Source organism: Paenibacillus dendrobii (assembly GCF_009807035.1).
GTDB classification, from domain to species: domain Bacteria; phylum Bacillota; class Bacilli; order Paenibacillales; family Paenibacillaceae; genus Paenibacillus_AQ; species Paenibacillus_AQ dendrobii.
In genome coordinates this window covers 1499456-1614798 of sequence record NZ_WUBI01000001.1, presented here as the reverse complement: position 1 = coordinate 1614798, position 115343 = coordinate 1499456, and the positions used below count along the sequence as shown (strand labels likewise).

Sequence of the window (115343 nt, the reverse complement as noted above, 5' to 3'; positions counted from 1 at the left end):
CGCAAGCGAGTCGATTTATTTGAATAAATGCATTTATGACGTGGATGATGATCTCTACCGCCGAAATCTGGCCGAACTTTCTGAAATGCTCGATGTACAGGATCTTCTGAACGTGCAGGTGCGCCGGCTGTCCTTGGGTGAACGAATGAAAATGGAGCTGATTGCCGCTCTGATTCACCAGCCACGGCTGCTATATCTCGATGAGCCGACGATTGGCCTCGATTTTCCTTCTCAGAAGAAGGTCAGGGAGTTTCTGAAATATTATAATGAGCAGTTTGGAGCGACGATCCTGCTGACGAGCCACTACATGAAGGATGTGGAAGACTTGTGCAAGCGGACGATTATTATTAACCAAGGAAGTCTTCTGTACGACGGGGATCTTCACAAAATTAATGATTTGTTCGGCGAACAGAAAATTATAAGGCTGCAGTTCTCCGAACCCGTTGCCGAGCAGATGTTGGCCAAATTCGGGAAAATTGTCAGCACAGACGGCTATAACGCTGTTCTGGAGCTGCCTAAGTATCGTTTGAAGGAAGTGTCGCGCGTCGTGCTTGATTCATTTCCGATCGTTGACTGGACGATTGAGGACGTGCCGATCGAGGAAGGCATTTCGATGCTCTATCGTAAGGAATCGGCCGTATGAACAGACGCAGATTGTATTCGGCAGTTTTTTCGATGGGCGTCCAGCATTCGATGGAATACCGGTTTCACTTCTTTCTGAGCCTTCTCGGGGCCGCGTTTCCGATTCTTGTGCAGTATTTCATCTGGACGGCGGTGTACCGGAATTCCGGCCAGACCGCGCTGTTCTCGTATTCGTACGGTCAAATTATTTTGTATACGATTCTAGCCGGGCTGGTCTCCAAGCTGATTGCTACCCAGTTCGAGCACCAGATTGCGGACGATATCAAAAACGGCGGTCTCAACAAATATTTGATCAAGCCGGTAAGCTATTTCAGTTATCGCCTGATATCCTTTTTCGGTCAAAAGGCGATTTATTACGGGATTACGGCCTTGCTGCTCGCCGGGATAATATGGTTTGCGTCCGCGGGCGACTTGCTTGAGCTTCAGGCCGTGCGTTTGATCTTGTTCGCTATCACGCTGTGGGGGGCGCTGCTGCTCAATTTCCTGATCGCTTACTGCATTTGCGCGAGCGCATTCTATCTGCATGAGATCTCATACTTCTTCCTGATTACCAGTCTGCTTATCAATATTTTGAGTGGTGGCATGTTTCCTCTGGAAATTTTCGGGGAAACGGTTGTGAAGGGGCTTCAGTATACTCCGTTTCCGTATACGATTTATTTTCCGGTCAATGTCCTCAGCGGCAAAACGCAGGCGGCAGCGATGTATCAAGGCCTGTTGATCCAGTGCGGGTGGATATTGCTGTTCCTCTGGCTCTCCCGTCTGACATGGCGTATCGCCATGAAGAAATATTCGGCGGTTGGGGGGTGAGGGACGATCCGTATGTTTAAAATCGCGAGGAAATACATGCGGCTGTACGGCATTTTCATCAAAAACTGCCTTATCGCCCAGATGGAGTTCCGAGGCAATTTTATGATGAGTCTGCTTGTCGAATCCGTATACCTGTTTGCCAAGCTTTTGTATGTGCTCGTCGTTTTCCGCACCGACCTTCACGTCGACGGCGTTCCGCCCGAAGGGCTGCTTCTATTCATTGGCATGCATACCGTGGCAACGGGAATATATGTGGGCCTGTTTTTTACCAATTTCACGAAGATTCCTGAGTATATCAAAGACGGCTCGCTTGATCTAATGCTGACAAAGCCGGTATCCCTCCAATTCATGGCTTCTTTGCGTTATGTCGATCTGGCTCTGCCGATCCCCGATATTCTGGTCGGATTCGCCATGATTGGAATCGGATGGCACGCTATGGACATTCCGCTTACGTTCCTGCAACTTGCGGGATTCGTCCTGCTGCTGATCGTCTCTGTTGTCATTACGTACTGCCTGATGATTATTCCGGCGCTGCTATCATTTTGGTTCGTCCAGACGAGCTCGGTGTCGGAGATTGCCAATTCCGTCTGGGATGCCAATAATTTCCCCATGGCTATTTACCCGGCCTGGGTCCGTCGGATCGGTACATTTGTTATTCCTTTGTTCCTGATAACCAACTTCGGCCCCATGTTTCTGCTTGGGCATCTCAGTTGGCTCTATGCGGGATTGGCTCTGGCCGGTTCGCTTTTGCTGTTTGCGGCAGTACGGTTGCTCTGGAAACATGCCGTGAAGGGATACAGCAGCGCGAGCAGCTAAGATTTTTTTGCAGAAGCAGAAGGCAATGAAGAATATTAAGGTTTGTATCCTACTCTGAGAAAAGGAAGTGCCAATGCATGCCAAACATTGCGACAACCCAAGGCCGCATCTCGTTAAATTGCGTCTTTCAGGGACCGGATCGGATCGAGCTCATTGAAGAGCCGGTACCCGAGCCTGGACCGGGACAACTATTATGCGCAGCCCAAAAGTCACTGATAAGTACCGGAACGGAGCTTGCTTGTCTGAAGGGGTGTTTCGACGAGGGAACGGTCTGGTCATCTTGGGTTCAGTACCCATTTTACCCCGGCTATTCCATGGCGGCGCAAGTGATCGCGACCGGAAGCGGGGTAGAGGGCATTAAGGCCGGAGACAGGATCATCTGTCCTGCCGGACACCGTCAGTACTTCCTCGTGGATGAAAGGGAAGCGGCGCTTATCCCTGATTCGATCCGTGATGAAGAGGCAATATTTACGCAAATTGCCAAGGTTGCGCTGCTGGGTGTTCTGCGGGCTGAGCCCGCATTCGGAGAAAGAGTTGGCGTCGTCGGGTTGGGCCTTATCGGCCAGCTCGTCATTCAGTACCTGAATGCGAGCGGTACGCGCCAGATTATCGCGATTGGTCCGGAAAGCTTCCGTTTGGAGGAATCCCGCCGAAACGGGGCGACTGATCTGCTGAATCTACCGGTGGCCGAAGCATTCGGAGCAATTGAAGCACTTACCGAAGGCAAAATGCTTGACACGATATACGATGTGACGGGGTCCTACAACGTCTTGCCTTACTGTACTCAACTGACCCGGGACATGGGCAAAGTCATTCTGTTGGGTGATTCTACGGAGCCCTCCAAGCAGACGATCGGGCCCAAGGTCGTTTTTAATTCAGTCAGCATCCTGGGCATTCACGGCCGTATGATGGAAGGTTTTAAAGGCTGGACGGAAGCGGATATGAACGATTTCATCTTCGATTCGATTGGCCGGGGAAAACTGGACGTCACGAGTCTCATTAGCGAAGAAGCAAGCCCGCTCGAAGCGGTATCTGTTTACTCCCGGCTCATCGGACATAAATCCGATTATATGGGAGTGATGTTCGATTGGACGAAATTGTAACGGCCGAGGGGGATAACGAATGAGAATGTGTAGAGAGCTTACGCTGAAGGAAAAAATAGGCCAGCTTCTGATGGTCGGCTTCGAGGGGCTTATTCCGGATAAGAACATCAATGACCTTCTGCATAACCATGACATCGGGGGTGTTGTGCTTTTTTCTCGAAATCTGGACAACCCCAGGCAGGCGCTGGAATTAACGCAGGAACTCCAGCGGATGGCTTCGGCAACAACTGGCATACCGCTGTGGATCGGAACGGATCAGGAGGGAGGTATGGTCGTTCGGGTAAGACAGGGGATTTCGCAGCTGCCGGCAGCGATGGCCCTGGGAGCGGCTCGTGATCCCGTGCTGCTCTACGAAGCCGCCAAGGGAATGGCCGAGGAGCTGAAGTTGCTTGGCATCAATATGAATTTCGCGCCTGTGGTAGACATCAACGTCAATCCGCGAAATCCGATCATTGACGTCCGTTCATTCGGGGACGATGCCATGCTTGTCGCTGAGCTTGGGATCGCCGCCATGCATGGCTTTCAGGACGGAGGAATCGCCTCCGTCATCAAGCATTTCCCCGGGCATGGCGACACGGAGACGGATTCCCACGCAGAGCTTCCGGTTGTGAGACATTCCCTTGAACGCCTGCGGTCCGTGGAGCTCGTGCCGTTCCGGCAAGCAGCGCGGGTCGGGGCTGAAGCCGTCATGACGGCTCACGTCGGGATCCCGCTGATTAGCGGAGGCGTGCCGGTTCCGGCCACGCTTTCCCGGGAAATACTAACGGGTCTGTTGCGGGAAGAGCTGGATTTCGACGGGCTTATCGTAACTGACTGCATGGAGATGGACGCCGCGACGCAGGGAATCGGCGTGGGCGAAGCGGTTGTCCGGGCTGTACTGGCCGGAGCGGACCTGCTCCTCGTCAGCCATACGTACGAAAGCCAGCTGGAAGCGGTGGCTGCCCTGGAACATGCCGTGACGGACGGACGTTTGTCGGAAGAGAGGATCGATGCTTCCGTGGAGCGAATTCTTCGTCTCAAGACGCGTTATAACGTAGAGATGCGGGAAGGGAATTGGGAAGAGGCGCGGACCTTGCTTGAAAATCCGCAGACGCTTCGGATGATTGAGCTTCTGCGTGAGAAAAGCATAACCGTCGTCAACCGTGAAACGGATTTTTGCCGGTTGTCTGCGGATGTCAGCACGCTCGTCCTCTGGCCGCGGATCACGGCCGCCTGTAAATCCGAGGACGAGCCGGCATATGAGGGTACCCTCGGCAGCTATTTGAGTCCTTTCGTTTCGGCGGAGGTAATGGAGATCGTGTACGAATCGAGTCCGATGCCGGAGGAGATTTCAGCCTTGGCGGCTGAAGCGGGAGCATATGAGCAGATTGTGGTAGGAATTTTCAATACAGCCTCGAATCCTGGGCAGCCGGCTCTACTTCGCAGGTTGCTCGCGGGAGGAGGCAAGGTCATTCCGGTCTCTCTGCGGAATCCCGTCGATCTAGCTCCATTTCCGGAGATCGGGGGCTTCCTGGCGTGTTACGAGCCTCATCCGCACACTCTGCAGGCTCTATCCCGTGCTCTCATGGGCATGACAGAGCCTGCTGGAACTCTGCCGGTCACACTTCCGGATTACTCGTCAGAAGGGAGGAAACCAGATGAATGCCGTTCAGCTACCGGTGTTGAATCCCCCACTTAAAAGCTTTTTACGTTGGGCCTACACACTCTCGATCACCAGCGCTCACAAGGAAACGGTACCTTGGTATTACAGTAATTTTATTCAATTGTCATGCACCAAAAAGTTTCTGGAGGACGGCAGACAGTGCTATGTGGATTTTTTTCGCGGCAAACCGAATGAACTGAATTTCAACAATCCGTTTCTTCTTACCTGCTCCGTCAATTATACGATTCTGGAGAGTTTGTCCCTGGAGTCCTGGCCCCAATTTTTTGCGGATCAGATCCGCCGCAGCTATTATTGCATCGTTTTTTTGGATGAGTCCAGGCTATCGCCAGCGGCCTCCTATCAGAAAGAACCGTTCCCTCATCATCTTTTTCTGTACGGTTTTGATTGGAACGAACGTGTTTTCTATGCTTCCATGTTCGACTCTACAGGTGTATACCGTAATTTGGAGATCTCATTTCAGGAGTTCACGGATGCCATCCTGTCCATGAGACAGCTTTTACAGGAAAACCGTGAGGCTGATCACCATACGTATTTTTACAAATACGAACCGCATTCGCCCTATCCTTTTGATAAAAGGGCCGTAATTGACCAGCTGCGCGATTACCTGAACGGGGAGACCCGCTTAAACCGGATCAATTACAATCCCGATGAGAATGAGGCTTTCGGAGTCAGGGTATATGACTATTTGCAAATGTACTATGATGCCGTCCAGGATAACGACCCCCGGCTGGGCTCCCGCAACGATGTAAGGCATCTCCATGTCCTGTGGGAGCATAAAAAAATGATGGGCGAGCGGATCGAATATCTGGTGGATGAAGGGATTATCCCGTACGACGAAGAGCTTGTGGAAGGCTACAAAGATCTGACCAAGAGGGCGTTAAAGCTGCGGGATCAGTACATTCGTCATCAAATCCGCGCAGATCCGGAAATGTTTGAACGGCTGCGGCTTCGTTTCAACCAATTCCGTGACGAAGAGCCCGTTCTCATGCAAAAACTGATTACACTTCTCGAAGGCTGAAAATAAGCCCCCGGAAGAATCATCGGAACTGTGAATGCGTTGCATGCAGAGGCCGGGGGTTCTACGGGGGCTTTTTAGCAATCAAACAAACAACCTCCAATGAGGCAATAAGCCTGAAATATCAGCATCCAGGTTTTTGAGACTCTTGCAGTTCAAAAAGGGGATAAGCCTTCTCGTCAATTCGGGATGAAATCGTTAGAATGTATCTTCTATATTTGATATTTATCATTGTTAGATGACAACAAATAACATAATATGTAAATGCATCCATAAATTAAGAATTCAGTTGTGTGACTTGCAAGCTTGAGTTTCTAGCCGGCTTGAATTTTAAGGGAGGTGGTGTTTGTTTCATACAGGTAAAGATAAGTTCAATTGTGACTGAAGACCAAATTCAAGGAGGAATGAAATGATGATTTTGAGCTTACCGAACCATGGAGTGTTAAGAAAGCTGGCTTTCGCAGGCGGTTTGCTGATCCTGGTCGTTCTAGTGATGGTGTTGTTCCCTGGCAAAAGCTCGGCTCACGGGTATTTGGATTCCCCTGCCAGCCGGGCACTCTTATGCAAAAACCAAGTGAATACGGATTGTGGAGGGGCTTCCTACGAGCCGCAGAGCGCAGAAGCTCCCAAAGGCTTTCCTAACGGTGGACCTGCCGATGGACATATTGCAAGTGCAAGCAATACATTCCCCAAACTCGATGAGCAAAGCTCGACCCGCTGGAGCAAGGTGCCTATGAAGGCAGGTCCTCAGGCTTTCAGCTGGCAATTGAATGCCGCACACGCGACGACGACATTCAAATATTTCATTACCAAGCAAAACTGGAACCCGAATGCTCCTCTGACGAGAGATTCCTTTGATCTGACCCCGTTTTGCCAAGAAGATCTTAATGGATCAAGCCCTACGAACTATCATACGATAAATTGCAATGTTCCCGAAAGAACCGGTTATCAAGTCATCCTGGCAATCTGGGAAGTCTCCGGAGCGCCTACGGCTTACATCAGCGTAGCCGATGTCGATTTTGGCGGCGGCAGCCCGCTTCCGGCTCCATTGAATCTGATCGCTTCAGCGGTAACCGACAACAGCGTTTCCTTGAACTGGTCTTCTGTGACAGGAGCCGTAAGCTATCAAATTTACCGCAATAATGTATCGGTCGGCACGTCAACCGCAACCTCGTATACCCAGACGGGATTGTCAAGCGGTACCACCTATAATTATACCGTGGTAGCCATTGATTCTTCGGGTCATTCATCGCCTGCCTCTGCCGCATTGTCGGTCAAGACGACCGGCGGCACCACCACCACCTATCCAGCCTGGAGCGCGACCACCGTCTATGTGGGAGGCAACAAGGTGTCTTATAACGGCGTCAACTACGAAGCCAAGTGGTGGACGCAGGGCGAGATTCCGACCGGGAATAATGTGTGGAAGGTTATTCCTTAGATCTCGCGCAATCCAGATAATGCAACCTTTTAAGTAAACGTTTTAAAAAAACTTAGACATTTTGAAACAAAGACTCAGGGCGGTGAATATGCAACCCTGGGTCTTTGTTGCGTACAATACATTCGGCAGCCTTAGACGATAAAGAGCCCAACACTGCCGATAGTTTAGTAGACTATCATTTCCTTAATACTATGGTTTTACAATCAGAATATGTTGATGTGGTCTTCTAGTGCTTTGAATCCGGGCTATTTTCGCATTCGTAAGATTGCAGCCTACCAAGTTTTGGTCGATAATGTATTCGCAGGGTTAAGTTCCTCATCATAAGCACTTTCACCATAAAACGGCTGCCCTTGAAGGCAGCTTGTTTTGTTCCATTTTTGCTCGAAAGTCCACCTTACTAGAAGTATCCTATAACCATTATTCAAAAAAACATCAAATCACAAAATACATATGTCCCTTTTTGGCAACCAGAAGGGTTATAACGGATAAATAGAGAATCGGGGGTGAGCTCTGCGTTGGAATCAACAGAGGAATACGTCAGTCGGGTGAAAGCAGGCGATGGGGAATCTTTTCGACCAATCGTAGAAATATACCAACAACAAATATATGTATACTGCTGCCGTATGCTCGGATGTAAACAAGATGCGCAAGACGCCGTGCAAGATATTCTATTCAAAGCGTACACGAAGCTTGATTTGTATGAATCAAGGGCGACGTTCTCATCGTGGTTGTATAAGATTGCTTATCATCACTGTCTTAATATGCTTCGTAAGCGCCATATCCGTGATCGAGTATATCGACTCTTTAAACCCGCAACGTTCACCGAAAGCGCTGAGCAGAATCTGGACCGCCAATGGTTCAGTCCACCGCTTGAATATGCCTTGTCCAGGCTATCGGTGGAAGAGAGAAGTATTCTGATTCTAAGAGTTTTTGAAGAAGAACCCTTTGCCGAGATCGCCGACATTCTTGGAAAAAGCACGGATGCGGTGAAGAAAAAGTATACGCGATTAAAACAAAAAGTAATCCGGCTGATCGCAGAGAAGGAAGGTGAGAAAGGATGCAATACAAAGGAGAGTCTGGTCAAGATGAAGCTCTGAGAAACATGGAACGCATAGACAATCATGATCAAATCGACGTAACTTCCGCTGTGATGCGCAGAGTCCATCAATACGAGGGAAGGAAATCGGAACTGCGTTTAGGTACTCGGCGGAGGATGGCTCTTATCGCCTCATTTTGCGTTGTGATCCTGCTCTCATCCATTACCGTGTATTCGGGCACCAGGTTCATTGAAATTAGAAACCATGAAGGCAAGATCGTCATCACTTCGATTGCACAGCAATCCAATCCTTACGCGAATTACTACGCGAATTTATTAAGCAAGTATGAAGATAAGCTGAAGAAGAAAATGAAACCTGGCGAAATGGCTGCCTATTATGTGAAGGACAAACAAATACAGGCGGCTGAGACGCTGAACCCGGTTCATTTCCTATATGTCCCGAATACGCACCGCAGTTATGAGGAATTTGCCAAAGAAATGCAAACCACGGATACGCCCCAATTGCGAGAGCCAACCTATATGCCAGAAGGCTATTTGTTTGACACTGGCAGCATTCAGGCCAAACCTGAACCTTTTCCGGGAACTCCTGAATATGAACATCTGCTTGCAGAACTGAAGGCAATGGCTGAGAAATCTACAGACAAGCAAGCGTTATTCTACAAATTGATTCCTCCGACGAAAGGGGCATCGTCGATGATTCGCTATCGCAAAGGAGATTATGAGATCAGAATCATTGCCTTTTCCAAGCCCGGGGATTCTACGGTTCAGGTTATGTCTGGAAAAGCCGAGAAGCTGATGGTAGACGGAATGGAGATGCTCCTGTCATCACCTGAATCGGGTCCAGGTGCAACCTATAATCGCAAATTAACGTGGCTGGACACGAATGGACATGTATTGTACACCATCACGGATGACTTGAAGGACCCTTTGTCGAATGAAGAGTTTGCTAAAATTGCTGCAGGAATGATAAGTAAATGAACGAGTGGAAATGATGAAGTGATTTTTGAAAAGTGTCCCTTTTCTGGTTAGTCGGTTGTTATATGGTATGGAATCAGTTCAAATATGTAAGGCCTTGCGGCCGAAAGGAGCACGAATTTAATGTTGGGAACGAAATTGAAAACTGTTATTTCACTCGTGGCAGTCATGAGCATAGCAGGAACGGTCAGTGCGTACGCCTCGACTCCGTCAGTATCGCCGAAAGACTTGAAAAGTAAAGTCGCCGTTACTCTGATCAAGGCAGATCAAAAGCCTGCAACGGTACAAGATCAGATTGATAAGCTGTACGCAGGTCTTAAGCCAGGTCAAGTCATCGCTTACTATGTGAAGGATCCAAAGCTGAACCCGTCCGATCAGATCTCATTTGCAGGGAAAGGTTTTGTGTTCCAAAAATACAACGATTATGTGGCCAAAGCCAAGAAAGTGAACGCACCTCTACTTGCGAAACCGGCCACTTTGCCAAAAGGTTATACATTCAAAGCTGGATTCTTATATCCGCAAAATCCGGATCGAACATCGGCATTATACAAGAAATTGGATCAAGAATTGAAAGAACAAGCAGCACAAGGAAAGAAAACCTTGTTCACCAAGCCTTTGGAAGTCGTCGAAGAATCCAGTGCCGTTCTTACGTTCGTGAAAAACAAAGCAGAAATGTCAGTGGTCGCAACTTTTGTGAAGCCCTCGGAGTCCATAGGCGGCACACCGGTGCCAGGCTCCAATCCCGATCAAAAAACGGAAACCCTCGGAATCAATGGCATAGAATGTACGTACACAACAGAGTTACAAGGGAGGGATCACTTGGATTGGACGGATTCAGCTAACAAGGTGCACTATTCGATTTTGGCTAAGAATGCGAAAACGGATGTAATCAGCCTCGCTAAAAGCATGGTGAAGAAGTAATCTTTTTTACAAGAAAGGATCATAGCGATAAATCTTAAAAGAAGGTTAGAAAATACAGAAAGCGGAAGGCAGCTCGGTTGACGGGCTGTTTTTTTTATGGATTAACGAGGGGGTGCGAAATATCCGCAGTTGGTATATATTAGGAGATAACCCGCTGGCCATGATGCTTCGGATATTAAGTGATTTTTATCGAAACAACTAAATGGTCTAGCCAGGTTATCGCCAAGGTTCGTATCCAATCACATTCCCGAGTTAGGGAACAGTTTATTGTATTAAGTCATTTGGATTAGGCGAATTATGGAATTCATGCTTAAGGGAATATCCGAAATCAATTAACGAAAGGATGTTGTCCATGGAGCTTCCAGAAATCAATCAAAATTTAAAAGAAACAAGAGACGAATTATTAGGAATTCTGAATGGATTGAGCGGAGATCAATTAAATAAACGGATAGACTCAAACCGGTGGAGTATTAGCCAGGTATGTCAACACTTAAGCAAGACAGAAGAATTATATGTTGTAGCAATCAGGAGAGGATTAAAGAGCAAAGAAGATTCAATCATCGAGAATAAACCCTTGGATTTCTTACTTGATAGAAGTCAAAAATTAGAAGCTCCAGACATGGCTAAACCCACGGATGAACCATTGGAATATCAAGAAATCATTGAAAAACTTAACTCTTCAAGAGAGAAGCTGTACGAAACATTAAGCACAATAGAAGATCCCTCCGTGCTGAGTAGAAGACATTTTATACACCCCGTTTTTAAAGAAATGTTATTAATTGAATGGGTCAGATCGCTGTACCTGCATGAACGGAGACATATTGAACAAATCAATGAAATTTTAGCTGAATGTAAGTAAGGCAAGCTGCTCAAAAACCGCTGGAAAGCTGAAATAAGGAGGTTTAAATTTGATTGCTAAGCCGCAACTCGTGTTAGATTTGGCTGGTGTATTAGTAAGCAATTTCTCAAAGACTTTCTGGCTTGAAGTATCTGGTGGTTCTGATATTTCATTTCAAGATATGAAAGAACAATTTAATGAAATTCGAAAAGATCTCTGGACAGGAAAGATGAAAGAAGAGCATTTTTGGGCTTGGATACGTGAGAGAGTACAGCGGATGAGCAAAGAAGAAGCCCAAGAGTCGTTAATTCATTCATTGGAACCGCTTCCCGGATTCATTCATTTGGAAAGATGGAGTCGAATCGCAGATATTCATATATTGAGTAATCACTGTAAGGAATGGCTGGAACATGTTTTGACCGAACTTGAACCGTACACAAGAAGCATTACCATCTCGAATCAAGTGGGACTATGTAAACCGGATATTCAAATTTTTAAATATGTCGAGCAATATTTTGATAAGGATGTTTGCAACGGTACAATTCTTTATATTGACGACCAAGAAAAGAATCTGAAGCAGGCTAAAAGTCTCGGATGGAACACTTTGCTCGCGGATCAAGAACATACATGGATTGAAAAAGTAGAGCCCATATTATTAAGAAACGCCGTGCAATGGCAAATTTAATCTCTTTGAGCAATACGATAGTCTATACTAATTTTACCACCATTAGGAGTTGGTACAACTTTAAATTTATATTCGCTACTTAAGAAACCAACTGGAGCACTAATATGGCCATTCTTACCTGGTGCGAGAGTTCTTTTCTGATCTCCATTAATTGTGATTCTTACACTTACATTCCCAGTATTTTTAATCCAGAAGTTTACTTTTGCCCCATTACTCTTTTTTAATGGGTATGTAGCCTGAAATTCAGTTCCTGAATAACTACCACTTTTATCTGCATAATCTTTCGACGAACTTTCAGTCGACTTCGCAAAAGCAGATATAATACTAGTTCCAGCAATTAGACAAACTACCAGAGCAAATGATACTATTCCTTTGAAAACAGACTTGAGATTCACGATAAGTGCCCCTTAATTAAATTTATTTGTAACTATTCCGCATATAGATAGTTACTTTTTTAAAATTACATGTCTGTACATTCCTGTTTCCGTAGAGGTAGTTCCGTAACGGAGTGTCTCTATTTGTGCTGTATATCCAATAAGATCGTAACAGGCTGAACAGTTACAATTTTCTTAATCCTAGCAACCCAAACCATTTTGTAATATTTTTGTATTTATTCATATTTTAGATATATATTACATTTAGTGAAATAGTTTTAAAGTACCAATCTGAACTTTTTTAGATATGGATTTTGCAAAATTCGATTCCGGCTGCGGTGCATCAAAAAGAAGTTTTTTGTCCACATGGAAATGAGGAAGGTTGCGAATGCAAGAAACCCAAGCCTGGAATGCAGCTTGCGGCGGCACAGGAACATCGCTTGAATTTGTCTAAATGCGTTGTGATCGGGGATGTGGGAGATACGGATATGTTGGCGGCACACTTGGTTGGAGCGATGAAGGCCTTAGTGAGAACAGGTTGGGGGAGAAGATTCTTTACATTTATAGTGGGTTCGAGTACGTTTGAGAAAAGGAGTATGTTCTGCTATGTATGAACTAAAAACAAAAGAGACAGACCATAGTGTCCTCGAGTTTATCGAAAACGTGGAAAGCGTTAAGAAACGTGAGGATGCATACGTATTATTAGATATTTTCACCGAAACGACCGGCTTGGTTGCGAAGATGTGGGGACCCAGCATTATTGGTTTCGGATCGTATCATTACAAATATGATTCCGGCCATGAGGGAGTTGCGCCGTTGGTGGGATATTCACCTCGAAAAGCCAAGATTAGTTTATATTTTGCAACTGGTGATGTTAAACGGGAAGAACTATTAAAGGATTTTGGAAAGCACACCACTGGAAAGGGATGCGTGTACATTAACAAGGTAGCGGATATTGACGTTAATGTATTGAAAGAATTGATAAGCCAATCCGTAGCATTTTTGCAAGAGAAGTATCCCCAGTAAAAGTATTTTGTTACACATGAGGCAAGTTAAAATGTGTGCAGACCGATGCATCGCAGAAACCCACCCGAAGATGAATATCCGAAGGTGGGTTTTATGGTTATAATGACGATGCACCGACCTTGCTGCAGTCTGCAGTAACCGGCCCATGTTGCTGGTCGCCGGCATGTCAGTGCCAAGAGTTTCATTGGAATCCAACATTTTTGATCCTCCGTGTGTTTATATATAAGAGAAGATCATTTCAATCTTGGAGGTATGAAACAATGTATGAATACATTTTTGTAGAGTGCTTTTTAGGTGGGATTTTCTCTTCGGCAACACATCATGAGACGATTGCAGAATATGCTCAAAAAGGCTGGCGGTTGGTTCAGGTTTTGCCTACTCATTATAATGGTCAAGGAAAACCGACAGACTACGAGATCATTTTTGAAAGACCAATAACAGATCAGTAAGAGGAGAAGGCAATGAAAAAGGGAATATGGGTTATAATTTGTTCTTTGATCATTACTGCATTTTCATCATATCGATTATGGGCAATCGATCAACCGAAAGTTGGGCCGGTGGGTGATGGAATCATTCCTGACTACGCGTATACGGAGATCTATATCGGGATATATATAGGGATCGGTACATTATTGCTTGGTATTCTTCAAATTATCCTGGAAAAAGTAAAAAAGTAACCGGAACTCATTTGGGTATCAGTTACGCAAAATGATGAGAAGTTACAGGAGGAACTATGCTTGTAGAAGGTGTTAACGTCAAAATAAAACGCGTGATTTTTACATCGGCACTCCTCATAGCGGGTGTTTTATTATAGTATAACCTTAAATCGAGCACTGCCGCCTTCGTAATTATGGCTGAAGTCCATGATGATCGAATTGTCGTCCAGAATATGAGTGGAGAACGAACAACGGTTACCATTCCCAAAGGAATATCGCAATTAATTCATGTGAATGAGCAGTATTTCATTGATTATCAGCAGAGAATAGGACAGCGTCCAGAGCTCGTCATGATTCATCCTTCGCCTCAATAACGAAGCCATTTGAAGTTGGAGGAGCTAGGAATGAGCTAAGACGACCATGACTCACGACAAATACATATTGCGGATTTTAAGCAATTCTTAGGGGCTGAACTTGATGATCGCCGTCATGACGGAAACGCTTATTGATGTTCCGGCTGATGTCTGTTTTGATCTGGCACGGAATATACAGCTTCATACGGAAACGGTTTGGAAACATACGAAGGAAAAAGCTATTGCAGGAACGACAAGCGGCATGATTGGAGCAGGTGAGTTTGTAACTTTTCAAGCTACGCATTTTCTGATCAGGCAGAAGTTGACTTCAAAAATTAGTGAATATCAGAGGCCCTTTCTTTTTACGGATGTGATGGTTAAGGGTGCCTTTAAGAGTTTACGGCATGAACATACGTTTGAAGATGTGCAGGGGAAGACATGCATGAAGGATAAGTTAATCTTTGAAGCTCCTTTTGGAGTGATCGGATGGATGACCGAAAGAGTGATATTGAAAAAATATATGAAGAGTTTTCTGGAGCACCGTAATCGGCAACTGAAATTATTGGCGGAAAGGGCGTGATTTTTAATGCCAATCCGTCTTCGGTATGCTCGTAATGAAGTGGTTGAAATCCAGAGGAGGATACATCTGTGCAGGGTATTGAAATATGTCGGCAATATTATTTCGAAATTGTCGAGCCGTTGATGAAGAGAATCGCTCCCATGGAATATTCAGCAGCCATTTTGGGTCCTGGCAGCGAGGTACTCGGATATGATACGGAGATGTCGAGAGACCATGATTGGAGCCCGCGTGTCCATCTTTTCTTGAAGGATGCAGAACCTGAACAGATTCAGAATACGAGATTCTTGCTCGAACAGCAGTTGCCCGATAGCTTCAAGGGATTTCCTGTTTATCATCAGATGACCGTTATGACGACGCTGGACAAATATATCGAGAAATGTTTAGCCGTGAACATCCGTGAACCGTTGGACTATACGGATTGGTTGACCTTTCCTTCGCAAACGTTGCTTGAGCTGACCCGTGGAGAGGTTTTTCGCGACGAACAGGGAGAGCTGCGAGCAATACGCGAGATATTGGACTATTACCCGGAAGATATTTGGCTTTATCTGATGGCATCCACGTGGCAGCGTATCGGCCAAGAAGAGCATTTGATGCTCCGTGCCGGTTTTGTGGAAGACGAGCTTGGCTCTGCTATCATTGCTTCGCGGATCGTTCGGGATATCATGAATCTTTGCTTTCTGATGGAACGTCAATATGCACCCTATCCCAAATGGTTCGGTACAGCCTTTAAAAGCTTAAGCTGCAGTGAATCGTTAATGCCGCATTTAAGAGAGGTACAGGCGGTACAAACATGGAGAGAACGGGAGCATTCCTTGAATTTGGCTTTTCAATACATGGCAAAGTTACATAATGGACTAGGGATCACGGATGAAATTTCGGAAGAGGCCACACTTTTTTATGATCGCCCTTTTAAAGTCATGCACGGCGAGGTCATCGCCAGTCTCATCACCAAACAGATTAAAGATAAAGATATACAGTGGTTATCCCAACACCGACTCATCGGCGGTATAGACCAAATCACGGATAATACGGATTTTCGTCAGATGTGTCACTGGACGGATGGGAGCATGGCTAGACAGAATCTGAAGCGTTTTTTTGGAAAAGGGTGGATCCAATGATCCACCCGCTGCAAGCTACAGCTCCTCAAGAAATTTCTTGACGACCTGAACAAAACCCTCCGGGTCATCGGAATGAACACCGTGCCCGCATTCGGCGAAGACCTCAAGTTTGGTGTTGGGTCTCCGCGTTGCCATACGCTTTGCCTGGTCCAGATCCAGAGCGAAGCTCTTTTGACCATGAATCAGTAATATAGGACAAACGGAAGTGAGCCAATCTTCCCACCAGGATCCGTTGATGCATGCTTGGGATTGGTTCATCCCTTCAAGATCCGCACGGAATCCCCAGCCGTCTTCATCTTCAAACACGCTTTCCGAAAAATAGTCCACCGCTCTGAGTCCTGCTTGGACGAGTGCTTCTCTCAGTTCCAGTAAAGAATTAGATCGTTTAGGAAGCATGGCGGCGAAATTGAGGTCACTTTGTATTTCCACGCCAATGTCTTCTACAATCACGGCTTGGACAAGTTCAGGATAACGGGCGGCAAACTGATAGGCATTGACCCCGCCCAAAGAATGTCCGAGCAGCGTAACAGGTCTTCCATCCAGCTCATGGCTAATCAAATGGTGAATATCCGAGATATAGCCATTTCTTGAGTAATCCTTCTCGGGAGAATGACTGCTCCAGCCATGGCCGCGTTGATCCAAGGCGATAACATGCCAATCCGGAAATCTGGTCGCTACAGCCGAGAAGGTTCGCGCATTGCCCATATGGCCATGAAGCAACAGCAGAATAGGCTGGTTTACTCCGCCAAAATCCAGATAAGAGAGCTGTAGAGAGCCGGATGTGAAATATCTTCGGGTCGGTAATGTTTGGTTATCTGTTGTGAACATAACGGAATTCCTCCTAATTTTTAATCAATAGGGTTTGACTGGACTTGTACATCATTTTAAATGATAATAGTGACAAGGATTGTCATAATTATTAAAATGGAGCCAAACGATGTCTAAATCCAAAAGACTCATGGAACTGATGATGGCTGTAAACCGAAAGCGGAAGTTCACGGTAAAGGAGCTTGCGCAGGAATTTGGGGTTTCGTCCCGGACGATCCTGCGGGATTTGCAGGAATTGAGCGAGCTAGGCGTGCCTTTATATTCGGAAGTGGGTCCTCATGGTGGTTATCAAGTGTTAAGAGAGCGAATTTTACCTCCCATTGCCTTCACCGAGGACGAAGCGGTTTCCATCTTTTTTGCGGTACATGCACTTCGGCATTATGCTTCGCTTCCCTTTGAATCGGAGTCTTCTGCGGCTTTAAGCAAGTTCTACTACTATATGTCGGGCGACACGAGGGATCGTATTGATCAAATGAAAAACCGGGTTGATTTTGTGACGCCTGAAAGGCAGATCAGCGCTCCATATTTATCGATTTTGCTCGATGCGGCTATTCAGCAAAAAGTCCTGTTGATTGATTATGAATCTCGGGATAAACGAACAATCCACGACATACAGCCGATAGGTATTTATTCGAGGAATGGTTTATGGTATTGCCCGGCGTATTCTTTTCACCATCAGGAAGTCCGTACGTTTCGCTGCGACAGGATGCATTCGGTAGCTCCTTCGGACATGGAGGCGCTCGATTTAAGCCATATCCATCTTGAGAACAGGGAAGTCATCACTCGTACCGATCAGGAGCATATTGCCCTTTATGCGGAGCTTACGCGAAAAGGGGTTAAGATGTATGAGGCGGAGCCATGGCCTGTCCTTAATATGCAAACCCGGGAGGATGGGAGCGGCTGGCTGGAAGGAAAGATTTTAACCAGCGATATACCGTATTTTGCTTCATTTTTTATTGGATTAGGTCATGAAGTCACGATAAAAGAGCCTTCTGAACTTCTCGCCTGTATCCAAAGCACATTGTCGGAGTTGATGGACAAATATGGTTGATAAAACGGATTACGCGCCAGCATGGATTGTTGGGAAGGGGGATTCGTCATGCCTTATGATCAAAACATCACCGTAACCGAAATCAAGAGATTGCTTCAATACCTTGAGTTTTTCGAGGGACCAGCAGACACTTTTTATCAAGAAGTGAATGGATGGAGGTGTGAAACGGATCAGGTTCTTGCTTTTCGCAAGGCACTGGGCGATACGGGGTTCCTTATGGTCTTCGATTGGGGTGCATGGATTCGGGAACATGAGGTATTCAGAGAGCTTGACCGGGATATAGGGGAATATATCAAGAATGCGGACCTGGAAACTTTGCGAAAGCTGGTAACCAGTTACCTCCGTGGAGATCGTTTTAACGAAGGGCTGTTCCTGACTATAGTCATCAACGGGAACATGAAGCAAATTTTATGGAGACTCCGGCAGTTGATGGAAGAAACAAGTGAGGAAAAGTGAGAGCGATCTCGGTTTTTTTCAGATAAATGCGAAAATGAACAGTAAAGGTGGCTTCCATCATAGCAATGTACAAAATTGTTTTTTTTGACGTCGACGGAACTTTACTCAGCGAAACGGACAAAAGCATGTCGCATAGCACCCGGCAAGCGATCGTCCAACTGATGGATAAAGGCATCAAAGTAGTCGTGGCTACGGGCCGACCCTATAGTTTGTGCCACGAGTTTAAAGCGTTGGGGGTGGATACGTTTATTTCCGCCAACGGCGCACTGGTCAAATGCAATGAGGAAATCATCCATAAACACGTGCTCACGGCGGAAACGGTACGTAATGTCTCGGCTTTCGCGGAGCTGAATGGACACAGCGTATCCTATTTTACGGAGAAATACCTCATGAACGGCATAGGTCATGACAACCAGCGCGTGGTTAGTGCTTTGGAAGAGACATTGTCGATCATCGATTTTCCGGAAAAGAGTTCCCTTGCTGAAGAAATTTACGGAATGTGTTTGTATGCCGATGACAGCGAGGCTCAGAAGTTCGTTAACCAATTTCCGTTCCTTCAATTCAAGCGTTGGCATCACTACGTGATGAGCGTGTTCGAAAAGTCCGTAGTAACCAAATCCTCTGCGATCCACAAGGTACTGGAGCATTTCGGTTTGAACCGGTCAGAAGCCATTGCCTTCGGAGATGGAGGAAATGACGTGGATATGCTGGAATATGTGGGACTTGGCATAGCCATGGGTAACGGTGAGCAGAGACTCAAAGAAACGGCGGATTTCGTAACCAAAAAAGCAAGCGAAGACGGAATCGCCTTCGCCTTGAAGAAGTTCGGTATCATCTAATCCTCGTTCTCAGCTTCTTCCTGCAGACAGTTTTCAATAAAATCATACAGATTTGCGGCTTCAACGGAGCGGTTGCCCCAATCATGCCAGAAATACAGTACCTGTCCATAAGTACCCTCGCCCGCAGGATCAGTATCAAGGCAGAGATAGTCTCCGGCACCGTTCTCCGCAATCGGTATCCATTTGGAGTTCCACAGCATCGGCTTGATACCGGGTTCAATATCCATCTCCAAGCCGTCCGGGTCAAATTCCTCCTGTAAAAAATTCCAACTATCCCGTATTGCGCTCAGGGGCAGCAGGGTCAGATTGCGGACGAAGGTGTGAGAACCGGCGGTCCAGTTCTGGCCGTTATGTACTTTGTAGAAGTGCTTCATTTCTTCGGGCAGCTTTGTACCGATCTTGTCCTCAAGATGGGTGAGTTCCTCATCGGCTGCGCCGGGCAGCAGGTTCAAGGCATCCTGATATTCCGGCGTACGGAAATTTCCTCTTTCAATAATCTTGTGCCATAGCAGCAATGCCTGGTTCTTCATGATTTACCTCTCTTTCTATAAAACTATCATACTGAATATTGAACACGGATGCACGAAACATATGCAGGACGATCGGTGATCCGTTAGTAAAAAACGTCCTGAACGTAACCCAATCGAAAAGTTGAACTGATAGGATGTACTAGGAAGCTGCAACCGGGTCCGGGATATTATGATCAAAGAAGAGGTGCAGCCGTTCTTGCAGACATTCTTGGATGACTTTACACTATAAGTACCAGAAAAAAAAGAAAGCAGGGAAATGATGGTTACGGTTAAGCATATTGCGGAAGAGGATCTTCCGGCGCTGAGCGGGTTGTACGAAGAATTGATGGGATATCCCACGGACGGGCAACGTTTAACAGAGGTATTCAAATCTGCTGAGGCTAGTGGCAACTACCACATATTAGGTGCATTTTATGAAGGGGAGTTAGCCGGATCGTTAATGGGTATTATCTGTCTTGATTTCGTCCGGGATTGCAGACCGTTCATGGTCATTGAAAATGTGATTGTGTCCGACCGGATTCGCAGACAAGGCATTGGAAAAAGACTGATGGTTGAAATCGAAAAAATTGCCCGTGATCATGATTGTGCTTACATCATATTTGTGTCGGGGGAGCAGCGCAAAGAAGCTCATCAGTTCTATGAGAAATTGGGATATAGGGACGAACAGGTTGAAGGCTTCAGGAAGCATTTGTAGCGCTCATATGATCTATTGAAATGATCCTTCTTAAGGAGTGAATCCAATGATTCAATGTCCATGGTGTGGGCAAGAAGTGGAGCTCGTGGAACAAGTATGTCCGGAATGCAAAACCGAAGTCCTGCCGGAGCATCTGCAGGGGACTCAGGGGGAAACGACGATACTTAACGCCGAAGACACGGAGGTAGATGTAGGAATCGAAGACGTGATCATGAATCAGTTCAAATGCTCCAAATGCGGGCATGACGAGTGCATAACCGACGAAGTGGCGATGAGCGGTACGGGCATCAGCAAAATCATGGATATCAATTATCACCATTTCCTGTTTGTATCCTGCACGCATTGCGGCTATGTTGAAATTTATAATCCCGATATACTCCGCGGTTACAAGTCCGGTCAATTCGGCACCCTGATGGATATTTTATTCGGAAGATAAGCCTTGAGGCGGGAGGTGAATATGTTGAACCTAAAACAAGAGCTCTCTCATGTGATTTGGATCGGAGGATCTCCCTGTTCAGGCAAAAGCACGATTGCTGAGAAGCTCTCACGGAAATATGATTTTTATTACTATTCTTGTGATCTTCATCATGAGCAGCATATCCAAAGATGTAACCCTGCTGAACATCCTTTCATGCAGCGGTTAAAGGATTTGAGCTCTAACGAAATTTGGAATCGTCCGGTAATTCAGCAGATCCACGAGGAAATGGAGTACTACCAGGATGAATTCAGCATGATTGTGGATGACCTGATATCTCTTCCCAAGCATCAAATGATTATCGTCGAAGGGACAGCTGCCATTCCTGAGAGCGTTGCGCCAGTGTTAACCCATCCCGGTCAAGCCATTTGGATTGTACCAGCTCCAGAATTTCAGGTACTCCATTATTCGCAAAGAAGCTGGATTCAAGATGTCTTAAAAGAATGCGATGATCCAGGCCTTGCTTTTCAAAATTGGATGAACCGGGATATCGGGTTTGCGCACAAGATTACCCAGGATGCATTGGACCGGGGGTTAAAAGTAATAACCGTCGATGGAACGAAAAGCATTGAGGATCATTTGGAAGAGATTGAACAGCATTTGAAGGATTGGCTGAATTTCTGAGGGATGACATCGTAGTGTTCCACATGGAGGAAAAGGAATTCGTTAAGCGTATTATCGGAGTGGCAGATCCAATTTCCGAACGAACAGCATCTTCAAATGCGGTCTAAAGCTTTTTCACACCGGAAATACCCGTAGTTAATTCTGCTTCCAGAGCCACCGCCTTATCATAAATTCACCTTTGACAGGAAACGGCTGCCCTCGAGTTAGGCAGCCGTTTCGATGTAACTATATTTCATAATGTACAGGCAGGATGCTACTTTGGATTGTAAGGCGAGTATCCTAACAGGTTCCAGTCAAAAGGAATGACGTTATCTAGTTGAATCACTCCGTCAATTTGAAATTTGACCAAACGCTGTGCCCCGGGAAACCTCGATTTTTCTTCCTTATTAACATCCCAAACGATACTTGAACTTCCCGTAAGTTGAAGCGTTCGTCCCCTTTTGAAATCAAGAAACAAGAGTCCCGTATTGGGATTGATCTGAATATTGCCCAGTGTGTTGAACATCATATTCCCCCTGTAGTCGGGAAAAACCAATGCTTTATCACCTAACGGTTGTATAAAACCCGAATTCCCCCCTCGATGCGAAGCATCCGTTTTTCCTCCGGGACCGCTGCTTGCAATAAAAAACGTATCCGCTTCTCTAATCCATTGAATTTGTTCCGGGGTTAGTTCCTTCTGTCTTCCAGATGCTCTTATAAGCCCCGGCCTGTGATCCATCGGTGTCATGCTTCTCATTTGAATATGTTTCGGACAGTTTCCATATACTTGTTCGACTTCCACTCGCAGAGTATTTTTGTCTGTAAACTGCGCAGCCCCGTTAATACGAACCCGAATTTGGTGTTCAAAGTCGATAACGATGAGGCCCACATTCCGATTGTTTTCGATATTCGAAATAAACGGATCTTGAGGAACAAATAGGGCGATTATCTCTAATGACTTCTGATCCGTTACTTGTATCATTTCAGGGGACCCTGTAATAAGAGACGCCCACAAACAACCTGTCGCGTCTGTTGATGCGATAACCACCATGGACTGCTCCTCCAAGAACAAATCGAATCCTTGAGGAATAAAATTCTGGATACCCCTACCATTCAAATTGGCGATAGACTCCGCGCCGACTCTCTTCTGGACTAAGCGCTCACCCTCATGATATACGGTCATTCGTTGACACCCCCATGGCAAAATTACAATTTATTATATATACCCTAGGCCTGCACTTTCTTTGGACTGTAACGAAAAGCGCGGACCGCGATAAATACAAAGCTCAGAATCATGAACAGGATGCCTATCCAAATGATCGATCTCGTCCCAAAATCAGTGATAACCGCACCCCCAACAAAGGTTCCCAAGGCTATTCCCATATTTCCCAACGCTACGAACAGACCATTGGCAAACGTAGGGGCTTCGAATGCTGCGGTAGTAATCGAATTCTGGCAGATGTTAAGCCCAATTGTATACAATGTTCCCCACAAGGCAATCAATAGGGTCATTGGGATAGAGTAGTCTCCTAACACAAAGACCAGCAGGTAGACGATCCCGTAGATAATTGGAAAAACCAATGCCGTTCGCATCGCACGTTTTTGCAGTAAAAAACCCGATATTAAATTACCAATTAATCCCGTTGCCCCAAAAATAAATAGCATAACGCTGATCTGGCTACCGTTCATTCCAGTGATTCCATCTAGGAATTCTGCAAAGAAGCTGAAAGTCGCATACATACCAGCATTCAGTAAAATCATGGTGATGATACTATTCCAGACGACCGGTTTGCGTAACACGCCTAATTGCGATCCATACGTAAGTTTTTCTTTGACAGGCATGGATGGAACAAAGATCATGATGGATATAAACGCAATCACATTAACGATGGCAAAGAAATAGAGGGATGCCTGCAGAGATAGAACATCTGCGAGCAAGGCTGCGATGGGGGATCCAATAACCATCCCGGCACTGCTACCCATTAATATTCTGGAGATCGCTCGCGCAACGTAATCTTCACTTACTGAATTAGCTGCAGCAACGAAAGCAACCGAGAAAAAAACGGGGTGTAAGAAGGCCGGTATGATTCTCGCGACAAGAAGCACCTCGAAGCTTGGCGCATAAATAGAAACAAACCCAGATATTGTAAACAATCCCATAGCAATTAACATGAGTTTTTTGCTGTTGATCCCCGAGAGAAGCAAGGGCATAAACAGTCCAGAAATCGCCACCGCCAGAGCAAATAAGCTGACAAGCAAACCCGCTTGTGATAATGAAATGTCAAAACGCTCGGCCAGCCGAGGGAGAATACCAATAAAGCCCATCTCAGTGTTGACAATCCCAAAAATACCGAATGCCAGAATGAAGATAATAAAAGATGATTTGTTACGAGACATTTTACCACTCCTAATTCTTTACTTAAGTACTAATATGGCGTATAGGCCTTTTGAAAAAAATGAGTTAACAGGTGACGATAGCATCATAACAATAGGCAACCGAGACATTGGCTGCCTATTAAGCAATTCTAGCCAAAAAAAGAGGCCGACCAGTAAGTCCTGGTGACCTCACAATACGAATGGGCAGAATAGTTTAAGATCATCCTTATTGTTGCATACCACACCAAATCCTCATGGTGCTCTTAATATGAGAAAAATCAGACATCACATTTTTCCTCGTTCTTTCTTTGGGATCTGGGTACATGTTAGCGGTCTAATGCCAACGGATGTTAGCGTTGATCGCGTCTAGGATCGGAGTGGAGCCAGTATTGAGTTCAAGAATCTGTTGGCTGATACGAGGTTCGTGGAGCAACTCGGCGAGAGTTTCAGCGACATCGGCGTAAGCAATCTGGTCGTGGAATTCGGCTGGCCCGAGTGAAACGATGCCCGTTCCAGGATTGTCAACAAGCAGTGAGGGACGAAGAATCAGCCAATCTAGATTGCTGCGACTAAGTTCGATGTCTGCTTTCTTCTTCACCGTAAAATAATACTCAACCTCGTCGCCGAGGTCGCGCTCCCGCCAAGACTCTGGGAGTACCGACACAAGCGCGAAACGGTTGATTTGTGCTCTGTTAGCTGCCTCGATCGCTTTGGAGAGTCCATCGCCATCGATCGACTTTGTGACCTCCATCTTGCCTCCATTGGACCCTGCGCTGAACACGATGGCGTCAACGTTGCCGAAGGAGGCCGCTAGCGTATCCACAGACATGTTAGCGAGATCTCCGAGTGTCGTATTAATACCTCGCTCTGCTAGTTCTGCCTGCTGTTCATGCCGGCGAACGAGCCCATGAACGCTATCTCCCTTGGAAACGAGTCTCTGTGCAAGCAGACCGCCGATGTTACCCGTAATCCCAATAATAAATACATTCATTTTGAAAGCTCCCTTCGTTTCTATATGAAAAATACACAGAACGTTGGACCGATCGGTTCATCGAAATTTTAGTTTGTTTTTAAGAATTGTTGAATTAGCTCACTGATCTCTTTAGCGTGTGTTTCAAGAGCAAAATGTCCAGTATCAAGTAAATGAACTTCCGCAGATGGAATATCACGCTTATAAGCTTCAGCTCCAGCAGGGAGGAAGGCAGGATCATTTTTACCCCATACGGCTAGAAGTTTAGGTTGATACTTACGGAAATAAGCCTGAAAGTCAGGATATAGATCCACATTTGTTCGATAGTCAAGAATCAAGTCCAGTTGAATTTCTTCCGCTTCCGGGCGCGACATGTAAGCAATATCCAAAGAATACCCGTCTGGTGAAACAAGGCTGGCCTCAGCTCCATGAAGATACTGAAAGTTGCGAATGGTTTCAGGTGTCAAGGAATCGCGGCATGCTTCACGATTTTCAGGTGTCGGAGAATGCCAATACGTCTTCCAGGATCCCCAAGCGTCACTAAATCCTTCAATATAAGCGTTACCATTCTGACTAATAATGGCTTGAACTCTTTGCGGATGAGCCACTGCCAAACGATAGCCAACAGGTGCACCGTAATCAAACACATAAAGTACATACTGGTCGAGACCTAATGCTTCAGTAAAATCTTTAATAACTCGGAACAGACTGTCAAATGTAAAGTTAAATTGACTGCGCGGAGGAGTTATTGTATGACCGAATCCAGCAAGGTCAGGGGCAATGACACGGTATTGTTCTGCCAGTTCGGGAATTAGGTCGCGAAACATATGACTTGAAGACGGAAACCCGTGTAATAATAAAATAACTTGATCGTCCTTAGGGCCGGCTTCACGATAAAAAACTTCGACATCTCCAACTCTTTGCTGATGATAGCTGGTCTTCATTTTTACATCTCCTTCTGAATCTATTCAATAATTGGCTTTGAACTAAGGTTATCGTATAATGAAAAAATATATTTGACTAACGAATAAATCGAATATCTACTATTTCAAATTGAAATAGAGAAGGAGGATTGATGTGATAGAATCATTAGAAGGTCGCTATTTTCTGGCGTTTATTGCCTTACTTGAAGAAAAAAGTTTCAGTCGAGCAGCGGATCGCTTAGGCTATGTTCAGTCCACAGTAACCACTCATATCCAACAGTTGGAGAAAATTAGCGGACAAAAATTGTTTCATCGATATCCACGAGGGATAGAACTTACGGAAGCTGGGAAGATATTTTCAAAATATGCTTATCAGTATGTTCACTTAAGTCAATCCCTTAAAGAAAGTATGAATGAACTGAATCAACCAAGCGGAACGATACGGATAAGAACACAGGAATCATTTTTTCTTACACGTATGCTTCCCTTTGTTCAGGAATATACGAGAAATTCTCCAAGCGTAAATTTGCGCATTGAACAAGGATCGCATCAAGATATCCTAAAAGGTGTCATAGATTATGAGTTGGATTTTGGAATTGTTCCTCAAAATCCGAATCGCCATGACATTCTTTTTTATCCAGTATTGGAAGAGACGATCGTTTTTGCTGCATCTGAGGATATATCACGGAAAGTGAGAAATGAGGGAGTCCAGATTCTAAATGACGAACTTTTTATTAGTAGCGGCACGTCTTGTTTGTATCATACGAGTGCTGTAGATGTTTTAAAAGATGCCGGGATTATGGTTAAAGATGCGTTAGAACTATCAAGTCTTGAAATGATAAAACAATATGTAAGCTGTGGAAAAGGTTTTGCCTTAGTCCCTAAAATAGCTATCAATAACGAACTAAAGACAGGTACACTAAAGATCCTTCCGTTTCATTCCAAAATGAGTTTTTCACATGGTCTGATTGTTCATAAAAATCGTGAGCTTAGTTTTACTGCAAAAAGTTTTCAATCTGAACTCCTGAGTTTTTTTAGTTAGTGCACATGTGGTCTAAAATTTCGGAGTTCACTATTCGTTGAATTTGCAATCAAGTACAGAAAAAGGACAAGGGGAGCCCGCCTTGTCCTTTCTTCATTGATGAGGATAAACGCGTGGCGAGTTTACGGTTCGATCCAGGTTTACAAATCTACTCTCCAGTTACCCATCATCTTGGCTACTTCCGGATCGCGGTACGATAAGAAAAGACTTTCCCTCGTATCGAGATTGGAAATTTGTTTAAAATCGTCTGCACTCAACTCGAAATCGAAAATGTTGAAGTTTTCAACAATTCGCTCTTTGCGCACCGATTTTGGAATAACAACGACTCCACGCTGAATAAGCCAGCGAAGCACGACCTGGGCTACGGACTTGTTGTGTTTTTCTGCGATGGAGGCCAGCACTTCGTTACCGAACATGTTGCCGAGTCCTTCGGCAAAGGGGGCCCACGACTGGTGCTGCACTCCTTGCTCTTTCATAAAAGCGGCGCTCTCGATTTGGTGGTAGAACGGGTGCGTTTCGACCTGATTGATTGCGGGCAAGATTTCGTTATGCACGATGAGGTCCATCAGACGGTCGGGCAGGAAATTACTGACACCGATCGCCTTGATCATGCCTTCGCGGTACAGGTCTTCCATCGCACGCCAAGCGCCGTAGTAATCGCCGAACGGCTGGTGAATAAGGTACAGGTCGAGATAGTCGAGCTGCAGCTTCTTCAAGGATTTGGCAAACGCCAGCTTGGCACTCTCGTAGCCGGCATCCTGAACCCAGAGCTTGGTCGTGATGAACAGCTCCTCACGCGGTACGCCGCTGCGCTTAATCGCCCGGCCGACCGCTTCCTCATTCAGATAACCAGCGGCGGTGTCAATCAGGCGGTAACCGGCCATCAGCGCTTCATATACCGTGTTTTCGCATTCTTCAGCATCCGGAACTTGGTAGACCCCGAAGCCGATGATCGGCATTTTCACACCGTTGTTCAATGTTACAGTTTGCATTGTAATTCCTCCCATTGTTCAGATGTTAACCGGCAAGCGACCGCGCATCCCGTGAATCGGGCACCTCATTAGGGATTTCGCTTATGGTCGACTTGCATTACAATAAGCCTACAACCTTCGTGTTACACGAAGGCAAGCCGTCTTCAAAAATTTATTTTCCAAGGAGGATTACACATGCATACGGTCAAAGAAGCCGCCCTGATCACGGGACTCACCGAGCACGCGATACGCTTTTACACGGACAAGGGCCTGGTGCCCAGCGTACAGCGCAATCAAAACAATATTAGGATGTTCGACGAGGAATCGATTAATTGGCTGCATGGTGTCAAATGCCTCAAGCAATCCGGGATGCCGATTGAAGTCATTAAAACGTACGTCGACCTCTGTATGGAAGGGGATTCGACCATTCCGCAGCGGTACACACTTATGATGGAGCATAAAGAAGTGGCGCTCGTTAAGCTCGAAGAAGCCAAACGGCACGTGGCCCATTTGGAAGAAAAAACCGCCTTATATCAAGCCATTCTGGAGCAGCGCTCTCCAGACACGACCAATCCTGGCAATTGGGACAAAATTCAGCACATGCATAGTGACGTATTTTACTCGCCCACTGTTCAAAAGGCGTGAGAGTACGTGAGATACAACCGCTCTGAAGAAAATACGATAGCTCAGATATACGAGTAAGCAAGCGGGAACCTGTAAACGTCTTGTATTCAATCGTGTCGTACCATTAAAGATGCTTGGAACAAATAGAGCTTGAAAGGTCGTATTAGAGCAGCCCTCATTAGCAAATGCTCTAAACCAAGGAATTATGAAAAATGATGTGATTTTGTTAAAAGCATCACGAGGGATACAAATTGATTCAATTCTTAATGAAGTAATCACTAAATGAACGGAACACAATAGCTCAATCATGACATGACGGCAGCCGACCCACATAATCGGCTGCCGTCGTTACGTTAACGGTCAGGATAACGAAATTAGTAAATGGAGCATGTTACAGGAAGAGGTTGTTGTTTTTGATCCAGAGGGTCTTTTGGTTATGTTAACACAAACTTATCTTTCCATTGATTCAGCGAAAACAATCGGTCATTAAGATAAAGGTAGGCATTGCCGGAAACGTTTTTGAACAAGGTGCAGAGGAGAGAGGCCAGTGACTAATATAAAAGATGTTGCTAAGTACTTAGGTATATCCGTATCGACCGTTTCACGGGCGTTGAATCATTATCCGGATGTCAGCCCGACGACGAAGACTCAAGTCATGGATGCGGTCCAATATTTAAACTATCGGCCGAATGCCGTTGCCAAAGGCTTGATTCAGAAAAAAACTTTTACGATAGGTTTCATGATTCCGGATATTACGGATCCGTTTTTCCCCGCTCTCGCAAATGCGGTAGAAGAGACGCTATCCGTGCATGGTTATCAGGTGGTGTACGGAAGTACGAATCGGGAATCGGAAAAAGAAAAGCAGTTTATCGCGAATGCCATTTCCCGTCAATTTGACGGATTGATCATTACGCCGGATGTCTTGGACGATGAAATGATTGCATTAATCTCAGGTCTCCAGATGCCGGTGGTCTTTCTCCGGAGAAGAACGCCGCAAGGCCTGAATGCCCCATATATAGATGTTGATCATTATCATGCAGCTTCGGCAGCTATTCGCCACCTCGTCACGCGCGGCCATCAGCGAATCGGTTTTATCTCCCTGCCTGTCAACTCCATCACAGGTTCGGAACGGTTGCGCGGATATATGGATACGATGTCTGCCTACGGACTCATGCCGGAGCCGGTCAGTATCGTCGAAGGCGGACGCACCATTGACCATGGACGTGCCGCCATGGAGAAGTTGAACCAAAGATGCCCGAACTTGACGGCCGTATTCGCAGCGAATGATCTGCTGGCCATCGGTGCCATGGAATGGCTGCATATGCATCATATCGCCGTTCCTGACCAGATATCGGTGATGGGATTCGATAATTTGGAATACGCTTCATTTCAATGGATTCAACTCACCACGATGGAACAGCCCCGGGAGGAAATGGGAAGAAAAAGCGCTCTGACGCTGCTGAAAATGATGAAGGATCCCAAGCAATCCCCGGTTTCTGAACTCGTTGAAGCCAAGTTGATTGAACGTAAGTCGATTCTGAACTTGAATGCCGTACCGGCGGGAAGATCGTGAGGACGTAAGGCGTGTACAATTCGAAAGTTTGTATCAAGACGTTTCCACTAGGGGACGTTTTTTTGCAGTCTGTGGTGCACTTACCAAAAATATGCTGTAAAATACGTAATGATTAACACAGCAACATTCGGAACATGTTCACGAATTGCCACTCACACTCGGAGAATGACAGTATGATGACAGGTACTTTTTCGAAAAGGAGGAATGGGATTGGAACAAAAAGATTCCTTTTATCAGCTATTTTCGTTAACGGAATTGGGGTTCAAAATCATCAGTGCTTTGATTATACTTGTAATTGTAATCGGTATCATAGCCATATTCGTCTATCGTCATCGGATATCCGGTAAAAAGATCATGTTTTTCGGCGCCGAGCTAATCCTGGTCGGTTTCCTTTTTAACTTTATACAGGATTTCAAAATATATATGCCCAGCCTGAGCTTCGTGACGATCCTTCTGGGATTGCTGGTCAGTCTGATTGGGTTGGTCAAGAAAGATTAATCTGCATTATTTTTCATCATAGATATACATTCCAGGAGAAAGCGGTGACGGTTTGTGAAAGGAATAGATTCGATTCATCCATTAATCGAGGGGTGGATTGCCGATAAGAAGATACCCGGTGCAGTGCTCGATATTCAGATAGGCAATAAGCAGAAATGGCAGGCTGCATATGGAACGGCGTCGCTGAATACGATTTTCGATGCAGCCTCGCTGACGAAAGTCGCGGTGACTCTCCCGGCAATTATGAAGCTCGTGCAGGAGACTAAGCTGTCGTTACAGGATCCGGTTCAAAAATATATTCCGGAGTTCCGTCATGCTGAAGTAACCATAGAACATTGCATGAGGCATATTTCAGGCCTGCCTTCCGTGCTCCCGGATTTCAGGGAACGTTACAAAAGTATCGATATCCAGCAAATTCTGACGCTTGACCTGGAGTTCAATCCAGGTGAGCGCGTTGAGTACAGCGACTTGGGATTGGTTCTTGTCGGCTGGATTATCTCCCGAATGACGAAACAACCGCTAGATGAATACGCCATGGAGGCTATTTTTGCACCGCTCGGGATGAACGATAGCTGCTTCAATCCGTCAGTAGATCTGCATGGGAGGATCGCTCCCACGGAATGGGACGGCTCGAAATACCTGCTTGGCGAAGTGCATGACGAAACATGCTACCGACTCGGAGGCGTGGCTGGAAGCGCAGGTCTGTTCACAACCGCAGAGGACCTATCCAAGTATGCTAGAGCCTGGCTATATCCGGAGCAGTATTCTTTCTTAACCCGCGAATCGGTGAATGCATGCACGAAGTCGGTCTATATGGGACGCGGGATAGGTTGGCAGGTGCATGAGGGCCCCGCATCGATGATGTCCTGCGGTCCGAATTGGCCATCCGGCAGCTTCGGGCATACGGGTTACACAGGCACGAGTCTCTGGATCGATCCCGTCCACGAGTTGAGCGTCGTTTTTCTCACGAATGCCGTTCATTTGGGAAGGGATAACGTACTGAAGGATTTGCGTCCCATTTTGCATGATGCGGTGTTGAAGGCTTGCGTGGATTAGATCATGGACTTCGCTCAGCATTTATTACAAAAGCAACATTCATTCAATAAAATTAAAGCGGGCCTTATGAGATCTTTGTATCAATAAGCATACATCGTTATGCCGTATGGCCCTACTCAGAGGAGGTACACATCAAATGATGTCTATTAAATTGCCCAAAGAACAAAAAGCGGAAATTGCCCAAAGCGTTCAGGCTTATTTTGAAGAGGAGCGTTCCGAAAGCATCGGACAGCTTGGAGCGGAGCAACTCATCGACTTTATGATTACCGAGCTTGGACCCTACATTTACAATCAAGCCATCGAAGATTCAAGAGCATTAATCAATGAGAAAATGGCGCAAATCGATGATGAGTTCTACACGCTCGAGAAGCCTATTCAGAATCGGAGAAGATAAGCGGATGTATACGTGTCATGGAGGAGGAATTTTGTCTGAAGGATACGCAAATACCGGTCCGGTACAATATGGTTTATCCATCGGACATGCAATTGAGCCTCCGGAGTGGTGGCAGCTTTGAATCCAAATAACTATAGAATCCTGAAATGGCTCGCATGGATAATTTTCTTAGGGTACAGCGCTTGTTTATTCTATTGGATGTTTCGGGGATTCGGACGAACCACTCGTGAAGGATTCAGCTACAACCTGATGCCCTTAACAACGATTTTCAGTTACATATTCAATATGAATCGTCATAATATCGGGACAACGATCATTAATCTGGCGGGGAATATCGGCGTATTTATGCCATTCGGGGTGATTCTCCCGTTTATTTTTGAGAAATTAAGAAGATACAGCTTGTTTTTAGCCTGTTTTACGGGTTCGATCCTGATCCTGGAGTTCATGCAGACCGTGCTAAGAGTGGGTACGGGTGATATTGATGACGTGATTTTAAATGATATAGGTGCCTCGGCTGGGTTCATTCTGTACCGGTTTTGTGTTGCAAAACGATCGAGAGACGGGAAGACGGATTTCTGAAGAGGAAGCAATGCCCTTTAGGAGGAAACTGTATGGAATATAGAGGTTCCCAATTTTATGATGATAAGTTGATTTTCAAGAGGTACCAGGACCGGAGAGGCTGGAGTGAGAACGCCAACGATACCATCGAGAAGCCGATCATCATACAGTTAATTGGGGACGTATCCGGTCATGACGTTCTGGATTTGGGCTGCGGAGACGCTTCGTTCGGCAATGATCTTCTTGATATGGGAGCTTGCTCTTATACGGGGATCGAAGGCTCAGCAAATATGGTGGAAGCCGCGAAGAAGTCTTTGCTTAGACAGAATGCAAATGTTATACATACGACAATTGAGGAATGGGATTTTCCGGACTTGCAATTTGATATGGTCGTCTCCAGGCTGGTGCTGCATTACCTTGAAGACATCGAAGCCGTTTTCAAAAAGGTGTATCATGCTCTCATTGATGGCGGCAGCTTTGTTTTTTCGCTTGAGCATCCCGTGATGACATCCTCTTACGGGCTGCCGAGGGGGGAAGGTATGAAGCAGGACTGGATCGTTGACAACTATTTTCATACGGGTGTTCGAAACCAGGAGTGGCTTGGCGGCAAGGCGGTGAAATATCACAGAACGGTCGAGGGTATCTATTCTGCGCTTCAAGAGGCCGGGTTTCAGATTGTAAACCTCAGGGAGTCGAAGCCTGATGAAGCTAATTTCCAAAGTACAGAGACCTACCAGCGGCGGATGAGGATTCCTTTATTTCTGTTCTTTAGGGCCGAAAAAAGATAGGGTTCTATTTTCAGAAAACATAGATGGAAGGTGAGGGTGATTCGTACGTTCAAAATGCTCAACCTCTTGCTACGCTTTGTGTTGGAACTCGTCCTGCTGTTTTCCTTAGGGTATTGGGGCTTTCATGTTCAGACAGGGATCTACTTGCAATGGGTAGCGGGTCTCGGAGTACCTGTTCTTGCAGCCTTCGTATGGGGATTGTTCGTATCGCCTAAGGCTTCTGTAAACGTTCCTCTGTTTGCCGTGCTTGTCATTGAGGCAGCTTTGTTCGCGGCGGCGTTTATGTGCAATATGGCTTCTGGATGGATAATCTTTGCTTTCGTTTTTGCCGGTCTGGCTGTGCTCAACCGTTTTATTATTTTGATATGCAAGCAGCAAGAGATTAGCCCATAAAGGATGTGCTCATTGATGTTATTGGAGCGGTGCAGCCGCTCCTTTTTTTGTTCGTTTCATCCGCTTAGGATGGTTAACATGTGCCGAAATGGTTCCTCCTATCTGGAATTAAAGGTATAATTATGAAAAAAGATGAAGGGCTGGGATCGATGACTCATGAGAACGGGAATGATGTTTTGGCATCATTGGATGAACAAACTCAATCCCAGTTATCCTGCGGGAACACGAGGATTGTGAACTTGTCTATGAGTTCCGATCCCAGAAAACTTATATAGAGGAGAAAAACGATGATTCGATTATGCGATCGTGAGGATCAACAAGCGATATACGAAATTATTAATGATGCTTCTCGTGCGTACAAAGGCGTTATTCCTGATGACCGCTATCACGAGCCTTATATGGCAGAGGAGGAATTAAGCCGTGAGATTGAGGATGGCGTTGTATTCTGGGGATTTGAAGAGGAAGGGCAAATGATTGGTGTGATGGGAATTCAGGATAAGGGTGACGTATCTTTAATCAGACATGCATACGTCAGAACAACCCAGCGTAACGGCGGAATCGGAACGAAGCTGCTGCATCATCTCATCGCTCAGACGAAACGGCCTGTACTCATCGGAACCTGGAAAACGGCTGAATGGGCCATCCGGTTTTATGAAAAAAACGGCTTTAGATGCGTGTCTACGGCGGAAAAAGAGCAGCTGCTGCGTCAATTTTGGAACGTTCCTGAACGTCAGATCGAGACTTCGGTGGTCTTATGCGATAGCAGATGGACGGCCGGAAAGTTCATTATTGGCTGATGAACGAATAAAATCGCTGGAATGAATCAAGGTGGCAAACCACCCGAAGGGTAATTCGGAGGTGATCTATGAAAGCGAAATGGGCGTTCCTAATCCTGATTCTTCTGGTCGTTGTGACGGGATGTAATAACGATACTAGCGAGCAAGTGATAACCTACAACAAAGATCATACCCGTTATTTAGAACGATATGGCTGGAACATCGATCGTTTTGCATCGGAAATGAAATATGCACCAGAGACCTTGATTTCCTACGGCAAACATATGAAGGAAGTGAAGACCGCAGGCCAATTGGATTTGAGTCCTTATGTTCATCAGGAGGTTATTGAAACCGGATATCTTCTTCACGAAACGACGCCGGGTTACAATCGCATTACTGCTTACATCCTGGAAAGCGGTGGCCACATCATCGGCAGTTATCTGATGTTCGAACATGAACTGCAGGATGAGCACGGTGCGTACCATACGGACTACACTTCTACAGAACCCATGGTTCATTCCAGTAAAGTAGTTCCACAAGATCCAACCAAAAAATAATTCATGATGGTGGTGTCCAATGATACTCGAAGTCGCTATTTTGCAAGTCATACCAGGCCAGGAACAGGATTTTGAAAAGAACTTTACGGCAGCATCCTTGATCATTTCCAGCATGAAGGGCTACATCGGGCATGAACTTCACCGTTGCATGGAGGAAGCAGGGAAGTATCTGCTGCTGGTCCGGTGGGATACGCTGGAGAGCCATACGGTGGGATTCAGGGAATCCGCGGAGTACCTGGAATGGAAATCGCTGCTGCACCACTTCTATGATCCTTTTCCAACGGTCGAGCACTATGAACTCGCATATAAGAATGCTTGAAATCCCTAAGACATGCCGCTTTCAGTTCATAAAAGGGAACGTGGGACCAGAGGATCGTCTGGTATTTGGATAGGGGGGAACGAATGAGAAAAGCAGGGGTTGTCATCATTGCTGTTGTTGTTATTCTGTTCATCGGTTTTTTCGCAATTCAATTTGTCTCTACAGGCCAGTAGAGTTCTTAGGGATTCACGACTCATGCGAGGTGATATGATTTGAACAGATGGTCTATGAAACGTAGTGAACAAGGAGCAGGCGCTGATATACGAAAAATATCCTATGCGGTGCTTTCATTGGTCTTGATCCTGATTGGTTATGTGTTCAGCGTCAACATTACGCCAGAATTATGTCTGGGTGATCGGATTCTTGAAGCAGCGGGACTGAACGCGTGGGAGAGACCGGCAGCACGTTCCGGGTTTCATTATTCCATATTGTATGGACTAGGCTTTGTAATAGCGGGATGGCTGGTCGCTCGAGTAACGTTAAAACACCGATTGCCGAAGCTTTATAAGTCGATCCCGGCGATGATCCTCGTGCTTCTATTCATTGGACCTCTAGTTCTGCGATTATTGGTGTAAGAGTTCAGTTGCCAACATATATGAAGCCGAGAGGTATTGCTATGATTCAATTTAACATTTGCTTCGTAAAACAAGGAGAACGGATTCTGGCCACCAATATACCGAAAAGCATCGAAAAGATGTTGTCCGATGAAGAGTGCTATGAGTACTGCTGCGTATACCAAAATGGCGAATTGATTCAGCATGACTTCATGCCGACCGAACCGGATATTGAAAACATTTTAGATCCATCCCCACTTGAAGAACGAGTTTTTAAAAAATCCAAGATCAAGGAGTTATCCCTATGATTCCTGAAGGCTATACCGTACTGGAAAAAGTCCCTCGATTAGATACCTATGTGCAGCTTTGCACCGAGGTCGGGTGGGAGAAAGTCATGAATTTCAGCGCAGCGGAGCACTCGTTAAGACACTCCCTTTTTGGCGTGATGGTGATGAATGAAGATGAGGTCGTCGGCATGGGCCGGATCGTCGGCGACGGAGCGATTTACTTTTACATACAGGACGTTGTCGTTGTACCGGAACATCAAAATAAGGGACTAGGCAAAGTGATCATGGAATCGATTACAGGTTATTTACGGGAACATGCGCCGGAAAAAGCGTTTGTAGGTCTGTTTGCCTCGCAGGGCAAGGAGGGCTTTTATCAGCAGTTCGGATTGAACCGGCATGAAGGCATGACCGGCATGTTCGGCGTGGTGCACGGTGGTGAGATTTGGTAGTGTACCGGTCTATTGGCAATAATTGTCATTCTGGAGTATCGGATTTTGATCAGGAGGTCACATGAAGTTATATCATTTTAGCGAAGAAAAACATATCGACGTATTTCATCCGCGGGTTAAGGCGAACCGGACGGATATGCCGCCTGTGGTGTGGGCCATTGATGAAGCGCATGAGTTCACGTTTTTTGTCCCGAGAAATTGTCCGCGCATTGTGTATACAAGACATGAGGGGATCACGGTGGAAGACGAAATGTGCTTTTTCGGGCAAACATCGGCGCAGATCGTCATGACCATGGAAAATCGCTGGTACAGCAGAATCATGGAAACAACGCTTTACAGGTATGAGCTTCCGCCGGAGACCTTCGAGCTGTTCGATAAGACCGCCGGATATTTCATTTCCAGGGAAATGGTAAAACCTGTCGGAAGATCAGAGATCGGAAATGCGTTGGAGCGTTTGCTGAGCTTGGGTATTGACGTCCGGTTTACGCCGGATCTATATCCGTTAAAGGAAGCCATATTGCAATCCTCGGTCAAAGATTTTGGTATTCACCGTTTCGAGCATGCGATTCCCCGGCCATAAACTGCACACCTGAGATGAGATCGTGATGAATGAATTTAAGCAATGGATTGACCTGGACTGAAGAGAAACAATCACAATAATGGTTGAAAAGTACGGCAAATAAACCCAAAATATCGAGATTTGGACAGAGCATCTGCGCTATATTAAAAGATAACGGGACATTCTTTGTCCTGTTATCTCGGAAGGGAGTGCTGCTTATCGGGAAGGTATGTTTTTTTATTCTAAAAATTAAAGCGCTTTAATTATAAGAGGAGAAAGGGGTAAGAAAAATGAGGACAAGGAACATAAGGAGAACCGCTTGGAGCAGATCCGTATTATGCATGCTCGCTTTTGCACTTCTCGTTTGGCCATTCCAGAGTCATACTTACGCCAGCAATACAGGGAAATTCGAGAGTGGACCGGTCAACAATAAGGCTTCTATTCTCGCTGAATGGTCCTTTAAGGATAAGGGTGAGCAGGGCGTTCACTTGGCAACCGGAGGACAATATCAACCCTCGTCCGTTCTGCAGAACGTAGGCGGGACTTTCGAGAGCTATGATGCAAAGGATAAGGCTATCAGCTATCAGGGATGGAACCCTGAGGAGGGGCCGAAATATTGGCTCGCATCCGTATCCACGTCAGGTTATAGCCATATCAAGCTTTCCTCAGAGCACAACTCTTCGGGTTCCGGGCCTAATGAATTCAAGATTCAGACCAGTACGGATGCGGTCCAGTGGACGGATGTTCCAAATGGAATGGTCAAGATGAATGCCGTCTCGGATTTTGACTGTCCCAAACAATCCTGTAAACTGAAAAATCTCTCCTTGCCCCATGCCGACGACAAAGAAATACTTTACATTCGCTGGCTGGTAACTACCAACAAGGCCACGAATACGGATGAGAATCCATCGGGCATCGGCGGAGGCGGTTCCAGCCGAATCCGAAATATTCAAGTGACCGGCGAACCCATAGCTGGACAACAACCGGTGACACCTACTGTGGAATTAATGCATTCCCCGCTTCATTTGGCAGAGAAGGTACCTGCCGCAGAAACACTGCAAATCAAATTTAGCAAAAAGATAAGCGTAGCAGACGAGCAATCCATTCAAGTTACGGATGATCAAGGTAAAGCAGCCACGGGACTTCAATTTCAAATCGTGGATGGCCAGACGCTGGAAATCCGGCATGAACCCTTCCCGTACGGCTCGAAGTATAAAGTATCCATCGGGAAGCCCGCCATCAAGGGAGAGGATGGTGTTCCGCTAGCCCGAAACATATCATGGAGCTTTACGGTGCAGGATTCTCCTACGATGCCGAAGCTGATCAATATGACGTTTAACGGGGATGCCAAAACCAGTCTTTCTTTTGCATGGTATACGGACATCATGACGCCAACACGCATTCAGCTGGCTGAAGCTTCCAAGGTGCAGGGGAATGATTTTTCGAATGCTGCCGTAAAAGAATACAGCGGCTCTGCTGAAGAAATTGCGACGTATATGACCCAGGAAGACAGAGCGTCCGGCAGCAAAGCGAAATTTTACAGTCACAAGGTGACAGCGGATCATTTGGCACCGGGAACGACATATCAATTCCGCGTTGGGAACGGGACGGAATGGAGCGAAATCGGCTCCTTTACTACCGATACAGTGAAGTCGCAGCCATTTCATTTTATCGTAGGATCGGATTCCCAGGCCTCCAATAAAGCGGAATTTGAACCTTGGGCCGATACCTTCAAGAAAGCAATCAATCATATCGGCAATCCCAAATTTCTTATCAATGCAGGAGACCTCGTAGATAACGGCGACCTGGAGGAGCAGTGGCAATGGCTGCTGGGCGTAGCCCAGGATCAGCTGCTGCAGGTGCCTTTTGTACCGGTGCTTGGCGGACATGAGGTAAACGATTGGGATGGGGATGAAACCACGCCGAACAATAACTTTTTTAACCACTTCAACCTGCCTCGCAATGTGGTGAAGGCTACCCATGACGGCTCCGTGTATTCTTTCGAATACGGGAATGCCTTATATATGATCATCAACTCGGAGTTTGACGGCAAACTGAAGGAAGACGGCTCGGTGGACTGGGATGATGACAAACATGAACAGTTCTGGAATCAGGTCGATTGGATGCGCCATACGGTAGCCAAAAGCGATGCCAAATGGAAGTTCGTCACCTTCCACAAATCGCCGTACGCAGCCGGGGACAATTCGGCCCAATGGGAAGACGAGCGCGTCCAGTTTTATAAGAAGAATTTGATACCTCTCTTCGACGAGCTTGGGATTGACATGGTGTTTGAAGCGCATGACCATATGTACATGAGATCGTTCCAGATGGTTGGAGACAAGGTCATTGCCCCGCAGGATCTGCAAAAAGACGCTGAGGGCCATGTGATGAATCCGAAGGGAACGGTTTATCTCATGTCCAATGCGCTCGGTAACAAGTTCTATTATAAGAACAATCAGTTTAAGGTTGGCGCTGACGGTGAACCGGAAGAAATCATCGGTGCGGATGGCAAGCCTGTTCCTTATAATGATTATTTCGCCGCAATTGACGAGCAGCCGGAGAAAAAAATGTTCACGGATGTTTCCGTCTCGGATCAGGTCCTTGAATTCGATGCGATGACGGCAGCCGTCGAGGATGAAGGAAAACCCGGTTACACCAAAGACGGGCTGGGCGTATACGATCATTACGGCATTAAACGTACAGACGTCAAGCCGGAGCCGGTTGAACAAGCCAAGGTAGATATGACGGATGGCAAGGCCGTTCTGACATGGAAGTCTCCATCAGCCGGACAAGAACCGGTAAGAGGATTCCGTGTCTATGAAAAAGACGATAAGATCGGCAAGTACTGGAGCCAATACATTCCGGCCCTGCCAAACCAAGAGCAGTATAGTGTCACCATAGATCATTTGAATCCCGCAATTCAATATCATTTGGTGATCCGGGCAGTTGGTGCCAGGGATAACTCTGATAAGGTAGAGGTTAGCAACAGCGCTACTGCATTAGGCAATGAGCCGCCTGTTGCGCCTTCGCAGCCAGCAGGCGAGGGGATGACCCCGTTCCGGGTTAACCTGTCCTGGGATGCTTCGAGCGGTTTACCGCCGTCAGGTTATCATGTGTACCGCGATGGTATCCTTGCAGGAACGACGGAAGGAATCTCTTTCCAGGATAATGGTCTGCAGCCGGAAACGGAATATCAGTATACCATCAAAGCCTTCAACAAGAATGGGGCGGAATCCCTCCCTTCGGTTGAAATATCCGTGAAGACCAAACCATCTTTCCTGGGTACCGCAGCTCTCAAACCATTCCCGCAGCACACGGCATATGCGGCAGGTTCGATTAAGCCGAATCACCAGAGTGAGATGCAAATCGATGCGACGGTAAGCCGTCTCTACGACGAATGGAAGAAGAAATATGTGAAACCAAACCCGTATGTTAAAGCATCTGAAGCATCCCAATATTATGTGTGGTATGCGGACGGTGATTGGTTCGAAAAGGAACATGATGAAGCACTTAACGTAGATTACAATGCAATCACGGTATCCGAGGCACATGGATATGGCATGCTGATTACTGCATTAATGGCTGGTCATGATTCGCAGGCTAAAGCTTATTTCGATGGGCTGTACCGCTATTTCAGAGCCCATCCCAGCAGTATAAACCCGGATCTAATGGCCTGGAAGCAGGGCGATACAGGTCAAGCCATTGTGGATGTTGATGGCGTGGATTCAGCGACTGACGGGGATATGGATATTGCCTACGCACTTCTTCTTGCGGACAGTCAGTGGGGAAGCAGCGGCAAAATCAATTATATGGCAGAAGCCAAAAAGGTCATCCAGGCTATCATGAAAAATGACGTGAATCACACCGAGTGGACGTTAAAACTCGCGGATTGGGCGGCGGACAGCGATGCCAAATATGGCCATGCAACGCGTCCGTCTGATTTTATGCTGCAGCACTTGAAGGATTTCGAAAAGGTATCCGGAGATCGCAACTGGGGGCTTGTCGTTGACAAGACCTATGCCGTTAGCCGGGAACTGTTCACCAAGTACAGTCCGAACGCAGGCCTGCTTCCCGATTTTGTGGTGAAAAAGGGCAGTGGCTATGCTCCGGCCGAACCGGAGTTTTTGGAAGGGGAAACGGATGGCGATTACAGCTACAATTCTTCCCGTATTCCTTGGCGTATAGGAACGGACGCTCTGATCACCGGAGATGTACGGGCGAAGGAGCAAGTGAATACACTGACGAAGTGGATTCGCAAGACGACGAACAATGATCCTTCGAACATTCTTGCGGGCTACAAACTAGACGGCTCAGCACCTCTAGAAGATTATCCCGATCTTTCCTTCACAGCTCCCATGATGGTAGGTGCCATGCTGGATTCTTCCCATCAAAATTGGCTGAACGCTTTATGGGATTACAATGCGGCTGTGTCCACTGAGGAAGATGTATACTTCGGCAATACGCTCCGGCTATTAAGCATGATTGTGGTATCAGGCAACTGGTGGTCCCCAACGCTTTGAAGACATGAATGAAAGGAGCATCGTAGCTTTGTCTCAATAGATAAGGGCATCATCCGAGAAAGCCTCTGGATTTCCAGGGGTTTTCTCGGAATATCCATGTAAACAATGGATTACATTTGAAGAGAGATTGGCAGTTTTATATAACTTAGAAATCTAAAAAAGCAAATGGTGTGATGTTTGTGGGTAAGGCAGGAGGTGTGCGCCTACTGAGGCTGCGAATCGTAGGATTATGTTCATGCGTCCTCGGGTTTGCTTATCCGGGGCAGCTTCACAGTAAAGGTCGTTCCTTGTTCCGGAATGCTTTCAATCTGGATGGAACCGCCGTGATTATGAATAATATTTTGCGTGATCATGATGCCAAGCCCGGTTCCGCTATCCTTTGTGGTAAAAAACGGTTCGCCCAGCCTCTGAATTTGTTCCGAAGTCATCCCTATGCCCTCATCCTGAACGCTGATCTGTACCTCGTAGTCGGTAGAAACGACTGTCACCCATATCGTTCCGCTAGATTCCATCGCATCCATGCCATTTTTGAGCAGGTTGATAAATACTTGCTTCAGCTGATTGATTTCCCCGAGAATCCATTGAGAAGAATCTGGACTGTCATTTCGAATCTCGATATTTTTTAATGCAGCCTGTACTTTCATTAACGTAATCACCTGGTCCAAAATGGGAAGGATATTTAAAGGCTTGCTGATATGTTTGCCTTGCGGTTTGGACAAGACGAGCAGTTCATTCACGATCAGCTCAATCCGTTTCAGTTCGGATTCGATAATATCGAAGTAGGCTTCAGTGCTCCGTTTGGACGATCTCATCAGCTTCATAAATCCGTTAATGGATGTGAGAGGATTACGGATTTCGTGGGCGATACCGGCAGCCAGCTGCCCGGCCATGGTCAGCTTTTCGGATTGCATCATGTATTCCTCTTTTTGCCGCTGTTCCGTAATATCCTTGAATACCCCCACAGCACCGGGTTCCCCTTCATAACGGATGATAAGAGTAAAACCATCCACTAATTTTTGCTGGCCGTCCAAGCAATTGATCAGGTAGGATACCCCACTGAGGGTCTGATGTGTATAAAAATTCTTTCTGCGTTCCGACAGAGTGGTATGGTATGAGGCATCGACTACAGTATCGGTTGTGGTACCGAGCAATTCACTTTTATCTTTGGCGTGCACCAGTCGGAGCGCTGCCGGATTTACATATTGAATAACGCCTTTTTTTGTTATCAAAACGGCAAGCTGCATTTTCTCCAGGAGTTGATGGTAAGAGTTCTGAATATCGTGCAATACGAATTCGTTGGAATGCAGTTTGGATTCCAGGTCTGAAAGAAGCGTATGATCCTCGAATTGCGCCCAATAATGCGACGGCTTTTGATCGTCGTCCTGAATAATGGCCAGATGTATAGTGATCTTTAGACAGCGGCCTGTGCTATGTTGAATTTCTTGTTCGATCGTTCCGCTTGTAAGCAAATCCGACTGGAGCGATTCGCCGTATTTTGTCAGGTCAGATAGCATATGTTGATATGTAATATCCAGCTGTGCTGGGAAAACGAGTTCGTGTGGAGGGTGTCCCAAAAGATCGTATAATGCGGAATTCACTTTGATAAAGGTCCCGCTGAGCGAGATGAGAGCCATTCCAAGAGCAGCCTGCTGAAAAATAGGATCATAACTCTGGACATGATCACGTAGCACCGAAAATCCCCTCTCTATTACCATTTTTCTGTCGGATTGTAACCATATTATAATCATCTAACCGAAGGGTGTTCAATGGAAGAACCAAAGATTTTTAACGTTTTTGGCTCATCAAGTCAGTGAAGCTGAGAAAGAGTACCGCACATGAAAGGATTATCAGGGTATTGGATCGAATATAGCAGATTATTGGCTCAGTGAACATCATATCCAGATCTATTTGATATTCAATTAAGATGAGAGCTGCGAAATAGTGCCTGTGAATTGGAGTATGTGGACGGGTGGAAAACAAGGTTAGGGCTACTCACAAGCGATAAGGGGTGGAATAATGGCATCAGATAGCATTGAATCCAAGCTGGAATCACTTGGTATTGTTATTCCGGAGGTAAGCTCACCGGCAGCCAAATACGTGAATTGTGTCACTGTGAACGGACTGATGTTCGTTTCCGGTAAAGGTCCGTCAGGCCAACCGCATGGGAAGCTAGGAAGCGATTATTCCACCGCGGAAGGCTATCAGTTTGCCCGCAGCACCGGTCTAGAGATTTTGGCTGTAGTGAAATCAGCTCTGGGTACGCTGGATAAGGTAAAACGGGTGGTGAAAATACAGGGGTTCGTAAACGCCATGCCGTTTTTCGAAGAGCACCATAAGGTGCTGAACGGCTGCTCCGACTTGATGATGGAGGTATTCGGAGAGCGTGGAAGCCATGCCCGTTCCGTTTTTGGAGCCGTCTCGGTGAGGGATAACTTGCCGATTATTATTGATTCGATCTTTGAAGTGGAGTGATTGAATTACGAAACAACTGGCTCTTCCGATACGGGTTCTTTGATCAGAGGCTGTCAAAAAATGCGTAGCTACGGAGGTGAACAATCTGCTAACCGTTGTGTTTATGGTGAGGCATGCGGAATCACAATATATCCCCGGATTGGAACGGGAAAGAGGCATATCCGGCAAGGGGGCTCAGGATGCACTTAAAGTGTTGGAGATTCTCCAATCCGAGGAGATCGATGTCTTCGTATCGAGTCCCTACCAAAGAGCTATTCAAACCGTGGAGGCCGTCGCCGCGGGAGCCGGGAAACGCATCATTCTCGTGGAGGATTTGAGGGAAAGAAAGTTGGCGGACGAGGAAGTTCAACTGTCCGGGGAAGGCTTCCATACTTTAAAAAAGCAGCTTTACGATGATTTCGACTTCGCTCATCCAGGCGGGGAATCAAGCTTTGAAGCCCAGCGCAGAGGCGTGCAATCCTTCCTGACACTATTGGATGCTCATCAAGGTAAAAAAATGGTTGTGGGCACCCATGGAGATATCATGACGCTGATCATGAACTATTTTGACCCGGCATACGGTTTTGAGTTTTGGAGATCTACATCCATGCCGGATGTCTACAAACTGGTCTTTGAAGAAAGGGAAATGACGCAAGTCACGAGATGTTGGGCAGATGGCCAGATGGCACAGTTCACAAGGGAATATCTCGAGAAGCCGTGCCGGTAACTTTATCCGGATGGCTTCTTTTTTTTACCGGATGTGACCGCAGATGTAAAGACGCTGCTGCGCATCTCTGCTATATTGGGATTAATACAGCATACATTGCCAAAGGGTGGGATTTGTTTTGAGGAAGGCTTCCGTTGGTAGACTGATTTTTCGTTTTTTTGTGCCTTATGCGCTCATATTACTGGGCTCCCTGCTTGTAGGATGGTTTGCATATCATAAAACCTCGGCTCTCGTGGAAACGGAAACAATGAAAAGCAGCGAGGCGGCGCTAGGTCAAATCCGGGAAGCGCTGGACCGGAGATTTGCCGAAGTGGAGACTATTGCTGAGCAGATGTCCAGCGAATCCAAAATCCAGTCTTTTCAATTCGTCAAGGATCCTTTTCAGCAGACCAATCCTTACCGGCTGTGGGATCTGGAGAAAAGCTTGTTTGACTACCGGATGTCGAACCATTTTATCGTCGATTATTATATTGCCTATAAGACCAGCGGCATGTTTATTTCTCCGCGCAAGGTGTACAACGCCAGGCAATTCTATAGTTTGCAGCTGAGGTATGATGATCTGTCGTATGAAGAATGGTACGCCCAGCTGTTTAATCAGTATTACTACAAAACTTATAAGCCCGGGATGCCGGTTCAATACGAAGGTAAGCCGTACTCGGTCGTCAGTTATATGCAGTCTTTCGGTACAAAAGACAGCGGTGGCGTGATCACCGTACTCATCAATAATCAACAAATCCAAGAGATGCTGCGGCACATTGATTCGGAGCGTGGAGGTTTTGCCTATGTTGCCGATCAGAACGGGAATCTCATCAGTCAAATTGGAATGGAACCGAATTCCACTGATTTGAAAGCGCTTCCTATTGGTGAGGGGTTTTCGCAATTTCAATGGAATGGACAAAGAATGCTGATCACGCAAACGACTTCAAGCTATAACGGCTGGATTTATGTATCTGCCCAACCGGAAGCCGTCGTGCTTGAGAAAGCCAATTATATCAAGGAGCTTACGCTCACCGTCTTTATTTTAGCCTTAATCGCAGGATTGTTCGTAGCGGGTTTTCTCGCATACCGGAGCAGTCGGCCGGTGTTTAAGATGCTGCAGCTTCTGCCGCTCAGAGCGGGGGATCAGCAGAAACGGCCTCTTGGCAACCTCATGGACGATATCCGCAGTTCCGTTTCCGCGCTCGTAGAGAGTCATGATGCACTGAACAGTCGTCTGGAGGCGCAGATTCCGCTTCTGAGGAATGTTTTTTATGACCGCTTGCTTCAGGGAGGCTTTACCTCCAAGGAGGAAGTTGATGCCGCTATGGAGCACTCCCGTGTGGAGTTGTACGGCGAAAATTTGGCAATCGCGGTTATCCAGCTGCGCGGTTATCATGCGCCTTACAATGAAGAAATGCTCTTAGAGCTGGATATTGTGAAACTGAATATTCGGGATGTCATCGGAAGGATCAGCATGTTGGAAGAGATATCTCCGCAGGTGCATGATCTGGGAGAAAACAAGCTGGCTTTACTGCTTCACGGTGCAGGGCCAGAAGCGGAACATTTTATGGAGAAGGTGAGGCTGTTACTGTACCAATTATATGCAGAGCTGAAGAAAGCAAGCAATGCGGGCCTTTCACTCGCGGTCGGTACCTGCCAAACCAGACTGACGGAGGCATACCGATCATACGGCGAGGCTGAATTTCTACTGCTTCATGCAGCCTGGAATGATCAGCAGCCGATCTTATTTTACGATACAACCGAACTCCCGGTCCCTGCTTACTTTTATCCTTCGGATGTGGAGCAGAGGCTGATTCAGCTGGTAAGGTCCGGTAACAGACCGGAAACGGTCCGTCTGATGGACCAAATCAGGGAGAAGAATGGAGGAGTCCGCGAATTGCCGGCGGTTGTCGAGAGACTGCTTGCCCAGGAGCTATGCGGTACGCTCATGAAATGCTGCGAGCCTTCAGGCTCCGGTGAAGACCCACTGGCCGAGGAGCTGGAAGTGGTACTGAAGGCATCCGACCCGGCATTGCCTTCCACTGAAGCCATACATATGCTTTTTCAAACCTTATTGCAGCTTTGCCGGAAGTACGAGGAACGCAAACGCAGTCATAATGATTCCCTGGCAGGCAAATTGATCGAATATATTGACCGTCACTATCCGGATCCGGACTTGAGCTTGTCCATATTGGCCGGGGAAGCAAAGACATCCGAGGCGTATGTGTCGTTTTTTTTCAAAGAGCAAACCGGCATGAATTTCTCAGACTATCTGGAGAACGTCCGCATGAAGGAAGCCAAGCGCTTGCTTGCCCATAGCAGCATGCCGATCAGCGAGATAGCTTCCTTGACCGGTTATTTGTCGCTGAATACGTTTAGCCGTGCCTTTAAGCGCGCGAATGGCATGAGCGCAACGGAGTACAGGAAGGAAAGCTGTGTTCGTGAAGCGTGATTATCGTATGAATGAATGTTTACGATTTTTTTAGATCACCAACCGTGTTTAGCGGATTTTTTTGCTTGCGGTATGCAAAACGTCGCTTCCGATGTCTATCTGCATGAAATCTAAAGAAAAGAATACTGGTTATAAACCGGAATAATGCACTTTCTAAAGAAGGGAATAACGCTCGAAATATGCAGATTTACTGATGGCGGGCATTTTGTCTATACTTCAGTCACCGGCCGGAATATCAAAATGAAATGGGGTGACTGGGCTGAATCTTTGGAAAGACATCAGACGCAAATGGCAATTGTATGCACTGTTTGCCTTGCCGCTGCTGTATATCATTATCTTCAAATATGTACCGATGTACGGCGCACAGATCGCATTCAAGGAATTCAATGTGACCAAAGGCATCGGAGGCAGCCCTTGGGTAGGGTTTGCGCAATTTGAACGTTTTTTTCATTCGCATGAGTTCTGGAGATTGCTGCGGAACACGCTGGTCATCAGCTTTTATGCCTTGCTGGCGAGCTTTCCGTTTCCGATTTTGCTTGCGCTCGGACTCAACTACGTGAAAAGCCGGCGTTTTAAAAACACGGTTCAAATGATCACGTATGCTCCTTATTTCATTTCGCTGGTTGTCCTGGTGGGTCTGTTACTACAGTTTCTTGATCCGCGGACCGGGCTGATCAACACGCTGCTCGGCTGGTTCGGACTTGGACCGTTCCATTTCATGGCGCAGGCTTCATGGTTCAAATCGATCTACGTCTGGTCGCATGTGTGGCAAAATACGGGCTTTGCCTGCATTATCTATCTGGCTGCGCTCTCGGGCATCGATCCGGCGCTTCATGAGGCGGCTGTCATGGATGGTGCGACGAAGGTCCAGCGGATGCGGCATATCGACATACCGGGCATCCTTCCGATCGCGGTCATACTTTTGATCCTGAATACCGGACAAATGCTGGAAACCGGCTTCGAGAAAATACTGCTGATGCAAAATGCGCTCAATCTGCGTTCCTCGGAAGTGATTGATACTTATGTCTATAAAGTCGGGCTTGTGTCGCAGGCCATGAATTTCTCGTATGCGACAGCCATTGGTTTGTTCAAGGCGGTGATCGGCTTTATTCTGCTGATTATCGTGAACCAGACAGCCAAACAATTGAAACAGGAAAGCTTATGGTAGAAAGGCGGCGGAAACCTTGCGCAAACCGAAAATGAAAGAAGCCGGCTCTGACCGTCTGTTTACGATTGTGAATTATACGGTGCTGGCGCTCATCATGATTATCGTGCTGTATCCTCTAGTGTATGTTGTAAGCGCTTCATTCAGCTCGAGCAGCGCCGTTCTGTCAGGGCGTGTGTGGCTGTGGCCGGTAGAGCCGACCTTGGATGGTTACCGGGCAGTTTTCAAAAACGGCATGGTCGTACGCGGGTTTATGAACACCTTGTTTTATACGGTGGCAGGGACGGGAATCAATCTATTGTTTACGGTCCTGGCGGCATATCCGCTATCGCGGAGAGATTTCCGCGGACGGAATGTATTCATGCTGCTGTTTGTTTTCACCATGATGTTCAACGGGGGGCTTATCCCGACGTATCTGCTGGTCAAAAACCTCGGCATGATCGACACCGTCTGGTCCATGTTGATCCCTGCGGCTTTGTCGGTCTGGAACGTCATCATCATGCGCACTTATTTTCAAACGACGATTCCGGGTGAGCTCCTGGAAGCTTCCCAGCTCGACGGTTGTACGGATTTTCGCTTTCTGCTCCGGATCGTACTCCCTTTATCGGGGCCGATTCTGGCGGTCATCGCTTTGTTTTATGCCGTGGGGCACTGGAATCAATATTTCAATGCCATGATTTTTCTGAAACGGGCGGATCTATATCCGCTGCAATTGATCCTTCGGGATATTCTCGTCCAGAACGAGATCAATATCGATATGTTGGGTGATGCGAAAACGGCCGCCGCGCGGCAGGGACTACGTGAGCTGCTGAAGTATTCGCTGATAGTTGTGACTTCGGTTCCGCTTTTGGTGGTATACCCTTTCGTTCAGAAGTTTTTTGTCAAAGGCGTCATGATCGGCTCGCTGAAGGGCTGATACCGAGATAATTCATGTATGAATTACATTTGAAAATCATGGAGGGTTGTTATGTACAAGAAAGCCAGAAAGATCTCAGGTCTGATCATGGCCGTCAGCATACTGCTTGCAGGCTGCTCCGGCGGAACGAAAGAAGGAAGCGGGGAAAAGAAAGAGAGCAAGACTCCCGCAGCCCAAACGGTAGAACTATCGGCACCTGGAACCTACCCGCTGGTAAAAGAAAAAACGACGCTTAAGATCATGGTGCGCGGTAATCCGCTCGTAGAGAATTTTGAGACCAATGAGTTTACCAAATGGTACGAGGAAAAAACCAATGTCCACATCGAATGGGAAGTCGTGCCGGAACAGAGCATGCAGGAAAAGCTGAATCTGGTGCTGGCGAGCGAGGACTATCCGGATGTGATCATGGGGCTGAATGTAACGCCTACCCAGCAAATGATTTATGGCTCCCAGGGCGCGTTCCTGCCGCTGAATGATCTGATCGAGAAGCAGGGTACGCAGACGAAGAAAATGTTCCAGGATAATCCTGAAATCAAAGACATGGTGACGGCGATCGATGGCAACATCTATGCATTGCCTGAAGTAAATGACTGTTACCACTGTTCGATGAGCCAGAAAATGTGGATCTACGAGCCGTGGTTGAAGAAACTGGGACTCGAGATGCCCAAGACAACGGAAGATCTATACAATGTTCTGAAGGCATTTAAGGAAAAGGATCCGAATGGCAACGGCAAAAAAGATGAAGTTCCTTTGTCGATCACGCAAAAATCATGGCGTTCAACGATTGATTCATTCTTAATGAATTCGTTCATTTATAATCCGGTGTACGGATCAAGCAGCAAGCATATGTACATTAAAGACGGCAAACTCGATGTTGCCTACAACAAGCCGGAATGGCGCGAAGGTCTGCGTTATTTGAATAAGCTCTATAAGGATGGACTTATTGCGCCGGAATCCTTTACACAAGATGAAAACCAACTGATCCAGCAGGGGGAAAATCCCGGAACGGTGATTCTGGGCGCCTCGACGGGAGGCCATGAAGGCGTATTTACGCAACTGCTGGGAGAAAGCGGTCGCTGGAAAGAGTACAAAGCCGTTCCACCGTTAAAAGGACCTGGAGGCGTACAATATGCCGCAGTGGATACCACGGCTCTGACACCAGGATCATTCATCATCACTAAGAAGGCGAAAAACCCGGAGCTTGCGCTTCGCTGGGCAGACGGATTGTATGAGAAAGAAATGACGCTGCGAAGCGTGTATGGTCGTCCGGACCAGGAATGGCGTGATGCCAAAGAAGGTGAAATCGGCATTAACGGCAAGCCTGCTGTATGGTCGGAGCTGAAATCCTTCGGTACAGTTCAAAATGTAAACTGGGCCCAGACCGGTCCTGCGCTGCGTTCCAACGAATTCCGCCTCTCCGCCGTAGCAAAAGGTGACGACGATTTAGAGGTAATCCTATATAACGAGACGAAGAATAACTATGAGCCGTATAAACCGAAGGACATCAGCACGGTGCCGCCGTTGTTCCTGACCAACGAACAGGCTTCCGAAGTGGCCGATCTGGCCAAGACGGTCAATGACTACGTGGATGAAATGATTGCCCGCTTCGTCATTGGCGATGCAAGCTTGGATACGGAATGGGACAGCTACGTCAGCCAGCTGGACAACATGAACCTGAAGCGTTATCTGGAAATCTACCAAACGGCTTACGACGAGAAGAACAAATAAACTAGCAAACGGAGGTTAAGATGACCATGAATTCGCGTTTTGCAAGAACGCTGCCGCTGATGAACGACCGTTTCGGCCTATTCATCCATTGGGGCTTGTATGCCATTCCTGCAAGAGGGGAATGGGTACGGAGCCAGGAGCGGATCACTAACGAACAATACCAGACTTATTTCGATGAATTTAATCCGGAACTGTATGATCCGCGCAATTGGGCGAAGGCGGCCAAAGCGGCCGGACAGCGCTATGCGGTGCTGACCACCAAACATCACGACGGCTTTTGCCTCTTCGACAGCCAGCTGACGGATTATAAGGCGACGAATACGCTGGCAGGTCGGGATCTGATTCGTGAATACGTGGACGCGTTCCGCGAAGAAGGGATCAAAGTGGGTTTCTATTATTCGTTAATCGATTGGTATCATGACGATTATCCAGCCTACGGCGACCGCCAGCATCCGATGCGCGACAATGAAGAATACAAGGATAAGGAAATCGACTTCGACCGCTATCTCGAATACATGCACGGTCAGGTTCGTGAGCTCCTCACCAACTACGGCAAAATTGATATCATCTGGTTCGACTTCTCCTATGACGATATGACAGCTGAGAAGTGGCGGGCAACCGAGCTGATTCAGATGATTCGCTCTCTTCAGCCGGATATTGTCATTGACAACCGTCTTGGCGGCAACATTATGGCGGAGGAGCCTGAAGTGTACGCAGGCGATTTCTTCTCGCCGGAGCAGATCATTCCGCCTGAAGGTATTGTGAATACGGCCGGTGAAGCCATTCCTTGGGAGGCCTGCATTACCCTAAACGATCATTGGGGATACCATGCCACCGACAAAAATTACAAATCCCCGCGCCAGACGATCCGCGCGCTCGTGGAATGCGTGAGCAAGAACGGCAACCTGCTGCTCAACGTTGGACCGGATGCCAAGGGCGAAATTCCGCAGGAATCGCTCGATATTCTGGAAGCGGTCGGCAAGTGGCTTCACCGCAACGGTGACAGCATCTATGGCTGCGGCATAGCCGAGCTTCCCAAACCGGAATGGGGCCGCTACACACAGCGCGGGAACAAACTGTATGCCCATGTGTTCGACCGGGGCATCGGGCCCATCTACTTCCAGGGCTTGAAAGGCAGAATCAAAAAAGCACGTCTGCTGTCAGACGGCAGCGAGCTTCACGTCGAGACGCCTTGGATGGCGGATCAATATTCCGACACGGAAAGTGGCGCCTTTATCCACTTGGCTGGCGGCGATCTGCCGGATGAGCTGGATACGGTGATTGAGCTCGAGCTTGTGGAAGAGATTTAGTCGGCCGGAACTAAATTATAGAAGATAGCCCTATCTGGTATTCATAAGATGAATCATGTGGATGAAGGGTATAACGTTAGCTCATGTTATAAAATGCAGTAGGGAGGATGGACTGAATGAAACCTGGAGTGAGCACATACAGTCTCTTGAATGCGATTAAATCGGGAGAGATGACCGTACTGGATGTCATTGACTGGATCGCGCACCAAGGCGGAGAACATATGGAGATCGTTCCATACGGATTCACCCTCGAAGACCAGCCTGATCTTGCGGATGCCGTCCGCGAGCGGGCAGCTGCAAAGGGCATCGAACTGTCAAACTATTCGATGCCTGCGAATTTCGTGCAGGAGACCCCGGAGCAATTCGAAGCCGAAATCGAAAGGATCAAACGCCATGTGGACACCGTCCACCGGCTTGGGATGAAGCATATGCGTCATGACGTGACCGCCTTTACGCTGCCGGCCGAGAAGCGGGGCATTGATTACCTGGAAGATAACCTGGAGCAGATTGTGGAAGGCTGCAGGCGCATCGCGGATTATGCTGCAGGGTATCAAATCACGACAACGATCGAAAATCATGGCGTAAGCGTGCAGGCAAGCGACCGGGTGCAACGGGTACTGATGGCCGTCGACCGTCCGAACTTCAAAACGACGCTGGACATCGGTAACTTCCTCTGTGTCGATGAACAGCCATTGGTTGGCGTGAAGCGGAATCTGCCGTTTGCCTCACTGCTCCATGTGAAGGATTTCTACATCCGTCCCTTTGATCAAAATCCGGGAGACGGCGCATGGTTCCTGACATCCCACGGGAATTTCCTCCGGGGCGCGATATTCGGTCAGGGAGACATCGACGTTCGGAGAGTGCTGCGGCTGATTAAGGAATCGGGCTACGACGGATACATCACGCTGGAATTTGAAGGCATGGAAGAGTGCCGAGAAGGCACGAAGATCGGACTTGATAATTTAAGACGGATTTGGGATGAAGTTTAACTGAGATTCAACTGTGGAGCGCGGCCGGCGGTAATTCGCTGGCTGCGCTTCTTTTATCGGATTTGGTTTGCTGTCGATAGGATCATATCTTTTGGCATGAGCATCTTTTTCTATGGTTAACCGAAATTCTCTTGGTTACATCAAAATGATCCTATAGTATAGTAGGTGGAAATCCGGCAGGAATAAAGGATTATCGGGTGAGTAGAAAAGAGGATGTGGAAGTGATGAAATATGAAGCCGTTCTGTTTGATCTTGATGGTACGTTAACGGATCCGAAAGTGGGGATCACCAAATCGGTTCAATACGCATTATCCCACCACGGAATTCAAGTGGATGACCCGGATACGCTGATTCCGTATATCGGCCCGCCGCTCATAGTATCTTTTCAGGAAATTCACTCCTTTTCGGAGAAGGAGTCCATGCAGTTGGTCGAGAAATACCGCGAATATTTTAAGGATCGGGGAATCTATGAAAACGAACTGTATGACGGCATACAGGGTCTGCTTGAAATGTTAACACAGCAAGGCAGGAAGCTAATCGTGGCGACTTCGAAACCTACGGTATTTGCGCTGGAGGTACTTAAACATTTTGGCATCGGATCTTATTTCGAGGTTGTCTGTGGCAGCAATCTGGACGGGACCTTATCCGATAAATCGGAAATCATCAACGACGTGTTCAAGAAGACGGGCGTGAACAAACATGCGGCAATCATGATCGGCGACCGCAAGCATGATATCATCGGAGCGCGAAAGAACGACATCGAATCCATCTCGGTAGGTTACGGTTACGGCAGTGATGAGGAGTTAAGCGCGATCCAGCCGACATACTACGTGAAGACGGTCCTGGAATTGCAAGAATTTTTTGCTAATGATATTTAGCAGTCAGGAAGAAATATCGCTAGACACTGCAAGGGGCAGTTATTCACGATAAAAAAACGGCAGGCTTATGCCTACCGCAGAAAATAAAGTTAAACGTGTACGCTCATACGAGCGTTTTTCTATACGGAAACCGTAGCCTTTGGTGCTGCGGTTTTTCGCTCTTTAAACATAAAATAATAGATGGCCGAAGCGCTGATATAGAGAACACCGGTCATGCTGAAGGTAATCGCGTAGCCCCAATAAGTGCCGTAAGTGGTTAGCAAGAAGGACTGAACCGGTCCCATCGTTGCCCAGCCTAGCATAAAAGCGGTTTGCGTCATAGAGTTTGCGATTCCTCTGCGGGCGTCGGATACCCGGTCCACCATGATGGAGGACTGAATCGGATTGGCCGCGTTCATCAAGGCCTGACGGAACAGGAAGCTGACGGACGCAATCACGAACAGATTCGTAAACCCGGTAAGCAGCAGGAAGGGGAGTGACATCATCTGAAAGAGTACGACGGCTTTTACAGGGCCAACCCGGCTAGCTAACGTGGGCCCGATCAGCATCGATACGATGGTCATCACCTGGCCCAGCGATATCAGAATGCCTACGGCCGTCAATGATACTGCGAACCGGTTGGTGAAATACAGGTTCAGATACGGAACCACGAGTCCTGAACCTGTACCGACAATCAGCTGGGCAAGCGTAAATTTAAGAATAGCTCTCCAGTCGTCCTTGGCATGCACTTGCAGCTTGACAGGTTCATCAGGGACCACGGCTTCGAGGATCACCTTGTTCTTAGCTGTTCTTTTGACGAACAAAAGCGGGATAAATGCCAGCAGGCTTGCTGCACCCCCTGCGAAGAGGACCGCTTGCAGGCTGTGGATTTTGGTCCATCCAGCCTGCTGCAGCATATCGGCGAGAAAGCCGCCGCCGCTGCTGCCAAGCACCTGCGCTGCGAGAACAAGGGAGAAGTGATAGCTGAACATTTTGAGCCGCTGCTGCTTAGTCGTGTTCTCGGCGAGAAAGGGCACGGCGATGACTTGGAAGAATGCGGCGAAGAGTCCGGCTGCAACAGATAGAATGACGAGACCGGATTCTCCGCTGGCAAAAGCCCTGCCCATGAAACTGAGACCCGTAAGCATGGCGCCCAGCATGAGCAGCAGCCGATGGTTAATCCTGTCAGCGATGAGCCCGATTGGAATGAAGATAAGCGCTGTGGCTAAGGATTGCACGCTGACGATTGTACCGTTCATGGTGTCCTGGTATCCAAGAGCTTGAATATATAAATTGTAAAGCACCGAAAACATGCCTGTGCCGATTTGATATAGAATGTTGGCCAGAAAAAAAAGCCGGATATTGCGGCCGAGCTGTTTCCACCCGGCTGTTATCGTATGGAGTGCATGCATGGTGTGTCTGATCCTCCGTCATTGTCATAGTTTGTCCTTCCCATTGTAGCAAGGGTATCTTCCTGAGGGAAGCAAAAAATGGAAGGTGTCCGTGAGGAAGAGACATGATTATAGCCAGAGAAACAAAAACAGCCTTGCCAGGTACATGCTATCCATCGCTTCTTCACAAAAAGCTGTCTAAGGCTCCTAGATAAAATAATCACGATCCTCGGAATTAACTGGCTCGGTGACGATGCAGGCGGTTTACTGTAAAATAGGGAATATACCCAATACATAATAAAGGATGATCGCTTGTGATTCATGTCTGCCAAGCCTCCGTCAGTGATCTGGAGGATATCGCCGCATTATTTGACGAATACCGGATGTTCTATATGCAGGAATCTGATCTGGAAGGTGCATGGAGTTTTCTGTCTGAACGGATGGCCCTTGCGGAATCGGTGTTATTCGTGGCAAGAAATCAGGAAACGAACCAGGCAGTCGGTTTTGCGCAGCTGTATCCGTCTTTTTCCTCTGTTTCCATGCAGCGGTTGTTTATTCTAAATGATCTGTTCGTATTGCACAAATACCGAAAACAGGGCGCGGCCCGGTTAATGCTGGAGGCTGCTCGCACTTATGCTGTCGATATGAAAGTCAAAGGACTCGAGTTGTCCACCTCCAAAGACAATGACACGGCTCAGCGATTATATGAACAATTCGGTTATGAAAAGGATCTTGAGTTTGATCACTATTTCCTGCGTTTATAAAAAGCGAATGCTGACATTTAAGGAAAAGGAGCACATTTACGATGGAATTTGAAGCGCAAAATCGTCTGGAGGAGCTGCTTGTCATGGCCGCTCAGTATCCAGCTGCCCGGGCGGACTTTTACAGAGAGCTGATGAATTCAGATATATATACGATCCAGGTAGGCATGGAAACGCGTGATGAGCAGCACAAACAGTTGGTTCATGGCGATCATGTCAATCTTATTCAAGTACAATACAATGGGAAAGAGTTCGTACCGATTTTTACGTCTTTGCTTCGACTCCAGCAATTTATTAAGCATGATGCTCATTACATTTCGATGAATGCGGCAGCGTTCTTCGAGCTAACCGAGGGCTCCGAGGTACTGCTCAATCCGGGATCCAGCTATGGGAAGGAATTTCCGAGAGAGGAGATTGCTTCATTGCGTGACGGTTCGATTTTGAACCCGGTAACCTCGCATGAGGTTCAGAAGGATACGGAAGTCATGATTGGTCAACCGACAACGGTGCCGGCGGAGCTTCTGGAAGCACTGGCAAGACGGTTTAAATCGATGAGCCAGGTCAAATCCGCCTATAGCGCTCATTACTTTAACCCTGAAACGGACGTAAGCCCGCATACGCTGATCGCGATCGAGTTTACCGGAGAACGGGAAGCCGTAATGCGGGAAGCCGGGAGTATCGCTCAAACGTTAACGGTGCCCAATCCGCCGGTCGATTTTATTGAGCTTTCCAAGGATACGGGATTATATGATTATTTCATGTCTATTGATCCCTTTTATCAAAAAAAGAAATTCAAGTTGTTTTAATTCGAACGGATGCAAGAGATGGATATTCCAGTTTTATAGAGTCGACATTTCTCTCTACTTCTCTATGAAATGGGTGCTGAACCTATGACAATCATCGTTACATTTTATAGATTCGGTCATAGAATACAGTATCCTTCAGAGAAGGGAGGTGATCGGCATGGCGATATTATTACCTCAACAATTCTTTAACCTGGCCCCCAACATCGGTAAATCCTATTACGAAAATCTGTCTGGTGGCGTGAATGCGGCCGTTACCGTTCAGAACAATGCTGCGAATCCGGTGAGCTTGGTCATTACGCGCGTGAATGCTCCGGTGATCACGTACGTGATTCCCGCGTTCAACAGCTTGACGCTTTCGGTCAGTCATCTGTTAGTCGCTGCACTGCTGTCTGATGGGGGCGCTGTTTTCGGCACGATCCAGGTGGCGACGTCCGATTTTTAATGTGTGATAGAGAGAAGAGATTATAGTATCATAGCATCGACATGGAATAATGGACAGGGCACATGTATATGAGCCTTGTCCGTTTTTTTGTTAGCCGGAGGCTTTTCGAATAGTCAGTCTATTGCAATAGACGCAGCGCTTTTGTTATGTGCGTACATACAGCAAGTGAAAAAAAAGCTGGAAAGAATGCCCTGAAGAAGGTATGATTAAATAAATTCTTATATATCCTATGAATATACTATGAATTAAATGGAGAAGCGCCATTATGAACAAAAAAAAGCTAATCATCCCGTTCATCCTATTGATCATCCTGCTGATTCCATTTGGCATCAGTTACTTCTCATATCAGTCTCAGCAGATAAGCAATGAAGGTGCAGAGGCATTTTCCCAGAGGCTGCAAGCAGCTCTCTCCGATCACAAACCATTTAAAATGTCGGACTTGACCCCAGTAGACTGGGATAAAATAGTTGTTTTTCACCCCTATGCCACGAAAAGCGAAATGGAAAAAACGACGGGCATCACCTGGACTACACGCACCTCCTATGTTGGCTATTTGCTGGAGCGGACCTTTTTGGGGGAGTATCCGCTGGATGATGATTCTCTGAACAAGCTTGTGTTCATGAAGGAAGGCAGCGTTGTGCTGGATGTGACATTAAACCGATCCACGGCAGATTTTACAGCGATCCAGGAAATTCGGCATGACCAGGAACTACAGCTTGCGCCGGAAGATCACGGCCACAAAATTGTGATATCAACATTGAAATGATTCATGAAGCCACCGTCCCTGGAGGGGCGGTTTTTTTGCGTCCACTGTACTACCTTGACAACAGCCGGGAGAATAGTTGCGTCTTTGCAGGGATGAATCCGAGCCGTATACTCCCTTCGAAATAAATATGCTAGAATATTTTCAGGAATAATTTGAACAGCCGTGGACAGGACAAATTGTTGAGCAACTCTGCTGCGGAGCATCATACATCATTTTGTACATAAGGAGTGAACGGAAAGTGACGTCAACAACATCAGCGCCGCCGATTGAAGTGGCCTTGTACACAATGTGTCTCGTACAGGATGGAGATAAGGTTTTGCTGCTTAACCGGCCGAGTAAACGCGGTTTTCCCGGCTACATCGGTCCAGGGGGCAAAGTCGATTTTCCCGAAAGCCTGACCGAAGGCGCAATACGTGAAGTCCGCGAAGAAACGGGGCTCACCGTCTCGAACTTGATCTACAAAGGTTTGGATGAATTCGTAGACCCTTCAACCAACTACAGATATATGGTGTTTAATTATTTGGCGACTTCGTTTGAGGGAGAATTGCTGGAGAATCCGCCTGAAGGTGAACTTCGATGGGTGCCGATTCACGAAGCGACCTTGCTGCCGATGCAAGATTGGTTTAAGCGCCGTTTTCCGCTTTTTTTCGAAGAGGGGACCTTTGAAATCTATGAGATATATGATAGGGAGAGCAAAGTCACGTTGAAGGAAAGCATGAAAAAGCTTTAAAGAATCTGAGCATGAACATCTTACCGACGAAAACAGGAAAGTCTGCCTACAACTATAAAGCTAAGAAAGGCCAGCAGCGGTTTGTGGCTCCGAAACAATTCGCTCGAAAAGGCGGAAACGGGCATCCTTACCCAGACTCTACGGCATTCATGCCGGGGTTATGCGGGATCGAGGAAAGCAGTGAAGTTATCGGCGGCGAATTGGCTGTAAAGTTTAACAATGAAAAGTGAGGGGCGTGAAGACGAAAGGGTCTTTTCGTCTTTTTTTTTATATGGATACCATTCATATAAAAGCATATAAGAGATCATCTCCGGATTTTTTGGACTTTTGCATGAGAGTCTTTTGCTCAAAATCTTATTCTCTATCAAAAAATGCGCGTGCGGCCATAACCAATGCTAGATTCCCCACATAGCATGTATGGATCTTACGAAAAGGAGTTGAAGTTGTATGCCGGAAGATTCAAGAGGCAACCGCACTGAGGGTTCAAGAGGTGATCGCACAAGAGGTGATCGTACAAGAGGTGATCGTACAAGAGGTGATCGCACAAAAGGTGACCGAACAAGAGGTGACCGAACAAGAGGTGACCGAACAAGAGGTGACCGTACTGGCGGATCACGCGGCAACCGTACTGGCGGATCGCGTGGCAACCGTACTGGCGGATCACGCGGCAATCGTACTGGCGGATCACGTGGCAACCGTACTGGTGGCTCGCGTGGCAACCGCACCGGCGGATCACGCGGTAACCGCGGCTAATCGGCAGCACCCCAAAAGCAGCAGCCCCCAGATCCTTCCGGGAGCTGCTGCTTTTTCGTATTTATATATCAGATCCAAGCTGGTTCCCGCTATTTTGCTGTAGAATTCTTGTGCAGCGTCAGGAAGGCATCGTTTCCGGCATTGAACGAAAAGACAAAAGGATGATACCCCGCCGACAATGTGGACAAGTATTTTGTCGTGAACCAGACGGAGGAATCCTGCACGACATAATCTTGCCCCCGTCTCAGAAGACCTGAATCATCTTGGACGGAAAGGAGCTGGTTCCCATTAAGCGTTAATTTGACGCTTGGAAGGTCCGAATCCTGCTGGAACTCAACCATCTCTGCGGACAAAACGGATTGGGCGGCAGGCAGACCGCTGGCCTTTATACCAATTTCGCTGAAAGGAATGGGCTTGAACTCAGGCAAGCGATTCGCTAATGCGTTCAGTTCCGCATCTTTGATCCGTTCTTCCCCATTTGCAGGATTCAGAAGCCCGGATTTTTCTTTTTCTTCCGTATTTAGCGTCAAGTTGTTTTCAAAAGTGCCGAGCTGCATATTCTGCTGATCTCCGGTGATCGGTCCGCTGTTGATAAAGAGGTTGTTGCGCACCACATTGCGCTTTGGCAGCAGCGGTTCGTCATTCAAAATATTCGGCAGCGTCGGATAGCGTTTGCTCCATAGTTCGCTTTGATACGGCACTTGATCGAATTTGCTCATCAGGGAGTCGTAGTTCTTTTCCCCCGGCTTATAGTTGCGCGTCATGAAAGCGATGGAGGTACCGGAATTGATGACGATATTGTTCTCCACGACGTTCTCCCTGCCATTGGCCAGCTTAAAGGCCTGCTTGCCGATATTGGAGAAAACATTGCCGCGCATCTCGACGCCGCTCATATAATCATCGAGGTAAATGGCCGCCGTCGACACCCGCAAATTGCTAGCGATGATATCGTGAATGTAGTTATAGTTGATGGTATTGCCGCGCCATACAAAGCTTCTTCCCGAATAAATGGCCGAAGCGTCGGCCGTCTCCTTCACGACATCGTAAATATCGTTGTATTCAATCTTATGATCATTGCCCCTGAACTGGATCGCAAAATGGGGCGCGTTGTGCATACGGTTATGCGTCGCCCGGTTGCCAACCCCGTTGACTTCCACGGCGGAAGCATATGTCAGCTTGATCCGGGCGTAATTGGAGATATCGTTATTGTCCGCGTAATTGCCTGCCGGGGTTAATGTCGCGGCATCGCCGCCGTTCAAAGAGATGGCTCCGTTACCCATGCCGTAGATGGTGGAGCCGAAGATGCCGTTATTGCTGCCGCTGTTCACTTTGAGCGCATAACCGCCCATGTTGCTGATTTCGCAGTAACGGATCAGATTGTTGTCGCCGCCGCTCATGTCAATGGCATTGCCGCGGCTGACCTCCATGGACAAATGGCTGAAGGTGATGTTGGACGCGCCGTTCATCGTGATCAAATTCTGATCGAAAAGGGATAACTGGATCTCTGCTCCTTTCAGCGATGTCGGCGGGTAAAGGTAGAGCATGCCGCTGCTCCGATCCAAATACCATTCTCCCGGGGCATCCAGTTCCTCCAGTATATTGTAGAAATAAAACCGCTGTCCGGATTTCATGCCGTAGCTGGTTCCCTTATAGCTTTCGATCTGTTTTTGTTTAAAGTCGATGGATTTGATCTGCAGGTCATTGGTTGCCCAATCATTGCCCCAATACCCGAGCATCCAGGTGTCTTCGATCTGCTTCCACGGATGGAGTCCATCCTCATTGTACGTAAAGGTGAAACCTTTTCCCGCCGCGTCGTCCGCCTTATCGATCACATCTCCGACGGTGGCGAATCCGTTATTAGGCCAACGGGCCAGGTTCATCACGTTGCCGCTCACGAACAGCTCGGGCGCGACTTCAATAATATTGCCCAGCTTGCCGTAATCCGTGATACCAAGGGCTTTAAGGTCGAGCTGCTGCACTTTACCCTGAGCTTCCTGCGGAATTCTCGCCAGGGTTTCCGGGTCCGAGACAGCATGGAATGCGGATGGTTCCAGTGTAATGCCGCCCGTAAGCGTCGCCTTTTCCCCGGGATAAGCTTCGTAAGTGACAGGGGATTCCGCAGTTCCGGAATCTTCTTCATTGAGTAGGAAGGTTTGGGTAAAACGGTACTCCCCGCCGCGGATCAAGACAGTGACGCCGCCAACAGGAAGGGGTCCTTCTTTTTTCATGGCCCTGATGGCATCACGAGCCTTTTCGAGCGTAGCAAAAGGCTTTTTGAGCGAGCCGTCGTTTTCATCGCTGCCCCCGGCTGCCACATACAGCTTAGCTGCAGGGGCGGTGTTGAATCCGGCCGCCATCCCGTTCATCGTCAGGGACAGGCTGCCGCACAGCATGATGCACATGACCAGAAAACATTTGAAACCGGTCTTTACTCTCAAATTTCCCACCTCGCGCATGATAGAATCCGCTCCAGAGCAGAGCGGTTCCCACCATCATACAGCGCTTACATTTTGGCTTGGAATATGCCATGCTAACTTACATTGTTGTAAAACTAACGTCGTACATGCCCTGTCTGTATTCGGTGGGGGACAGCCCGTTTCTTTTCTTGAAGGCTTGCGAGAAGTAGGATACATCCTTGAAGCCGCTCTGATAGGCGATCTCGGTCACACTCAAATCGGTGGAACCGAGGAGTTGCTGCGCCTGTTCCAGCCTGCGTTCGTGGATATATCGCATGGGTGTCATACCCAAATGCTTCTTGAACATTCGGATAAAATAATTCGGGTGAAAGTGGGCGTATTCGGATAAATCCTGAATGCTAATCTCCTCCGTCAAATGGCTGTCGATAAAATGAATCGTTTCCAGCAAATTGCGCGGTGAAGCTGCTGCAGCTTCAGTTTTGCTGTTCAGTTCAGCATGATCGATGAAATATGCGATGATGGACAGCAGGGCCGATTGAATTTTGATGGAAGTTGCAGGACCGGACTCGGACGAGCTTTCGGCGAGCCGCTGAAAATAGTATTGAAGTTCAGTGGAGCGGCCTGCTTCAACAACTTTCGGGATACCGAAGAGCTGAAAAAGCCTCGTAAAATCAAGGTTGGATTTGAAATGGCACCAGTACTTGGTAAATGGGGTGCCGTCAGTGACGGAATAGGATTGCAGCGTTCCACCCGGAATAAAGACGAGCTCTCCCGGTTTAGGCCACAGCTGCTCGCTGCCGACCTGAATCCAGCCTTCGCCCTCTGAAATATAGTACAGTTTGTCATAGCAGGGAATAAAATGGTGCCTGCGCCACTGCGGACTGCAAATGGAACGTTTGGCCAAAAGCAGTTGTACACGCAAGATCGATAGTTGATTATTTATAAAATGCCTGTTGTCATGATCCATCTCCCATTCTCCTTTGCTGTCTTATGCTCTGGATATCGTTGTAAGGTTCCGGCCACCTCCGGTAGATTAGTTTCTTTTTTTCATTTATTCGTTCCAAGCAACCCAAAACCTGCCGGTCTGTCGAAAGATATTGAATAGATAACTCTTGATTTTCCTTACGGCGATCACTATAGTCGAACATAATACGCTTATCGAGAGTTTATCATTTGGCAGTGAGGGGAGAGGAAAGCCTTGGTTCAATGGATCGTTAGAGCGGCAGAGAATAAGGACATACATCGTTTGGCCAAAGTTCACGTGGACAGCTGGCTGACGACATACCGGGGAATCGTGCCCGATTCATATCTTGACAACATGAAGCTTGCGTCTCGGATCGAGCTATGGACCCGGGTGTTGGATCCTTCCAATGAAACGACAACCTTCGTGCTGGAAAATCCGGCGGGCGAGGTGGCAGGATTCATTAACGGAGGGCTTTGCCGGGATCAGGAGCTGGATATCGAGGCAGAGGTGTACTCGTTATATCTGCTCCAAGAAGCCCAGGGAAAAGGTCATGGCCGCACTTTGATGCAGCGGATGATCGAGTGTTTTCTCCAGCAAGGGTACGGATCCATGCTCGTTTGGGTGCTCGAAGAGAATCCGGCTCTGCATTTTTACGAAAAAATGGGCGGGCAGTTTTTGATGCGGGATGACATTCAGATCGGCGGCGAGTCGCTGCAGGAAATCTGTTTGGAATGGAGAAGCTTGGGGAGGTAATAACCCGGATGCAATCGCGCGCAAGAAAATCATCCTAAGGGATAGAGAGCGGTGATGGGCAATGGATATCGGTAATCTGGTTTTGGGAGTAATCGTAAGCTTGATTTATTTCCTCCTTGGTTTGGCGATGAGATTAAGACCTGTCCATGAGCGGGAGGAAACGAGAAGCTCCAAGTCCTTGGGAAACAAGCAGCAATGGTTCGAAGGAGACGGCTATAGCGCAAAGTTGATGATGTGGATTGGAACGATCCTGCTGGTGACGAGTGTGATATGTGGCTTTTGGATTCGAGAAGCAGCCGGATTTACTGTTATTCTGTTAGCTGCGGTCATCTTGGCGGTAGGGATGATTGTTCTGGTCGAGAGACGAAGAAGAAAAACTTGAAAAAATGAAGAATTTAAAACATTTACTAAAAAATGACAAATTAAAGCTTGAAGAAGTTAAAAAATCAGATTAGAATAAGGGACAAATAGTAAACGACATAGTTACAGGATGAAGAAGGGCAGCTTAATCGGCTGTCCTTTATACAAGTATTGTAATGTAAGCGCATTATATGTAAATTAATATTCTTCAATCCGCTTAAACTCATCCATGAAAGGAGGTGAATGACTTTAGTTTCGGCTTCAAGATTCAGCATTTCCCCGCTGTGCGCACAAATTTGGGAGAGGGCGCATAGAATCGGGAATTTGAACCGAAAGAAGGATGAGTGATGCGAAGAGGGCATCGAGCAAAGAGTACGCTAACCATTTTGTTCAGCGTACTACTAATACTTACCGGATGGGGATCCGGAGGGACGGGAGTCGGACAGGCCGAGGCTGCCGCCAATGCATCATACAAGGTTGTTGGTTATTTTACGGATTGGGGAATCTATGATCCGAATTTTCAGGTGGAAAACGTCGACGCATCGAAGTTGACGCACTTGAATTACGCATTTGCCGATTTATGCTGGAACGGAAAACACGGCAATCCTTCGAATGACCCTGGCAATCCCAACAAAGCAACCTGGAACTGTAAGGACGCAGGAGTGCCTACACAGACCGGGAATGTCCCCAATGGAGCGATTGTTTTGGGTGATCCTTGGGCGGATGTAAACAACAACGACGGCGTACCGCTTGAATGGGAAGATTGCGAAAAAGGGAAATGCGGAAATTTTTATAAACTGAAAGTTCTCAAACAGTCCAATCCGAATTTGAAGACACTTTTGTCGGTCGGGGGCTGGACATGGTCCAACCGTTTCTCCGATGTCGCTGCAGATCCTGCTGCCCGTACTAACTTTGCCAATTCCGCAGTCAACGTCATTCGGACGTATGGATTTGACGGCATCGATATTGACTGGGAATATCCGGTCGGCGGTGGTTTGCCTGACAACAGTACGCGCCCCGAGGATAAGCATAATTTCACGCTTCTTCTGCAGGAAACACGCGATAAACTGACAGCCGCGGGAACGCAGGATGGACGCAATTATCTTTTGACGATCGCAGGGCGGGCTAATTCTTCGTACGCCAATACCACCGAGCTTAGCGCGATAGCAGGCATTCTCGATTGGATCAATATTATGACTTATGATTTTCATGGAGATTGGGAACAAAGCACGAATCACAATGCCGGCCTCTATTCCGATCCAAGCGATCCTGATTCCGTCAATAAATTCAGCGCGGACTCCGCAATCCAAGCTTACATGAACGCCGGTGTTCCAGCCTCCAAGATCGTTATGGGCGTTCCTTTTTACGGGCGGGGATGGAAGAATTGCGCTCCAGGAGCGAACGGGGACGGGCTTTACCAGACTTGCACACCTGATTTTAATGGGAACTATATTCCTAGTGGAACTTGGGACAACTTCGAATCCGGGGCTACTGGAATGTTTGACTACGGGGATCTGGCGGCAAATTACGTGAACAAAAGCGGCTTCACCCGTTACTGGAGTCAGGCCAGCCAAGTACCTTACCTGTATAACCCAACGAGCAAGACGTTTATCAGTTATGAGGATCCACAGTCGGTGACAGCCAAAGCATCCTATATCAAAAACCGCTCTCTTGGCGGCGCGATGATCTGGGATTTAAGCGAAGACTGTCGAACTAGCCCCAAATATACCTGTACAGGTACGAAACTACTGAATCAACTCGCCTCAGATTTACAAGTAACGACTTCGCCATCCGATACATCTGCACCTACTACCCCAGCTCATTTGAACTCGCCATCGCAAACATCTACAACGATTACCCTCAATTGGGATGCTTCACAGGATAATGTCGGAGTAACAGGATATGACGTGTATCAAGGCCAGACATTATTGTCTCGCGTGACAGGTACCTCCTATACAGCTACGAATCTCACACCGCAAACATCTTACACTTTCACCGTAAAAGCGGCAGATGCAGCAGGTAATATTTCTGGAGCAAGTGATCCGCTAACGGTATCTACGCTTGCTCAGGCATCGGATACGCAAGCGCCGACCGCTCCGAAAAATGCTGCCTCATCCGCCGTAACCGCGTCGACAGTCACTTTAACCTGGACAGCATCTACGGATAATGTGGGCGTAACGGGTTATCAGGTATTTAATGGCAACACGAATATCGGGACAACATTAACACCCTCCTACACCGTGACAGGACTTACTCCGAACACATCGTATACGTTCAAGGTCAAAGCCTATGATGCTGTAGGCAATTTGTCTCCATTCAGTAATACCGTAACGGTGAAGACCTCGGCTGCGAATGATACGCAAGCCCCGACTGCTCCATCTAATTTGACTGTAACAGCTCACAGTAGTACTACAGTAACGCTGCAGTGGAGCCCTTCAACAGATAATGTTGCCGTTACTGGTTATGACATTTATCAGGGGAACACTCTTGTTGCATCGGCAGCAGCTTCCCAAACCAGCTATACGGTTAGCGGATTAACTGCGCAAACTGCATACACGTTCTCGCTCAAGGCCAAGGACGCCGCAGGCAACGTTTCTCAAGCAAGCAATTCGGTAAGCGTTACCACGGATGCCCAAGGGCCAGTAACAGCTCCCGCATGGGCTCCGAACACAGCCTACTCCGTAGGCACTGAGGTAACTTATGCCGGCGTGGTGTACAAATGCCAATTGGCACATACTTCCTTGACGGGCTGGGAACCGCCAAACGTACCCGCATTATGGGTGAAAAAATAATTTCAGGACAACGATTGACTTCATTCCAGTCAGAAGCAGCACCAATCTGATGTGAGAGAGAGGCGTCGCCATGTACATGAAAAAAGGATTTCACGGAGTAATTCTTGCCATGTTGTGCCTGCTGGTTGCATTGACTCCCTTTTTTCAAGGCTCTGCAAGCGCAGCTAGTACGGAGAACAACGTAAGTGCAGCAGCAGCAGTAGGCAGCAACTACAAAATGGTCGGTTATTTTCCCTCTTGGGGCATTTACGGCAGAAGCTATAATGTCTCGAACATGGATGTTTCCAAGGTAACGCATATCAATTATGCTTTTGCCGATATTTGTTGGGATGGCAAGCATGGTAATCCATCGACCGATCCCGGCAATCCGAACAAGCAAACATGGCCATGTACAACGACCGGAATTCCGCTGCAACAAGGAAATGTGCCTAACGGAAGCATAGTACTCGGTGATCCGGATGCCGATGCGCTCCGGCCAACGCCGGGTGGACCAACGACCGGATGCTGGGCAGATGCAGCTTGCGGAAATTTCGCAGCGCTGCGTAATCTGAAGGCTGCCAACCCACAGTTGAAGACGATTTTATCTGTTGGCGGATGGACTTGGTCCAACCGGTTCTCGGACACGGCGGCTTCGGATACGACTCGCAAAACTTTCGCCAAATCCGCGGTCGACGCACTGCGGGCATATGGATTTGACGGCGTGGATCTGGACTGGGAATATCCGAACGTGGAGGCGATTCCAGGAAACAGCTATCGTCCGGAGGATAAGCAAAACTATACGCTTCTGCTGCAGGAAATTCGCAACCAGCTGGATGCCGCAGGAACCCAGGACGGCAAACGCTATCTCCTCACGATCGCTTCCGGAGCGAGCCAAACCTTCGTGAACAACACGGAGCTCTCCAAGATCGCGCAGATCGTGGATTGGATCAACATCATGACGTATGACTTCCACGGCGGATCTTGGGAAGGAACGACAAGCCATAATACCGGATTATACGGAGATCCGAATGATCCGTATATTGATAAGAACTTCTTCGTAGACGGTGCGATTAAGGCTTACCAAAATGCCGGAGTCCCAATGAACAAAATAGTTCTTGGACTGGAATTCATGGGGAGAAGCTGGAAGAACTGTCCTCCGGGACCCAACAACGATGGCCAGTTCCAGACATGTACGCCGGATTCGGGATCTGTCTACAAGTGGTCCCCGGTCGGAACCTGGGATGATTCCAATTCAGGTAACACGGGTGTATTTGATTATGGCGACATTGCGGCGAATTATGTGAACAAGAACGGATATACAAGATATTGGAACAGCACTGCCAAAGTGCCTTATCTCTATAATCCGAATACAAAAATTTTCATTTCCTATGACGATACGGAGTCGCTCGGCTATAAGACCGATTATATTAAGAGCAAGTATTTAGGCGGGGCCATGTTCTGGGAATTCAGCTCCGACTGCCGTACGAGCCCGAAATTCAGCTGTACCGGTCCGAAACTTCTGGACAAAGTATATAACGATCTGAATACCGGTACGCCTCCGGTAGACAATTCTGCACCTACAGCACCAACGAACCTGGCATCCTCCAACATCGGGGACAAAAAGGTGACGCTGAGCTGGACAGCATCCACGGATAATGTAGGCGTAATGTATTACGATATTTATCAAGGCTCCAATCTGGTGAAAACCGTCGATGGAGCAACGACGACCGCACTTATAAAAGGACTCACGGGCAGCACGTCCTACACCTTTACCGTCAAGGCAAGAGATGCGGCGGGCAACACCTCGGCAGCAAGCAACCCATTGAACGTCACGACAGCACCGCCGATCGTAGACAATCAGCCGCCAACGGCTCCGTCCAATTTGGTCTCCACGGCCAAGACGAAAACAAGCGTTACCTTGCAATGGGGTGCCTCAACCGATAACGACGATATTGGCAATTATGATATCTACCAGAACGGCGCGCTTGTGAAATCGACGCCGGATTTGACAGCTACGATTTCCGGCCTGACGGCAGGAACGACTTACAGCTTCTATGTTAAAGCCAAAGATCTTTCGGGAAATGCGTCAGCCGCAAGCAACACGATCAGTGTCACGACGCCAACGGACCCGAACTATCCGGCATGGCAGGCCAACACAGCTTACGCGACAGGAGCTTATGTTACCTATAACGGCAATTTGTATAAGTGTATTTATGCCCATACTTCGCTGGTCGGATGGGAACCGTCTTCTTCTCCGACACTGTGGCAGCTTCAATCGGCTCCTCCACAGGATACACAGGCTCCAACTGCACCAACCAATCTTGCCGTCTCTTCTCAAACGGCCAACTCGGTAACGCTGAGCTGGACAGCATCGACAGATAATCTTGGAGTCACGGGATACGACGTATACCAAGGAAGCACGCTCGCTGGCAGCTCTACATCCACAACGTATACGGTAACAGGATTGTCTCCTGCAACTTCGTACACGTTTACTGTAAAAGCGAAGGATGCTGCCGGCAATGTATCAGCAGCCAGCAACGCGGCTACAGTGACACTTGGAGCCGCAGACACGGCACCGCCGACGGCTCCGGGCAATTTGGCTGCAACGGCTAAAACAGCCACATCGGCGACATTAGCATGGACAGCATCAACGGATAATGTAGGCGTAACAGGTTATGATGTATACAAGGGCACCACGCTAGCGGCTTCCGTGAACGGCACTACGTTAACTGCGGCCATTAGTGGGTTGACGCCGAGCACTGCCTATACATTTACGGTGAAGGCGAAGGATGCTGCCGGCAATGTATCTGCAGCCAGCAATGCGGTTACCGTAACCACGGATGCACCATCCACCGATACAACGCCGCCAACGGCGCCGGCCAATCTGGCGAGTTCAGCCAAAACCCAAACCAATGTCACTTTGACATGGGGAGCCTCAACGGATAATGTGGGCGTAACAGGCTATGACGTTTATCAGGGAACGACGCTTGCCGCATCGGTTAACGGAACGACATTGACAGCACAGATCAATAATCTGACGCCGAATACTCCATACACTTTTACAGTTGTAGCTAAGGACGCCGCAGGCAACGCCTCGGCAGCCAGCAATGCGGTGACGGTCACAACGGATTCATCCACGCCAGCTCCGGCAGCATGGGTGGCCGGCAAGGCTTACGTCAAGGACGACCTTGTTACCTACAATGGCAAGGTGTATAAATGCTTGCAGCCACATACGTCGCTTACGGGTTGGGAACCAACCAATGTTCCGGCTTTATGGGCTTTGCAACCATAGAATAAGCGAATAAGTTTTATAGGATATTTACTGTTTATCGATAAGTAATTGCGTCAAACAAACCGCTCCGGTGTTTATTCCTGGAGCGGTTTGTTTTAAATGATACCATGGATACATGCGACGCATCAGATGACAAGTGCCAGAAATGCTGATTTCCATGCTTTTATTTGAAAAAGACATTATACTGTAGATAAATCGACATCACTGCGGACAAGCGGCGAAAGGAGCAGGCTTTGGAAGATTCACTGCAAAAGGAAAAAGAAATCATGAAAGTTTGTCTGCTCGCAGGGCAGATCATGCTGCAAAGCGGGGCGGAAACCTACCGGGTGGAGGATACCATGATGCGTATAGCTTCGTCATACGGAGTTGATCATACGCACAGTTACATGACGCCTACGGGAATTATTTTTTCCCTGGAAGATCCGCAGCCGATGACACGTCTGAACCGGATTACGGAGCGGACGACCAATTTACATAAAATCGATCAGGTCAATAGCCTTTCCCGTCGCATCAGCGCGGGTGGATTGTCCATAGATGAGGCATATCGGGAGCTTGAGGCCATAGACCGTACCCATGCGATATACCCGCTATGGTTGAATGTGCTCATGGCTGCGGTAGCCAGCGGATGCTTCCTGATTATGTTTCGCGGCACATGGCCTGATTTTATCCCGGCCATGCTGGCCGGAGGGATCGGTTATTACTGCTCGGTGCTGCTGCATCGTCTGGTTCCGGTCAAATTTTTTGCCGAATTCTCGGGAGCGCTGATGATCGGGTTAAGCTCCGTTCTTTTCGTGAAATACGGGTTTGGACATGCGCGCGACATCATTATTATCAGCTCCGTCATGCCGCTGGTTCCCGGGCTGCTCATTACGAACGCGATTCGTGATCTGATGGCGGGCCATCTCGTTTCCGGTTTATCCAAGGGAGCAGAGGCTTTTATTACATCCTTTGCCATAGGCGCGGGAATTGCGTTTATGCTGTCGTTTTGAGTAGGGGGAGACTAATATGTATATTGAGCAAATCGTGACCAGCTTTATTGCTTCAGCAGCGTTTGGGATGATATTTAATGCCCCGAAAAAAGCGCTGGTCCAATGCGGCTTGGCGGGCATGGTCGGATGGGTCCTGTACATTTGGCTTCAGGATATCGGAGTCCAGAGGTTAACGGCTACCGTCGTGGCTGCCTACTGTGTTACGATGATCAGCTATATTTTTGCCAAAACATATCGTACGCCGATTATCGTGTTCAGCGTCTCAGGGATTATTCCGCTGGTTCCCGGCGGACTGGCCTATGATGCGATGCGCAACGCCGTGGAGAATCAGTATGACCAGGCCGTGCAGTCGGGTGCAGAAGCATTTATGATGTCGGGTGCGATTGCGCTGGGTCTGCTGCTCTCCGAGGTAACGAACCAAGTCATACGGAAGATACGGACGACCAACAGAATCTGAACTGCCCAGGCGTTCGGCTTTAAGCCGGACGCTTTTGTTCTATTGAAACTGTTGCGCCGTCATCAGCGGCATATGGGGGAGAGTCTCCGTGTAGAGACGAACATCAAGAAACGGAAGAAGCGGATTCCTTATGAAGGTATCTGGTTGGTTTTATTTTCTCAATAATAGAAGTAACCGACAGGAGGAGATATCAATGGATAAAGAGATGACGATCGTGCTCGCGCCGGATTCCTTTAAGGAAAGCATGACCGCCAAACAGGCCTGTGAAGCCATGGAACGTGGGATTCGCAAGGTAAATCCATCGGCCCGATGCATTCATGTTCCGATGGCTGATGGCGGAGAGGGAACCATGCAGTCCCTGGTGGATGTCACTGGAGGAACCATTTACTCTCTCCGAGTTCGGGGGCCAATGGGCAAGGAAGTAGAGGCATCCTATGGGATTACCGGAGACGGAAAGACGGCGGTCATGGAGATGGCGAGCGCGAGCGGCATTGGACTAGTGCCCGCGCCTCAACGAAATCCGATGATAGCGACAACCTATGGGACTGGGCAACTCATACGAGCGGCATTGGATCATGGCGTAGAAAAAATCTTGATCGGAATAGGCGGAAGTGCAACCAATGATGGGGGAGCGGGTGTATTCCAAGCATTGGGAGGAAAGCTGCTGAATGCCGCCGGGGAAGAACTGGGACCTGGTGGAGGCGAACTGGGGTGGCTGGCGACGATTGACATGAGCAGCTTGGATTCAAGGATTGAGGCGGTCCGGATAGAGGTTGCATGCGATGTCACCAATCCACTTTGCGGACCACAGGGTGCTTCCCACGTCTTTGGACCGCAAAAAGGAGCTACGCCGGAGATGGCAGCCGAGCTGGACGCCAATTTGCAGCATTATGCCGATGTGTTGAAGCAGCAGCTTCACAGGGATATTTCAAATGTGCCGGGAGCGGGTGCTGCCGGAGGGCTTGGTGCGGGACTAATGGTTTTTTTCAACGGGGTGCTGCAAAAAGGAATTGATCTGGTTATGGATTACGCGAAACTTGAGGAAAAGGTGAAACAGGCGGATCTCGTGTGGACAGGGGAAGGAAGCATCGATGATCAAACCCAATTCGGCAAGACGCCGCTCGGCGTGGCGAAGATGGCCCGAAAGCATCATAAGCCGGTTGTCGCATTTGCCGGCCGTATTGGCGAAGATGTTGATGCACTGTATGAACAGGGAATGGATGCGATTTTCGGTATTATGCAAGGGGCATATTCGCTGGAAGAAGCGCTGGCACAGGGCGAGAAAAACTTGGAGAGAGTCTCGGAAAATGTGATGCGTTTAATGATGGCGTTCTTGCTAAGGCAGCCGGATGTTCGGTGAAGTAAATAGATACTCAGTTCCCGGTGATTGGGAGGGAGTCGGTTTTTTATGGAGGGAATAAAATGGCGGGACAAGACATCGTATCTTGACCCGCCATTTATTGCATATACCTTTATTTAATCCCGATTCTCATTCTGTAACTGAACAGCACTTCAAGCGTACGATCCTGAAAATGCTCTATAACATGCGCCTTGAACTGTCGAATTTCTTCTTCAAGATCATTCATTCCGAGCTTCATTACGGTTTGGAGGCCGCCCTGGCTGAGTGCCAGACCGATATAACGGTCGGCATCGCACAGTTCCTGATTATGAAATACGATTTCCCGCGCATAACGGAATTTCCCGCTTTGTATAATGGATTGGAGATGTGACTCCTTGTTTCTTTTGATCGCCTGATCTTGCTGTTCTTGACGCTCTCTCAGCAGCATGTCGGCATGTCCGAGAAGCTCAACGTATGACTTCTCCGCCTGCCAGGAAGCGGTTGGAGGCCAATCGCAGTCGTATGCAGCGAACACGCCTCCAGGTTGCAAGACTCTGGCAGCTTCGGCCAATGTGCTGATCGGCTCCATCCAGTGGAAGGATTGCGAGCAGGTGATCAGATCTGCGGAGCCATCCTTGAAATCAAGCTGGTTGGAATAACCGCTGATGAAGCGGATGCTGCCTTTAGCATCATGATCAGGCTGTGAACGCAGCTTGGCCTCAGCCTTTCCGCGCATGTCGTCATTAGGCTCAATGCCGACGACCTCTTCAGCATGGTTCATCCAGATAAACGTGGATAATCCCGTACCGCAGCCAATATCCAACACCCGTCCAGGCTTGCGCCCGATGTAGCTGCTCAGAATATCAATAACCTGCCGAGGAGCACTTGGGCGGTATCGGTCGTAAGTGTCCTCGAATCCGGAGAAGCGTTCAATATTCCCGTGACGGTTGCCTGCCGGAATCCCGCTCATGCGCCGCGCTGCTCGAAGCGTTGCACAACTTCCACGATCACCTGAACCGCCTTGAGCATGTTATCGACCGATACATATTCGAATTTGCCGTGGTAATTCTCCCCGCCGGTAAAGATATTAGGGGTCGGGAGGCCCATATAAGAGAGCTGTGAACCGTCCGTTCCGCCGCGAATGGGTTTCACAATCGGTTTGATGTCCAGGCTTTCCATGGCAGCATACGCGATATCTACGATTTCTTTAACCGGTTCGATCTTTTCTTTCATATTGTAATACTGGTCGCGCATTTCGAGTGCGATTCGTTCTTCTCCGTGCTTGGCCTGCAGTTCTTTTACGATGCGCTTCATATTTTCTTTCTTATTTTCGAATTCGGCTTTATCAAAATCGCGGATGATATATTCCATGCGGGTGCGCTCCGTATCGCCGTTTTGGCTGAGCAAATGGTAGAAACCTTCGTAACCATCCGTATGCTCAGGGGCCTGTTCGACTGGCAGCATGCCGTTTAATTCCATTGCAATTTTGATGGAATTGACCATTTTATTCTTCGCCGTACCGGGATGAACGTTAGTACCGTTAATCGTGATGCTGGCTTTGGCCGCATTGAAGCTTTCATATTCCAGCTCGCCAAGCGGACCGCCGTCCATCGTATAAGCGAAAGTAGCGTCAAATGCTTTTACGTCAAATTTCTCGGGGCCTCTGCCGATTTCTTCGTCAGGGGTAAAGGCAACTCTGATTCTTCCATGTTTAATTTCCGGATGCGCGATAAGGTAAGCCATGGCGGTCATGATTTCGGCGATGCCGGCTTTATCATCCGCACCAAGCAGTGTGGTTCCGTCGGTCGTGATCAGCGTGTGTCCTTGATAGCCTGTTAGCTCCGGAAACTGCTTCGGGGACAGAACAACGTTCAGTCCGGAATTCAGGATGATATCTTTGCCGTCATAATTCTCAACGATTTGAGGATTAACGCCTGCTCCCGTAAAATCCGTCGCCGTATCCACGTGTGCAAGAAATCCGATCGTCGGCACATCGCGGTCCGTGTTGGATGGAAGTGTAGCCATGACATAACCGTTCTCATCCATGATTACATCCTGCATGCCGATGGCATTCAGCTCCTCGACCAGCTTCCGTGCAAGGGTCAACTGACCCGGCGTGGAAGGACATGACGGGCTGTCCTCGTTCGATTGCGTTTCAACCCTGGCATACGATATAAAGCGTTCCATGATTTCTTGTTTCAACTTCGTTCAGCTCCCTTATTTAAAGTGTCATTCATATGTAGATTGCGGTTTATTTCTATGATATCACGTACGGAACATAAAATCACAGAGAAGGTCTTGTATGCGCAGATCAGGGTAGAGAGAACGGGGGACTCGGGTAACATCAATAACTTACATGACGTTAAGATACATTTATCATTGTTTTTAGCATGAGCGAATGATCAAAATTTATAGGAGGCGTAATCATATGAATCGAAGAGGTGTAGGGGCTGTATTTCTTGCCACAGGTGCGTTTCTGTTTGCGATTAGGTATATTTTGGCTGCGTTACTCATTTCTTCTCAACAAGGATGGGATGCAGTGTATTATCATATGGTATTGAAAGAAGCAGGCACGCCTTTACTTACTTTAAGTGTGTTGTTTTTCATTGCCGGATTGGTTTATTTTATTCTGGGAGATTTTCCGAAGATGGTTCGTTGGCTGACGGATCAAGCCACCGAGAACAAGGCTGAAGAACAAGAGAGAAACAGGGAATGGGAAGCAAGCCTGAATCGCGTGTCCGAAAATGACGACAAGACGTGATGATTTTAGAAAATATCGATTCGAGAAAATGAAAATGCCTGTTGACTCTCACGTTACGTCATTCTCTATAGTGAAGGTGAAAGGAGGAGAGCATCCATGATGGTAAAGGAAGTCGCGGCACTTGCCGGGATCAGCGTGCGCACGCTTCATCACTATGATGAAATCGGCTTGCTGCATCCGAGCGGTACAACGGAAGCGGGTTACCGGGTTTATTCGGAAGAGGACCTGGAACGGCTTCAACAGATTTTATTCTTCAGGGAGCTGGATTTCCCTCTGAAGCAGATCCGGGAGATCATCAGCCGTCCGGATTTTGACCGGCGAGAAGCGATGGAGCTTCACCACAAGCTGCTGCAGGAAAAGCGCGTCCGGCTGGAGCGGATGATCGATACCTTGGAGAAGACGATGAAGCATGATAAAGGAGAGATCAGGATGACGAATCAGGAAAAATTTGCAGGCTTTGATTTTAGCAGCAATCCGTATGAGCAGGAAGCAAGGGAGCGCTGGGGCGACAAGACAGTAGACGAATCCAATGACAGATTCAATAAGCTGTCCAAGAAAGAACAAGGACAAATGGGCGAAGAAATGAACGCCATTTACCGGAGACTTGCAGCAATGTGTCATCAATCACCTGTTTCTGATGAAGCTCAACGAGCGATTGGTGAATGGTACCAGTTCCTGAACCGGATGGGGAAATATTCGCCTGAAGCTTTTAAAGGGCTTGGACAAATGTACGTTGATGATGAACGTTTTACCCGGAATATCGATCAATTTGGAGAAGGCTTGGCCGCGTTCATGCGTGACGCTATGGCTGAATATGCAGATCGTCACCAAAATTGATGCTTCGTGCAAAAGAACAGCCGCTTCCCTTTCCGGAGGGAGAATGCGGCTGTTTTTTTGCCATTAAACTTTTATAATAAGAGCGGAGGTGGATTCCATATGGGGAAATTTCAGGATATTCTGCAGTCAGAAGAGGAATTGGAACAGCTTGCAGGCAAACCGGGCGATTTGGCAAGGCATAAGGTAATTGCCAGCCTGGATGAACATTGCCGCGGGTTTATCGCCCAGTCACCGCTGGTTTTTATCTCAACAAGCGGAACAGGCGGAACATGCGACTGTTCGCCGCGGGGAGATTCGCCAGGCTTTGCTTACATACTGGATGATCAGCATCTCGTACTTCCGGAGCGTCCCGGCAATAGGCGGTATGATTCACTCCGGAATTTGCTAATCAATCCGCATATCGGGTTGATTTTTATCATTCCGGGATTGGAAGAAACGCTTCGAATCAACGGCAAGGGATACATTATCCGTGACCGGGATGTGATGGAGCACATGTCGGCCCAGGGGAAAGTGCCTTCTGCTGGCATTGGCGTTGAAGTGGAGGAGTGCTATATCCATTGCGCCAAAGCTTTTAAAAGATCCAAACTGTGGCAGCCGGATACCTGGCCTTCCAAGGAAACGTTGCCCGATCCAGCCTCCATGATTGCAGCACATGCAGGAAGGCTTCGTGTATCCAGGAGCGAGGTTCAGGCATCGCTCACGGAAAGCTATGAGAAGAGACTTTATTAATGATCAATCATCCTCTTGACAGTTATCTTTGATGATAACTGTCTCTTTTTTTGAGATTCGTTATTCATCCGGTTATTTATCAATTAACAATATTAATGATATTAACTATCCGTTTACGTTGCAATAATATTCAGCAAATACATCCTTTATACAATGGAAATGCAATGTTTCATTCTAATGCCAATTGTAAAGGAGATGTAAGCAGCATTGAACAGGAAAAACAAGATCAAACGGAATGTCTCCATCGTTATGCTTAGCAGCATGATGCTGACAGGAGGTACGCCTTCTTTGCTCATCAATTCGGTTCACGCAGAGCCGGTTCAAACAGGATCTTCGGCCGAGAACGGAATAGGAGTTTTAGGCAGCGAACAGGGAGGTATCCGTCTTCTGCATACACCGGCTGCATGGATTCCCGAACAACGGAATTATACGGTAACAGCGAGCGTGTATGGCATCGATGAGACGTGGAGCGGGCAAATTCGTTACATGGTGGATGGGAAGGAATTTCCGGCGGTTCCATTGAAGCCCGCGGGACAGCAAGCCGCCGATACATATACAGGAGACATACCGGGTGAAGCGCTAACCGGCCGGGAACTGGATTACTCGATCGAGATCATGGATGCGGAAGGTACAGTCATTCAATCGGAGCGATATTCGGCGAAGATTCAGGGAGATGTGCCGCAAGCCTTGTCCGCCCAGTCTACGGCTCCTGCACTGCTGATTACCGAGATGGTGCCGGACACAACAGATCTGCCCGGAACGAAAACGGATGCCTATGAATTCGTGGAGGTATACAATAACACCGATTTGGATGTGAATTTTAAGGACTATACCTTCTTCTACAATAATAAGGATACATGGTCTCCCGAAGCGGGATCGAATATCATGATTCCGGCAAGACAATCTATCGTATTTTGGATTATGAACGACAGTAACAACCAGGAAACAGCGGAGAGCTTCAACCAGAACTATGGGACTCATTTGACCGAAGGCATTAACCTGTTTCGCATCAAGGGCGGGGGCGGTATGGCCAACGGCAGCGCCAGAACGCTGATGATTAAGTCGAAGAGCGGAGAACCAGTCGTATCGGCATCGTATGAACCTGCTCATGTCAAAGTGAATATGGGTATTTTCTTCAAGCATCCCGTTGCCGGAAGCTATGTGATGAGCGTAATGGATTCTTCCGGGAAGCTGCCCGCAACACCAGGAACCATAGATCCTGACCAGATCGTGCCTCCGGTTGTGGAAGGCGGACAACAAACTGAAATCAGCCATACCCCGCAGGCGGCTGTGGATGTCAAGGATCTTGAGATTAAAGCCCATGTCATTAATCCAGGAACCAACGCGGATGGCTCAAAAGCAGCGGTCAAGCTGCTATATAAGACACCGGCACAATCTAGATACACAGTCATCCCGATGAGTGATCCGGGGAATACGGGAGATTACTCGGCAACGATCCCGGCAGCGGCTCTTACGGAGCCTACTCTGCAATATCGGATTCAAGCGGGCAATCTGGACAAGCCGTATACCTCCCAGGTGAATATGGCTCCCTTCGATTCGTCCAAGGCACCCGTACTGCTCGTAACCGAATTGGTTCCCAATACAACGAATGTCCAAGGCTCTTCGACAGATGCCTACGAATTTATCGAAGTGTATAACAATTCGGATCAGCCGGTAAACTTCAAAAATTACAAGCTCTTTTACCGTTATCCGGACAAAGGCCCTTCCGCGGATGTTGAATGGCCGTCTGTGAAAAAGGATTTCATCATTCCTTCCAAGCAGTCCGCTGTATTCTGGATTAAGAATACCGCTAACTCGGCATATACAGATAACGATTTTAACCAGTTTTATAAGACGAACCTTGTTCCAGGTACAACTCTGCAGACGATTCAAAGCGACGGGATGGCCAATTCCGGCAGACGCGCAGTCGTCATCAAAACGAATACGGGCAAAGAGATATCCGGTGCTTATTACGATGCGGATCAATTATACGAGGGCAGCTCGAAAAGCGATGAGACGAGCGAGGATAAATCCATTCTTTACAGCTATCCGGTCAATGGCGGCAATATGATGATTAAAGCCAGCTCCGGTACCGAAGCACCAACGCCTGGTGCAGTCGCAAAGACGCAGGTGCCTGCGGAGCCGGTTCATGTGGCTGCGGACACCGTGCCACCTACCATTCAGGATGCGACGGGGATAACCGAAGTGGATCAATCCAAGGGCCTTGAGCTGAAAGCGGACGCCAAGGATGATCATGAAGTCACTTCGGTTGAGGTGTATGTTCGCTCGGACAAGCAGACGGAATACACGGGTCACCGCTTGACAGAAGATTTTAACGACATGATGTACCATTACAAACTGTCAGCGGCGGAACTGATCGGGCGTAAATACGTGGAGTACTACTTTGTGGTTTCCGACGGCGTTAACGAAACGGTGTCCGATCCTGTTAAAGTTGCTGTTACGGGAGGCTTGAGTGATGCCCCGCTGCGCCTGAATGTTAAGGATGAGGAAATCCTGAAGGGTACTCATATCATTAAAGGAACATCGGAATCATCCGGCATGGCAGGAGTGACTCTCAGCCTGGACGGGAAAAAGCTGCCGGGCGGTATGACTACATCCGGGCTTGAGAACGATGCCTACTTCGTTTTCGATGCCGTCAACGTGGACTATTATTTCAAAAATGCCGTCACGATGGGAGATCCGGCGCTGGAAGACAAGACGATATTGTATACCTTTATGGATCCGATTACGTCCTATACAACGCTATCTTTTCCAATCCGTGCAGAACAACTGGCCCAAGGGGATAATGTCATCTATATCCGGGCTGGCTCTAAAACATCGCCTTTCGATAAGCGACCGGAAGAAAATAAAGATGACTTCGAAGTTAAAAACGTAAGATTGCTGCTCGCGGACGGTACCGAAATTTGGGACCCTGCTTATGCCGAGAAAGAAAAGCAAATTAAAATGGGCGATTCCGAGGGCAAAAGCGAATCCATTGGCTTTCATTTTGCATTGAAACCGGAACACTTGAAAGCCAAAACCTATAACTGGGATACGACTTCCGTAGAGGACGGCCCGCATCAGATCACCGTAGACGACGGTACCCAGGCAGTAACCGCAAATGTCATCGTTGATAATACGGCACCAGTGATTAAGCCTACCATGGAGGAAGGCAAAGAATACCGGGGAGAAATCGTGGTGGATGCGGATATTCAGGATGCATATGCCGGTGTCGATAAAATCACGGTGAAGTTGGATGACAAGCCGATTGAACTTCCTTATAAGACCTCATCAGGTCAGATGGCCGGAGGAATTCATAAGCTGTATATCCAAGCCGCGGACAAAGCCGGTAACATTTCCGAAAAGACCGTCAGCTTCAAGGTACCCGATGAGAATCCTCTTCTTCCGGAGTTAATCGGACCGAAGCAAGGGCAAACGAATGTCGGGACGAACGCGAATCTAACCGTGAAGGTACAAGATCCGACTGAGGATCCAATGAAAGTGACGTTCTACAAAGGATATAAATACGATGGAAACCGAGCGGAAGACTTTACCGGTTATACCAACACATCGGTAACGGAGCCGCCTAAAGAAATGGCTCCCTCAGGAGAACAAGCCCTCAGTCAAGAGGATTACCAGAAAATCAGTGCTGAAGACGGTAAATATCTGGTGAATGATTCCGTAGAGCAGTTCCCTTACCAACGCTTTGAGGTAAAGCTTGATCCGTCTGTGAAGAGCACGGACCGTGTAGAAATCAATTGGAAGGGCAAGTCGCTCGAAGGCCGCAAAGTCAGCTTGTATGCCTGGAGCCCAGCGCAGAAGAAATGGGTGCAATTGGATCATGTCATTGCGGGAGCGGACGATTTCGGTTTGAATGCGGTGGTTCAAGCAGGCGAATATGCCAACGGCCAAACGATCGACGTGATGGTACAGGACGAGATCGCGGTTCAGGCAGCTGACTCCGGCTACAAGCCTACACCGGAATCGCAGGACCCGTATGATTTCTCTTTTATCTGGATGTCTGATACCCAGTACTACTCCCAAAGTTATCCTCAGATCTATCAAAAAATCGTGAACTGGGTCGTGGAACAGAAGGAAAAGATGAACATCAAGTATGTCATCCATACGGGAGATGTGGTGGACAAATCCTACCAGGAATATCAGTGGCAGGAAGCTGATAAGGACATGAAAGTTCTGGAGAATGCCAATATCCCTTATGGTGTGCTCGCTGGTAACCATGATGTCGATCACCAGAACAACGATTATACCAAATTCAAGGAGTATTTCGGCGAGGATCGCTTTAAGAACAATCAGGTGTTTGGCGGTTCGTACGATGATAACCGCGGACATTATGACCTGGTTTCGTCGAACGGCAACGATTTTGTGATCGTTTATATGGGTTGGGGACTCGGCGATAAGGAAATTGACTGGATGAACGAGATCGTGGCTAAATATCCCGAACGTAAAGCCATTCTCTGTCTGCACGAATATTTGCTCGTATCGAATAATCGGGCGCCGATTGCCGATCAGATCTTCGACAAGGTCATCAAGCCTAATAAAAACGTTATTGCCGCTTTGTCAGGACACTATCATGATGCCGAACTGAAGGTAGACCAACTGGATGATAACGGTGATGGCATTCCTGACCGCAATGTATATCAAATGCTGGCCGATTATCAAGGTGCGCCTGAAGGCGGGCTTGGTTATATCCGTCTGATGCAATTCGATATGAAAAACAACAAGCTGCATATCAAAACCTATTCGCCTTATTTGGACGATTACAACTTCTATGACCCGCAAACGGAAGCGGGCAAAGATGAATTCAGTCTGGATCTCGGACTTGCCCCTACGACCAAGCGGGTGGCTACGGATTATATTGGAGTCAAGGTCTACACCGATCAGCAAATCGGAATGCAATCCGGCGTGAAGAGCGGAGCGGAGGCTACTGTGGCATGGAAAGGATTGGCTCCAAACAGCTATGATCAATGGTACGTCAAAGCCGAGGATGATCATAGCGGCAGCGTGCTATCCGATATTTGGGGCTTTTATACAGGCAAGGACACTGGTGAAGTGCAGCCTCCGGTGGGTGGAGGAAGCACAGGCGGTGGAACATCGGGTTCAGGAACGCCAAGCGTGCCGTCTAAGCCTGCTCCTGAAGCCGGGAACGGACAATTGACTCTGGAACTCGCGGCAGACGGTGCTTATCATGCTGACGCTAAAGCTATGGAGAGTGCCATCCAAGGTACAAGCAATGGAAAAGTAGTGATGGAATTAACAAGTAAGGAAAATCCGGGCCCAGATTCCGCGGTTTACCTCCCTGCAGATGCGGTGAGAAAAGCCAAGGAGAGTCAGTTGTCACTCATTATCTCGGCGCCGGGCATGACGGTAACGCTGCCTGCAGCTTCCTTGCCGGATCATCTTGAGGATGTGGATCAGCTGCTGCTTCGGATTGATACCTCTATGAATGAGAGGGTTCAACAACAAGTCAGCAGCAGTATCGGGGCTGCGAAGGAGTATACGCATGCAGGCTTGGTGGTTTCGCTGCGAATGACCAAGATCAAAGGTCAGGTCGAGACGGAAGTGACGTCATTCGGTGGACCGGTGACCGTGCAGAGAAGCCTAACCTCCGATCAGCTAAAACAGTTCCATGAAGGATATGCCGGGATCTATCTGCTGCAAGGCCTGAAACCGATCTACCGAGGCGGAAGCTTAAGCAGCGACAACTTGACCTTCATGGCCGATCAGCCCGGTACCTATGCTTTACTTGAATATCGCAAACAGTTCAAGGATGTTAAGGGCTCATGGGCAGAGGAATATATTGCGAAGTTAACCGCCATGCATGTCATCCAAGGACTGGACGAAGACCATTTTGGACCAACGCAAAATGTAACCCGCGCCGACTTCATTACCTTAGCCATGAGAGCGGCTGGTGTGGATTTGTCCGCGGCAAGCCAGGTATTTAACGATGTGCCTTCAGAAGCATATTATTCCGCTGCCGTGTCGCAAGCGTCCAAACTTGGCATTATTCAAGGCAGCGATGGGAAGTTCCGTCCACAGGAGTCGATCAGCCGCGAGGAAGCTGCCGTCATCCTGATGAAAGTCAGCGATTATTTATATGGTAAAGAACGTACAGGCTCCGCGAATGCAGACTTTAAGGATATGAACCATGTATCCGCATGGGCCACAGAAGCCGTAGACCGGGTAAACAAGCTGGGTCTGATGAACGGCAAGGGCAACCTCGAATTTGATCCGAAGGGGAAAGTGACCCGGGCGGAATTAGCCAAAATGATATACAATCTGATCCACAGTTAAATCACGGGAAGGCCGGGTGATCATTCACCCGGCTTTTTTTGCGTGACTCGGTAGAGTTCATCCATGTTATACTGTGATTTGTAAATGATTCCCTGAAGGCACGGGGTAAGAAAAATACATAATGAGCTGTAGCAGATTGAGCCATAACCCAAGATGAAAATCGTGATGGATAACCGGCATGAAATGGAGATTTGACGGAGGGAATGCTTCGATTATTCTGCATAGAATGATCGGTAGAGGTAAGTCCTGACATGGCAAAAACGAAATTCGATCCATTTGACTTCGGCTGAGCTCATGCAAGGAGGAGTAACCTAATGAAAAGCTGGTTTGAGTATAACTGGCAGGTGCGGGACCAATGGTTTGATGAGTACCGACTACTGGCGACAGAAGAGCTTGTGAAGGAAAGAACGGGTGGTGTCGGAACCATTCTTAGGACATTTTTTCATATCGTGGACGTTGAGTTAAGTTGGATTCGGGCGATAGATGGCCTGGAGGATTGGGAACCACGTTTCGAAGACTATCCAACCCTCGATTCGGTCAAGGATCTGTCGGATGCATGCCGCAAACAGGTTACTGATATTCTCTCAAAGGCTGATGCGGATAAAGTATATACCGAAGTCCAAGTGTCTTGGCATCCGGAACCGTTAATATACGGAGAAGTGCTCCGGCATGTAATTGCCCATGAAATCCATCATATCGGTCAACTGTCGATTTGGGCAAAGGAGCTTGGCATCCAGCAGGTGTCGGCGAATTATATTGACCGAGGCCTGGGGCGGCAAATGCTTCAGGAGAAAACAAGACTTAGAATATTCTAAAAGAAAGAGGTTGTGCAGCACCGATGGTACGAGTGAAGAGCATGAACCGAGAAGATGCGGCCGAAATTGCGACGTGGAGATACCCGCGGCCGTACGATTTATACAGCATGGATGGAAGTGAAGAGGATATTACGGAGCTGTTGAACGGTGATTATGTTTCCGCCTGGAATCATGAAGAAATGCTGATTGGATTTTATTGTACCGGAATATCGGCTCGAGTCCCCGGCGGATACGATGCAGGAATATACAATGATGAATCTTTGGTGGATATCGGACTGGGGATGAAGCCGGAGCTAACCGGGCAGGGACAAGGAACCCGTTTTATGGAGGAAGGAATAGCATATGTGAAGTACGCCTTTCCCGGAAAGGGCATCCGGCTCGTTGTGGCTACCTTCAATAAACGTGCGGTGAGGACATATGAGAAGGCGGGCTTCAAGCAATTTGGTGTATTCTCTTCGCCGGTACATGGCGAGCAAACCGAGTTTGCCTGCATGATCAAGCGGGAAATCTGAAAGATTCGAATGGTAGTGAGTTCGGTTGATGCATTGGATTTTAGCAGGTGTATTATTTTCCCATGACGGATACTCTTGACTTTTGGCAAAAATTTGGTTTTCATCATATAAGGGAATAAAGAATATATTGATGTCATGAATCTACGAAAAATCAGGTGAACAACATGCGAATTGCGCTTTTTGATTCAGGGTTAGGCGGATTAACCGTACTTTCTGAAGCCGTGAAGCAGCTGCCCGACGAGGACTTTTTATTTTTTGCCGACACGCTTCATGTACCTTACGGCACGAAAACGAAGGAGCAGGTGCAGGACTTTGTGCGTGAGTCGCTGAATCAAATTTTACAAGAGGATATCAAAGCACTGGTGATCGCATGCAATACCGCGACCAGCGCCGCGGCAGAGGAGCTCCGCAAGGAATACAGCTTTCCGATTATCGGGATGGAACCTGCGGTGAAGCCAGCCGTTGAAATGAACCGTAGTACTGGGAAAAGAGTTCTGGTGGCAGCGACGCCGCTGACGCTTCATCAATCGAAATATACCCAACTGGTGTCCCGTGTGGACGACCATAGCATTGTGGACTCGCTTCCTCTGCCTGAACTGGTGACATACTGTGAGGCGATGCAGTTTGATCTTGAAATAATGACAGCTTATTTTAACGAGAAATTTGCTGCGTACGATTTGAATGACTATGGCACGCTGGTCTTGGGATGCACTCATTTCCCGTTCTATAAGCCGCTGCTGCGCCGGATTCTGCCGGATCACATTGAGATTATCGACGGAAGCCTGGGAACTATTCGCAGACTTCGCCATGTGCTGAATGAGAAAGGACTCATAGGCACACAAGGCAGGGGCGATATCCGCTATGCTTGCTCCAGCCAGGACCCAGCTTATCTGCTGAAAATGCAGCAGGCTTTTGAACATTTTCATCATATTGAACATGCAGATCAAGGCAATGGAGTAAAAGTGAATGGCTAGAGATCTGAAATTAGCTTCTAACGAGATTCTGTAAAGCTTGAGGCACGTTATCCCGATATAATCCGCCGTGGTAACAGATAACGGACTCAGCATTATATCCTGCCAACTTGGCGATAGAATCCATGGCTTGGGTCATGTTCAGCGTTTGTTCGGGGTCCGGACCGCATAGGCGGCCGTCAACGACACGAAGAGCATCTGCCGCTATAAGCGTTTTGCTAGGAATATGATACAGACTGATATGGCCAGGTGTGTGACCCGGGGTGGCGATGATTTCTATCCCTCCGCACATCGGCAGAACATCTCCGTCATGAATGACTCGGTTTACGGGTGATTGTGGCGGATTTTTTAATGTGGAGAGAAAAGCCTGCTTCCACTCTTCAGGAACATTTGCTGGTAGCATGGCTTCAGCTGCAGCAAGCGCTTCAGGAGTGATTTTAAGGATCATTTGATCCCCTTCTATAAAGGGCTTTTCCCCTTCGCTTGCCAGCACTTCGATGCGATTGTCTGTTAGTTGCAGCATGGCAGGAAGGCTGCCAATATGATCGATGTCCTGATGCGAGAGGATAACATGCGTCAAATCTTGAATCCGAATGCCATGGGATTCCAGTGCTTGCGTAAATAAAGGGATTTGTCCGGGATATCCGCTATCCACCAGAATGGCATGGTGATCATCATGAATCAGTGTGGGGTGGATGGTGTCAACGTTGCCCATCATCATTGCGGAAATATCGAGCATGTGAATTTGACTGGCTGGATTTGTTTGGTTCATATCGTACCCTCCAATGGAATCAATGTTTCATTGAGCAGGTACTATCATAGCTCTCTGTAAATATAGTGTCAAATAAAATATTTTATTATATCACATAATTGTAAAAATGTCAACAGTTAATTATCGAGAAGATATAAGGTTCATTCATATAAGATACAAATAAGCGACTAATATTAAAAAAAAGCCGGATTTCTCAACATGAGAATCCGGCTTTGCCATAGGAAGATGAAACTGGATGGATAGAAAAATCAAAAAAAGATATAACATCCTTTAAACGATGCTGGCGTATAAAGAAGTTATAGAAACCCGGAGATTGAAACGAATTATTCCGGTTTAACGAGAATTTTGACCTGATTTTTTTCCTTCAGCAGCGTTTCAAAGCCTTCGGAAAGTACATCATTCAACTGAATGCGTTTGGTGACAAGCTTCTCGGCAGGGAAATATCCTTTATCCATGAGACTGATAACAGCCGGGAATACGTCACGATAACCGATAATACCTTTGATGGTACGTTCCATCATGACCACGTTGTTCGGTTGAAGCGGAGCTTCCTTCTCAAAGATGCTGACGATCATCAGCTCGCCGCCCATTTTGGTGGACTTGAGCGCTTGAGTCAGGACAGGAGGAACTCCCGTTACTTCATAAGCTACGTCAACGCCGCCATTGGTGCGCTTGTGGATTTCACTTACCGCATCGAATTCTTTCGGATCGATGACGATGGCTCCGAGCTCTGCGGCTTTTTCCTTACGTTCAGGGGAAAGCTCTACTGCATAGATCTCGGATGCGCCGGAAGCTTTCAGAGCTTCGATTACGAGCAGGCCGATAGGACCTGTACCGAATACAGCGGCTTTATCGCCGACTTTCAGCTTACTGGAACGTACGGCATGGAGTGCTACAGCAGAAGGTTCCACTAGCGCGCCCTGCTCGTAAGAAACGGAATCAGGAATTTTGTGGACCATCACTTCATCAGCAGCGACGAAGCTTGAGAAACCGCCTCCGCCGCCGGCGAGACCGAGGAAGCCCATTTTGTCGCAAAGATTGTATTTACCCTGTTGACAGGCTTCGCATTCGCCGCAAGCGTAAATCGGTTCAACCACAACCCGGTCGCCAACGCTTACTTTCGTTACGCCTTCGCCGATTTCTACAACTTGTCCGGAAAATTCATGTCCCATAACGATCGGTGCTTTCTCGCCAGTAAGGGGGTGAGGAGCATCTTGAGGAATGAAGATCGGTCCCGAAGTATATTCATGCAGATCGCTGCCGCAAATGCCGCACCATTCCACTCTGATTTTTACTTTGCCTTTCGCGGCTGCGGGTTCTTCGATGTTGTCCAGACGCAAATCTTTTTGGCCATGCCATCTAAGTGCTTTCATGTCGTCATCTCCAGTTCGCAAATGATATGCGATTATAATTTTATGAGCTGTTTTAGCTCGTAATAGGAAACGTTTCCGGAAACTAATATGTCACATATTCATAAGATTGTCAAATTTGAATGAACATCTTTTTAACCATAAAAATTGATTAAATTAAGGATTTGGAACGGGTCTTTAATTTTACGCTATGCGTTGTTTTATAGAGAAAATCTTTAATGTTATAATAGAACTATAGGATCTATAATTTTTAATAAACGGGAAACGATTCCAGTGGAGAAAGGAATTAAATTGGATTGCCGAACAGAGCTAAAGTAACGATAGAAGATGTGGCCGAAAAAGCAGGTGTAGGGATTGCAACGGTATCCAGGGCCATCAATAATTCGGGTGGAATCAGTGAGAAAACGAAAGCGAAGGTGCTGCAGGCGATCGATGAGCTTGGATTCATTCCTAGCATCGCAGCGCAAAGCCTGAAAATTCGGAATACGAACCAAATCGCGTTGGCTGTGCCGGATATCCGCAATGCTTTCATGCCGGAAATCGCCTGGTCCGTGGAGCAGGCGGCCAAGCAGCACGGATACCGCGTAGTTAATATAAACACCTCAGGCATTGGACGCATCGAGCTGGAGACGATTCGGGATGTCAAGAAGCTGCATGTGGACGGGCTTATTATATTGCCGCTTGCCTACCCGAAGACATTCGTTGAGATGGTGAATAAATCTCCGGTGCCGATCTCAGTGATCAATTACGGCAAGAAGCTTACGCCTGATATACGTGCCGATGTGGTCTGCTTGTCCCAGCAAGAAGGGCGGCTCGCGATGGAGCACTTGCTTAGCATCGGCTGCACGCGGATCGCGTATGCCGGAGCACCCTGCGATATTATCGAGGAACGATATAATGCCTACGTGAACTCACTAAGCCATGTGGATGTTTCATTGGTATATTTCGGCGAGGATTTTTCCTTGAACACGGGTGCGAAAGCTGCGGACTATTTCAAAAGCCTGAAGAATATGCCTGATGCCGTATATGCCGGCAATGACATGGTGGCGATCGGGTTGATTAACCGTTTCAAGGAGCTCGGCGTTCGGGTTCCGGAGGATGTCGCTGTATGCGGCATCGACAATAATATTTATACGACGATCACTTCCCCGCAGATCAGCTCGGTATCCATTATGGGGGTTGAAGTGTCGCGGCTTGCGACGGAACTGCTGCTTAAAAGGATCCGTGAAAACGAAAACGGCGTATACGAAAAGGTGCAGTTCGAACCTCGGCTGATCGTACGGGAATCCAGCGTGAAAATGCGGCGGACCACGACCTATTTGGATTAGGACGGTAGCGGGATTTCATTGAAAAAAAGAACATCCGATAAGCTGGATCGGGTACCGGATAATAAGTGTCAGTTATGGAAGTAAATTGAAATCCCGGGAAGTGTATGCTAAAGGAGCGAATGGAATTGAAAATACAAGGCGTTAATCACTTTTGTTTCTCGGTTGCGGATCTTGACCGTTCCATTCTCTTCTACGAGAGTGTGTTCGGCGCGAAGCTGCTAGTCAAGGGGAGGAAGCTTGCCTATTTTGACCTGGATGGCCTGTGGATTGCACTGAATCAGGAGGATGTGGAGCGTGAGCCAATGCCGAAAACTTATACTCATATCGCTTTTTCGGTCGCTGAAGAAGAGTTTGATCCATGGGTGCTGCGGCTTAAGTATTTCGAGGTGAACATACTGCCTGGCAGAGAACGGGATGAGAGGGACAAGAGGTCTGTCTATTTTCTGGATCCCGATGGCCACAAATTCGAACTTCACACCGGCACTCTGCAGGATCGCATGGACTATTATGCGGCAGATAAAGATCATATGACATTCTATACGAATACATAAAACAGGGGGAAGCATATGACGACGATTGGTTGGGTCAGACATGGCATCACCGACTGGAATGTGGCTCGAAGAGCGCAAGGGCAGACCGATGTACCTCTGAATGATACGGGACGAGCTCAGGCGAGGGCGCTTGCGGAACGGTTCAAACATGAAACATGGGATGCGGTTTATACTAGCGATTTGTCGCGTGCCAGGGAGACGGCTGAAACCATAGCCAAGGCTATGGGGATACCTGTTCATGCAGATGAGCGTTTACGGGAAATGGCATGCGGTAAAATGGAAGGCACCACGGAAGACGAGAGAATCCGGATGTGGGGCGAGGATTGGAACGAAATGGACCTTGGCGTTGAAACGGATGAATCCATGATTCGGCGCGGGATGGGGGCCGTGCAGGACATATGCCTTCAATTCCCGGGCCGGCGTGTTTTGGTCGTGAGTCATGGAGCGTTGATCTCAACACTTCTGCCGGTTCTGGTTCCGGGCATGTGTGAACGTGAACATCTCCATAATACGTCGGTAACGTTGGTTCGGCAGCTGGATGAGGAGTGGGTATGCGACTTGTATAATTGCCGGCGTCATCTGGATGCCGTGAATTTGTAGTGATGTTCACGTACTTCCGTAAAAATCGCGGGTCATGTATTGATCATTCTCATTTTCGTGTAAAAAAGGCATTTCCGTGGTCGCAGGACCAGGCGGAAATGCCTTTTTGCTATGAAAGCAGGGTGTTTCAAGCTCATTGATTCTTGGTGGTAACGCTCCACTTACTGGATGAACGGAATTTCGTTTCGAAAGGAACGGAGATATTCACCGGCAGCGGATAGGGGTCCCGGATCGTTTGGAGCAGTGTTTTGGCTGCGATAGTTCCGATTTCAAACGTCGGAATATGAATGGTCGACAGCGGTGGTACGGTATAACGGGATGGCTCATTATCATCGAATCCGACGACCGCAAAATCCTGGGGGATGCGGAAGCCCTTCTCGGAAATGGCCCGCATTGCGGCCATGGCCATAATATCGCTTGCAGCAAAAACCGCAGTCGGAAGTTCCTTCTGATTGTCCTCCAGGAAAGCCAGCATCATCCGGTAAGCTTGATCTGGCTCCCACTGTGCATCCAGCACGCGTGCCGGGTCCAATGGGATTTGGGCTTCCCCCAGTGCCTGCTGGTATCCCCGAAACCGCTTCTCGCGTTCCATGAGACCGGATAAGCCGGTTCCTCCGATGAAGAGAATATCGCGGTGTCCCTGCTGCGTTAAATGCTGCACTGCTTTTTGGGCTGCCCCCACGCGATCATAGGAGATGGTTGGTATGCTGCTGTCGGTTACGTCAATGCCCACCACGGGGCAGTTTTGCTTCCGGATTTGACGATAAATGCTCTCATCGATACCTTCGATCAGAATCAGGCCTTCGATTGTATTGTCGTGAAGAGCAGACTTCAGGACCTCTGGTTTTTTTAGCTCGTCTTGAGTGTAAGTAAAAGCCAGTTTAAAACCATTTTTTGCAAGCTCCTGATCAATACCTTCCAAGATCACCGAGAAGTAAGGATGATAGCGGCGATTTTGCAGGGTGGAAACGATGCATCCTACCCGTTTGGTTTGCGGGGTCAATACCCCCGAACTTCTGATCTGATATCCGAGCTCGCGGGCCGTGTCCCATATTTTCTTTTTCGTATCTGAATTCACGGAACGGTTGGTTTCGTTGGAAAGCACGCGTGAAACGGTGGATACCGAAACGCCGACAACATCCGCGATGTCCTTGAGAGTAGCCATAATCTGACCGCCTTTAAGATAATGTTTGCCGCAAAACGAAGTATTCGGTTATAGACCGGATTCTTCATATGTATTTATTCATGGTAAGGCATAAAGAGATGAAGGTCAATTGAAGACATGAGTTTAATGTTCATGCAAAAACGAAATATGTTGCCGCAAAATATTAATCTAAATATGTTGACATTGCAAAATATGAAGCATACAATTTGCCTATGAAGAATGAGATGAGTACATAAAAAAATGGCGAAAAAGGAGAGGGAATCACAACTGGAATTTCGATCGCTGGAGCTGTAATCGCCTTCACACATGAGATTATCCGTCGGTATTATCCATATTGACGGGTTGGATGGAGGAACGATTTCTCTTGTCGATACAGATTCGAAAATATTGAGAATTTTACGCAAAACATTGCAAAAAAAACGTAGATTCCCAGAAAAGAAATGGTCAGTACTGGCTTTCACGAATCGTCCTGTAGTGATCTAAGGTTCTCAAATCGTCAGTAGACAGGAAGTTCGGCAGCACAGGAAAACGTGAAATATGAGTATGAGATTCCTATGAATTTTGGCAAGAACCAATGTATTGGCGATACGCTGGCACCCGTTAACATCCGCTGTATGCTCCCTGGCGGAAATGAAGGACATAACGAAAACACATGTAAAGGAGAAAGAGCTGTGAAAATTGTCGTGATCGGCGAGTTGAATGTGGATGTGATTATATCGGGGACGGATTTGATACCCGAATGGAACCGCGAAAAGCTGATCGATTCTTTTGATATTGTTCTCGGATCCTCTTCGGCAATTACTGCATGCGCATTGGCTGGAATCGGAGCGGATGTACAGTTTGTCAGTATGGTAGGGGAGGATGACTTTGGACGGTTCTGCGTGAAGGAGCTCGAACGGATGCAGGTACATACCGGTCATGTGATCCGGAATCCGGAAGTCAAAACCGGAGTCACGCTTTCTTTTTCGACGCCAAGTGACCGCGGGCTCCTAACTTATCCTGGCAGCATTCCGCTGCTAAAACCGCAAGACATTCCTGAACAAGTGTTTGAGCATGCAGAGCATGTGCATTTCGGATCTTATTTTCTGCAGGATGGCATGCGACCGCATTGGGAAGCCTTGTTTGCCCGTCTTCGCTCCCAAGGGATCACGACTTCGTTCGATACCGGCTGGGATGTTCATGGTGAATGGCACCGCGAGGGAATTGACCGCCTGCTGCCGCATACGGACCTGTTTATTCCAAGCGAAGAGGAAATCATGCATATTTATCAGACGGCAAATGTAGAAGAAGCGGGACGTAAACTGCCAACGGGTGCCAATACGGTGGCAGTCAAGTGCGGCAGCATGGGTGCCATGCTGCTTACTCCCGGTGGATCGCCGGAAATGGTTCCGTCGTTCAGCGTGACTCCGGTTGACACGACGGGCGCGGGAGATGCATTTAACGCGGGGTTGATCTATGCTTACCGCAGCGGATTGCGAGGAAGGGAGATGGTGAGGTTTGCCAATGCAAGCGGCGCGATCTCCACGCAGGGGATCGGGGGAACGGGCTCTCTTCCATCCGCATCGAAAATCGAGGATTTTTTGATATCCGTATAGGGATATCGTCAAGGCAAAGCGTTGTGCAATCCAAAGAGTGCAGGTATACTTTGGATATTGCCGATGTATCCGTTTACCTGAATGAATCTCTGCCGGAGATCAGGAGCGGATGTAGGGGGCATCGAGAAGACATAGCAGTTGGTGAGCATGGCGTGATGAGGCCTTCCCCGGGCCGCGCAACGCGAAGTGCAGGCTCATTTTGACAAGCTAGGGATTGGATGACGGGAGACATATGATTACTACTGTGACATTGAATGCAGCAATTGATAAGACATACTCGCTCCCCACGTTTCCGCTGGGTAAAGTCTCGCGGGTTCAGCGTTTTCATGCTGCGCCGGGAGGCAAGGGGATCAATGTGGCTAAAGTTGTAGCTCAGCTGGGAGTACCTGTGACAGCAACCGGTTTTGTAGGCGGCATGAATGGGGAAATCATCAAGCAGCAACTGACTCAAATGGGAATTGCCCATGATTTTGTATCCGTAGCAGGAGAATCGAGAATTTGCCTGAACATTCTGGATGAAACGAACGGAACGTCCACCGAACTTCTGGAGCCAGGGCCGACTGTCGACGACGCTGCTCTGAAGGAAATGGAAGCGAAGATCAGCGAGTTAGCGTCCCGTTCTACCATCGTATGCTTCAGCGGCAGCTTGCCAGCCGGAGTTCCCCAAGACTTCTATGTGAAGCTGGTCTCCATCGCCAAACAAGCCGGAGCTTACGTGATTTTGGATGCTAGCGGAGATGCTTTGCGCTATGGGCTGGAAGCGAAGCCGGATATGATTAAGCCTAATGAAGAAGAAGTGGCAGCTTTGCTAGGCATTGAGGTAGCGGATGAAGAGGCGCTGCAAACGGCCGTCGAAACACTGCTGTATAAATATGAAATGGACCGGATCAGCGTATCATTGGGCGGAGCCGGTTCCATGACCGCGGCAAAAGATATTTGCTATCGTGTCACGACACCAAAAGTGGAGGTCGTGAACACGGTTGGATGCGGCGATTCTTTTGTCGCTGGCATGGCCGTTTCTCTGGCCAAAGGTTTATCGCTGGAGGAAGGATTGGCCATGGCATCCGCCGCTGGAACCTCCAATGCCATGACGGATCTGGCCGGCCATATCGAGCCTGAAGTATTTGAACAGCTCCGTAAGCAGGTGCAAGTGGTTCGAATCTAAAGCATTCTTACGGAACACAGCTGTCAGCCAATAGACCGGCGCCTTTGCGCCCGGTCTGTTTGAGCTTAAGCCGTCCCTTCAAAAGAAGGATTATTGCCAGTCATGAAGAATTTTTTCATTATGGCTCGTAAGGAAAGGATGGATCGTGAAATGGCTCAAGACATATGGATCAGCGAACGGAAGGATTTGCTTCAACTGGACCGGATTGCTTCGTTGCTGCACGGCAGCTACTGGGCGAAAAACAGACCGGCGGACATGATTCGCTCATCGATTGAGAACTCCATCTGCTTCGGGTTGTATGACAAAGAGGTACAAATTGGCTTCGCCAGGGTAGTGACCGACCTGGTCACCATGTATTATCTTTGTGATGTGATTGTAGACGAAGCGTACAGGGGACGGGGACTCGGCAAACAATTGGTCGCTTCGATCACGTCTGACAGCAGGCTGGAACATTTGCACGGCATATTGGTTACCGAGGATGCCCATGGCTTATACGAGAAGTTTGGCTTCGTTCGTGATCCGGATCGGACGCTGCGGAAAAAGAGAACGTCCACTACGGGAACGGATGCATGAAAAATTACAACGATGAAAAGGTGAGCATATTGATTAAGGCTGTAGTTTTTGATTTTGACGGATTGATGGTGGATACGGAAACGCCCGCATACCATGCTTTTTGCAAGGTGTACGGTGAATATGGCAAGGAATTGCCCTTGGAGATGTACGCGCAGTGCGTGGGGACCTCTTTCGATGTTTTTAACCCGTATACATATCTTGCTGAGATTTTACAGCATACCGTAGATCCTGAAGTGATTCGCAAGCAGGTGGATGTCCGATACAAGGAGATGCTTCAGCATATTCAGCCGAGACCCGGCGTCGTGGAATATCTGTCAGAAGCCAAGGAACTTGGGCTGAAAATCGGTCTTGCTTCGAGCTCGTATTTCAATTGGCTGGAGCCTTACTTAACCAAGTTTGATTTGCACGGTTATTTTGATTCGATCAACACGGCGGATCTGGTCCAGGAGGTGAAGCCGAATCCCGAGCTGTATCTTCTCTCTTTGCGAAAGCTGGAAGTCGAGCCGGAAGAAGCCATTTCCTTCGAGGATTCCCTGAACGGCTTTACGGCGGCGAAAAAAGCTGGACTTCATACGGTGATTGTTCCTAACGAGATGACAAGCACGTTTCCTTTCGAGGATTATGATCTGAAAATTCCAAGCATGGAATCCATGGGTTTGAAAGAGGTTATCCTTCGGCTGGAGCAGCAAAACCGGGTGGAAACATTGGAATAATTGACATTATATGACTGGGTAAAAGTTTCATATTTTTTGTCGGATAACGATTGACGGATGCGGGAGTGCCCATATATGATTATGAATAATCAATTGATAGTATAGGGATGAGTTCTATTCTATACTTCAATCGGCACTTCTTTTTTTACCCAAATGCTTTAGCGCTTTCGAACACAAAAGCAATGTAGAGGAAAATTTTGGAGGGGTCTTTATGTTGAAGAAAAAAATGTTGTTATCGGTCGTCATGTCGGCGCTTCTGGTTACGGCGGCAGCGGGTTGCGGCAATTCAGACGGCAAGAAATCGGAAGAAGGTTCGGGCGGCGCTCAGACCGAGAAGAAGTCTTACAAGATCGCTATTTCCCAAATCGTGGAGCATCCTTCACTGGATGCGACCCGTGAAGGATTCCTCGCTGCATTGAAGGATGCAGGAATTGCTGAGGGCGATAACCTGAAGGTGGATTACAAAAACGCCCAGGGCGATTCTGCCAACAATCTTTCCATTGCGCAGACGATTGCTTCGGAGAAGGAGGATCTGGTGCTTGCCATTGCGACACCTTCGGCCCAGGCTATAGTTCAGCAGGTAAAGGATAAGCCGGTTCTGTTCGCTGCGGTAACCGATCCGTTAGATGCGAAGGTCGTGACCAACTTGGATCAGCCCGGCGGCAATGTATCGGGAGTTTCCGATACGAACCCGGCAGCGGTTCAGAAGCTGATGGATTTTGTAGCGAAGAACTTCCCGAATGTTAAAACGGTTGGACTTGTCATTAATGAAGGCGAGCCGAACGCGGTCGTCATGTCCAAAAATGCTGAGGAAGCGCTGAGCAAGCATAACATCAAGCTGGTGAAGGCGGCAGTAACGAACACCTCGGAAGTGAAGCAGGCAGCACAGTCGCTGGTAGGACGTGCAGACGCCATCTTCATTACGCTGGATAACATGGTGGTAAGCGGTGTCGACACCATCATACAGGTGGCTAACGAAAATCATATTCCGTTTTTCTCCAGTGATCGGGATACCGTCGAGAAAGGCGCGTTTGCTACGGTCGGTTTCAAGTACTTCGATCATGGATACCAAGTCGGACAAATGGCCGTCGATATTCTGAAAAATGGCAAGAAGCCGGGAGATATGAAGGTCACGATGCAGGAGAAGCTTGATCTGATCCTGAATTTGAAGGCTGCTGCAGCACAGGGCATTATAGTTACGGACGATATGAAAAACGAAGTGGAAGACAAAGAGAAAAACATCATTCAGTAACAGCGAAGAATGGTTATAGGGGAGTGGCGATATCCTTCGTCCACTCCCTTCATGTCATAAGGAGGGTATTCATCATGTTAAGCTCGATCTTAGGTGCGATTGAACTCGGTATGCTTTACGCTTTGATGGCGCTTGGGGTATATATTACGTACCGGATCCTCGATTTTCCGGATTTGACTGTAGACGGCAGCTTCGCAACAGGCGGAGGCATCGCGGCAGTGATGATCTCTCACGGGTATAATCCTTGGCTGGCTAGTGTTGTCGCATTCGCTGGCGGAATCGCGGCGGGGGTCTGTACGGGACTTCTGCATACCAAGGGGAAAATTAACGGACTGTTGTCCGGTATATTGATGATGATCGCCCTTTACTCCATTAATATGCGAATTATGATGGGCAAGCCCAACATCGCGATGATAGGTGTGGATACCGTCTTTACCTCAATCAATCCTTGGATCCTGATTCCGCTGGTCGTCATTATTGTTTTGCTGCTCATGAACTGGTTCCTGCATACGGATTTGGGGCTGGCTCTTCGGGCAACAGGGGATAACGACCGGATGATTCGCAGTTTTGGAGCGAACACGGATACAACCAAAATTGTTGGCGTCAGTCTTGCAAACGGATTGGTTGCCTTGGCGGGAGCGCTTATCGCACAACAATCCGGTTTTGGAGATCTCAACATGGGCATCGGCATGATCGTTATTGGATTGGCATCCGTCATTATTGGCGAAGCGATCTTCGGCGCTAGAAATGTCATTCAAGCTACGATTGCCGTTGTGCTTGGCGCGATAATCTATCGTATTGTGGTTGCGCTTGCACTCCGGGTAGGATGGCTTGATGCATCGGATTTGAAGATCATCACAGCGGTCATCGTTATCGTAGCGCTTGTCTTCCCTACCGCGAGCAGATCGATCAAGCAGAAAAAGCTGGCAAAGAGACGTACGGCCGAACTGACAGGAGCACTCCAAAATGGTGCTGCGGGAGGTGATCTTCATGCTTGAAATCTCTCATGTATCCAAGCTTTTTAATCCGGGAACGCCGGATGAGAAGATCGCCTTGAACAATATACAATTAAGCCTGCGTCCCGGAGATTTCATCACGTTGATCGGAAGTAACGGTGCCGGCAAATCGACTCTGATGAATATCATTTCAGGCGTAATGAAGCCAGATGCCGGCGAGGTTTTGATTGATGATCAAATAATCAGTCATCTGCCCGAATATCGGCGCAGCAGGTGGATTGGCCGAGTGTTCCAGGACCCGATGGCGGGTACGGCGCCGCATATGACGATTGAAGAAAATTTGGCCATGGCTTTCGCAAGGGGCAAGCGACGGGGACTCAAGCTAAGTATCAAAGCGAACCGCAGGCAGATGTTCCGGGAGTCTCTGGCACGGCTTGGGATTGGACTTGAGGATCGTCTGCGAGCCAAGGTCGGACTTTTGTCCGGTGGTGAACGCCAGGCGCTGAGCCTGCTGATGGCCACCTTTACAGAACCCCAGATCCTGCTGCTTGATGAGCATACGGCCGCGCTCGATCCAGCCCGTGCCGAACTGATCACCAGGCTGACGGAAACAATCGTCCGCGAGATGAAGCTGACGACTGTGATGGTTACGCACAACATGGAACAGGCGATCCGTCTTGGCAACCGGCTCATTATGATGGACAAAGGACAGATCATCCTGGACATCGATGAGCAGAGGAAAAAGAACTTGACGGTCGAAGAGCTGCTGGGAGAATTTGAACGAATCAGCGGCCACAAGTTGTCGGACGACCGAATGGTACTTGCATAGAACTTCAGTTTCGCATTGAGAACAGACCTGCTTGGGACTACCACCTGAGCAGGTTTTTTTATACTATAATATACGAAAGCGATAGAGATGGGATTTGCTTTATGAGACGTATACGAAGATCAGCTTCGCTTGCTCATCAACAACTCGACCAGGAAGGTACATCGGATACTCTTTGTCACCGGTTTATCATTACAGGGCAGAGAGAAAGATATAAATATACTTGCATAACAAACAGTGATAGACTTTTAATATCAGAATTGCTACGAAGCTTACATGGCAGTTGATTATTTACATCGCAACTACTAAAATATTGCAGTGAGCTTTTTAGTAGATTCAGTGGGACGGGGGGTTGTATTTGCAGAAGAGAATGAAGTTGAATATTGGCTCCAAGATCACGCTCGGATATATATTTATTTTGGTCTGCTTTGGTATATTTCTGCTGGTCGTAACCAACAGGGTAGCCTCGCTCCAACATGAAACCGACTTTGTCAGTGAGCATGATATCGAGGTCCATGATTTAGCGAACAGCGTGGAGAAATCCTTGCTCGACATGGAGACGGGGCAGCGCGGATTTGCCATCACGGGGGATGTTTCCTATCTGGATCCTTATAATAAGGCCAGTGAAGCATGGGAAACGAACTACAGCAAGCTTTACTCGCTGTTGGCTGATAATCCTGCGCAACAGGAGAATCTGACGGATATTCGTCAAAATATCAATAAATGGATTGAAATTGCCGGTAAACCCATCATCGACTTGAAAAAGGCCGGTAGAGATGATGAAGTTATGCAGTTTTTCAAGACAGATCCGGGCAAAAGCGAGATGGACTCGATCCGATCGAAGTTCAATTCTTTCTTAAGCACGGAGAAAGCTCTGACCAACGAACGGGTACAGAATCTATCGGACAGCAACAACAAGCTGATCACGACGATTTATATACTATGGGCCATCGTCGCAGTCCTTTCGGTTCTGGTAGCTGTGACGATCTCAAGAAACATCGTTACTATTATTAAGGATGTAACCAGAACCATTCGAGAGATGGCTGCCGGCGGCAGCCTGGATCAGAGAATACAAGTCCGCACGAATGATGAAATAGCTGACTTGGGACGGACGACCAATGATTTGCTTGAGGTCGTGCAAAAGCAGGGGGAACTGAAGGATGAAGTCGCAGCGATGTCGACGTTACTTCAGAATGAATCCAGCTTGAAGAGCTTAAGCGAGCAGTTCGTGAACCGTTTGGCTACGGTTCTAGGCGTACCTTATATCGCGTTATATGCCGCACAGCATGATGAGCTTGTACTCACCGCTTCCTACGCCGGAGATTTCCAACAAACAGGACAACGCATTATCGCTTTCGGCGATGGACTGGCAGGCCAATGTGCGAAAGACCAGCAAATGATCACGCTGAATCAAATTCCGGGTGATTATATACGGATCTCATCGGGGCTCGGAAATACCGTCCCATCATTTCTGGTGCTGACTCCCTTTATATATGAAGGGAAGCTGCTTGCTGTCATTGAAATCGCTGCCCTGAATAAACTGGATGCTCATCAGATGGAAATGCTGAAACAGCTCGTAGATGCTGCTAGCGGAACGATGCACAGTGTTATTAACCGAATGGAAATCCAGCGGCTGTATATGGAAGCACAGACTCTGAATGAAGAGCTGCAGACCCAGTCCGAAGAGCTGCAAGTACAGACCGAAGAATTGCAGGTACAGTCCGAAGAACTGCAAATGCAGACAGATGAACTTCAGTCGCTCAATGATAAGCTCGAAATTCAGAAGGATCAGGCAGAGAATGCTGCTGTCGAGCTGGAAAAGTATGCAGAACAGCTAAAAACCAGCTCCAATTACAAATCGGAGTTTTTGGCCAATATGTCGCATGAGCTGCGTACACCGCTGAACAGCATGTTGATCCTGTCCCAAATTCTGGCTGAGAACCGAAGTGGAAATCTCACCGATGAAGAATCCAATTATGCATCCGTGATAAACTCTTCGGGAACGGATCTCCTTCATCTGATCAATGATATCCTGGACCTGTCCAAGGTCGAAGCAGGTAAGATTCAACTTGAGATATCTCCCGTGAACTTGTCCGAGATTCCGGAGTCCATGAATCGTTACTTCGGAAAGATGGCTGAGGCGAAATCACTGCAGTTTCGATTGGAAGTGGCTCCGAATGTGCCAGAGGTATTTTACAGCGACGAGCTCAGACTTCATCAAATTATTCGGAATCTTCTCTCTAACGCCTTTAAGTTTACCGAACGCGGAGAAGTCACATTGAGCATTTATAAACTGGATTCGATTAAAACTAGCGGATTTTCGATCCCGGGTCAAACCCTGGCGTTCGCGGTCCGGGATACGGGGATCGGCATTTCGGAAGATCAGCAGTCCATGATTTTCGAAGCCTTCAAGCAAGCCGACGGAGCAACGGCACGTAAATTTGGCGGCACAGGACTTGGCCTGTCCATCTCGCAGCAATTTTCGAAGCTGCTTGGCGGTGAGTTGACGGTGGAAAGCGTGCCGGGAATCGGCAGCACGTTCACTTTGTACCTGCCATGCGAAACAGAGCATCTCGATGTTTCCCCGATGATTCTGATGCAAAACGAGGCTGCCGTAGGAGCATCTCCGGGTTCAGCATCGCAGGCAGCATGGCTTGGAAGCAGCACATATAAGCCTGAAGATACGGGCGGAAAGCATTCCATTGTTGAAGAAGAGCCTTTGTTCCTGGAAGAAACAGACCTGTTCGAAGGTAAAAAGGTGCTTGTTGTTGATGATGATATTCGGAACGTTTATGCTTTGGCCAATGCGCTGGAGAGATACAACATGCATGTGCTTACGGCTCAGAACGGCTACGAATGCTTGGATATTTTGCAGCAAGAACCGGATATATCCATTATCCTGATGGACATCATGATGCCTGAGATGGATGGGTATCAAACGATGAAAAATATCCGCCAAACACTGGAATTATCCGAGCTTCCGATTCTTGCCTTAACTGCCAAGGCCATGAAAGAGGATCGGGATAAATGTTTGGCGGCAGGAGCTTCGGATTACCTGAGCAAACCATTGAATATCAATGAAGTTATCTCGCGTATGAAAGTATGGATGACGAAGTCCCAAATGGAGTAGTACAAAAAGAGACGCAGAGCATGCTCTGCGTCTCTTTTAATGTTCTACGTCAATCGGATCTTACCAGCGAAGAAGAACAAATTTTTGACCTTTTAGTCAGGTATGACTATACTAGTATTTAGCGATAGAGCCGAAGGAGTCATGGATATGGATGAACGTGAACTGCTTGTTTTGGGACTGCTTATGACTCAAAGCCAGCATGGGTATCAAATTAACGATTTTATAGAGCGGAACTTGGGACAAGTGTCCGATATGAAAAAAGCAACGGCATATTCCATTTTGAAACGGTTGGATAAGCAGGGGTGTGTCGTTGTAACGATAGAGCAGGAAGGCAATCGTCCGCCCAGACAAACGTATTCGATAACTGACAATGGCAAGAAGCTTTTTTTCGAGCTGCTCCGTTCGTCATTGATCCATGCGGAAAACGTGACACCTGCCGGAGATATTGGTCTCATGTTCATCGATCACATCGACCGGAAGGACGCCAAGGAGCTGCTTGCCATCAAGCTTGATAGAGTAAAAGAGCTGATCGAAGCCTGTTCCGCGATTCCAACGCATGAAGAAGGCATCGGAGTGAACTTGTCTTTCAGGCATCGCCTTGCTCTGCTCGAGTGCAATCGAAAGTTTCTGATGGAGACCATACAAGAGCTGGAAAGTCATGCACATTCATAAGACCGAACGTACAGGGAAACCGCGGGCAGCCGCGGTTTTTCTTTTTGTTTAACGAATTAGATGACAAACTAACATATCTTCTCTCATGAAAAACCTTCCCAAGTTACAGTCAATCCATTCGCCTCGTGCGGTTGTCCTTCTGATAACTTGACGTATATTTTTCCAGCTGAAATGCACACTAACCCTGTCTAATGTTTCCAAGGGAGGGTGGCAAGATGGCATCTAATCAAGAACCGGTGACGCTGACACATGTGCTGCACGATTTTGACCAATGCGTTGATATTGTACACCGTCATTTCCCGCTGCTTTCCGCAGATATTGTGTTTTTTGATCATCTGATTGACAATAATGCACTTGAACGAGACATTTTGCGGCCGTTTGCGAACATTCAAGCCGATGAGATGCACAATCTGTTAATGGATTCCCAATTTAGAGCTGTGACTGACCATAAGAAGATCATTGAAGGAATACTCAAGGGCGATGCAGCTGTTTTTCACTGCACTTCGGTGTATCTGGTAGCTTTATATGGCCCAAGCTCCCGAGCGATTGAGCAGTCGGAGACGGAAGCGGTTATTATCGGTCCTCATGATGCTTTTACGGAGTCGGCGTTCACCAATTTGTCTCTCATTAGGCGAAAGCTGAAAAGCTCCCATCTTAAAGTCGTTCAGCTTTCCGTAGGTGAAGTGGTCAAATGCGATGTGTTTGTGCTGTACATCGATGGTATTGCCAATATGGATTATGTAAACGTCATGATTGAGCGGATTCGGGACATCGAGATCGACATCATCGTGGATAGCAATATGCTTGTACAGCATATCGATGATTATCCCAATACCATATTTCCGTTGTTCTTAACCAGTGAGCGGCCTGATTTAATTGTGTCAAAGCTTTCGGGAGGAAAGGTCGCCGTCATCATGGATGAAAGTCCTTCGGTGATATCCGGGCCGACGTCGCTGTTTGAATTTTTTACCTCGCCGGACGACTATTATCAGCGCTGGGTTATTGGTACGGCAACGCGGATTCTGAGATATATTGCATTTATCATCACAATCACTTTTACGGCGGCGTATGTATCCATCACGACCTACCATTATGAGATGATTCCCGAGAATCTTCTGTACACGCTTATTGAGTCACGAAACCGTGTTCCTTTTCCTCCTGTATTCGAAGCCCTTTTGATGGAGATAACCATCGAGCTCTTGCGTGAAGCGGGAGCGAGACTTCCCAGCAAAATCGGTCAAACAATCGGGATTGTTGGAGGTATCGTTATTGGGCAAGCAGCCGTACAAGCCGGCCTGACCAGCAACATTCTGATTATCGCTGTGGCATTGTCCGCCATTGCGTCCTTTGTCATCCCAAGTTACGTGATGAGCGCTTCCATCCGATTTGCCCGCTTTTTCCTGATTGTTCTGGCCGGGCTATGGGGGAACTTCGGGCTCATGGTTGGAATTTCCGTGATTATCATCCATCTATCCAAGCTCACCAGCCTGGGATCTTCTTATATCACTCCGGTTGCGCCGCTCGAGTTCCAGGATTGGAAGGATCTTTTTATCCGCGGTCCGTTCTGGATGTTGAAAGAACGGCCGACGCAATCCCGAACGCGTAACAAAGTGCGTCAAAAAATGAAGCGGTAAAGGAAGGCGTCTCTATGAAAGAAAGATTGTATTCATCTCATATCGCCTTGCTGGTGTTCATGATTCAAACAGGCGTAGCAGCGCTTAGCCTCTCCAGAAAGGCAGCCGTGTATTTTGGAACGAATGGATGGCTGTCTATCTTGATTCTGGGCTGCGCAGCCGCGTTGAACATTGTCCTGATCGCGATGGTTAACCGGATCGGAAACGGCATCTCTGTATTCGAAATTATGGACAAGTCCATCCCGAGATTCATTACCATCCCTATCTATTTTTTCCTGACAGCATACTTCGCCATCATTGGATGTTTGGTCGGAAAGCAGTATATCCATATTTTTCAGCTCATTGCTTTCCCTAGCGCCTCCCCGCTGATGTTGAAGGGTTGTTTCGATCTGTTGGTTTTGTTTCTCGTGACCAAAGGGATTTACAATATCGGGAAGACTGCAACCGTCTTTTCCATGTTGATATTGTGGATGTTTTTTTTATTGTTCGCTTTTTCGAATGATTTTGAGTTAGAGCGTATGACTCCTTTCGTGTTCAAAGGGGGGAGAAATATGCTGAGCGGCGCGGTAGAGATGTTTGCTGCTTTTGCGGGCTATGAATTGATTTTGTTTGTCATGCCTTACGCGGACAGATCCAAAAAGTGGATGAGATCCGTGCAAATCGGCAACCTCATGACAACCTTGACCTATCTTTCGCTTGTATTTGTCAGCTTTGGTTTCTTTAGCTTGGAACAACTGAAAATCATGCTTTATCCTTTACTGGATATGCTAGCCTACATTCAATTGCCTTTTGTGGAAAGACTGGAAAATTTGCTGTTCAGCTTCCTATTGTTCACCGTGGTAGTCACTTCATCCATGTACACCTGGTCCGCTTGCGAAAACGCACAGAATATCTTTCCAAAAGCTGACCGGAAAGTAATGTCGTTGTTCATCGTTTTTGTGATGTTCCTGATTTCGGTCATCCCGGATACGCTGTTTGAGCTCGAGCTGTGGCTGAAAGTAGTAAGTTATGTTGAGGTCGCTTTATCCTTCCTCTTTCCCATATTCCTCATTTTGCTTCTTCTGATTCAAAAGCGATCGGGGGTTAAAAGCCATGCCTAAACGGGGCGCAAAGATTTTACGGTGCGTAGTGCTCGGTGTAATGGTCCTGTCCGTGACGGGCTGTGCCAGAAGTCAAAAAATCCTGGAAAGATTGGCGATAGACCATACCATTGGTTACGACCTCGATGATGACCAAAAGCTGTTCGTAACGGCGGCGATCATCAACCAAGGGGAAGGAGGTAAGGAGGTCAAACAGGAATTGATTACTGTGGAAGCGGATTCGAGCAAGGAAGCCAAGATCAAACTTTCCAGGCAGACAAGCCGTAATATTGTCACCGGTCAGTTGCGGAACACCCTGTACAGTACCGAAGTCGCCCGAAAAGGAATCCGCAGGCTTATCGAAAATCTGGTAAGGGATCCATCCATATCGCCCCGCGTCAAAATAACCGTCGTGAATGGTTCCGTGAACGAGCTGCTTAGCAGCGAGTTTCCCGATCATCCCAATACCAGCCAATATGTGGATCATCTGCTTCAGAAAAACTGGAAAAATCAAAACATCCCCCAAGTGAACGTGTATCAATTCACGAGAGATTTGCTGGATGACGGAATAGATCCGGTCGCTCCCGTCGTTCGAAGAAGAGGGGATAATGTCCTCGTGGACGGTCTCGGATTATTTAAGGATGATAGGTATGTTGGAAAATTAAGCGCTGATTATAACATGCTCTTCGCCATGTCGAGGGGGAAATACAGGCAAGGCGAAATTTACATTAAGCTGGATTATCAGGATTTGGACGGTTCGGTCATGCTTGGCACGGTGAGTAGTGACAAGAAATTCAAGGTATGGCGCAAGCGGGCGGGAGGTTTTGTCGTCGAAATGCTTCTGGAAGTCAAAGGGGACATCATGGAGTATACGGGAAATGTTCCCCTAGGCAACTCTAGGGACATTCCAAAAATTCAGCAGGGAATATCCAGTTACATATCCGACAAGATGGAGCGGATGGTCGCTATCATGCAGGAGAAGGGCTCTGACAATGTAGGGCTCGGCAAGCAAATCCGCAACAGCATCAGCTATAAAGAGTGGAAGAGCCTGAATTGGGATGAGGTTTATCCGGAAGTAACTTTCCGTTGCACGGTCAAAACGAAGATCAAAAGCACCGGTGAAATCATGGAAGTTCCGGCATTTAAGCCTTGAAGCAAAAGAAAGACGCATTCGATAGCGGAATGCGTCTTTCCCGTTTAATGAATGAGCTTGCTTTCTTTGGCCTTCTTGACGAGTCCGGCCGCCAGCTGATTGATGATGCCTTTTAATGCGAGTCCTACGATCAATGTGATGGCTGCATATATGCACATGATCAGCAGGTCGTTTCGGACAATACTCCATATGATGCCGCCTACGGATTCCCGCATCATGCCGATACCGTAAGTAAACGGCAGAAAAGGATGAATGGCCCGGAAAAAAGCAGGTGTCGTCTGAATCGGGAATGTGCCCCCGGATCCGGCCAGCTGTAGGACGAGCAAGACAATGGCGAGCGCTTTACCAACATTCCCGAACACGGACACAAGCGTATACACAATCAGCATAAACACGGCGCTGTTAACGAGTCCGAAGACGACGAACCAGGGCTTGTCGACGACATAGGTTCCCAAAATGAACATATCTCCGGTGGTTACGCAGACAGACTGCAGCAGAGCAAGCGTCAGAAACGTGAAAAACCTGCCGAAATAAACCTCGTAGCTTTTATAGGAATGCTCTCCATGGACTTCGGTCGTCACCAGCGAGACCAAGAGTGTTGCCCCTACCCATAGCGCCAGCGTAGAGAAAAACGGTGACATGGCCGAACCGTAGTTCGGAATGGGATACAGTTGATTTTCCTTCAAAACCACCGGCTCGGCGAAAAACTGGCTTTCCAGCTGGAAATTGTTCTTGAGCAGGCTGATCACTTCCTGCAGGCTGCCTTCCGATTCAAACTCCCTCATTCGCTTAGCCAGCTCGGAGACCTTGGCTTCGACTGCGGGAAGCTCCTTTTGGATGTCACCAATGCCCTTTGTTCCAACGGTCAGGCCCTTGGAGGCATCATTCAATATTTTCTTTACATCCGGCACGCTTTTTAAGGCAGTATTTAGCACGGTACGTGTCTTTTCGGCGGTCTGCTGCGCTTTACGGATTCCACTAAGAATCGCGGGCTGGATTTCGCTGTCGTAACGGCCCAGGATATCACCTAGAATTTGCGAAGCATCACCCGACACTTGATTCAACCGGTCGACCAGATCGGAAGCGGGTTTTTCGCCTTTTTTCACAGCGCTGCTTATGCTATTCACCAAGGTTTGCTGCTGCTTCATTTTGTCCTGGACCTGCTTCAGCTTGGTGCTGACGAAGCCGAGCCGGTTTCCGGTCACCTTGTTCAGCTGATCAAACCAGTTGACAAGCTGTGACTGGACCTTTAATCCGAGGGTGAGACGGGACGAAACATGATCGAGCGTATCCGTCACGACGGAAGGATCGATATTCGGGTCCTTCAGCACGGAAGTGAGCTCCTGGGTCGAGAGGGCCGTCTGCTGAAGCAGCAGCAGATCCTGCTTCACATTCGGTCCGATGTCTTTGGCGGCATCAGATGCGGTGGAAAGGAAGGTATCCAGTCCGCCCGCGAACTCTTGACCGTTCTTCGCAATATCCGTTATTAAGGGAAGATTTTTTTGAGCTTCTGCCACGAGCTGATCGGTTTTATGTATATCTTCCGCGGCAACTTGAACGGCATGATTGATCTCGGGGAAGCTCTTTTCCAGTCTGAACACAAGAGAGCGTACCTTTTCGATCGTCGGCAGCTGCTCCTGCAGCTCGATGCCCAGCTCGTTAAAAATTTTGAAAATGGTGCCGTTGGCCGTTTTCACGAAGTTTTTGCTGACTTCCTGGATGATGCCGCTGGCTCCCGAAGATGTAATTTTAGGGGAAACCGCGTTTACCTTTTCATTGACATAATACAGAATCTCAGCTTTGGTGGGGTTGTCGGAAAGGACGGTTGCGATGGTTGCCGAAAAGCTTTCGGGAATGACGATGCTGGCATAATAATCGCCGTGACGTACGCCTCGCATGGCATCTCCTTCACTGACGAAGCGCCATCCAAGCTTGTGATTGTCCTTCAAGGAATTGACCACTTCATTGCCGAGGTTGATGGCTTTGCCTTTCAGCGTGGTGCCTTTGTCATTGTTAGCCACGGCAATGGCGATATCGCCTGTGTTGCCATACGGGTCCCAGGAGGCTTTGATGTTAAACCAGGCATACAACGAAGGCAGCATGACAAGTCCCAGAATGATGACCAGCGCCGCCCAGTTCGTTGCAATATTACGAATGTCCCTGCCAAAAATAAGTGCAATGTTTTTCATTGGATCGCCTACCTCGCCTATAAAACGGTTATTGTTACGTAAATTGAAATAACCAACTTTATTTCAATTTATATAGTATTTCATGGGGGTGCTGGGAACATACCCATAGACTGCATTTCCCCTGAATACCCACAAGTTAACCATCTTAGGCGGGAGCGAAACGATTACCAGTCCATCCGGCGGCTAAGCGAGGTGATATGTGCAAGATGATGGCGTCCGTGCCAGGCATAGAGGCCGAGATGACGGTCAAGTCTTGTCTTTCCGTTGACTGGATGTACATAGGAACGCTGCCAGTCTTCTTCCTTCAGATTTTTAAACAGCATCACCATACGCGCATGGATTCCATCCAGCATCTTGAGCGATATCTCCGGAGCGGGAGCAGTAGAGTCCGCAAGTTCGGCCCAGAGTGCTTCTTCGTAGGGCTTGATCACGGGTTCATCTTCGGTTAACGCGAGTTTGATCCGAAGCAGCGAATTCATATGGCTGTCAGCCAGATGATGCACCACCTGACGTACGGTCCAGCCGCCTGGCCGGTAAGGCGTATCGAGCTGTTCATCGTTCAAGTTGTGAACGGCATCCCTCACCTGACCCGGCAAAGCGCGAAGTTGATCGATCCAGTAGCTGCGTTCGGCCGGACTGACGGCCTCGGTTGCGGTAAATTCTCCGATCGGGTAACGGAAATCTGTACTCATCATATGTACCTCCTCAATTCGTTTAAGAATCCTTCCAAACCTGAAATGCCTTTGCTTATACTATATGACTGAACCTGGCGTAAAACGATTTTTTTCACAACTTTAACATAGCACGGGCCGAAGCCGCAGATTTTTTTCGATTCTTGAGCGAAAGACTGCAGTTCTCAAGGCGTATAGTATGTAATCGACCCATAAAAATAGGCCCCAAAAGGGGCCGGTTGCTCGGTGGTCTGGTGATGTTCTTACGTGAGGCAGCTCAAGGAATGTTATATCGCGCCAGCTCGGAAACCGTGACAAATCGGTAGCCTCTTTTCTTCAGCTCCGGCAATATTTCCTTGAGTGCATCAATGGTTTGAGTCTTTCCCTCGACATGGTCATGCATGAGCACGATGTCGCCGTTTCGGGCATTGCCCAGTACTTTATTGACGATCTTACGAATTCCTGGACGGTTCCAATCCCAGGTATCCTGGTGCCACGACCACATAACCACCAAATAGCCCTCTTTCTTGCAGGTCTCTATCATCCGATCGCTGTAATATCCCCCTGGAGGACGGAACAGATAAGACCTTTTTCCCGTTGCTTTGAATATCGCGTCCTGCGTCCGGCTAAGCTGGCTTGTAATGTTCTCTACCGAGCTTCTGCGGTTGAAATAAGCATGATCATAGGTGTGGTTGCCCAGTTCATGACCCTCGGCGACGACTCTTCGTGCAAGCTCCGGATTCTTTTCGACTTGTTTGCCTACGACGAAGAAGGTTGCCTTCGCATCGTACTGTTTTAGTAAATCCAGAATGTAGGTGGTTTCATCCGGGTCAGGTCCATCATCGAAAGTGAGTGCGATAACCTTTTCCTTATTGGGTATTTCCCAAATGACGTCCCCGCGTTGCTCGTAATATTCCCGGCCTTTATTTCCGGATGGGGATGCTGAGGCAATGGGTGATAGGACTTCCAATGCCAAAATGGCAGCACATGTGGCGAGCAGGAAGCGCCGTATGTAAATTTGCATGTATCGACCCTCCTTTATGAATTGAATTCATGGGCCCGTCCGTAAAGTCCGTTGCTAGTATGCGACAGGACCTGCGTAAACATACATCATAAGCAAGGATTAACGGCGGGAGCAGGCATTTTTCCCGGCTTCGTGCTACAATATTCTGGAACTAAGGGTATTCGGGAGGTCGTCATGTCTTATAAACAGATCAAATGGATGATTTTATTTGTACCGACCTTGACGGTTGGACTGTGGGAATATGTGCGTCACACGCTTTTAATGCCTTATTTATCTATGGAAGCTGGAAATTTTCTGACGCCCGTGTTTGTATTTTTGATTAGCATGACGCTGCTTAGCCAGCTATTTTACCGTTTGGAACAGGTGCAGGAGGAGCTGAACAAGGAGCGTGCGGAGAATGCGGCTTTGGCTGCAAGGGATCTGTTGGCACGGGAACTGCATGACGGCATTGCGCAATCATTGTTCCTATTATCCGTGAAAATGGACCGTGCTGAAGCTCGTCAGAAGAACACGCGGGAACGTTCCGATATGGAAGAGATGCGAAAGCTTGTTCATGAGGTGAACCGATATGTGAGACAAGCGATTGCGAACTTGAGGTTTCCGGCACAAACGGATGAGAAGGAATACGAGGATTCCATCAAATCGAGAATTGAGCATACGGCCATGGAGGCATTTATCCATCCTGACCTGGTGTGGACGATACCTGATCAATCCTTTACGGCCAAAGAGAAAGTCGAACTGCTTGCTTGCATCCGTGAAGCACTGCTCAACATTCAGAAGCATGCGCATGCAGACAGGGTATGGGTGACGGGAAGCGGCAATGAGGATGCTTGGACGGTGCGGATTGATGATAACGGAAGAGGAACGGAATTGGATCCATTTCAACTGAAAGACCGATACGGCCTGCGAATCATGAAGGAACGCGCGCAGGAGCTGAAATGGCGGGTAGATTTTATCTCCATGCCTAAGGGAAGCCGGGTCGAAATTCGAAAAGGGGATGAGATGACATGAACATATACCGGGTATTGATTGCGGACGATTCCACACATGCGCGTGAAGCCGTTGACGAAATTCTAGCCTCAGATGACTCTTTCGAGGTTGTAGGGCAGGCGACGAGCGGAGAAGAAGCGATTGCCATGACAGAAAGTCTCATGCCGGACCTGATTCTGATGGATATTCAGATGCAGGGAATCGGGGGGCTGGAAGCGACAAGACAGATCAAGCTTCAGTATCCATACGTCAAGATCGTGATTATCACCGTTTCCGATGATGCATCACATTTATTTGAGGCGCTCAAGCAAGGGGCGCAAGGATATTTGCTGAAAAATTTATCGCCATCGACCTGGATTGAATACCTTTGTGCCATCATGAGTGACGAAGCGCCGCTAAGCCGGGAGCTTGCCACGCAAATACTCAGGGAATTTCCGCTGGCATTGAAGAGCCCGGAACATCACGAGACATTAACCAACCGGGAGCGGGAAATTCTGAACTGGGTCGCCTCAGGCCTGACTAACAAAGAGATCGCTGCGGAGCTGCATATTTCGGATCAGACCGTAAAAAATCATCTTAAAAATATCCTTCAAAAGCTCCATCTCGAGAATCGGGTACAGCTGACGCGGTATGCTCTGGAAAAAGGCCTGGTCGGCCGCAAACCGGGCTTATTCACCAAGCTTTGGAAAGAGTAAAAAGCATATTTATCGGGACAATTAATCTGTTTAGGTGGGCGTAACGCAACAGCGTTGCGCCTTTTTGCTGTGTTCAACCGCTGGATGGATTGATCCATTAATGGGAATAATGAACTCATCGATCAACTGGGGGTGTACATATGTCAGGCGAGTCCTTTTTCGGAAGAACACAACAGCATGTTAAACATCCGAACAAGGTGTTGTCAGACCCATCGGTGAAAGAGACCCTGTCATCGGATTTAAAGAAAAACCTCCAAAAAATCAAGCATGATATGGGAAACAGCGTTGATTTAATCATTCGTGAGGTGGAGGCAGAGCATCTCGAACTCCAAATGGCTTTTATTTATATAGACGGTTTGGTAGATACAACGGCAGTATCCGAGTTTACCATCCAGACGGTTCTGGACGAGACTAGCCTCTTGAACGAAGCGGAGGAGAAACCTGGAATCGAAGAGTTTAGTAACCTATTTAAGCATAGGGCATTTTCCGTGGGTGAGATCAGCAAAAGCTCCGAGTGGAAGAGAATATACGATCATTTACTCTCCGGGGATACCGTTCTCTTCCTGAACGGAAACGAGGAAGTGATCATTGCGGGTACGCGTGGCGGCGAAAAACGATCTGTGACGGAGCCTGTATCACAGACGGTGATTCGCGGGCCCAGAGAAGGCTTCACGGAATCCATCCGTATCAATACGGCGCTCCTTCGCCGTAAGATCAAAAGTCCGAAACTGTGGCTTGAAGAGATGAAAATCGGTGAAATGACACAAACGGATGTCGGAATGATGTATATTCAAGGACTCGTTAAACCGGAAATTGTCGATGAGGTAAGGAAACGGTTGTGCAATATCCATATCGATGGAATCCTGGAATCCGGCTATATCGAAGAGCTGATCGAGGATACGAACTTCACCCTGTTTCCTACGGTATTCCACAGTGAGAGACCCGACGTGATTGCAGCCAATCTTCTGGAGGGACGGGTAGCGATTCTTGTTGACGGTACGCCGTTTGCCCTAATCGTGCCCAGTACATTCAATATGTTTTTTCAGGCAGCAGAGGATTATTACAATCGTTTTGATGTCGGAAGCTTGGTGCGTTTGCTGCGTTTCTTTTCCTTTTTCATCGGGCTGCTGCTGCCATCGCTATACGTTGCGATCATTACGTTTCATCAGGAAATGATTCCAACTTCCTGGTTGTTGAAGCTGGCCGTTCAGCGGGAGGGCGTTCCTTTTCCGGCCTTCATCGAGGCTATCATTATGGAAACCGTTTTTGAGATTCTTCGAGAAGCAGGTGTCCGTATGCCGAGGACCGTCGGAAATACGATATCCATCGTCGGCGGTTTGGTGCTTGGGCAGGCTGCCGTTGAAGCAGGCATCGTGTCTCCGGCGGTAGTTATTGTCGTATCTCTTACTGCGATCGCCAGTTTCGTATCTCCTGCCTATAACATCGGAAATACAGCGAGAATGCTCCGCTTTGTGTTTTTATTCGCGTCATCCTTTATGGGAATATACGGCATGGCCTGCCTGCTGCTGATCATGCTGCTGCACATGTGCAGTCTCAAATCGGTCAATGTGCCATACATGGCTCCTTATGGACCGACTATTCTGACCGATTTGAAGGATACCCTTATCCGCGTTCCGATGAATCTTATGAAGACCAGGCCCAAGATGCTCAGCGAAAATAACCCGGTACGCTTTCGCAAAGATTTTTCCGATGAAGATGCTAGCGGCAGCTCGAAAGGACAACCGTCCAACATATCAAGCACACAGTCTTCCGACGGCGCACCCTATTCATCACAAGAAGAACAAACTGAGCCTTCGAAGGAGTGACATGGAGCATGCTGAAGCGCTTTTGGCTGTTGCTGGCTTCTTTTACCCTGCTCCTGCCGCTGAGCGGATGCTGGGATAGCAAATACCTGGATGATCTATCGATCGTGCTCGCGATCGGTATTGATAAGGATCCGAAGAATGAGAAGAACATCAAAGTAACCCTGCAGGTTGTCGTGCCCAATCAGGTTGCGGATTCCCAAAGCGGCGGGAGCAAGGAAGGAATTCCGGTTACCAACTATACGGGAACGGGTGAGACACTGGTCAAGACCTTTCAAAGTATGACTCATCTTACGCCGCGCAGACTCTATTTTTCCCACAACCAGGTCATGATTATTGGAGAGGAAATGGCCCGTAAAGGAGTTGAAAATTTATTTGATATCGTTGACCGCGATCCGGAAATCCGGACGGATTTCGGTGTGCTTATTGCCAAGAATGGTACCGCGGAGGATACCTTGAAGACCATTACTACCATGGAAAAAATCCCCGTTCAGCAAATTTACGGCATGATCAAAACGCTCCATCAGAGAGTTGGATCTATTTATCCGGTTACGATCAGAGAATTGATCCAGTCCATAGAAAGCGATAAAGAGGACCCTGCCATTCCAAGCATTGAAATGATAGGAAATGCGAATGAGGCGCAAAAAAAATCCAATACGGAGCAAATAGAGCCGGAAAATTATCTGCGGATGGACTCGATGGCGATCTTCAGAGACGGTAAACTGATCGGTTTTTTAAGCGAGAATGATTCCAAGGGATTGACGATCGTCAAAAATAAGCTGAAACGGATGATCATTGAAATCCCGGTAGGGGAGAATGAAAAGGTTACGATCTCGCCGATTCACAACCAGACCAAAGTGGAAGCTGTGTTTCGCAATAATAAGCCGATGATCGTGATTAAAGTAGAGCACAAGGCGTCTGTATTGGATAATAAAAGCACCGCGATCAAGCTTCAGGATAACAATCAAATCCGTTGGCTCGAGAAGGAAGCGGAAAGAATCCAACGCAATCTCATCATGAGAAGCATGATGCAGCTCCAGAGAATGAACTGTGATTCGGCAGGTTATGCCAAATTCATCAATCAAACCAGCCCGAAATACTGGAACAAGAACAAGAAGGACTGGGAAGCGATCTATCCTGGCATTCCGCTGCGCGTAGATGTTAACGTCACGATCGTTGGAACGG

111 protein-coding genes (2 of these 111 running past the window's edge) are annotated in these 115343 nt (G+C 47.8%); 91 read left to right on the top strand and 20 right to left on the bottom strand.

The window, feature by feature from the left end:
• The 12 genes from GRF59_RS06890 to GRF59_RS06835 form a co-directional block, all read left to right on the top strand.
• Positions 1-643, top strand: partial view of an ABC transporter ATP-binding protein gene (locus GRF59_RS06890; RefSeq protein WP_160496863.1) — the 3' portion only. It extends 341 nt beyond the left edge of the window; only the last 643 of its 984 coding nucleotides appear in the window; its start codon lies off the left edge, out of view; the stop codon is at positions 641-643.
• The gene (locus GRF59_RS06885; protein ID WP_160496862.1) at positions 640-1449 is read left to right on the top strand and encodes an ABC transporter permease; all 810 of its coding nucleotides are present in this window, start codon (positions 640-642) and stop codon (positions 1447-1449) included. The genes GRF59_RS06890 and GRF59_RS06885 overlap by 4 nt, the downstream gene beginning before the upstream one ends.
• A gap of 12 nt (positions 1450-1461) precedes the next feature.
• Entirely contained in the window at positions 1462-2265 is an 804-nt protein-coding gene (locus GRF59_RS06880) for an ABC transporter permease (protein WP_160496861.1), read from the top strand.
• Positions 2266-2342: 77 nt separating this feature from the next.
• Positions 2343-3368, top strand: coding sequence for a zinc-dependent alcohol dehydrogenase (locus tag GRF59_RS06875; protein ID WP_160496860.1), 1026 nt, complete (start codon positions 2343-2345; stop codon positions 3366-3368).
• Between the two features lie 19 nt (positions 3369-3387).
• A complete protein-coding gene (nagZ, locus tag GRF59_RS06870) occupies positions 3388-5046 on the top strand; it encodes a beta-N-acetylhexosaminidase (RefSeq protein WP_160496859.1) in 1659 nt (552 codons plus the stop codon).
• A complete protein-coding gene (locus tag GRF59_RS06865) occupies positions 5006-6049 on the top strand; it encodes a hypothetical protein (protein WP_160496858.1) in 1044 nt (347 codons plus the stop codon). Before nagZ ends, GRF59_RS06865 begins: the two co-directional genes overlap by 41 nt.
• A gap of 409 nt (positions 6050-6458) precedes the next feature.
• Positions 6459-7484, top strand: a complete 1026-nt coding sequence (locus tag GRF59_RS06860; RefSeq protein ID WP_202128503.1) for a lytic polysaccharide monooxygenase — start codon at positions 6459-6461, stop codon at positions 7482-7484.
• 515 nt (positions 7485-7999) lie between these two features.
• Complete coding sequence (locus tag GRF59_RS06855) at positions 8000-8581, top strand: RNA polymerase sigma factor (protein ID WP_160496856.1); 582 nt, start codon at positions 8000-8002, stop codon at positions 8579-8581.
• Positions 8542-9519, top strand: a complete 978-nt coding sequence (locus tag GRF59_RS06850) for a hypothetical protein (protein ID WP_160496855.1) — start codon at positions 8542-8544, stop codon at positions 9517-9519. The genes GRF59_RS06855 and GRF59_RS06850 overlap by 40 nt, the downstream gene beginning before the upstream one ends.
• Positions 9520-9639: 120 nt before the next feature.
• On the top strand, positions 9640-10437 hold the full coding sequence (locus GRF59_RS06845) for a hypothetical protein (RefSeq protein WP_160496854.1): 798 nt from the start codon (positions 9640-9642) through the stop codon (positions 10435-10437).
• A gap of 352 nt (positions 10438-10789) precedes the next feature.
• On the top strand, positions 10790-11296 hold the full coding sequence (locus GRF59_RS06840) for a DinB family protein (RefSeq protein ID WP_160496853.1): 507 nt from the start codon (positions 10790-10792) through the stop codon (positions 11294-11296).
• A gap of 49 nt (positions 11297-11345) precedes the next feature.
• On the top strand, positions 11346-11960 hold the full coding sequence (locus GRF59_RS06835) for an HAD-IA family hydrolase (RefSeq protein WP_160496852.1): 615 nt from the start codon (positions 11346-11348) through the stop codon (positions 11958-11960).
• On the opposite strand, the gene GRF59_RS06830 is transcribed toward GRF59_RS06835, so the two are convergent.
• The gene (locus tag GRF59_RS06830; RefSeq protein WP_160496851.1) at positions 11957-12355 is read right to left on the bottom strand and encodes a hypothetical protein; all 399 of its coding nucleotides are present in this window, start codon (positions 12353-12355) and stop codon (positions 11957-11959) included. The genes GRF59_RS06835 and GRF59_RS06830 overlap by 4 nt on opposite strands.
• 317 nt (positions 12356-12672) lie before the next feature.
• Here GRF59_RS06830 and GRF59_RS06825 point away from each other — a divergent pair, with 317 nt between their 5' ends.
• From GRF59_RS06825 to GRF59_RS06795, 7 genes are all read left to right on the top strand, one after another.
• Positions 12673-12948: an HAD hydrolase-like protein gene (locus GRF59_RS06825; RefSeq protein WP_341480026.1), complete on the top strand. Its 276-nt coding sequence runs from the start codon at positions 12673-12675 to the stop codon at positions 12946-12948.
• Positions 12941-13360 (top strand): DUF1801 domain-containing protein, encoded by a 420-nt coding sequence (locus GRF59_RS06820; protein ID WP_160496849.1) that lies wholly within the window; start codon positions 12941-12943, stop codon positions 13358-13360. Before GRF59_RS06825 ends, GRF59_RS06820 begins: the two co-directional genes overlap by 8 nt.
• A 260-nt stretch (positions 13361-13620) precedes the next feature.
• On the top strand, positions 13621-13809 hold the full coding sequence (locus tag GRF59_RS06815) for a DUF4177 domain-containing protein (protein WP_160496848.1): 189 nt from the start codon (positions 13621-13623) through the stop codon (positions 13807-13809).
• 12 nt (positions 13810-13821) lie between these two features.
• Positions 13822-14037 carry a hypothetical protein gene (locus tag GRF59_RS06810; RefSeq protein ID WP_160496847.1) on the top strand — a complete coding sequence of 72 codons (216 nt, stop codon included), beginning with the start codon at positions 13822-13824 and terminating at the stop codon, positions 14035-14037.
• A gap of 212 nt (positions 14038-14249) precedes the next feature.
• Positions 14250-14390: a hypothetical protein gene (locus GRF59_RS06805; protein ID WP_237391664.1), complete on the top strand. Its 141-nt coding sequence runs from the start codon at positions 14250-14252 to the stop codon at positions 14388-14390.
• Between the two features lie 103 nt (positions 14391-14493).
• Positions 14494-14949 carry an SRPBCC family protein gene (locus GRF59_RS06800; RefSeq protein WP_160496845.1) on the top strand — a complete coding sequence of 152 codons (456 nt, stop codon included), beginning with the start codon at positions 14494-14496 and terminating at the stop codon, positions 14947-14949.
• Between the two features lie 68 nt (positions 14950-15017).
• Positions 15018-16067 carry a DUF4037 domain-containing protein gene (locus GRF59_RS06795; protein WP_341480025.1) on the top strand — a complete coding sequence of 350 codons (1050 nt, stop codon included), beginning with the start codon at positions 15018-15020 and terminating at the stop codon, positions 16065-16067.
• Between the two features lie 15 nt (positions 16068-16082).
• On the opposite strand, the gene GRF59_RS06790 is transcribed toward GRF59_RS06795, so the two are convergent.
• Complete coding sequence (locus GRF59_RS06790; protein ID WP_160496844.1) at positions 16083-16895, bottom strand: alpha/beta fold hydrolase; 813 nt, start codon at positions 16893-16895, stop codon at positions 16083-16085.
• Positions 16896-17004: 109 nt separating this feature from the next.
• On the opposite strand from GRF59_RS06790, the gene GRF59_RS06785 reads away from it, so the two are divergent.
• The 3 genes from GRF59_RS06785 (at position 17005) to GRF59_RS06775 (ending at position 19241) form a co-directional block, all read left to right on the top strand.
• Positions 17005-17946 carry a helix-turn-helix transcriptional regulator gene (locus tag GRF59_RS06785; RefSeq protein ID WP_160496843.1) on the top strand — a complete coding sequence of 314 codons (942 nt, stop codon included), beginning with the start codon at positions 17005-17007 and terminating at the stop codon, positions 17944-17946.
• 48 nt (positions 17947-17994) lie between these two features.
• Complete coding sequence (locus GRF59_RS06780) at positions 17995-18402, top strand: DUF6508 domain-containing protein (RefSeq protein ID WP_160496842.1); 408 nt, start codon at positions 17995-17997, stop codon at positions 18400-18402.
• A gap of 65 nt (positions 18403-18467) precedes the next feature.
• Positions 18468-19241, top strand: a complete 774-nt coding sequence (locus tag GRF59_RS06775) for a Cof-type HAD-IIB family hydrolase (protein WP_160496841.1) — start codon at positions 18468-18470, stop codon at positions 19239-19241.
• Here GRF59_RS06775 and GRF59_RS06770 read toward each other — a convergent pair.
• Positions 19238-19771 carry an SMI1/KNR4 family protein gene (locus tag GRF59_RS06770; protein WP_160496840.1) on the bottom strand — a complete coding sequence of 178 codons (534 nt, stop codon included), beginning with the start codon at positions 19769-19771 and terminating at the stop codon, positions 19238-19240. The two genes, GRF59_RS06775 and GRF59_RS06770, sit on opposite strands and share 4 nt — an antisense overlap.
• A 259-nt stretch (positions 19772-20030) precedes the next feature.
• Here GRF59_RS06770 and GRF59_RS06765 point away from each other — a divergent pair, with 259 nt between their 5' ends.
• The 3 genes from GRF59_RS06765 to GRF59_RS06755 are packed head-to-tail and all read left to right on the top strand — an operon-like array spanning position 20031 to position 21564.
• A complete protein-coding gene (locus GRF59_RS06765; protein WP_160498171.1) occupies positions 20031-20465 on the top strand; it encodes a GNAT family N-acetyltransferase in 435 nt (144 codons plus the stop codon).
• 46 nt (positions 20466-20511) lie between these two features.
• Positions 20512-20901 (top strand): zinc ribbon domain-containing protein, encoded by a 390-nt coding sequence (locus GRF59_RS29340; RefSeq protein ID WP_202128502.1) that lies wholly within the window; start codon positions 20512-20514, stop codon positions 20899-20901.
• A 21-nt stretch (positions 20902-20922) separates the two neighbouring features.
• Positions 20923-21564 (top strand): AAA family ATPase, encoded by a 642-nt coding sequence (locus tag GRF59_RS06755; protein ID WP_160496839.1) that lies wholly within the window; start codon positions 20923-20925, stop codon positions 21562-21564.
• Between the two features lie 253 nt (positions 21565-21817).
• Here the strand turns inward: GRF59_RS06755 and GRF59_RS06750 are convergent, their stop codons facing one another.
• The 4 genes from GRF59_RS06750 to GRF59_RS06735 form a co-directional block, all read right to left on the bottom strand.
• Complete coding sequence (locus tag GRF59_RS06750; protein WP_160496838.1) at positions 21818-22726, bottom strand: pyridoxamine 5'-phosphate oxidase family protein; 909 nt, start codon at positions 22724-22726, stop codon at positions 21818-21820.
• Positions 22727-22770: 44 nt separating this feature from the next.
• Positions 22771-23940, bottom strand: coding sequence for an MFS transporter (locus GRF59_RS06745; RefSeq protein WP_160496837.1), 1170 nt, complete (start codon positions 23938-23940; stop codon positions 22771-22773).
• Positions 23941-24253: 313 nt separating this feature from the next.
• Positions 24254-24910, bottom strand: a complete 657-nt coding sequence (locus GRF59_RS06740) for an NAD(P)H-binding protein (protein ID WP_160496836.1) — start codon at positions 24908-24910, stop codon at positions 24254-24256.
• A 68-nt stretch (positions 24911-24978) separates the two neighbouring features.
• Positions 24979-25833 (bottom strand): alpha/beta fold hydrolase, encoded by an 855-nt coding sequence (locus GRF59_RS06735; protein ID WP_160496835.1) that lies wholly within the window; start codon positions 25831-25833, stop codon positions 24979-24981.
• 133 nt (positions 25834-25966) lie between these two features.
• Here GRF59_RS06735 and GRF59_RS06730 point away from each other — a divergent pair, with 133 nt between their 5' ends.
• A complete protein-coding gene (locus GRF59_RS06730) occupies positions 25967-26854 on the top strand; it encodes a LysR substrate-binding domain-containing protein (RefSeq protein WP_160496834.1) in 888 nt (295 codons plus the stop codon).
• Positions 26855-26994: 140 nt separating this feature from the next.
• Here the strand turns inward: GRF59_RS06730 and GRF59_RS06725 are convergent, their stop codons facing one another.
• The gene (locus tag GRF59_RS06725) at positions 26995-27846 is read right to left on the bottom strand and encodes an aldo/keto reductase (protein ID WP_160496833.1); all 852 of its coding nucleotides are present in this window, start codon (positions 27844-27846) and stop codon (positions 26995-26997) included.
• 174 nt (positions 27847-28020) lie between these two features.
• On the opposite strand from GRF59_RS06725, the gene GRF59_RS06720 reads away from it, so the two are divergent.
• From GRF59_RS06720 to GRF59_RS06645, 16 genes are all read left to right on the top strand, one after another.
• Positions 28021-28470 carry a MerR family transcriptional regulator gene (locus tag GRF59_RS06720; protein ID WP_160496832.1) on the top strand — a complete coding sequence of 150 codons (450 nt, stop codon included), beginning with the start codon at positions 28021-28023 and terminating at the stop codon, positions 28468-28470.
• Between the two features lie 526 nt (positions 28471-28996).
• Positions 28997-30022: a substrate-binding domain-containing protein gene (locus GRF59_RS06715; RefSeq protein WP_160496831.1), complete on the top strand. Its 1026-nt coding sequence runs from the start codon at positions 28997-28999 to the stop codon at positions 30020-30022.
• A gap of 210 nt (positions 30023-30232) precedes the next feature.
• Positions 30233-30520 (top strand): hypothetical protein, encoded by a 288-nt coding sequence (locus GRF59_RS06710; RefSeq protein ID WP_160496830.1) that lies wholly within the window; start codon positions 30233-30235, stop codon positions 30518-30520.
• 54 nt (positions 30521-30574) lie between these two features.
• Positions 30575-31576, top strand: coding sequence for a serine hydrolase (locus GRF59_RS06705; RefSeq protein WP_160496829.1), 1002 nt, complete (start codon positions 30575-30577; stop codon positions 31574-31576).
• 136 nt (positions 31577-31712) lie between these two features.
• Positions 31713-31970, top strand: a complete 258-nt coding sequence (locus tag GRF59_RS06700; RefSeq protein ID WP_160496828.1) for a DUF2164 domain-containing protein — start codon at positions 31713-31715, stop codon at positions 31968-31970.
• 105 nt (positions 31971-32075) lie between these two features.
• Positions 32076-32549, top strand: a complete 474-nt coding sequence (locus tag GRF59_RS06695) for a VanZ family protein (protein ID WP_341480024.1) — start codon at positions 32076-32078, stop codon at positions 32547-32549.
• 32 nt (positions 32550-32581) lie between these two features.
• Complete coding sequence (locus GRF59_RS06690; RefSeq protein WP_160496826.1) at positions 32582-33316, top strand: class I SAM-dependent DNA methyltransferase; 735 nt, start codon at positions 32582-32584, stop codon at positions 33314-33316.
• A gap of 36 nt (positions 33317-33352) precedes the next feature.
• The gene (locus GRF59_RS06685) at positions 33353-33709 is read left to right on the top strand and encodes a YrdB family protein (protein WP_341480023.1); all 357 of its coding nucleotides are present in this window, start codon (positions 33353-33355) and stop codon (positions 33707-33709) included.
• Between the two features lie 287 nt (positions 33710-33996).
• Entirely contained in the window at positions 33997-34506 is a 510-nt protein-coding gene (locus GRF59_RS06680) for a GNAT family N-acetyltransferase (protein ID WP_160496825.1), read from the top strand.
• A gap of 68 nt (positions 34507-34574) precedes the next feature.
• On the top strand, positions 34575-35042 hold the full coding sequence (locus GRF59_RS06675; RefSeq protein WP_160496824.1) for a DUF4830 domain-containing protein: 468 nt from the start codon (positions 34575-34577) through the stop codon (positions 35040-35042).
• Positions 35043-35061: 19 nt separating this feature from the next.
• The gene (locus tag GRF59_RS06670; RefSeq protein ID WP_160496823.1) at positions 35062-35361 is read left to right on the top strand and encodes an antibiotic biosynthesis monooxygenase family protein; all 300 of its coding nucleotides are present in this window, start codon (positions 35062-35064) and stop codon (positions 35359-35361) included.
• Positions 35362-35588: 227 nt separating this feature from the next.
• Positions 35589-35936: a hypothetical protein gene (locus GRF59_RS06665; RefSeq protein ID WP_160496822.1), complete on the top strand. Its 348-nt coding sequence runs from the start codon at positions 35589-35591 to the stop codon at positions 35934-35936.
• A 41-nt stretch (positions 35937-35977) separates the two neighbouring features.
• Positions 35978-36223, top strand: a complete 246-nt coding sequence (locus tag GRF59_RS06660) for a hypothetical protein (protein ID WP_160496821.1) — start codon at positions 35978-35980, stop codon at positions 36221-36223.
• A complete protein-coding gene (locus GRF59_RS06655) occupies positions 36220-36651 on the top strand; it encodes a GNAT family N-acetyltransferase (protein ID WP_160496820.1) in 432 nt (143 codons plus the stop codon). The genes GRF59_RS06660 and GRF59_RS06655 overlap by 4 nt, the downstream gene beginning before the upstream one ends.
• 61 nt (positions 36652-36712) lie before the next feature.
• Entirely contained in the window at positions 36713-37231 is a 519-nt protein-coding gene (locus GRF59_RS06650; protein ID WP_160496819.1) for a DUF6886 family protein, read from the top strand.
• A gap of 320 nt (positions 37232-37551) precedes the next feature.
• Complete coding sequence (locus tag GRF59_RS06645) at positions 37552-41730, top strand: glycosyl hydrolase family 8 (protein ID WP_160498168.1); 4179 nt, start codon at positions 37552-37554, stop codon at positions 41728-41730.
• Positions 41731-41963: 233 nt separating this feature from the next.
• On the opposite strand, the gene GRF59_RS06640 is transcribed toward GRF59_RS06645, so the two are convergent.
• Positions 41964-43421, bottom strand: a complete 1458-nt coding sequence (locus tag GRF59_RS06640; RefSeq protein WP_341480022.1) for an ATP-binding protein — start codon at positions 43419-43421, stop codon at positions 41964-41966.
• Between the two features lie 325 nt (positions 43422-43746).
• On the opposite strand from GRF59_RS06640, the gene GRF59_RS06635 reads away from it, so the two are divergent.
• The 9 genes from GRF59_RS06635 to GRF59_RS06595 all read left to right on the top strand — a co-directional run bounded on the left by GRF59_RS06635 (position 43747) and on the right by GRF59_RS06595 (position 54325).
• Positions 43747-44202, top strand: coding sequence for a RidA family protein (locus GRF59_RS06635; protein WP_160496818.1), 456 nt, complete (start codon positions 43747-43749; stop codon positions 44200-44202).
• Positions 44203-44305: 103 nt separating this feature from the next.
• Positions 44306-44908: a histidine phosphatase family protein gene (locus tag GRF59_RS06630; protein ID WP_160498166.1), complete on the top strand. Its 603-nt coding sequence runs from the start codon at positions 44306-44308 to the stop codon at positions 44906-44908.
• A gap of 247 nt (positions 44909-45155) precedes the next feature.
• Positions 45156-47339 (top strand): helix-turn-helix domain-containing protein, encoded by a 2184-nt coding sequence (locus GRF59_RS06625; protein ID WP_237391662.1) that lies wholly within the window; start codon positions 45156-45158, stop codon positions 47337-47339.
• 295 nt (positions 47340-47634) lie between these two features.
• Positions 47635-48507 (top strand): ABC transporter permease, encoded by an 873-nt coding sequence (locus tag GRF59_RS06620; protein WP_160498165.1) that lies wholly within the window; start codon positions 47635-47637, stop codon positions 48505-48507.
• 16 nt (positions 48508-48523) lie between these two features.
• A complete protein-coding gene (locus GRF59_RS06615) occupies positions 48524-49420 on the top strand; it encodes a carbohydrate ABC transporter permease (protein WP_160496816.1) in 897 nt (298 codons plus the stop codon).
• 51 nt (positions 49421-49471) lie between these two features.
• Entirely contained in the window at positions 49472-51148 is a 1677-nt protein-coding gene (locus tag GRF59_RS06610; protein WP_160496815.1) for an ABC transporter substrate-binding protein, read from the top strand.
• A gap of 26 nt (positions 51149-51174) precedes the next feature.
• On the top strand, positions 51175-52458 hold the full coding sequence (locus GRF59_RS06605) for an alpha-L-fucosidase (protein WP_160496814.1): 1284 nt from the start codon (positions 51175-51177) through the stop codon (positions 52456-52458).
• A gap of 116 nt (positions 52459-52574) precedes the next feature.
• Positions 52575-53447: a sugar phosphate isomerase/epimerase family protein gene (locus GRF59_RS06600; protein WP_160496813.1), complete on the top strand. Its 873-nt coding sequence runs from the start codon at positions 52575-52577 to the stop codon at positions 53445-53447.
• Between the two features lie 197 nt (positions 53448-53644).
• Positions 53645-54325 (top strand): HAD hydrolase-like protein, encoded by a 681-nt coding sequence (locus GRF59_RS06595; RefSeq protein ID WP_341480020.1) that lies wholly within the window; start codon positions 53645-53647, stop codon positions 54323-54325.
• Positions 54326-54444: 119 nt separating this feature from the next.
• On the opposite strand, the gene GRF59_RS06590 is transcribed toward GRF59_RS06595, so the two are convergent.
• Positions 54445-55716, bottom strand: a complete 1272-nt coding sequence (locus tag GRF59_RS06590) for an MFS transporter (protein WP_160496812.1) — start codon at positions 55714-55716, stop codon at positions 54445-54447.
• A gap of 293 nt (positions 55717-56009) precedes the next feature.
• Here GRF59_RS06590 and GRF59_RS06585 point away from each other — a divergent pair, with 293 nt between their 5' ends.
• The 7 genes from GRF59_RS06585 to GRF59_RS06555 all read left to right on the top strand — a co-directional run bounded on the left by GRF59_RS06585 (position 56010) and on the right by GRF59_RS06555 (position 60056).
• Positions 56010-56459, top strand: a complete 450-nt coding sequence (locus tag GRF59_RS06585) for a GNAT family N-acetyltransferase (protein ID WP_341480019.1) — start codon at positions 56010-56012, stop codon at positions 56457-56459.
• 41 nt (positions 56460-56500) lie between these two features.
• Positions 56501-57262 (top strand): enhanced serine sensitivity protein SseB C-terminal domain-containing protein, encoded by a 762-nt coding sequence (locus GRF59_RS06580; RefSeq protein WP_160496811.1) that lies wholly within the window; start codon positions 56501-56503, stop codon positions 57260-57262.
• Positions 57263-57419: 157 nt separating this feature from the next.
• Positions 57420-57704, top strand: coding sequence for a hypothetical protein (locus GRF59_RS06575; RefSeq protein ID WP_160496810.1), 285 nt, complete (start codon positions 57420-57422; stop codon positions 57702-57704).
• A gap of 265 nt (positions 57705-57969) precedes the next feature.
• Positions 57970-58470, top strand: coding sequence for a hypothetical protein (locus tag GRF59_RS06570; protein WP_160496809.1), 501 nt, complete (start codon positions 57970-57972; stop codon positions 58468-58470).
• A gap of 286 nt (positions 58471-58756) precedes the next feature.
• The gene (locus GRF59_RS06565; protein ID WP_160498162.1) at positions 58757-59200 is read left to right on the top strand and encodes an 8-oxo-dGTP diphosphatase; all 444 of its coding nucleotides are present in this window, start codon (positions 58757-58759) and stop codon (positions 59198-59200) included.
• Between the two features lie 11 nt (positions 59201-59211).
• Entirely contained in the window at positions 59212-59430 is a 219-nt protein-coding gene (locus tag GRF59_RS06560; protein ID WP_160496808.1) for a hypothetical protein, read from the top strand.
• 260 nt (positions 59431-59690) lie between these two features.
• Positions 59691-60056: a hypothetical protein gene (locus tag GRF59_RS06555; RefSeq protein ID WP_160496807.1), complete on the top strand. Its 366-nt coding sequence runs from the start codon at positions 59691-59693 to the stop codon at positions 60054-60056.
• On the opposite strand, the gene GRF59_RS06550 is transcribed toward GRF59_RS06555, so the two are convergent.
• On the bottom strand, positions 60043-62391 hold the full coding sequence (locus GRF59_RS06550) for a X2-like carbohydrate binding domain-containing protein (RefSeq protein WP_160496806.1): 2349 nt from the start codon (positions 62389-62391) through the stop codon (positions 60043-60045). The two genes, GRF59_RS06555 and GRF59_RS06550, sit on opposite strands and share 14 nt — an antisense overlap.
• 97 nt (positions 62392-62488) lie before the next feature.
• Positions 62489-63337, bottom strand: a complete 849-nt coding sequence (locus tag GRF59_RS06545) for an AraC family transcriptional regulator (RefSeq protein WP_160496805.1) — start codon at positions 63335-63337, stop codon at positions 62489-62491.
• A gap of 231 nt (positions 63338-63568) precedes the next feature.
• Here GRF59_RS06545 and GRF59_RS06540 point away from each other — a divergent pair, with 231 nt between their 5' ends.
• From GRF59_RS06540 to GRF59_RS06510, 7 genes are all read left to right on the top strand, one after another.
• Positions 63569-64087 carry a GNAT family N-acetyltransferase gene (locus GRF59_RS06540; RefSeq protein ID WP_160496804.1) on the top strand — a complete coding sequence of 173 codons (519 nt, stop codon included), beginning with the start codon at positions 63569-63571 and terminating at the stop codon, positions 64085-64087.
• 61 nt (positions 64088-64148) lie between these two features.
• A complete protein-coding gene (locus GRF59_RS06535; RefSeq protein WP_160496803.1) occupies positions 64149-64469 on the top strand; it encodes a hypothetical protein in 321 nt (106 codons plus the stop codon).
• Between the two features lie 325 nt (positions 64470-64794).
• Positions 64795-67239 (top strand): glycosyl hydrolase family 18 protein, encoded by a 2445-nt coding sequence (locus tag GRF59_RS06530; protein WP_160496802.1) that lies wholly within the window; start codon positions 64795-64797, stop codon positions 67237-67239.
• Between the two features lie 76 nt (positions 67240-67315).
• Positions 67316-70510, top strand: coding sequence for a glycosyl hydrolase family 18 protein (locus GRF59_RS06525; RefSeq protein WP_202128501.1), 3195 nt, complete (start codon positions 67316-67318; stop codon positions 70508-70510).
• Between the two features lie 266 nt (positions 70511-70776).
• Positions 70777-71499, top strand: a complete 723-nt coding sequence (locus GRF59_RS06520; protein WP_160498160.1) for a threonine/serine exporter family protein — start codon at positions 70777-70779, stop codon at positions 71497-71499.
• A 16-nt stretch (positions 71500-71515) separates the two neighbouring features.
• A complete protein-coding gene (locus GRF59_RS06515; RefSeq protein WP_160496801.1) occupies positions 71516-71956 on the top strand; it encodes a threonine/serine exporter family protein in 441 nt (146 codons plus the stop codon).
• Between the two features lie 193 nt (positions 71957-72149).
• A complete protein-coding gene (locus tag GRF59_RS06510; RefSeq protein WP_160496800.1) occupies positions 72150-73316 on the top strand; it encodes a glycerate kinase family protein in 1167 nt (388 codons plus the stop codon).
• Between the two features lie 112 nt (positions 73317-73428).
• Here the strand turns inward: GRF59_RS06510 and GRF59_RS06505 are convergent, their stop codons facing one another.
• A complete protein-coding gene (locus tag GRF59_RS06505; RefSeq protein WP_160496799.1) occupies positions 73429-74265 on the bottom strand; it encodes a class I SAM-dependent methyltransferase in 837 nt (278 codons plus the stop codon).
• Positions 74262-75497, bottom strand: coding sequence for a peptidase T (gene pepT, locus GRF59_RS06500; RefSeq protein WP_160496798.1), 1236 nt, complete (start codon positions 75495-75497; stop codon positions 74262-74264). Before pepT ends, GRF59_RS06505 begins: the two co-directional genes overlap by 4 nt.
• Positions 75498-75723: 226 nt before the next feature.
• Between pepT and GRF59_RS06495 the strand changes: the two genes are divergently transcribed.
• The 7 genes from GRF59_RS06495 (at position 75724) to murI (ending at position 86235) form a co-directional block, all read left to right on the top strand.
• Positions 75724-76056 (top strand): hypothetical protein, encoded by a 333-nt coding sequence (locus GRF59_RS06495; RefSeq protein WP_160496797.1) that lies wholly within the window; start codon positions 75724-75726, stop codon positions 76054-76056.
• Between the two features lie 96 nt (positions 76057-76152).
• Positions 76153-76893, top strand: coding sequence for a MerR family transcriptional regulator (locus tag GRF59_RS06490; RefSeq protein WP_160496796.1), 741 nt, complete (start codon positions 76153-76155; stop codon positions 76891-76893).
• A 99-nt stretch (positions 76894-76992) separates the two neighbouring features.
• Positions 76993-77622, top strand: a complete 630-nt coding sequence (locus GRF59_RS06485; RefSeq protein WP_160496795.1) for a pyridoxamine 5'-phosphate oxidase family protein — start codon at positions 76993-76995, stop codon at positions 77620-77622.
• Between the two features lie 207 nt (positions 77623-77829).
• Positions 77830-83934 (top strand): S-layer homology domain-containing protein, encoded by a 6105-nt coding sequence (locus tag GRF59_RS06480; RefSeq protein ID WP_160496794.1) that lies wholly within the window; start codon positions 77830-77832, stop codon positions 83932-83934.
• A gap of 314 nt (positions 83935-84248) precedes the next feature.
• A complete protein-coding gene (locus GRF59_RS06475) occupies positions 84249-84749 on the top strand; it encodes a DinB family protein (protein WP_160496793.1) in 501 nt (166 codons plus the stop codon).
• Positions 84750-84790: 41 nt separating this feature from the next.
• Positions 84791-85261 (top strand): GNAT family N-acetyltransferase, encoded by a 471-nt coding sequence (locus tag GRF59_RS06470; RefSeq protein ID WP_160496792.1) that lies wholly within the window; start codon positions 84791-84793, stop codon positions 85259-85261.
• A gap of 164 nt (positions 85262-85425) precedes the next feature.
• On the top strand, positions 85426-86235 hold the full coding sequence (murI, locus tag GRF59_RS06465; RefSeq protein WP_160496791.1) for a glutamate racemase: 810 nt from the start codon (positions 85426-85428) through the stop codon (positions 86233-86235).
• Between the two features lie 10 nt (positions 86236-86245).
• Here murI and GRF59_RS06460 read toward each other — a convergent pair whose 3' ends face one another.
• Both GRF59_RS06460 and GRF59_RS06455 read right to left on the bottom strand, forming a co-directional pair.
• A complete protein-coding gene (locus GRF59_RS06460; protein ID WP_237391661.1) occupies positions 86246-87004 on the bottom strand; it encodes an MBL fold metallo-hydrolase in 759 nt (252 codons plus the stop codon).
• A 323-nt stretch (positions 87005-87327) separates the two neighbouring features.
• Complete coding sequence (locus GRF59_RS06455; protein ID WP_160496790.1) at positions 87328-88377, bottom strand: 2,3-butanediol dehydrogenase; 1050 nt, start codon at positions 88375-88377, stop codon at positions 87328-87330.
• Positions 88378-88670: 293 nt separating this feature from the next.
• Here GRF59_RS06455 and GRF59_RS06450 point away from each other — a divergent pair, with 293 nt between their 5' ends.
• The 3 genes from GRF59_RS06450 (at position 88671) to GRF59_RS06440 (ending at position 90853) form a co-directional block, all read left to right on the top strand.
• Positions 88671-89702 carry a LacI family DNA-binding transcriptional regulator gene (locus GRF59_RS06450; RefSeq protein WP_160496789.1) on the top strand — a complete coding sequence of 344 codons (1032 nt, stop codon included), beginning with the start codon at positions 88671-88673 and terminating at the stop codon, positions 89700-89702.
• A gap of 125 nt (positions 89703-89827) precedes the next feature.
• Positions 89828-90253, top strand: coding sequence for a metallothiol transferase FosB (gene fosB, locus GRF59_RS06445; protein ID WP_160496788.1), 426 nt, complete (start codon positions 89828-89830; stop codon positions 90251-90253).
• Between the two features lie 15 nt (positions 90254-90268).
• A complete protein-coding gene (locus GRF59_RS06440; protein ID WP_160496787.1) occupies positions 90269-90853 on the top strand; it encodes a histidine phosphatase family protein in 585 nt (194 codons plus the stop codon).
• A gap of 133 nt (positions 90854-90986) precedes the next feature.
• Here GRF59_RS06440 and GRF59_RS06435 read toward each other — a convergent pair whose 3' ends face one another.
• Positions 90987-92018 (bottom strand): LacI family DNA-binding transcriptional regulator, encoded by a 1032-nt coding sequence (locus GRF59_RS06435; protein WP_160496786.1) that lies wholly within the window; start codon positions 92016-92018, stop codon positions 90987-90989.
• 671 nt (positions 92019-92689) lie between these two features.
• On the opposite strand from GRF59_RS06435, the gene GRF59_RS06430 reads away from it, so the two are divergent.
• From GRF59_RS06430 to GRF59_RS06375, 12 genes are all read left to right on the top strand, one after another.
• Positions 92690-93613 (top strand): carbohydrate kinase family protein, encoded by a 924-nt coding sequence (locus GRF59_RS06430; RefSeq protein ID WP_341480018.1) that lies wholly within the window; start codon positions 92690-92692, stop codon positions 93611-93613.
• A 232-nt stretch (positions 93614-93845) separates the two neighbouring features.
• Positions 93846-94778 carry a 1-phosphofructokinase gene (gene pfkB, locus GRF59_RS06425; protein ID WP_160496785.1) on the top strand — a complete coding sequence of 311 codons (933 nt, stop codon included), beginning with the start codon at positions 93846-93848 and terminating at the stop codon, positions 94776-94778.
• A 150-nt stretch (positions 94779-94928) separates the two neighbouring features.
• Positions 94929-95351 (top strand): GNAT family N-acetyltransferase, encoded by a 423-nt coding sequence (locus tag GRF59_RS06420; protein WP_237391659.1) that lies wholly within the window; start codon positions 94929-94931, stop codon positions 95349-95351.
• Positions 95348-96064 carry an HAD family hydrolase gene (locus GRF59_RS06415; protein ID WP_237391658.1) on the top strand — a complete coding sequence of 239 codons (717 nt, stop codon included), beginning with the start codon at positions 95348-95350 and terminating at the stop codon, positions 96062-96064. The genes GRF59_RS06420 and GRF59_RS06415 overlap by 4 nt, the downstream gene beginning before the upstream one ends.
• 211 nt (positions 96065-96275) lie before the next feature.
• Positions 96276-97316, top strand: a complete 1041-nt coding sequence (locus GRF59_RS06410) for an ABC transporter substrate-binding protein (protein WP_160496784.1) — start codon at positions 96276-96278, stop codon at positions 97314-97316.
• A gap of 74 nt (positions 97317-97390) precedes the next feature.
• A complete protein-coding gene (locus GRF59_RS06405) occupies positions 97391-98314 on the top strand; it encodes an ABC transporter permease (RefSeq protein WP_160496783.1) in 924 nt (307 codons plus the stop codon).
• Positions 98307-99101, top strand: coding sequence for an ABC transporter ATP-binding protein (locus tag GRF59_RS06400; protein WP_160496782.1), 795 nt, complete (start codon positions 98307-98309; stop codon positions 99099-99101). The genes GRF59_RS06405 and GRF59_RS06400 overlap by 8 nt, the downstream gene beginning before the upstream one ends.
• 367 nt (positions 99102-99468) lie before the next feature.
• The gene (locus GRF59_RS06395) at positions 99469-102228 is read left to right on the top strand and encodes a CHASE3 domain-containing protein (protein ID WP_237391657.1); all 2760 of its coding nucleotides are present in this window, start codon (positions 99469-99471) and stop codon (positions 102226-102228) included.
• Between the two features lie 147 nt (positions 102229-102375).
• The gene (locus tag GRF59_RS06390) at positions 102376-102900 is read left to right on the top strand and encodes a PadR family transcriptional regulator (RefSeq protein WP_160496780.1); all 525 of its coding nucleotides are present in this window, start codon (positions 102376-102378) and stop codon (positions 102898-102900) included.
• A gap of 215 nt (positions 102901-103115) precedes the next feature.
• A complete protein-coding gene (locus GRF59_RS06385) occupies positions 103116-104534 on the top strand; it encodes a spore germination protein (protein ID WP_237391656.1) in 1419 nt (472 codons plus the stop codon).
• Between the two features lie 14 nt (positions 104535-104548).
• On the top strand, positions 104549-105634 hold the full coding sequence (locus tag GRF59_RS06380; RefSeq protein WP_160496778.1) for a GerAB/ArcD/ProY family transporter: 1086 nt from the start codon (positions 104549-104551) through the stop codon (positions 105632-105634).
• Positions 105627-106766, top strand: a complete 1140-nt coding sequence (locus GRF59_RS06375; protein ID WP_160496777.1) for a Ger(x)C family spore germination protein — start codon at positions 105627-105629, stop codon at positions 106764-106766. The genes GRF59_RS06380 and GRF59_RS06375 overlap by 8 nt, the downstream gene beginning before the upstream one ends.
• Positions 106767-106810: 44 nt before the next feature.
• Here the strand turns inward: GRF59_RS06375 and GRF59_RS06370 are convergent, their stop codons facing one another.
• The 3 genes from GRF59_RS06370 to GRF59_RS06360 form a co-directional block, all read right to left on the bottom strand.
• Entirely contained in the window at positions 106811-108955 is a 2145-nt protein-coding gene (locus GRF59_RS06370; RefSeq protein ID WP_160496776.1) for a YhgE/Pip domain-containing protein, read from the bottom strand.
• A gap of 164 nt (positions 108956-109119) precedes the next feature.
• A complete protein-coding gene (locus tag GRF59_RS06365; protein WP_160496775.1) occupies positions 109120-109647 on the bottom strand; it encodes a YfiT family bacillithiol transferase in 528 nt (175 codons plus the stop codon).
• Between the two features lie 256 nt (positions 109648-109903).
• Entirely contained in the window at positions 109904-110650 is a 747-nt protein-coding gene (locus tag GRF59_RS06360) for a polysaccharide deacetylase family protein (RefSeq protein ID WP_160496774.1), read from the bottom strand.
• Positions 110651-110824: 174 nt separating this feature from the next.
• Here GRF59_RS06360 and GRF59_RS06355 point away from each other — a divergent pair, with 174 nt between their 5' ends.
• The 4 genes from GRF59_RS06355 to GRF59_RS06340 form a co-directional block, all read left to right on the top strand.
• Positions 110825-111661 (top strand): sensor histidine kinase, encoded by an 837-nt coding sequence (locus GRF59_RS06355; protein WP_160496773.1) that lies wholly within the window; start codon positions 110825-110827, stop codon positions 111659-111661.
• Positions 111658-112335, top strand: a complete 678-nt coding sequence (locus GRF59_RS06350) for a response regulator (RefSeq protein ID WP_160496772.1) — start codon at positions 111658-111660, stop codon at positions 112333-112335. The genes GRF59_RS06355 and GRF59_RS06350 overlap by 4 nt, the downstream gene beginning before the upstream one ends.
• 140 nt (positions 112336-112475) lie before the next feature.
• Positions 112476-114161: a spore germination protein gene (locus GRF59_RS06345; protein WP_160496771.1), complete on the top strand. Its 1686-nt coding sequence runs from the start codon at positions 112476-112478 to the stop codon at positions 114159-114161.
• A gap of 8 nt (positions 114162-114169) precedes the next feature.
• On the top strand, positions 114170-115343 hold the 5' portion of the coding sequence (locus GRF59_RS06340; RefSeq protein ID WP_160496770.1) for a Ger(x)C family spore germination protein. Its footprint extends 35 nt past the window's final position; the window shows 1174 of its 1209 coding nt (coding positions 1-1174); its start codon is at positions 114170-114172; its stop codon lies beyond the right edge, outside the window.

What these genes read in the sequence shown, in the direction of transcription:
- GRF59_RS06720 (WP_160496832.1), top strand. Translation starts at nt 28,021, where the DNA reads ATGCATACGGTCAAAGAAGCCGCCCTGATCACGGGACTCACCGAGCAC.
- GRF59_RS06355 (WP_160496773.1), top strand. Translation starts at nt 110,825, where the DNA reads ATGTCTTATAAACAGATCAAATGGATGATTTTATTTGTACCGACCTTG.
- GRF59_RS06385 (WP_237391656.1), top strand. Translation starts at nt 103,116, where the DNA reads ATGGCATCTAATCAAGAACCGGTGACGCTGACACATGTGCTGCACGAT.
- GRF59_RS06700 (WP_160496828.1), top strand. Translation starts at nt 31,713, where the DNA reads ATGATGTCTATTAAATTGCCCAAAGAACAAAAAGCGGAAATTGCCCAA.
- GRF59_RS06790 (WP_160496844.1), bottom strand. Translation starts at nt 16,895, where the DNA reads ATGTTCACAACAGATAACCAAACATTACCGACCCGAAGATATTTCACA.
- GRF59_RS06625 (WP_237391662.1), top strand. Translation starts at nt 45,156, where the DNA reads ATGAAAAGCAGCGAGGCGGCGCTAGGTCAAATCCGGGAAGCGCTGGAC.
- GRF59_RS06390 (WP_160496780.1), top strand. Translation starts at nt 102,376, where the DNA reads ATGGATGAACGTGAACTGCTTGTTTTGGGACTGCTTATGACTCAAAGC.
- GRF59_RS06545 (WP_160496805.1), bottom strand. Translation starts at nt 63,337, where the DNA reads ATGGATCATGACAACAGGCATTTTATAAATAATCAACTATCGATCTTG.
- GRF59_RS06470 (WP_160496792.1), top strand. Translation starts at nt 84,791, where the DNA reads ATGAACCGAGAAGATGCGGCCGAAATTGCGACGTGGAGATACCCGCGG.
- GRF59_RS06680 (WP_160496825.1), top strand. Translation starts at nt 33,997, where the DNA reads ATGATTCGATTATGCGATCGTGAGGATCAACAAGCGATATACGAAATT.
- GRF59_RS06775 (WP_160496841.1), top strand. Translation starts at nt 18,468, where the DNA reads ATGTACAAAATTGTTTTTTTTGACGTCGACGGAACTTTACTCAGCGAA.
- GRF59_RS06670 (WP_160496823.1), top strand. Translation starts at nt 35,062, where the DNA reads ATGATACTCGAAGTCGCTATTTTGCAAGTCATACCAGGCCAGGAACAG.
- GRF59_RS06575 (WP_160496810.1), top strand. Translation starts at nt 57,420, where the DNA reads ATGGCGATATTATTACCTCAACAATTCTTTAACCTGGCCCCCAACATC.
- GRF59_RS06785 (WP_160496843.1), top strand. Translation starts at nt 17,005, where the DNA reads ATGTCTAAATCCAAAAGACTCATGGAACTGATGATGGCTGTAAACCGA.
- GRF59_RS06495 (WP_160496797.1), top strand. Translation starts at nt 75,724, where the DNA reads ATGAATCGAAGAGGTGTAGGGGCTGTATTTCTTGCCACAGGTGCGTTT.
- GRF59_RS06725 (WP_160496833.1), bottom strand. Translation starts at nt 27,846, where the DNA reads ATGCAAACTGTAACATTGAACAACGGTGTGAAAATGCCGATCATCGGC.
- GRF59_RS06810 (WP_160496847.1), top strand. Translation starts at nt 13,822, where the DNA reads ATGAAAAAGGGAATATGGGTTATAATTTGTTCTTTGATCATTACTGCA.
- GRF59_RS06590 (WP_160496812.1), bottom strand. Translation starts at nt 55,716, where the DNA reads ATGCATGCACTCCATACGATAACAGCCGGGTGGAAACAGCTCGGCCGC.
- GRF59_RS06405 (WP_160496783.1), top strand. Translation starts at nt 97,391, where the DNA reads ATGTTAAGCTCGATCTTAGGTGCGATTGAACTCGGTATGCTTTACGCT.
- GRF59_RS06380 (WP_160496778.1), top strand. Translation starts at nt 104,549, where the DNA reads ATGAAAGAAAGATTGTATTCATCTCATATCGCCTTGCTGGTGTTCATG.
- GRF59_RS06675 (WP_160496824.1), top strand. Translation starts at nt 34,575, where the DNA reads ATGAAAGCGAAATGGGCGTTCCTAATCCTGATTCTTCTGGTCGTTGTG.
- GRF59_RS06820 (WP_160496849.1), top strand. Translation starts at nt 12,941, where the DNA reads ATGTATGAACTAAAAACAAAAGAGACAGACCATAGTGTCCTCGAGTTT.
- GRF59_RS06740 (WP_160496836.1), bottom strand. Translation starts at nt 24,910, where the DNA reads ATGAATGTATTTATTATTGGGATTACGGGTAACATCGGCGGTCTGCTT.
- GRF59_RS06525 (WP_202128501.1), top strand. Translation starts at nt 67,316, where the DNA reads ATGAAAAAAGGATTTCACGGAGTAATTCTTGCCATGTTGTGCCTGCTG.
- GRF59_RS06635 (WP_160496818.1), top strand. Translation starts at nt 43,747, where the DNA reads ATGGCATCAGATAGCATTGAATCCAAGCTGGAATCACTTGGTATTGTT.
- GRF59_RS06840 (WP_160496853.1), top strand. Translation starts at nt 10,790, where the DNA reads ATGGAGCTTCCAGAAATCAATCAAAATTTAAAAGAAACAAGAGACGAA.
- GRF59_RS06860 (WP_202128503.1), top strand. Translation starts at nt 6,459, where the DNA reads ATGATTTTGAGCTTACCGAACCATGGAGTGTTAAGAAAGCTGGCTTTC.
- GRF59_RS06630 (WP_160498166.1), top strand. Translation starts at nt 44,306, where the DNA reads ATGGTGAGGCATGCGGAATCACAATATATCCCCGGATTGGAACGGGAA.
- GRF59_RS06535 (WP_160496803.1), top strand. Translation starts at nt 64,149, where the DNA reads ATGGATATCGGTAATCTGGTTTTGGGAGTAATCGTAAGCTTGATTTAT.
- GRF59_RS06565 (WP_160498162.1), top strand. Translation starts at nt 58,757, where the DNA reads ATGTGTCTCGTACAGGATGGAGATAAGGTTTTGCTGCTTAACCGGCCG.
- GRF59_RS06750 (WP_160496838.1), bottom strand. Translation starts at nt 22,726, where the DNA reads ATGACCGTATATCATGAGGGTGAGCGCTTAGTCCAGAAGAGAGTCGGC.
- GRF59_RS06455 (WP_160496790.1), bottom strand. Translation starts at nt 88,377, where the DNA reads ATGAAAGCACTTAGATGGCATGGCCAAAAAGATTTGCGTCTGGACAAC.
- GRF59_RS06885 (WP_160496862.1), top strand. Translation starts at nt 640, where the DNA reads ATGAACAGACGCAGATTGTATTCGGCAGTTTTTTCGATGGGCGTCCAG.
- GRF59_RS06460 (WP_237391661.1), bottom strand. Translation starts at nt 87,004, where the DNA reads ATGAACCAAACAAATCCAGCCAGTCAAATTCACATGCTCGATATTTCC.
- GRF59_RS06560 (WP_160496808.1), top strand. Translation starts at nt 59,212, where the DNA reads ATGAACATCTTACCGACGAAAACAGGAAAGTCTGCCTACAACTATAAA.
- GRF59_RS06645 (WP_160498168.1), top strand. Translation starts at nt 37,552, where the DNA reads ATGCTCGCTTTTGCACTTCTCGTTTGGCCATTCCAGAGTCATACTTAC.
- pfkB (WP_160496785.1), top strand. Translation starts at nt 93,846, where the DNA reads ATGATTACTACTGTGACATTGAATGCAGCAATTGATAAGACATACTCG.
- GRF59_RS06690 (WP_160496826.1), top strand. Translation starts at nt 32,582, where the DNA reads ATGGAATATAGAGGTTCCCAATTTTATGATGATAAGTTGATTTTCAAG.
- GRF59_RS06360 (WP_160496774.1), bottom strand. Translation starts at nt 110,650, where the DNA reads ATGCAAATTTACATACGGCGCTTCCTGCTCGCCACATGTGCTGCCATT.
- GRF59_RS06800 (WP_160496845.1), top strand. Translation starts at nt 14,494, where the DNA reads ATGATCGCCGTCATGACGGAAACGCTTATTGATGTTCCGGCTGATGTC.
- GRF59_RS06655 (WP_160496820.1), top strand. Translation starts at nt 36,220, where the DNA reads ATGATTCCTGAAGGCTATACCGTACTGGAAAAAGTCCCTCGATTAGAT.
- GRF59_RS06435 (WP_160496786.1), bottom strand. Translation starts at nt 92,018, where the DNA reads ATGGCTACTCTCAAGGACATCGCGGATGTTGTCGGCGTTTCGGTATCC.
- GRF59_RS06850 (WP_160496855.1), top strand. Translation starts at nt 8,542, where the DNA reads ATGCAATACAAAGGAGAGTCTGGTCAAGATGAAGCTCTGAGAAACATG.
- GRF59_RS06610 (WP_160496815.1), top strand. Translation starts at nt 49,472, where the DNA reads ATGTACAAGAAAGCCAGAAAGATCTCAGGTCTGATCATGGCCGTCAGC.
- GRF59_RS06420 (WP_237391659.1), top strand. Translation starts at nt 94,929, where the DNA reads ATGGCTCAAGACATATGGATCAGCGAACGGAAGGATTTGCTTCAACTG.
- GRF59_RS06490 (WP_160496796.1), top strand. Translation starts at nt 76,153, where the DNA reads ATGATGGTAAAGGAAGTCGCGGCACTTGCCGGGATCAGCGTGCGCACG.
- GRF59_RS06365 (WP_160496775.1), bottom strand. Translation starts at nt 109,647, where the DNA reads ATGAGTACAGATTTCCGTTACCCGATCGGAGAATTTACCGCAACCGAG.
- GRF59_RS06865 (WP_160496858.1), top strand. Translation starts at nt 5,006, where the DNA reads ATGAATGCCGTTCAGCTACCGGTGTTGAATCCCCCACTTAAAAGCTTT.
- GRF59_RS06510 (WP_160496800.1), top strand. Translation starts at nt 72,150, where the DNA reads ATGGATAAAGAGATGACGATCGTGCTCGCGCCGGATTCCTTTAAGGAA.
- GRF59_RS06400 (WP_160496782.1), top strand. Translation starts at nt 98,307, where the DNA reads ATGCTTGAAATCTCTCATGTATCCAAGCTTTTTAATCCGGGAACGCCG.
- GRF59_RS06530 (WP_160496802.1), top strand. Translation starts at nt 64,795, where the DNA reads ATGCGAAGAGGGCATCGAGCAAAGAGTACGCTAACCATTTTGTTCAGC.
- GRF59_RS06415 (WP_237391658.1), top strand. Translation starts at nt 95,348, where the DNA reads ATGAAAAATTACAACGATGAAAAGGTGAGCATATTGATTAAGGCTGTA.
- GRF59_RS06605 (WP_160496814.1), top strand. Translation starts at nt 51,175, where the DNA reads ATGAATTCGCGTTTTGCAAGAACGCTGCCGCTGATGAACGACCGTTTC.
- GRF59_RS06350 (WP_160496772.1), top strand. Translation starts at nt 111,658, where the DNA reads ATGAACATATACCGGGTATTGATTGCGGACGATTCCACACATGCGCGT.
- GRF59_RS06765 (WP_160498171.1), top strand. Translation starts at nt 20,031, where the DNA reads ATGGTTACGGTTAAGCATATTGCGGAAGAGGATCTTCCGGCGCTGAGC.
- GRF59_RS06665 (WP_160496822.1), top strand. Translation starts at nt 35,589, where the DNA reads ATGAAACGTAGTGAACAAGGAGCAGGCGCTGATATACGAAAAATATCC.
- GRF59_RS06880 (WP_160496861.1), top strand. Translation starts at nt 1,462, where the DNA reads ATGTTTAAAATCGCGAGGAAATACATGCGGCTGTACGGCATTTTCATC.
- GRF59_RS06395 (WP_237391657.1), top strand. Translation starts at nt 99,469, where the DNA reads ATGAAGTTGAATATTGGCTCCAAGATCACGCTCGGATATATATTTATT.
- GRF59_RS06770 (WP_160496840.1), bottom strand. Translation starts at nt 19,771, where the DNA reads ATGAAGAACCAGGCATTGCTGCTATGGCACAAGATTATTGAAAGAGGA.
- murI (WP_160496791.1), top strand. Translation starts at nt 85,426, where the DNA reads ATGCGAATTGCGCTTTTTGATTCAGGGTTAGGCGGATTAACCGTACTT.
- GRF59_RS06755 (WP_160496839.1), top strand. Translation starts at nt 20,923, where the DNA reads ATGTTGAACCTAAAACAAGAGCTCTCTCATGTGATTTGGATCGGAGGA.
- GRF59_RS06505 (WP_160496799.1), bottom strand. Translation starts at nt 74,265, where the DNA reads ATGAGCGGGATTCCGGCAGGCAACCGTCACGGGAATATTGAACGCTTC.
- GRF59_RS06515 (WP_160496801.1), top strand. Translation starts at nt 71,516, where the DNA reads ATGTATATTGAGCAAATCGTGACCAGCTTTATTGCTTCAGCAGCGTTT.
- GRF59_RS06520 (WP_160498160.1), top strand. Translation starts at nt 70,777, where the DNA reads ATGAAAGTTTGTCTGCTCGCAGGGCAGATCATGCTGCAAAGCGGGGCG.
- GRF59_RS06485 (WP_160496795.1), top strand. Translation starts at nt 76,993, where the DNA reads ATGGGGAAATTTCAGGATATTCTGCAGTCAGAAGAGGAATTGGAACAG.
- GRF59_RS06370 (WP_160496776.1), bottom strand. Translation starts at nt 108,955, where the DNA reads ATGAAAAACATTGCACTTATTTTTGGCAGGGACATTCGTAATATTGCA.
- GRF59_RS06875 (WP_160496860.1), top strand. Translation starts at nt 2,343, where the DNA reads ATGCCAAACATTGCGACAACCCAAGGCCGCATCTCGTTAAATTGCGTC.
- GRF59_RS06345 (WP_160496771.1), top strand. Translation starts at nt 112,476, where the DNA reads ATGTCAGGCGAGTCCTTTTTCGGAAGAACACAACAGCATGTTAAACAT.
- GRF59_RS06780 (WP_160496842.1), top strand. Translation starts at nt 17,995, where the DNA reads ATGCCTTATGATCAAAACATCACCGTAACCGAAATCAAGAGATTGCTT.
- GRF59_RS06845 (WP_160496854.1), top strand. Translation starts at nt 9,640, where the DNA reads ATGTTGGGAACGAAATTGAAAACTGTTATTTCACTCGTGGCAGTCATG.
- GRF59_RS06660 (WP_160496821.1), top strand. Translation starts at nt 35,978, where the DNA reads ATGATTCAATTTAACATTTGCTTCGTAAAACAAGGAGAACGGATTCTG.
- GRF59_RS06570 (WP_160496809.1), top strand. Translation starts at nt 57,970, where the DNA reads ATGAACAAAAAAAAGCTAATCATCCCGTTCATCCTATTGATCATCCTG.
- GRF59_RS06600 (WP_160496813.1), top strand. Translation starts at nt 52,575, where the DNA reads ATGAAACCTGGAGTGAGCACATACAGTCTCTTGAATGCGATTAAATCG.
- GRF59_RS06375 (WP_160496777.1), top strand. Translation starts at nt 105,627, where the DNA reads ATGCCTAAACGGGGCGCAAAGATTTTACGGTGCGTAGTGCTCGGTGTA.
- GRF59_RS29340 (WP_202128502.1), top strand. Translation starts at nt 20,512, where the DNA reads ATGATTCAATGTCCATGGTGTGGGCAAGAAGTGGAGCTCGTGGAACAA.
- GRF59_RS06805 (WP_237391664.1), top strand. Translation starts at nt 14,250, where the DNA reads ATGAGTGGAGAACGAACAACGGTTACCATTCCCAAAGGAATATCGCAA.
- GRF59_RS06735 (WP_160496835.1), bottom strand. Translation starts at nt 25,833, where the DNA reads ATGAAGACCAGCTATCATCAGCAAAGAGTTGGAGATGTCGAAGTTTTT.
- GRF59_RS06410 (WP_160496784.1), top strand. Translation starts at nt 96,276, where the DNA reads ATGTTGAAGAAAAAAATGTTGTTATCGGTCGTCATGTCGGCGCTTCTG.
- GRF59_RS06815 (WP_160496848.1), top strand. Translation starts at nt 13,621, where the DNA reads ATGTATGAATACATTTTTGTAGAGTGCTTTTTAGGTGGGATTTTCTCT.
- GRF59_RS06745 (WP_160496837.1), bottom strand. Translation starts at nt 23,940, where the DNA reads ATGTCTCGTAACAAATCATCTTTTATTATCTTCATTCTGGCATTCGGT.
- GRF59_RS06475 (WP_160496793.1), top strand. Translation starts at nt 84,249, where the DNA reads ATGAAAAGCTGGTTTGAGTATAACTGGCAGGTGCGGGACCAATGGTTT.
- GRF59_RS06580 (WP_160496811.1), top strand. Translation starts at nt 56,501, where the DNA reads ATGGAATTTGAAGCGCAAAATCGTCTGGAGGAGCTGCTTGTCATGGCC.
- GRF59_RS06650 (WP_160496819.1), top strand. Translation starts at nt 36,713, where the DNA reads ATGAAGTTATATCATTTTAGCGAAGAAAAACATATCGACGTATTTCAT.
- GRF59_RS06440 (WP_160496787.1), top strand. Translation starts at nt 90,269, where the DNA reads ATGACGACGATTGGTTGGGTCAGACATGGCATCACCGACTGGAATGTG.
- nagZ (WP_160496859.1), top strand. Translation starts at nt 3,388, where the DNA reads ATGAGAATGTGTAGAGAGCTTACGCTGAAGGAAAAAATAGGCCAGCTT.